This is a genomic window from Amycolatopsis balhimycina FH 1894, from assembly GCF_000384295.1.
Lineage (GTDB): Bacteria > Actinomycetota > Actinomycetes > Mycobacteriales > Pseudonocardiaceae > Amycolatopsis > Amycolatopsis balhimycina.
Genome location: NZ_KB913037.1, coordinates 3168733 through 3284075, shown reverse-complemented (window position 1 = coordinate 3284075; position 115343 = coordinate 3168733). Strand labels below are relative to the sequence as shown.

Here is a 115343-nt window from a genome sequence, read left to right as displayed (position 1 = left end):
CAAGCCCAGGAAGCCGCGCACGCCGAGGCGGTGCGGATCATGACGGAGTACGACCGGACGCTGGCTCAGGCGGTGGCGACGCCGTTCTTCGCCGCGCCGCCGGAACTGCCCGGGGTTCCGGTCCCGAGTGGACAGACGGGGGAGCCGGGCCGGCCGGATTCCTTGGCGGCCGCGGTTGTTCCCAGCCAGGCGCCGCCCGGTTCACGGTCGGATGCGCCGGTGGCGAGCGGGGTGCTCCGGCCGGATTCGGCGGATTCCGCGGACTCGGCGGGCGGGGGTGGTGCCGGTGGGGTGCCGCCTGCCCGCTCGCCGGAGCAGGTGGTGGCGGCGGCCGGGCTGCCGCCGGTCCCGCAGCCGGGTTCGCCGGTGACGGGTGGGGTTCCGGCGTTCCGGGCGCCGGATTCGGAGGCTGCAGGCGGGGTGCCGCCGGGTTCGCCGGTGGTGGGTGGGGCTCGGTCGTTTTCGCGGTCGGATTCGCCCGTGGCGGGCGGGGTGCCGCCGCTGCCGCCGGCGGATCCCCGGGCCGTGGGCGGGGTTCAGCCCTTCCCGCGACCGGATTCGAAGGTGCCGGACGGGACCCGGCCGATGGCCGGTGGAGTTCCGCCGGTGCCGCAATCGGATTCGCCGGTGGCGGGCGGGGCTCGGTCGTTTTCGCGGTCGGATGCGCCGGTGGCCGGTGGGGTTCCGCCCTTCCCGCAGCCGGATTCGAAGGTGCCGGAGGGGACCCGGCCGGTGGCGGGTGGGGTGCCGCCGTTGCCGCCGCCGGACTCGACGGCCGTGAGCGGGGCGCGCTGGGTGCCGCCGTTCCCGTCGGCGGATCCGGTCGGCGTGGGCGGGGTTCCGCCGGATCCGGCCGCGCCGGGCGGGACCGCCGGACCCGGGCCGGTGCCTCCGGGTGGCGCGGGGTTCGGTGGGGGTGTCCGCGGTGGCCGGCGCCGCGACGACGTCGTGCGGTCCGGTGGCCCACGAGTCCCCGAGCTGCCCGAGGCGGCCCCGGGCGAGATCATCCCCGGCGGGCCGCGCCGCGACGATGTCCGGCCGCCTGGTGCCGCCGGGGTACCGGAGCGGTCCGGGGCAGCCCGGGACAGCAGCCCTGCCAGTGCCCCTGACGTACCGCGGCCCCCCGCCGGTCAGCCGGGCGCGCCGGGCACGCCAGGGGCGCTGGGCGGCGTCCCCCGGGCGGGCGGCAAGCCGGCCGGGGACGAAGAACACCGCGTCGCGGACTACCTCGAAGCGGATCCGGAGCTCTTCGCCGCCGAGGAGCCGGTCGTCCCGCCCACCCTCGGTGACTGGAAGAAGAACAAGAACTGGAGGAAGAAGCCGTGACGGGATTCGGAGTCGCCGCGGACGAGCTCACCGTCCACGCCGGACACCTCGACGCGCTCGACGCGCGGATCGCCGCGGTGGCCGCCACGGCCGCCGCCTCGTCGATGCCGGGCAACGCCTACGGCCTGCTCTGCGCGTTCCTCCCGCCGATCGTGAACCCGGTGGAGGACAAGGGAAAGGACGCCCTGGCCGCCACCTCCGCGGCCGTGCGCACCACGGCGGCCAACGTGCGCACCGCGGCCGGGAACTACCAGCAGCGCGAGGATGCCTCCGCGCAGCCCTTCCACGACTACCTCGCCGGAGAGGAACGAAAATGACCGGACCCGGCGTGCGGGCGATGAGCGGGAGCCCCGACGAAGCGCGGGCGAGCCTCGACCAGTGGGCGGCCGGCCTCACCGCGAAGGCCGAGAAGTACGAATCGGTGGCCCGGCGGACCGGGGACCTGCGCCTGAGCGCGACCAGCGTGTCGGACTTCGTGCGGGTGACCGTCCGGGCCGACGGCAGCGTCACCGATCTCGAGTTCGGGCCCAAGGCGCGCACCGTCCCGATGCCCGAGCTGGCCGCGCTGATCCTCGGCACCATGCGCCAGGCGCAGGCCGGGATCGCCGGTCGGGTCGGCGAGGTGCTGGCCGCCGAACTCGGCGACGACGACCCCCAGACCCGCGAGCTGATGCTGGCCGACCTGCGCGGCCGGTTCCCCGGCCCCGGCGACGAACCGCCGGCACCCGAGAGCGACGACGAAGCCGCCGCCCCAGACGACGAGCCGTGGTGATCCGGACGTGACCAACCCCGCGGTCAGCGGCGCATCGCTGCTGGAGTCCGCCACCGACCTGAAGTCCGCCATCGACAGCGGCGACTGGGCCGCCGGCGCCCTCGCCGCCACCAGTGCCGGCCTCGACGCGCTCGGCGCGGTGATGGACCCCTTCGGCACGATCCTCGCCCAGGGGGTCGGCTGGCTGATGGAGCACGTGGGCCCGCTGAAGGAGGCTCTGGACGCGCTCGCCGGCGACCCGGGCCAGATCTCCGCGCACGCCGAGACGTGGCAGGCCGTCGGCGCGCAGCTGGCGGAGATCGGCACCGACCTGACGGCGATGGCCGCCGCCGACACGCCGAGCTGGACCGGCCCGGCGGCCGACGCCTGCCACGAGCGGATCGCGGACACCGCGAAGCTGCTCCTGGCCTCGCAGAACGCCGCCGAGGGGGCCGCGGGCGGGGTGCGGGCCGCCGGCGAACTGGTGGCGGCGGTCCGCGGGCTGGTCCGCGACATCATCGCCGAGCTGGTCGGCCGCCTGATCAGCTGGGCGCTGCAGGCCCTCGCCACCCTGGGCATCGGGCTGACCTGGGTGGTGCCGCAGGTGGTCCGCGCCGTCGCCTCGACCGGCACGAAGATCGCGAGCGTCACCACCCGGGTGATCGACGCGCTGGGTAAGCTGATCCCCCTGCTGAAGCGGGCGGGCGACGTCTTCGGCGACGCTTCCTCGGCCCTGCGGCACGTCGACGCCGGACGGGCCACGCCGGCGCACGCGGTCGGGGACCTGCCGACGAGGCCGGGCGCCGCGGCGAAGCTCCCCGGCGACGGCGGATCGGTCACACCATCCCACGCGGTCGGGGACCTGCCGGGCGGCGGCGTGACCACGCCGACGCGCGCGGGTGGGGATCTGCCGGGTGGCGGTGCGACCACGCCGACGCACGCGAGTGGGGACCTGCCGAACGGTGGTGCGACCGCTCCGGCCCACACCGGCCCCGACCTGCCCACGAGCCCCAGCGCCGCCGCACCGGCCAAACCGTCCACTGTGGACACTCCGGCCACCACGCCGTCGTCGGCGCCGGGAACGCGGCCGTTGAGCGACCGCGGCAACCCCGCCAAGCACGACGTCCCGGTCGCCGACCGCACCCTCTGCGCCGACCCGATCGACGTCGCCACCGGCTGGGTCGTCCTGACTCAGGTCGACGCCGAGTTCGCCGGCGCCCTGCCGCTCGTCGTGTCGCGGACCCACCTCTCGTCGTACCGGTACGGCCGCCTCTTCGGGCTGTCCTGGGCTTCGACGCTCGACCAGCGCCTCGAAGCCGGGCCCGGCGGGCTGCACCTCGCGCTGGCCGACGGCACGCTGCTGACCTTCCCGGTGCCGGCCGGCGACGCTCCCGTGGTCCCCGACAGCGGGCCACGGCTGCGGCTGTGGCGGGACGCTGACGGTTACGTCGTCGGCGATCCGGACACCGATCGGCTGCTGTTCTTCGAGGAAGACGGCCGGCTGCGCGCGCTCGGCGACGGGGACGGCAACCACGTCGTGCTCGGCTACGACGACGCCGGCCTGCCCGCCGAACTGCGGCACTCCGGCGGCTACCGCCTGCTCGTCGAGACCGGAAACGGCCTGGTGACCGCCCTTCGCCTGCCCGGCGCGGACACCCCGCTGGCCCGCTACGGCTACGACGCGCGGCGGCGGCTCACCGAGGTCGTCGACGATCGCGGCATCCCGACGGCGTTCACCTACGACGCCGACGGCCGGATCGTCCGCTGGGAGGACTGCGCGGGCCGGTGGTACCGCTACGGCTTCGACGCCGAAGGCCGCTGCGTCCGCACCGAGAGCGACGGCGGCCACCTGGACTGCACCCTGGACTACGAAAGCCGCGTCACCCGGCTCACGAACTCCCTCGGCGCGACCACGACCTACCGGCTCGACGAACGGCTGCGCGTGATCGCCGAAACCGGCCCGCTCGGCCATGCGTCCACAGTGGACCTCGACGGGTACGGCCGGGTGCTCGGCCGCACCGATCCGCTCGGCCGCACCACGACCTACGAACTCGACGACGCGGGCAACGTCGTGCGCGTGACCAGGCCGGACGGCGGCGTCGCGGTCTCCGAGTACGACGAGCGCGGCCGTCCGGTGCTGCGGATGGGGCCCGACGGGGCGGTCTGGCGGCGGGAGTACGACCCGCGCGGCAAGCTCGTGCGCACCATCGACCCGCTGGGCGCGGTCACGGCGTACGGGTACGACGAGGCAGGCGGCATCGCCGCCGTCACCGACGCGCTCGGCGGCGTCACCCGGTTCGAGAACAACGCGGCGGGACTGCCGGTCGCCGTCACCGACCCGCTCGGCGCCGTCACCCGCTACGCGTACGACGCCTTCGGCCGCGTCACCACCGTCGTCACCCCGCTCGGCGCCGTGACCAGGTTGCGCTGGGCGCCCGGCGGGGACCTGCGGGAGCGGGTCGGCCCGGACGGCGCGACCTGGCGCTGGTCCGACGCCGCTTCGGGGACCGCCGAGGAAGCCGTCGACGCGCGGGGCCTGGTCAGCCGGACCGAGTTCGGCCCGTTCGACCTGCCGGTCGCCGAGACGGGACCGGACGGGCACCGGCTCGAGTACGCCTACGACACCGAACTGCGGCTCGTGGCGGTGACCAACGAGCAAGGACTCGTGTGGCGCTACACCTACGACGCCGCCGGGAACGTGATCGAGGAGACCGATTTCAACGGCCGCACCACGCGCTACGGCTACGACGCCGCGGGGCAGCTCGTCCGGATCGACCGGGCCGACGGCGGGACCGTCCTGCTCGAACGCGACGTCCTCGGCCGGATCGTCACCCGCCGCGCGGGGCCCGAGGTGGCCGCCTTCGCCTACGACAGCGCGGACCGGATGATTTCCGCGCGCAACGACGTCGCCGAGGTCCGCTTCAGCCACGACCCGCTCGGCCGGGTGGTGGCGGAGTCCGTCAACGGCCGCGTGGTGCACTCGGAGTACGACGCGCTCGGCCGCCGGACCGTCCGGCGGACGAGCGCGGGCGCGCACGCCGTCTTCACCTACGACGCGGCGGGGCGGCCGGTCGCGCTGCGTACCGGCTCCCGGGAGCTGCGCTTCGGCTACGACCGGGACGGCCGGGAAGTGTCCCGTCGGCTCGGGCACGCGGAGCTGCGCCAGTGGTGGGACCCGCAGGACCGGCTGATCGGGCAGGCGGTCGTCGTCGGCGAGCGGACCACCCAGCGACGCGAGTACGCCTACCTGCCGGACGGGCACCTCGCCGCGGTCTCGGACGCGCTGTCCGGCCCGCGCACGCTGGCGGTCGACGCCGCGGGGCGGGTGTCCTCGGTGACCGGGCCCGCGTGGCGGGAGGTCTACGTCTACAACGCGTCCGGCGCCGTCACGGCCGGGCCGGACGCCGCGGCCGGGCCACGCCGGTACGAGGGCACGCTGCTGACCGCCGCCGGGGACACGGTCTACCGGCACGACGTCCTCGGCCGCACGGTCGAGCGGGAGCGGCACGGCCGGACCTGGCACTACCACTGGAACTCCGACGACCGGCTCACCACCGTCGGCACCCCGGACGGCGACCGGTGGGTGTACCACTACGACGCGCTCGGGCGCCGGATCGCGAAGCTGCGGTTCGACGGCGGCGGCCGGCTCGCCGAGCGGATCGGCTTCACCTGGGACGGCACCGACCTGGCCGAGGAAAGCCACGCCGGGCTGACCGTCGGGTGGGACCGGGAACCGGGTGCCGGGCGGCCGATCGCCCAGACCGAGCGGTGGGGGACCGGCGAGCGGTTCCACACGGTCGTCACCGACCTGGTCGGCACGCCGGCCGAGCTCGTCGACGAGGCGGGCGACGTCGCCTGGCACCCGCGCGCCACGCTGTGGGGCCGGGTCGCCGACGAGCCGGCGCGGGCCTGGACCCCGCTGCGGTTCCCCGGCCAGTACCACGACCGGGAAACCGGGCTGCACTACAACTTCCACCGCTACTACGACCCGGAAACCGGCCGCTACCTGAGCCACGACCCGCTCGGCCTCGGCCCGGCGCCGGACTCGCTGGCGTACGTGCCCAACCCGACCCGCCAGATCGACCCGCTCGGCCTCACCGGCGTCACGCCGTGCCAAGCGAGTGGAAGCGGCGGCGGCAAGCGGCCGCCGGGCAGCAATCCGGGGCTGCCGCCCGGTTCGCCGGGACCGCAGCCGCCGAAGCGGGCCAAGACCAGTTACGACGACGGCACCCACGGCGCGAAGGGCCGGGAGCAGAAGCGGCTGACGGACCTGTTCGACAACCGGCTGAAGGGGCCGGGCGGCCCGACGAAGGGAAAGGTCAGCGGCGACACCCACCAGTCGGAGCACCCGATCGGCTACGAGGTGCTCGGCCGCGGCAGCGACGCCAAGCGCGGGGCCGGGGAGCAGCAGAAACTGCTGGAGAACCACGCTCCGGCGTACCAGGAGGAACTGCGGTCGCACCGGGAGCACATCGGCACCGGCACCAGTTCCAAGACCGCGCCGTCCGGGTTCACCGCCCAGTCCTACCGCGATTCCCAGCGCAACGCCCTGGAAGCGGGCGACCCCAACACGGCGCTGCAGCTCAACCAGCTCGACTACGCCCACCAGCAGCACTTCCACACCACGACGGGCACGGTCGGGGGCGACATCGCGGACAACTCCTTCCACCACATGGTCGACAAGTCGGTGGGCAAGGGCGTCGCGTACGCGACGGGCAAGGGCGTCAACGAAACCACTCCGCCGTTGAGCACGCACGATGCGCGGGAACTGCACGCGGCGCGCGAAGCCGCGCGCACCGGGAAGTTCCCGGACCACCGGACGTACGAGGAAGAACTCGAGGACATCCATCGGCGCACGTACCGCGACCCGACGCCGAAGGACTGGGAGGCGCTGGACCGCGACTCCGGCGACGACTGATCGTCCGGCGAGCAGGTGGCCGCCCGGATGTCATGAACGACTCTTTCCTGACGTGGGACGAGGTGAACGAGTCGTTCATGACGCGCGGCCGGGATTGCGCTGCGTAGCCGACCGTTGTCATCGAGCGCCGTGCGGGTTTAAGCTGTCGGCAACAAACAAATGTTATCGCTAACAGCGATAGCGAAAGTTTCGAGAATTCGTCGAATTTCGGATCCGATGGCGAAAGTTTCGGTCGCCACCGGCGCACTTCTCCCTGTCCCCAGGAGGTCATGTGAATTCCCGGATCCGCTATCTGATGACCATCGCCGCGGTCCTGCTGACCGCGCTGCTGAACGTCCCCGCGGCGAACGCCGCCGCGCTCCCCGGCAGTTTCCGGTGGAGCTCCAGTGGCGTGCTGATCAGCCCGAAGTCCGATGCCAGTCACAACATCGCCGGCATCAAGGACCCGACGGTCGTCTACGCGAACGGCAAGTACCACGTGTTCGCCAGCACCGCGAACGCGGCGGGCTACAACCTCGTGTACCTCAATTTCTCCGATTGGTCGCAAGCCGCTTCGGCCCCGCAGTACTACCTGGACCGGACCGCGATCGGCTCGGGCTACCGGGCGGCGCCGCAGGTCTTCTACTTCGCGCCGCAGGGAAAGTGGTACCTCGTCTACCAGAACGGCAACGCCGCCTACTCCACGAACAGTGACATCTCCAATCCAGGAGGCTGGAGCGCGCCGAAGAACTTCTACGGCGCGATGCCGGACATCATCAAGCAGAACATCGGCAACGGCTACTGGGTCGACATGTGGGTCATCTGCGACTCGGCCAACTGCTACCTGTTCTCCTCCGACGACAACGGTCACCTGTACCGGTCGCAGACCACCGTGGCCAACTTCCCCAACGGTTTCGGCAACACGGTGATCGCGATGCGGGACTCCAACAAGAACAACCTGTTCGAGGCCAGCAACGTCTACAAGATCGCCGGCCAGAACCAGTACCTGCTGCTGGTGGAGGCGATCGGTTCCGACGGGCGCCGCTACTTCCGCTCCTGGACGTCGTCGAGCATCGCCGGCACCTGGAACCCGCTGGCCGCCAGTGAAAGCAACCCCTTCGCCCGGGCGACCAACGTGACCTTCCCCGCCGGTCAGTGGTCGAAGGACATCAGCCACGGCGAAATGATCCGCTCCGGCAACGACCAGACGCTGCCGATCAACCCGTGCCGCCTCCAGTACCTGTACCAGGGCAAGAACCCCAACGCGGGCGGCGACTACAACAGCCTGCCCTGGCGGCTCGGCCTGCTCACCCAGACGAACTCCACCTGCTGAGGAGGAGGACGACGATGAAGAGGTTCCTGGCCGCCGCGGCGGCCGCGGTCGTGGCGTTCGCCGGCCTGGCCGGTATCGCCCACGCGGAGTCGAACGGCGGCGTGCGGATCATGCCGCTGGGCGACTCGATCACCTACGGCACGGGCGTGCCCGGCGGGTACCGGATCGGCCTGTGGCAGCGCCTGGCCGCGGGCCGCTACACCAACGACTTCGTCGGCTCGCAGTTCAACGGCCCCAGCAGCCTGTGGGACCACGACCACGAAGGGCACCCCGGCTGGCGCATCGACCAGATCGACGCGAACGTCACCGGCTGGATGCGCACCTACAACCCGCGCTCGGTGCTGCTGCACATCGGCACCAACGACGTGCTGCAGAACTACAACGTCGCGGGCGCGCCGGGCCGGCTGTCCACGCTCGTCGACCACATCACCGCCGCCGCGCCCAACGCCGACGTCTTCGTCGCGCAGCTCATCCCGATCGGGTGGGCGAGCGGGGACGCCGCCGTGCGGACGTTCAACAACGCGCTGCCCGGGATCGTGCAGAGCAAGGTGAACGCGGGCAAGCACGTGCACCTGGTGAACATGCACAGCGCGGTGTCCGCCGCCGACCTCCCCGACGGCGTCCACCCGAACGCCGGCGGCTACGACAAGATGGCCGCCGTCTGGTACAACGCCCTGCGCTCGGTGCCGGGCAGCATCGGCAACCCGCGGCCCGCCGCGGCAGCGGAAACGCCGGCCGTGGAGACGCTCGCCGCGGCGACCCTGGGTTCGGCGGCCGCGGCCAAGGGCAAGACGTTCGCCGCCGCCGTCGCCAACGGCCACCTCGGCGAATCGGCGTACGCCACCACGCTCGACCGCGAGTTCACCGGTGTCACGCCGGAGAACGAGATGAAGTGGGACGCGACCGAGCCCTCGCGCGGCTCGTTCCGCTTCACCGGTGGTGACGCCATCGTGAGCCACGCGCAGAGCCACGGCCAGAAGGTCCGCGGCCACACGCTGGTGTGGCACAGCCAGCTGCCGGGGTGGGTGAGCGGCATCGGCTCCGGCTCGGACCTGCTCGCCGCGATGCGCAACCACATCAACGGCGTGGCCGGGCACTACCGCGGGAAGATCGTCTACTGGGACGTCGTCAACGAGGCGTTCAACGAGGACGGCACCCGGCGCGGGTCGGTGTTCCAGCAGCGCATCGGCAACAGCTACATCGAGGAGGCGTTCCGGGCGGCCCGCGCGGCCGACGGCTCCGCGAAGCTCTGCTACAACGACTACAACACCGACAACCAGAACGCCAAGAGCAACGGCGTCTACACCATGGTGCGCGATTTCAAGGCCCGTGGCGTGCCGATCGACTGCGTCGGCTTCCAGGCCCACCTGTCGGCCGGGCAGAACCTCTCGACGCTGCAGGCGAACCTTCAGCGGTTCGCCGCCCTCGGCGTCGACGTGAACATCACCGAGCTCGACGTCGGCGGGTCCGGCAGCGCGCAGGCCACCACCTACGGCCAGGTCGTGCGGGCCTGCCTGGCGGTTTCGCGCTGCACGAGCATCACCACGTGGGGCGTCACCGACAAGTACTCCTGGCGCAGCGGGAGCACCCCGCTGCTGTTCGACGGCAACTACGCCAAGAAGCCGGCCTACACCGCCGTGCTCCAGGCGTTCGGCGCGGCGTGAGGAGAACCGTGATGAAACGCATGCTCACCACCGTCCTGGCCCTGGTGGTCCTGGCCCTCGGCGTCGCTTCGCCCGCCCACGCGGCGGCGTTGACCAGGGTGACGAACTTCGGCAACAACCCGACGAACCTGAACATGTACGTCTACGTCCCCGACCGGGTCGCGGCCAAGCCGGCGCTGCTGGTGCTGGTGCACTACTGCGGCGGCTCGGCGAGCTCGGTCTTCGGCTGGAACGGCAAGGACTACGCCACCGCGGCCGACCGGTACGGCTACGTCATGGTGCTGCCGGAAGCGACCCGCAGCGAGAAGTGCTTCGACGTCTCGACGCCGAACGCGTTGCGGCGCAACGGCGGCGGCGACTCGACCGGGATCATGTCCATGGTCGCCTACGCCAAGTCCCGCTACAACGTCGATCCGGCGCGGGTCGTGGTCAGCGGGTTCTCCTCCGGGGCGATGATGACGAACGTGCTGGCCGCCGAGTACCCCGACGTGTTCGCGGCGGGTTCGGCCTTCTCCGGCGTGCCCGCCGGGTGTTTCGCCACCACGAACGGTTCGCTGTGGAACAGCACCTGCTCCGGCGGGAAGTCGATCAAGACCGCGCAGCAGTGGGGCGACACGGCACGGGCGATGTACCCGGGCTACACCGGCCGCTACCCGCGGATGCAGCTGTGGCACGGCACCACCGACACGACGTTGTCGTACCCGAACTTCGGTGAAGAGATCAAGCAGTGGACCAACCTGAACGGGTTGAGCCAGACACCGGCGTTCACCGATCACCCGCAGTCGTCGTGGACGCGGACCCGGTACGGCAACACCAGCACCCAGGCCACCGTCGAGGGCGTCAGCGTCGCCGGCGTCGGGCACCAGCTGCCGATGACCGGCCAGCTGGCGTACGCGATTTCGTTCCTCGGCCTCGACCACTGACCACCGAGGACTGACACGGCGGAAGCGGCGCACCCCCAGTGCGCCGCTTCCGCCGTCCCCCCGTCCCCGTTACCTCAGTGGCAGAACGAGACTTCCGGATAACCCGGCTGGTCGAGCACCGGTCGCGCCTTGCCCCGCAGGTGCTGGTCGAAGAACGCGTTGACGTACGTCCGCGTGATCTCCTGGGTCCGCATCGCCGTGGTCGTCGCGCCGATGTCGATGCCGAACTCGTCGGCGACCAGGCCGACGTCGGTGAACGACGCGTGCTGCGTGCCCTTCACCTCCACCCAGCGCTTCCACCCGGTCAGCTGCGCCCAGTCCCGTTCCCAGGGCACGTTCCCCGGCGCGCAGACGGTTTCCACGCGCTGGTGGCTCACGAACATGAACGGCCGGGACAGCCCGGGCGGGGTCAGCTCGACTTCCGTCGTGCCGTCGATGTCCATCCCGGCCTTGATCCGCGGGTCGGCGACCATCGCCGGGATGGTGCTCGCGCCACCGATGGAGTGCCCGGCCATGCCGATCCGGGAACTGTCGATCAGCGGTGCCCACTTCGACCGGGTCAGCGAGTTCAGCACGAACGACACGTCGGCGGCCCGGCCGAGTTCGAGCTTCTGCCAGAAGGCGGAGTCGTGCGGAACGTCGCAGGACGCGCACCCGGCGAAGTGCCCGTCCGGGAAGCTCTGCCCGGCGTTCTCGTAGGTGTGGCCGACCACCGCGACGGCGTACCCGTGGCTCGCCAGGTCCTCGGCCAGCGCGCTCAGCGTGGCGCGGGGCTTGGTGTAGCCGGGCGACAGCACGATCAGCGGCAGCCCGTGCCCGGCCGGCCGGGCGCCGGCCACCGAGTGGGTCACCATCGTGGTGAGCAGGTCCGGCGCCACGTTCAGGCCGCTGTCCTTCAGCAGCGCCGCGGACTCCGCCGAGGTCAGGTACTGCGTCTTCGGTCCCGGTGCGGAAACCGCCGGGTAGAAGAGCGAGACCATCAGTTCCCGGTAGGGCACCGACGGCACCCACGGGTCGGGCCGTGAGGTGTCCTTCAGGTACACCGCCGTGCTGCCCACCGGCCGGTTGCCGGTCGGGGCGGGCAGGTAGGGCGTCGGCGTGTCCGCCGATGCCGCCGGTGTGGACAGGGTGAGCGCCAGTGCGGTGACGGCCAGGAGGCTCTTGATTCTCATCCGATGAAGGTCACTTCCGGGTAGGCGGGGGAGGGTGCGGCCATCAGCGGTTGCGGACGGCAGCGCAGGTGCTGGTCGAAGAAAGCGCTTACGTAGTTCCGCGTGATGGTCAGCGCGCGGTACGGGTCGATCGCATCGCCGAGGTCGACGCCCAGCTGGTCGGCGAGCACCCCGAGGTCGGTGAACGACTGGTGCACCGTGCCCGAGACCATGATCCAGCGCTTCCAGCCGGTCAGGTGCGTCCAGTCCGTTTCCCAGTCGTCGTACGGGCCCGGCGCGCCCGGCGTGTATTCGTCCATGCTGCCCACGAACATGAACGGCCGGGCCAGCCCGGACGCCGGGATCGGGACGTGGACGCTGCCGTCGAGGTCCGCCCCGGCGCGGATGCGGGGATCGGCCAGCATCGCCTGCGTGGTGATCGCGCCGCCCGCGGAGTGCCCGGTCATGCCGATCCGCTGTGGGTCGATGAGCGCACCCCACTTCGAAGACAGCAGGGAATCGAGCACGAACGACGTGTCCTTCGAGCGGACCTGCGCGAACTTTTCCCAGAAGCCGGGCTGGTCGTCGACCTCGCAGGCCGCGCAGCCGGTGACGTGGCCGTCGGGGAAGGTGGTGGCGCGGTTCTCGTAGGTGTGGTCGATCGCCGCCACGGCGTACCCGCGGCTGGCCAGGTCCTCGGCCAGTGCGGTGAGCGTCGCCCGCGGCTGGGTCCAGCCCGGGGACAGCACGACCAGCGGCAGGCCGTGCCACCGCCCGGCCGGTTTCGCGTCGACGACGGCGTTCGTGCGGACCGTGCTGAAGACGTCCAACGGCAGGCCAGGGATGTTCTGCCGCTCGAGGTTGAGTCTCGATTCGAGCGGGGTCATGTACTGCTTCTTCGGCCCGTTCGCCGAGGTCGCCGGGTAGAAGACGGAGACCATCAGCTCCCGGTAGGGCACCGACGGCACCCAGGGATCAGGCCGCGAAGTGTCCTTCAAGGACAGTGAAGTGACGCCGACGGGCTGGTGCCCGGTCGGGCGGGGCAGGTAAGGCGTCGTGGCCGCCGAAGCGGGAGACGCGGACAACGTGAGTGTCAATGCGGTGGCTACCGCGAGAGTGCGCATGATTCCCCCAGCCGGAATCGTCAGGACAGGTGGCGGAGGCGGCGGAAGCTGAACCAGGTGAGCAGGGCGGTCATCGCGAGGTAGAGCGCCAGTTCGAGCCACTGCAGCGGCCAGAAGCGGGAGCCCGGCTGGAAGGTCAGCCGCTGCTGGTAGCCGTGGGCGCCCAGCTGGGCCATGCATGTTTCCATCGTGCCGCGTTCCGGCGGGCCCGCCCCGGGGCCCGGCTTCGGGGCGCAGACCTGGATGAAGTCCGGCAGCGGGTCGGCCACGTTCCCGGCCGAGTCCACCGTTTCGTTCGCCAGTACCCACGCACCGGCGGGGTTCCGCACGCCGATCTGGGTGATGCCCTGCTTGTCGTTACCGGTGATGTTCGTGATGTCCTTGCTGACGATCGGGACCGTCTCGGTCTGCAGCGGCAGCAGGTACGGCCGCACGAAGTTCGGCACCAGGAGCAGCACGGCGGCGAGCACGGCGAGTGTGACGGCCATGGCGGCCACGGTCCGCTTCAGCAGCATTCCGATCGCGACGCCGAGCGCGAGGGCGAAGGCGGCGTAGCCGATCGGCACGATGCCGCGCGCGCCGAACACCACGGGCGCTATGCGCGAGACCATCCCGCGGTCGGTCTGCTTGGCCGCGAGCGCGTCGATCGGGCTCGCCCACCACGACACCGCCCAGCCGAGCAATCCGGCCACGACCATCGCGGCCAGCAGGCCGAACCCGAGCTTGGTGGTGAGCCACCGCTTGCGCGTGACCGTCTGGTTCCACACGAGACTGTGCGTCCCGCTCTCCAGCTCGCGCGTGATCATCGGGACGCCCCAGAAGACGCCGATGACCGCGGGCAGCAGGTACAGCGCCAGGATGGTGCCGTAGAAGAGGGTGTCCTCGTCGGAGAAGTCCGTGCGGCCCACCAGGTCCGGCCCGGTGATCGCGAGCACGACGGCGATCGCGATCAGGCCGGCGAACACCGACAGAGCGGGCATGCGGAACTGGCGCCAGGTCAGCCAGGTCATCGGAGGACCTCCAGGGCGGGGCGGGCGGCGGTGGGGTTGCTCATGTACTCGAGGACGAGGTCCTCCAGGCCGAGCTTCGCGACCGTCCACGCGGGATCGAGGATCGGCGCTTCGGTGCGGACGAGGACGGTGGTCTGGCGGTCGGTGTGCTTCGCCGAGACGACGTGCTGCTCCGCCGGCAGCGTCTCGACATCGCGGCGCGGCCCGGAAAGCCGGTGGTGCGTGGCGAGCAGCGTCTCCACTTCGCCGATCACCCGGACCTGCGAGTCCACCAGCACGACGAGGTGGTCGCAGACCCGTTCCAGGTCGTTGACCAGGTGCGAGGACATCACGACGGACAACCCGTGCTCGGCGACGGCCTCCATGAGGTCCTGCAGGAACTCGCGGCGCGCCAGCGGGTCCAGCGCGGCGACCGGCTCGTCGAGCAGCAGCAGTTCGGGGCGCTTGGCGATGCCGATCGTGAGCGCCAGCTGCGCACGCTGGCCGCCGGAGAGCTTGCCGGCGTGCTGCTTCGGGTCCAGCCCGAGCCGTTCGATGCGCTTCTCGGCCAGCGACGCGTCCCAGCCCGGGTTGAGGTGGGCGCCGAGCCGCAGGTGCTCCTCGATGGACAGTCCACTGTAGACCGGCGTGTTCTGGGCGACGTACCCCACCTTGGCCAGCTGGTCCGGGCCGCTGCCCGGCACCCCGCCGCACACCTCGATCGTGCCGGTCGTCGGCTCCAGCATGCCGGCCGCGATGTTCAGCAGCGTCGACTTGCCGGCGCCGTTGGGGCCGACGAGCCCGGTGACGTGCCCGGCCTCGATCTCCAGCGTGCAGCCGGTCAGCGCCTGCTTGCGCCCGTACTTCTTGCCCAGCCCCTGGGCTTTCAGGACAGTCACGCTATGTCCTCTCTGGCGGAGTCGCGAAACGTGGACATCAACAAGGCTTCGATGCTCTCCTCGTCGAGACCCGCCTTGCGGGCCTGGGAAAGCCAGCGGCGCAGGTCGCGCCGCAGCGGTCCGAGCACGGCGAACGACGCTCCGCCGTTCAAGGTCGCCGTCACGAACGTGCCGACGCCGGGCCGGGCCGAGACCAGGCCGTCGTGCTCCAGCTCGCGGTAGGCCTTCAGCACGGTGTTCGGGTTGATCGCGAGGCTCGCGACCACGTCCTTGACCTTCGGGAGCTGGTCTCCCTCGGACAGCAGGCCGAGGCGCAGCGCGTGCCGCACCTGCTGGACCAGCTGCTGGTACGGCGACAGGCCGGACCTCGCGTCCAGGTGGAACTCGATCATCAGCAACTCCATTTAACTAGGTGACTAGTACTATAGCTAAGTGGCGCTAGTAGGGCCAGTGATCTTTTTGGGCTGCCGGAGCCAACCTCGGTACCCCCTCGCCCGTCTGTGGAGGCGAAGTGATCGTTTTCCTCTCCGAAGGGACTTTTCGTGCCTCGTTTTTCTGGGGGAGGCATCGTGCGCGGCGTGGTCGTCGCGCTCGGTGTCTCGATGGCCGTCGCGGCGGGACCGGCGGTCGCGTCCGCGGCACCCGGCTCGATCGACAAGGTGCCGACGCCGCAGCTGAGCTGGACCGACTGTCAGGACGGCTTCCAGTGCGCCAAGGCTTCGGTGCCGCTGGACTACGACCGGCCGTCCGGCGCGAAGATCGACCTCGCGCTCATCAAGCTGCCCGCCACCGATCCCACCCACCGGATCGGCTCGCTGTTCGTCAACTTCGGCGGCCCCGGCGCGTCCGGCCTGCAGCGGCTGCGGGAGCGCGGCAAGTGGCCGTGGCTGTTCTCCGACGAGCTGCGCGCGCGGTTCGACCTGGTGTCGTGGGATCCGCGCGGAATCGCCAACAGTGCCGCCGTCCGGTGCTTCGACACCCTGGCCGAGCAGCAGTCGTTCTTCGGCTCGTTCCCGGAGATGCCGGGCGACCCGAGCGGCAACGCGGCCTTCTACGCGAAGTCGAAGGAGCTGGCCGACCGCTGCTCGGCGAAGGCGGGCCCCATCCTGGAGCACGTCTCGACGGCCAACACGGCCCGTGACCTGGAAATGCTGCGCCGCGCGGTCGGCGACCCGAAGCTGAACTACCACGGCATTTCCTACGGAACGCAGCTCGGGGCGACCTACGCGAACCTGTTCCCGAACCGGATCCGGGCGATGGTGTTCGACGGCACCATGGACTTCGCCGGCAACTCGACCGGCCAGAACGGCAACGGCAAGAGCGTCCCGCTGGACACCCGGCAGGACGTCGCGACCGGCATCGCGCAGACCTTCGAGCAGTTCCTGCGGCTGTGCACGGAAGCGGGCCCGAAGTGCGCGTTCTCTTCGGGTGACCCGAAGGCGAAGTGGGCGGCGCTCACGGCACGCGCCAAGCAGGCCCCGATCGTCAGCGACGGTGAGACGTGGACCTACTCGGGCATCATCAACGCGGCGGCCGACCTGTCCGACTCGCGGGGCTGGGCGGACATCGCCACGCTGCTGCAGCGTCTCTACGACGCTCCGGCCACTGCGGCCCGTACCGCCTCGGCGCTCGCCGCGCCGGCCGGTGAGCAGTACACCTCGAACCGCACCGAGTCGTTCAACGCCATCCAGTGCAGCGACAGCGACGTGCCCACCGACCCGGCGATCTACAGCCGCTACGCCGAGTCGGAGGACCAGCGCGTCCCGTACTTCGGGCGGATCGCGGTGCTGGACATGATGAGCTGCGCGTACTGGAAGGCGAAGGACACCGACCGCTACACGGGCCCGTGGAACCGCCCGACGTCGGCGGAGATCCTGGTGCTGAACAACCGCTACGACCCGTCCACCCCGCTGCCCGGCGCTCGTGACGGCGCCGCGGAACTGGCGCGGGCGCGGGTGTTCGTCACCGAGGGCTACGGGCACTCGTCGATGTACGTGCCGAGCACGTGCACCGAGAAGGTCAAGCGGGACTACCTGATCTCGGGGACCTTCCCGGCCGCGGGCCAGACCTGCGCGATCGACGCCAGCCCGTTCGCGGGCTGATCTTGATCGGGGCGGGCCGCACCGGCGACGGTGCGGCCGCCGCCGACGAAGGTGACGGTGAGCAGCTTCCGCCGTTGCGAGCCTCCCCCTGCTGTCGCCTCCGGCTTGACAGCGAGGCCGCCCGTCTCGCACTATGCGAACAAGTGTTCGATGATTGTCCTGGATTCGCCGGCGGGTTCCTCACGCGGGTGGCTTCCGGTACGAGTACGTGGTGCTGGAGGTGAGCGGTGGTGCCGGAGGCGCTGGCCGGGCTCACGGCCATCCCGGGGGTCCGCACGGCCGCGCAGCTGCGTGAGCCGGACGCGGGGCCGGGGGAAGTGCTGACGGTGCTGCCCGAGCTGGCCCGGCTGTTCCCCGGCGGCGGGCTGCGGCGCGGCAGCACGATCGCGGTGCGGGGTGCGACGTCCCTGGTGCTCGCGCTCCTGGCGGCGGCCACCCGCGACGGTTCCTGGGCGGCGGTGACGGGCCTGCCGGAGCTGGGCTTGGCGGCGGCGGCGGAACTCGGCGTCGACCTGGAGCGCGTCGCGCTGGTGCCGGACCCGGGCGCGGAGCTGGTGGCGGTGGTGTCGGCGTTGGTCGACGGGTTCGATCTGGTGGTCCTCGGCCCGGCGCCGGTGCAGCCGCAGGTGGCGCGCCGGCTGGCGGGCCGGGTCCGCAACCGGGGGACGGTCCTGCTGAGCGCGGGGTCGTGGCCGGGAGCGGACCTGGAGCTGACGGTGTCGGGCCGCCGCTGGCACGGTCTCACCCAGGACGGGCACGGCCATTTGCGCGCCCGCGACGTGGTGGCGACAAGCCGCGGCCGCGGGGCGGCGGCGCGGCCGTCGTCGGTGGAGTTGCAGCTGCCGGGGCCGGACGGAGCGGTCGCCGGGGGTGGCTTGCCGGGGCGGCGGCTGGTCGAGGTGGCCGGGTGAGCTTCGCGGCGCGGCGGTGGATGCACGGGCGGCCGGGGCGGGGGTTTCGGTCCGGTCGAGGCGCGGGATGAGCGCGGCACCGAGACCGGCTGTGCGCGTCGGCCGGCCTGGGTTGCCGGTGAGCGCGGCGCCGTGGCTGTTCGAGCGCACCCCGGAGCGCGGCTTTCCCGTGAGAGTCCCGGTTTCGCCCCGGCGGGCGCTGGTCGCCGGATGACCGATGCGCCACGGTTGCTCGTGCTGTGGTGCCCGGACTGGCCCGTTGTCGCCGCGGGGGCCGCCGCCGGGACCCCACCTACCGCGCCCGCCGCCGTTTTCTCCGGTAGCCGCGTCGTTGCCTGCTCCGCCTCCGCGCGCCGCGCCGGTGTCGGGCGGGGGATGCGGCGGCGGGATGCGCAGTCGCGGTGTCCGGAGCTCGTCGTGCACCAGCACGACCCGGACCGCGACGCCCGGCTCTTCGAACCCGTCGCCGCCGCCGTCGAGCGGCAGGCCGTCGGGGTCGAGGTCGTGCGGCCCGGCGTCGTCGCCGTGCCGGTGGCCGGGGCCGCCGGGTACTTCGGCGGGGAAGCCGCCCTCGCCGAACTGCTCATCGACGAAGTCGCCGCCCAAGCCGGCGTCGAATGCCAGGTCGGGATCGCCGACGGGCTCTTCGCCGCGACCCTCGCCGCCCGCCGCGCCGTCCTCGTGCCGGCCGGCGAAGCCGCGAAGTTCCTCGCGCCCCTGCCGATCACCGAACTGAACCAGCCGGGCGACGACCGCGGCGAGCTCGTCGGCCTCCTGCAACGCCTCGGCCTGCGCACCCTCGGCGCGTTCGCCGCACTGGCCGAGCGCGACGTCGCGGGCCGGTTCCCCCGCGACGCCATCGTGGCCCACCGGCAGGTGCGCGGCCTGGCGGAACGGCCCCCGCTCCGCCGCGCCCTCCCGCCGGACCTGGTGGTCACCGAGGAGTTCGACCACCCGCTGCACCGCGTCGACGAAGCCGCGTTCGTCGCGAAAACTCTCGGCGAACGGTTCTTCGCCGGGCTCGCGAACCACGGCCTCGCCTGCACCCGCCTGGCCATCGTCGCCGTCACCGAAGCCGGCGAGGAACGCGTACGCGTCTGGCGCTGCGCCGAACCCCTCACCGCCCGCTCGACGGCCGACCGCGTCCGCTGGCAGTGCGAAGGCTGGCTCACCGCCCGCGACCGGCCCACCGCCGGGATCGTCCGGCTGCGCCTCGACCCCGAAGAGGTCGTCGGCGGGCAAGCGTTGCAGCTGCAGCTCGGGTCGATGGGCCGCGACGCCGACGCCGCCGAGCGCGCCGGCCGTGCCCTCGTGCGGATCCAGGGCCTGCTGGGCCCGGACGCGGTCGTCACCCCGCTGCTGGACGGTGGCCGCGGGCCGGCCGAACGTGTCCGGCTCATCCCTTGGGGCGAGCCACGCCGTCCCGTCACGGCGGACCGGCCGTGGCCCGGTCGGCTGCCCGCGCCATCGCCGACGGTGGTGTCGCGACGGCCGGCGGTGGTGCTCGACGCCGTCGGCGACGTCGTTCGCTGCACGGAGCGTGGTGAACTCGGTTATCCGCCTGCGACCGTTGCCGTCGATGGTGGTCCGCCGCGGTGTGTTCTCGGCTCGGCTGGTCCGTGGATCGTGCGTCCCGCTCTGCCTTTGCGCCGTGGCGAGCCGCCTCTTGTGCGGATCCAGGTTGTCTTGGAGGGGGATGTCGCGTTGTTGCTCAAGGCTGTTGTCGGAGAAGATCCACAATGGACTGTCGAGGGTTGGTACGACTAGACTTTCAAGATGCGGCTTCGCCGTGGGCCTTTTGCGTGGGGTGTTCCGGGGCTGTGACAGGTCTGCTTTGGTGGTACCTGATCGTGTGATGACAGGTGTTCGATTGTCGGTATTCTTGAGTTATGGCCGAACAGGTGATCTGGCAAGCCGATGCGGTGGCACTCGCCGACCGTCTCGGTGCGCTGTTCGCGTCCATACGGTCCGCCGAAGCCGAAATCGGGGCGTTGTTGGTGGAGATCGAGCAGCGGGGTGTGCTGGAACTGTTCGGCTACCGATCCGTTCCCCGTCTCCTCGAGCATCTAGTGGATGTCCCGAAATCCTCGGCCGAGCGGTTGGTGAAGCGGGCGCGGGCGGTCAATCCCGGTGTGGGCCTTGATGGCACTCCGATTCCCGCAGTCGCTGCTGCCACGGGCGTTGTGGCTCGGTCGGGGCGGTTAAGCAATCCGATGATCGATGTGATCGTCGGGGTGTTGCAGGATGTTCCGCCCGAGCATCGTGAGGGTGCCGAGCAGCATCTGCTCGCCCTTGCTGAGGAGGCCGGGCATCGGCAGGTCGCCGCGCTCGGCGCCCGGATCCTGGCCCATCTCAACCCCGACGGCGCTGAGCCGGATGACACCGAAATCGCCATCCCGACCCGGGAACTGTCGCTGCGGCGCAAGAGAACCGGGATGTGGGAGATCAGCGGCAAACTCGACGACGAGACCGGTGCCCGCGCCAGTGCGCTCCTCGACTCTCTCGCCCAGCGGCGCAGCACCGACGAGGGTCCCGACCTGCGCTCGCCGCAGGAACGTTACGGTGATGCGTTCTCCGACGCGATCGACCTGGCGTTGAACACTCCGGAGTTGCCGAGGCAGGCCGGTGAACGCGCGCACGTCATGGTTACGGTCTCTCTGGAGGACTTGAAGTCCGGGGTGGGCATCGCGCTCCTCGGCGACACTGGGACGATCTCGGCGGCGGAGGCGCGGTTGCATGCCTGTGACTGCAACATCATCCCCGCGGTGCTCGGTGCGAAGAGTGAGCCTCTGGACCTGGGGCGCTTGCGTCGCCTGGTCAACCCCGGACTCCGCCACGCTCTGTATCTGCGTGACCGGGGCTGTGCGTTTCCTGGGTGTCATCGGCCGCCGCGACACTGTCAGGGGCATCATCTTCGTCATTGGGCGGATGGTGGTCCGACAGAGCTGGGGAATCTGGTGCTGACGTGCGCTCACCACCATAGGCTGTTGCATCGCTCCGGGTGGGAAGTCCGCATGGCCGCCGACGGTCTCCCGGAGTTTCTGCCCCCGGTGTTTCTGGACAAGCGGCGAAAACCCAGGCGCAACAACCTCCACCAACCGCTGCCCGTCGCGGCATAACCGAACAGGGGACAGGCCCGCAGCCACACGGCTACGGGCCTACACCCACGTCCGTCAAATGCGGGATCGGTCCGACGAGCCGACCACCAGGCAGGCCGCTCACCGTCGGTGAAAGGCAGTGACCAGGAATCCCGCTGCAAGCGCGAGATCTTCCTTGCGGTGACAACAGCGTGAGGGTTCCGCTCTCCGTATGCACCCGTTGTGCCGGAAATTCCCGAAACGAGAGGGAGTCGTCAGCCGACGGCGACGCGGTGCCCGGCGCCGTCCGGCTCACCGTCTACGGGTAGGTCCTCACGCGGCACCGAGCGGGACCGCCGCGATGTGACTTTGCTCGGTCCACAGTTGACACCAACCCGGCCCCGGCTCAGGATCGAACCACAGTATTCGTCCGTGTGTTCGAACAGTAGTCGCTGGCTTCCCCACAGCGAAATCGGTGGGAGCTGGTGTTGGCCTTCAACAACCCGAACGTGCCGTGGTCCGAAGTGGAGCGGATCGCCTCCGGGCGGCCTCCCGTTGCCGGCGACGGGAACGATGCCCCGGCCTGGTCGCGCAAGCGCGAAGGCTATGCCGGCGCGCCGCTCGACCTCCAGAACCGGCGGCGACGGGACGACGGCGGGGACCGGATCCGTGCCCCCTACGCCGAACTGCACGTCCACTCCAACTTCAGCTTCCTCGACGGCGCCAGCCACCCCGAAGCGCTGGTCGAGGAGGCCGCGCGGCTGGAGCTGGACGCGCTCGTCCTCACCGACCACGACGGCATGTACGGCGCCGTGCGGTTCAACGACGCCGCGCGCGAACTCGGTGTGCGGGTCGGGTTCGGGGCCGAACTGTCCCTCGGCCTGCCCGGCCCGCAGGCCGGCGAGCCGGACCCGAAAGGGTCACACCTGCTGGTCATCGCCCGGCAGCAGACCGGTTACCACCGGCTGTGCCGCGTCATCTCGCACGCCCAGCTCGCCGGTGGGGAGAAAGGCCGCCCGGTCTACGACGTCGAGGAGCTGGTCGACGAGCTGGCCGGGCACGTCGTCGTGCTGACCGGCTGCCGCAAGGGCGCCGTCCGCCGCGCGCTCGCCGACCGCGGGCCCGCCGCCGCGCGCGCCGAGCTGGGCCGGCTCGCCGACCGGTTCGGGCGGTCGCACGTCGCCGTGGAGCTGATCGATCACCGGCAGCCACGGGACGACACGGCCAACGACCTCCTCGCCGGGATGGCCGAGGAGCTCCGGCTGCCGACGGTCGTGTCCAACAACGTGCACTACGCCCGCCCGGACGACGCCGTCGTGGCGGACATGGTGGCCGCGGTCCGGGCGCGGCGGCCCGCCGAAGACCTCGAAGGGTGGCGGCCGCCGTCGGGGCAGGCGTTCCTGCGGTCCGGGATGGAACAGCGGCGCCGGTTCGAGCGCCGCTACCCGGGCGCGGTCGGACGCGCCGCCGTGCTCGGCGTCGAGGTGGCGTTCGACCTGCGGCTCGTCGCCCCCGACCTGCCGCCGTTCCCCGTCCCCGCCGGGCGCGACGAGATGTCCTTCCTGACCGAGCTGACCTGGCGCGGGGCGGCGAAACGCTACGGGACGCGGGAAGACAACCCGAAGGCGTACGCGCAGCTGGAGCACGAGCTGGCCGTGATCGAGACGCTGAACTTCCCCGGGTACTTCCTGGTCGTGTGGGACATCGTCCGGTTCTGCCGGGATGCGGACATCCTCTGCCAGGGCCGGGGATCCGCGGCGAACTCCGCGGTCTGCTACGCGCTGGAGATCTGCCACGCCGACCCGGTGAAGTGGAACCTGCTGTTCGAACGGTTCCTCGCGCCGGAGCGGGACGGGCCGCCGGACATCGACATCGACATCGACATCGAGTCCGGCCGGCGCGAGGAAGCCATCCAGTACGTCTACGAAAAACACGGCCGGTTCCACGCCGCCCAGGTCGCCAACGTCATCACCTACCGGGCGCCCTCGGCCATCCGCGACGCCGCCAAGGCGCTCGGTCACAGCCCCGGGCAGCAGGACGCCTACGGCGAGCTCGTGGACCGCTGGGGCGGGGTCGCCGCCACGAAACACCAGGCGGCCGGGGTGATCCCGGACGACGTCCTCGAGCTGGCTGCCCGGATCGAAGACTTCCCGCGTCACCTCGGCATCCACTCCGGTGGCATGGTGATCTCGAAGCAGCCGGTGTCCGAAGTGGTCCCGGTGGAATGGGCCACGATGGCCGGCCGCAGCGTCCTGCAGTGGGACAAGGACGACTGCGCCACCGCCGGGCTGGTCAAGTTCGACCTGCTCGGCCTCGGCATGCTTTCGGCGCTGCACCACATGATCGACCTCGTCGCCGAACACCATGAGTCCACTGTGGACATCGGGAAACCGGACCTGGCCGACCCGGCCGTCTACGACATGCTCTGCGAGGCCGACGCGGTCGGCGTGTTCCAGGTTGAATCCCGCGCCCAGCTGGCCACGCTCCCGAGGCTGCGGCCACGGGAGTTCTACGACCTCGTCGTCGAAGTGGCGCTGATCCGGCCCGGCCCGATCCAGGGCGGCTCGGTGCACCCCTACATCCGGCGCCGCCGCGGTGACGAGGAATGGGAGCACGCGCACCCGCTGCTCGCGTCCAGTTTGGACCGGACGCTCGGGGTGCCGCTGTTCCAGGAGCAGGTGATGCAGATGGCCGTCGACGTCGCGAGCTTCACCCCGGCCGAGGCCGACCAGCTTCGCCGTGCCATGGGCGCCAAGCGGTCCAGCGCGAAGATGAAGGCGCTGATGGCGCGGTTCTTCGCCGGCTGCGAGGCCAACGGGATCGGCCGCGAACTCGCCACCCGGATCTTCGAGCAGATCCACGCCTTTTCCGGCTACGGCTTCCCGGAAGCGCACTCGATGTCGTTCGCGCTACTGGTTTACGCGTCGGCGTGGGTTCAAGCGCTACTACCCGGCCGCGTTCTGCGCCGGGCTGCTGCGCGCCCAGCCGATGGGCTTCTACAGCCCGCAGTCCCTGGTCACCGACGCCCGCCGCCACGGCGTCCGCATCCGCGAACCCGACATCAACACCAGCCTCGCCGACGCGACGCTCGAACCCGGCCCGGAAAGCACCGGCGGTGTCGCGCTCCGGCTGGGTCTCGCTGCGGTCCGCCACCTCGGCGACGACCTCGCCCAGGAGATCGTCGCCGAACGCGACGTCAACGGCCCGTACCCGAGCATCGGTGACCTGACCCGCCGGGTGCGGCTGAAGAGGAACGCCGTCGAAGCCCTCGCCACAGCCGGGGCGTTCGGCGGGTTCGGCGGCGACCGGCGCCAGGACCTCTGGGCCGCCGGCGCCGCGGCGGCCACCCGGCCCGGGCACCTGCCGGGCCTGGCGACGGGGCTCGACGCGCCCGCGCTGCCCGGGATGACCCGGCTGGAGGTCACCGCGGCGGACCTGTGGGCCACCGGCGTCTCGCCGGACAGCCATCCGGTGGAGTACCTGCGGGAACTGCTGACCCGGCGCGGTGCGATCACCACCGCCGAACTCGCGCGGGTGGCGGACGGGACGCGGGTGTGGGTCGGCGGCGCGGTCACCCACCGGCAGCGCCCCGCGACCGCCGGGGGGATCACCTTCCTCAACCTCGAAGACGAGACCGGCATGGCCAACGTCCTTGTCTCGCCCGGGCTTTGGCAGCGACAGCGGCTCGTCGCCCGCACCAGCGCCGCCCTGCTCATCCGCGGCCAGGTCCAGGCCGCCGAAGGCGTCGTCACCCTCGTCGCTGACCGGCTCGAAGCGGTCGACCTGTCGATGGCGACCACGCCCTCGCGCGACTTCCGGTGACGGCCGGCCGGCGCCTCCGAGGTGTAGGATCCCAAAATCGTTGACACTTTCCCAAAAATCTTGGCATCGAGATGGCACCAGTGCCATGAAATTGGGATTGATCATTCCTCGATACTGCTGGGCCGTTCGAGCGGGATTCCGCGACGCGGGGCGATCGGTCTGCGAACCCCAGGTTGCGGTGTAGCCCTGACGCCGTCGAGCAGCTCATCTGCGGCAGGGCGCGTCATGACGGCTGTGTCGAACGGCCTGTCGGCATCTGTTCGAGTCCGGCTTCCGCGCCCGGTAACGATTGAGGTGGTGTGTACGACTGCAGGGGTACCCGGAATCGCGGAGGTGACCGACATGGTGCGTGATGGCAGGTCATTCGCAAGTCTGGTCGATGGTTCGGCCCGTCAGGGGCTGTACGGCGGATTGCTGCTCGGCGCGGCGGAGGTGACGGTGCTGTTCGTCAGCAACCTGGCCCTGCCGGTGGCCGCGGCCCAGTGGAGCGGACGCGATCCCGTCGGCTTCGGGCTGCTGGCGCTATACGCGGCCGGGTTCGTGCTCATCGGGGCCCGCGCGGAACAGCGGGCCGGGACCCGTTGGGCGGGAGCGCGCGCCGGAGCCGTAGCCGGATTCGTCGTTGCGACGTTCTTCGTGGTCACGTTCTCCGTGCTGTTCACCGTGTTCTACGCGACGATAATCCAGCGTCCGAGTCATCTGGGTGCCACGCACGCGTCACTGAACGGCATCCTGATGGGCGCGGTGTTCGTCGTGCCGATGGTGGTTACGCCGGTTGCCGCACTCCTCGGCGAGGTCGGTGGCTTGTTCGTCGTGGCACGACGCAAAATGGCGATCCGCTGATCGCACCGGCATGGCGGCTCGCGAGCGTTAGGCGCGCTGGGCCGTTCGAGTGGGACTCTGCGACGCGCCGTTGTCGATCGGTCTGTGAACGCAGGTTGAGATGTAGGCCTGACATCGTCGAGGAGCTCACCTGCGGCAGGGAGCATCATGGCGGCTTCTGTTCGCATCCGGCTTCCAGGCCAGGAACCGGAGGTTGTGGCCCCCTGGCTCGAAATAGATGTTCAAATCTTGAGTGCGGCGGCGCCCTGGCGAACTTTCCGTTTCCACCGGGGACGGCGTCACTACTCAGGAAGCTACTGGTCAGCGACTGGACGTACTGGGTCGCCGACCTGGCCAACGGCCACTTCAGCCTGTCCGGCCTCCGAGAAGCCTTCCTCGGCATCCGCATCGAGTCATGACGCCTGGGGGCAGGACCAGCTCACACTTCTCAGTCTCACGGCATGCGACCTCGCGGTGCAGGATGATCCGGCCCGGGTTGCGCCCGGCCATGCCCATGTCCATCAGCTGGACCCGGTCGGCACCACGGACACGGCCCCAGGTTTGCCCGGTCGACACCACTGCTGACCACCGCGCGACCCCGGGCATTGCGCTGACCAGCCTCGACCCACAGCAGCTCGCCCGACCCTCGACCGCCGTCGACTTGGGCATCCCGGTCATCACTAGGAGGCGGTGACGATGCCCGCCAAGGCCGGCTTGCCGCCCGCTCCCAGGCTGTTAGTCCAGATAAGGAACTATGCCGAGTTCCCTGCATCGGCCCTTGCCGCGAGAATCCTATATATGTAGAGTTATTGCATGGCTCGGACCCGGGCGGCATCCCCGCAGACCGTCGGTGTTCTGCAGCAACTCGCGCAGAATGCCCAGGACTGGCAGTACGGTTACGACCTCAGCCGGAGCACCGGGCTCAAGTCGGGCACCCTCTACCCGATCCTCATCAGGCTGGCCGAGTGGGGGTGGCTCGAGACGCGCTGGGCCGAACCGGAATGCATTGGCCGGCCTGCCCGTCATCTGTACCGCCTGACCACGGACGGGATGGCCGCGGCAGCAACGCTCACTGCTACCGCGGAGGCTCGCGGAACGGCGCAACGGCGTCCGAGACCGGCGCTGTCATGAAACGCCTGGACCGTGTAGCCGGATCGGTGGCTCGCCAGCTGCTTCGCTGGGTGGCCAGCGGGCGCGGCCAAGAACTTACTTGGGTTCGTGCGCTGGGCTCCGAGTTGGACGAGATCGCGACGGGGTGGTCGCAACTGCGCTGGGCCCTCGGCGCAGTTCGGCTCCGGTGGATCGAATCGAGCCCGGCCCGCCGGCACCGTTGGCACATCCGGCTGCGGTGGATCGAATCGGCGGGTGGCCTCGGTGGTCTCCACGTCTACGGTCCCGCTGTGGCCGGGGGTATCGGGATGTCGCTGTGGGTCTATGCGAATCGTGGTGCCGACGCGCCACTTCCGCTAGCTGCGGCGGTTCTCGCCGGACCCTACTTCGCCGTGATCGGGTTCTGCTGGGCCCGGCGACGGACCGCGCCGATCGCGGCTGCGGTCGGTGCGATCACCGCCGTGGTCGGCTTCGAGGTCGTCACGATCGGTACGGCGGTGTACACCGTGGTCACCGAATCCTTCCCGAACGCGACGTTATGGGTCGGATTCGGGATCGGATACGTATTGCCGGTCGGATTCGTCGGAGCCATCACCGGACTCGCCGGCGCCATTGCCGCACACCCGATCTCCAGCATCCGCGCGATCCGCCGAGCAATCGTCGAATCTCAGGAGGATTGAGAACGCAGCGGCCGACCTGCTCGGGTCGGGCCAGTGTCGAGTCGTTCTCCGCTTCAGTTCCGCGACCAGCCCGAAACATCCTTCTGCGCGTCAGCCGGCCGTCGACGTCGGCGAACGACAACACCATGTTCTGAAGCCCACGCGATGGTGCGTTTCGGATGCCCTGCCTCCGCCGCGATCACGGTCGGGCGGGCTGCTGCTGGAGGATGTTCTCGAGCACGGTGCGTGCCGAGATCGCCGGCCGCCCGAGCAGGGTCTGGAGGGCTGGGTCGGTGACCGCGAACTGGCCGGCTCGGGCGGCACGGAACATGCCGAGGGTGAAGTCGGCCGCATCTGCCGGCATGCCCTGGGCGGTCACCGTCGCCTTCCACTCCTCGTCGTCCACGACGACCCGGGTGATCGTCCGGCCGGTGAGGTCGCTGAGGATGCGCGTGACGTCGGAGAAATCGAGCAATTCGGGGGCGGTCAGGGGCGGAGTCACCCCGTCGAGCGCATCGGGACGGGTCAGGGCGATGACGTCGGCTTCGGCGAGGTCGGCGTGTGCCGTCCACGAGACCGGGCCGTCGGCCGGGAGCCGGAACTCACCGGTCTGCAGCGCGGCGGGCACGTAGTACTCGAACGTGCTCGCGTAGAAGCCGTGGCGCAGCGCCGTGTACGCGACATTCTGCTCGGCCAGGTGCGCCTCAGCCGCCGCGTGCTGCCGGCCGGGATCGAACAGCGCGTCGGGTGAGGCCACCTGGTGGCTGGTGTAGAGCACGCGTGCGGCGCCGGCCCGCACGGCGGCGTCGATCGCGGCCCTGCTCGCCGTGGCGGCCTGGAGGCCCCGGATCGCGGCCGAGACGACGAGCACCTGGTCGGCGCCCTCGAACGCGTGGTCCAGAGACGCCGGGTCGGTGAAGTCGCCGGCACGGACACGAACTCCGCGGTCGGCGAGCGCTACGGCCTTGTCCGTGTCGCGCACGCTCACGCCGACGGTGTCGGCGGGCATGCGGTCGAGCAGCTTCCGGACGATCTGGGACCCGAGACGACCGGTGGCCCCGGTAACGATGATCATGTCTTCCTCCAGTGCGAACCAGTGATTCACTCATGACGGTATCACTGATTCGGATCACTGGTAGCACTTGGCTGATATCATCGATCCATGCCGGTGCCGCCCGACGTCGAAGCCCACGCTGACACCCAATCCACGATCGTCGCCGCCGCTGCTCGCCTGCTCCACGAGGGCGGTGTCCGCGCCGTGACCACGCGTGCGGTCGCCCAGGCGGCGGGCGTACCGCCACCGACCATCTTCCGTCTCTTCGGCGACAAGGGCGGCCTCCTGGAGGCGGTCGCGGAGCACGTGATGACGGACTACGTCGCCGACAAGGCGGCGAAGGCCGCCGACGAGAACGGCGACCCGGTTGACGACCTGCGCGCCGCCTGGCGCACGCACATCGACTTCGGCCTCGCCAACCCCGGCGTGTTCCTGCTCCTCGTCGAGCCAGGACGCCTGCAGCGCACTTCCGCCACCACCGCGGGTGTCCAGGTGCTGCGCGCCCGGGTCGCGCGAGTGGCGGCCGCGGGGTTGTTGAAGACGTCGGAAGCACGCGCGGTCGACATGATCCACGCCGCCGGCAGCGGCGCCGTGCTCGCGCTGCTGAGTCAGCCGGAGGACCACCGCGACACCGGGCTCGCCGATGCGCTGTTGGATGCGGTGCTCGGCGCCATACTCACCTCCACGCCGGCGCCGCCCGCCTCCGGCCCCATTGCCCTCACTGTCGCATTCCGAGCGGCACTACCTCGGCTTCCGGCGCTCAGCGACGCGGAGCGGACCCTCCTGTCCGAGTGGCTCACCCGCGCCGTCGCCGAACTCCAGGACCGACGGGATCGGTGACCGGGACCGCACGCAGGTCATGCAAGATCGACATGTCACGCCCGGCGAAGCTCCGCACCTACTTGCTTTCGGGCCGCCTCGGTGGTTCTCTCCTGAGAGCGCTCCCAGTCATCCGTTCGTGCCCTACGAGTGAGGATGGACCTTCATGACAGCTCGACGTCTGCGCTGGGCAGTGTGGCCGGTGATCGCCGTGCTCGCCGCGGCGGTATGGGGAATGGGGGCCATCGCCGGGGCGGCGACCACACCCGCGGCGACGGTCACCGTCAACGCCCGAGCCGGGCTGGCCACCATGCCGGACACCGGGATCGGCATCAACCACGCGGTGTGGGACAGCCAGCTGGGGACCGACGAGGTGGCTGACCTCTTCGGCGCGGCCGGTGTCCGCACGATGCGGTACCCCGGCGGTTCCTACGGCGACATCTACCACTGGAAGGACAACACCGCGCCGGGTGGTTACGTGGCGCCGAACACCGATTTCGACACTTTCATGGGCGGTGTGCGCAGAGCCGGCGCCCAGCCGGTCATCATCGCCAACTACGGCACCGGAACGCCGGCGGAAGCCGCGGACTGGGTCCGGTACTCCAACGTGACCAAGGGCTACGGCGTCAAGTACTGGGAAATCGGCAACGAGCTCTACGGGAACGGGCACTACGGGGCGAACTGGGAAGCCGACAACCACGCCGACAAGAGCCCGGCGGCCTACGCCAACGGCGTCGTCGCCTATGCCGACGCGATGAAGGCGGTCGATCCGGGTGTCAAGATCGGCGCCGTGCTGACGACCCCGGGGAACTGGCCGGACGGCATCGTCGGCTCCGGGGACACGGCGACCTGGAACCAGACCGTGCTGTCGATCGCGGGCCCGCACATCGACTTCGTCATCCTGCACTGGTATCCCAGCGGTTCGACGGCGGCGGAAGCGCTCGCCAAGCCGGAGCAGGTGAACGACATGATGTTCGCGGCGCGCGAGCAGATCACGCGGTACGCGGGCGCGAACTCCGGCCGGATCGGCGTCGCGATGACCGAGACCAACACGCCGGTCGGGATGGACACCCAGCCCGGCGCCCTGTTCGCCGCCGACACCTACAGCTCGTTGCTGGAGAACGGCGTGTTCACGATCAACTGGTGGGACACGCACAACGGCGGCACGAAACTGTCCACTGTGGCCGGCTATCCGGACTACGGCGACTCCGGGCTCCTCTCCAGCGCCACGTGCCTGGAGGGCGGCGTCTGCGAGCCCGCGCTCAACACGCCCTTCGCGCCGTACTACGGCTTGAAGATGCTGAGCACGTTCGCGCGTCCCGGGGACCAGTTCGTCCGCGCCGGCGCGGACGACCCGCTCGTCGGCGCGCACGCCGTCCGCCGGGCGAACGGCGACCTCGCCGTGCTGCTGCTCAACAAGGACCCCGACCAGGCCAGGGCGGTGACCCTGGACTACGCGGGCTACACGCCGTCGGCGGCCGCGCCGCAGGTGTTCACCTTCACCAACGGCGCGACGGCGATCAGCAGCGCCACGACCGGGACGAGCACTTCCCAGACCCTGCCGCCGTATTCGCTGACGACGCTGGTCCTGCACACTGCTGCTTCCGGCGCGTCCGCCGGGCCGGGGACGCCCGGGCAGCCCAGCGCGACGGCGACCGACCGGACCGCGACGATCACCTGGGCCCCGGCCGCGCCCGGCGGCCACCCGATCGCGAAGTACGAGGTGTACCGGCAGCTGGGCACCACCAGCGAACAGTGGGGTGAGGCCACCGGCACGTCCCTCGACGTCGGGAACCTCGTCCCGGGCAGCCGGTACACCGTCAACGTGCTGGCGCGGGACACCGCCGGGAACGTGTCCTGGGCGTCGCCGCCGTTGACGTTCACCACCGGCGCACCGGCGGCGAGCAGCTGTGCGGTCCGGATGACCGACGTGACCGACTGGGCGAGCGGCTTCGTCGGCGGCATCCACGTCACCGCGACCGGCGTCGCGGGGGACTGGACGCTGACGTTCAGCTGGCCCACCGCGCGGCAGCGGCTCACCGGCGGCTGGAACGGCACCTGGGCCCAGAACGGGACGACGGTGACGGTCACGTCGTCGGCGCCGACGGCCTCGGGCGTGGACGTCGGGTTCACCGCCGACTACGGCGGGCCGAACATCCTGCCGACGGCGTTCAGCCTCAACGGCGTCGTCTGCGCGGCCGGCTGAGCAGGTGTCTTGAATGACTCATTCAGGGCTTCGGACCCGGATCCACCGATGTGATTTTTGGTGATCTTGGGGCTGGGTTGTTGATCTTGTTGTGGGTGGTGGGCGTGCTGGATCGTGCTGGCTGGTCCAGCTCGTCCACGGTGAGGTCTCCGGTCGTCGGGGCAGGGGCTCAGCGGAGCGGTGGTGGCCCTGCGGTGCTGGTGAACAGGCCGAGCCAGCTGTCCTGCCAGGGCCAGTTCTGCGGGAGCCGCAGGGTGAGAGTGCGGGCGGTGCGGGTGACGCGGGCGGGAACGGCGATCAGCTGACGGCGGAGGGTGGCGGTGCGGGCCCGGGCGTGCGCCTGGCTGGCCAGGACACCGAGGGTGCGCAGCAGGTTGTGGGTCAGGGCTGTCAGGGTGAGCCAGGCTTGATTGGCGTGGAACTGCCCGGAGGGGAAGTGCGCCAGGGCGGAGTTGTTGAGGTCGGCGAAGACCTGCTCGATGGTGCCGGCCCGGCCGCGGTGCTGTTTCTCCGCATCGACGGTGTTCAGGCCGGTGTTGGTGAAGATGGCCTGGTAGCGCCAGACGGGGAACAGCTCGCCCTGTTCGCTGCGGGTCTCGACGCGGTAGCGGCGCACGATCAGCCGGGCGGAGATGGGGCCTTGCGGGTGTTCGGTGGAGTTGGTGAAGGCGGTGTAGCTGGTCTCGGCGACCTGCGCGGTGTGGATCCAGGTCCCGGTGTCCTGATCGAATACCGGGGTGGCGTAGGTGATCGGGGTCCAGGCGTGCTCGTCGATGCCCTCGATCACCGGCTGCAGGCCGGGATGCTGGCGCATGGTGATCGAAAACCGGGCCCCCGCCGCGATGACGGCGTGGATCAGGGAACAGACGTAGTAGCCGGAATCCGCACGCACCAGCAGGTTCCCGGTGGCGCCGCAGCCACGGGCGGTCCGCAGTGCCTGCTCCACAAACGAGGTGGCGTTGCGGCGGGTGTCGGCCTGCCCGCCGCGCAGCCGGGTCGCCAGCAGCACCGGCGCCGCGATCGGGGTGGACAACGTGGCGGCGAGGAAGTGGTAGCCCCGCACGTGGGTGTAGCCGCGGTTCGCACCGACCTTGCCGTGACCGTAGACCTGGGTGATCTTCGAGTCCACGTCCAGGATCGCGTACTCACCCACCCCGGGCAGCAACCGCCCGCCGGTGGCCCGGGCCAGGCGGATCAGAACCTGCGCGGCGAACGCCTCCAACGCACCGGCGTGGCCGATGTCGAACCCGCGCAGGAACGTCCCCAGCGTCGACGGTGCCCGGACCCCGCGAAACAGCCGGTGCATCGCGCCGGCCCGCAGCACATCCAGATCGTCGATACTGTCCGCGCCCGCGGCCATGCCCGCGACGATCGAGAGCAGCTTCGCGCTCGGGTTCGCACCAGCCGGACCAGGGATCCTGATCCGTTCGGCCGCCAGATCGGCGAAGCCGACATTCTCGGCCAGTCGCAGCAAGGGCAGCAGCCCGGCATGGGACACGACGCTCTGATCGTCGAACCTCGCCGCCACCCTGCCCCAGGTATGAGATGCTCGCATCCAGCAGATGCCCTCTCACTTAAGGTCTGTTTGTTCCCTAGACAAGAACAATCATCCCAGGTCAGAGGGCATCTGCCCGTTTACGACATACCCCCAGCCAGCACATTCACCGGTGGATCCGGGTCGGAGGTCCTGAATGAGTCATTCAAGACGTTTCGACGTGCTAGGACTGGCGGATCAGTTCGTCGGCGACCCAGTGGGCAACCCCGTCGGGGTACGGGTTGGCCAGGCCGAGGACGATGTGCCCGAACCCCGCGTCGGCCGCCTCGGCGATCTTGCCCCGGGTCTCTCCCGGGTGCTCGTAGTCGACCGGCAGGAAGATCGAGCGGGTGATCTCCGCCGGGTCGCGGCCGATCTCCTCGCAGTACTTGTCGAGCAGCCTGCTCCGGCCGGCCAGGTCCTCGATGTCGCCGCCGCCCGGGATGTTCCAGAGGTCGGCGTGCTCGGCCACCACGCGCAGTGTCGCGCTCGCCCGGCCGCCGATCATGATCGGCGGGTGCGGCCGCTGCACCGGCTTGGGGTTGCCGAACGCTCCGGTCAGCCGGACGTGCGAACCCTCGAAGTCGAACGGCGCGCCGTCCGTCCACAAGCGACGGATGACCGTGCAGGCTTCGGCCAGCGCCGCCACCGCGTCGGCCTGGTCGTGGTACGGCAGGCCGTGCGCGTCGTACTCGCGCCGTGCCAGCGGATGGCTCGGGCGGGAGCCGGCGCCGATGCCGAAGTCGAGCCGTCCGCCGGAGACGATGTCGACGGTCGTGGCGATCTTCGCCAGCACCGCGGGCGGCCGGAACCGGTTGCTGGTGACCAGCAGGCCGACGCGCATCCGCGACGTCTGCGCCGCGAGGGCCGAAAGCAGCGTCCAGCCTTCGAAGATCGGGCCGTCCGGATCGCCGCCGATCGGCATCAGGTGGTCGAACAGCCACGCGTGCTCGATCTCCGGCACGGTGTCGGCTTCCCGCCACACACGCAGGATCTCGTCGTAGCCGGCCTGCATGGGCGCGGTCATGATGCCGAAGCGGGGTGTCATCAGCGCCTCCGGAGCGACGGGTCGAGCAGCGCGGGCGGGGTGTCGAACTTTTCGTCCGGGGCCAGGTCGGTGCCGGGGGCGACGACGCCGTCGATCTCGTCGAGCACGTCGGCGGGCAGCACGGTGTCGGCGGCCGCGAGCTGCGAGCGCAGGTGCTCCAGCGTGCGCGGGCCGATGAGCGCGCTGGTCACGGCCGGGTGCGCGGTGACGAAGCCGAGCGCGAGCTGGATCAGGGAAAGTCCCGCCTGGTCGGCGATCTTGGCGAGTTTCTCGACGGCGTCGAGCCGGGCGCGGTTGGCCGGGACGTCGAGGTCGAAGCGCTGCGGGACGACCTTCGCGCGGCTGGTGCTGATTTCCCGGTCCGCGCGGATCGCGCCGGACAGCCAGCCCGAAGCCAGCGGGCTCCACGCCAGGACGCCCAGTCCGTACTCCTCGGTCACCGGCAGGACGTGGGTTTCGATGCCACGCTGCAGGATCGAGTAGCTGGGCTGTTCGGTGACGTACCGGCCGAGGCGGTGCTCGCGGGCGGCCCACTGCGCCTGGACGATGCGGTACGCGGGGAAGGTCGACGAGCCGAAGTAGCGGATCTTGCCCGCGCGCTGCAGGTCGGTCAGTGCGGAAAGCGCTTCCTCGTCGCTCGTGGTGGGGTCCCAGCGGTGGATCTGGTAGAGGTCGACGTGGTCGACGCCGAGGCGGCGCAGGCTGTCGTCGAGCGCGGTGACCAGCCAGCGGCGGGAGTTGCCGCGGTGGTTGCGCTCCTCGCCCATGGGCATGGTCGCCTTCGTGGCCAGCACGATGTCGTCGCGGCGGCCGGCGATCGCCTGGCCGACCATCGTCTCCGACTCGCCCTGGCCGTACATGTCGGCGGTGTCGATCAGGTTGATCCCGCCGTCGAGTGCGGCGTCGACGATGGCGGTGGCCTCGTCCTGCGTGGTGCGCCCGATCGAGCCGAAGTTCATCGCGCCGAGCGCGAGGGTGCTGACCTGGACGCCGGTGCGGCCCAAGGTGCGGTACTGCATGGGGGTTGCCTCCGTGGCAAGATGAGCAAACGGAACGTTGCTCCGCTAACGATACGGAACATTGTTCCGCTTAGCAAGGGAGGGCTGGTGGGCGAGCGCAAGCCCAAGCGGGCGGATGCCCGGCGCAACGAGAAGGCGCTGCTGGACGCGGCGGCCGCGGTCTTCGTGGCGTCCGGGGTGGACGCGCCGGTGCGCGACATCGCGGCGAAGGCCGGCGTCGGGATGGGCACGATCTACCGCCACTTCCCGACCCGGGCGGACCTCATCATCGCCGTCTTCCGGCACCAGGTGGACGCCTGCATGGAGGCGGGACCGGCCCTGCTGGCTTCGAACGAGTCCCCGTACCAGGCGCTGGTGCAGTGGGTCGATCTCTATGTCGACTTCATGGCGACCAAGCACGGGCTCGCCGGTGTGCTGCAGTCCGGCAACGCCGGCTTCGGGTCACTGCACGCGTACTTCCTCGATCGCCTGGTGCCCGTGTGTGCCGAGCTGCTCGACGCGGCGGCCGCGGCCGGCGAGCTCCGGGCCGAGGTGCGGCCGCTCGAACTCATGCGGGGAGTCGGCAACCTCTGCGTCGGCGCGGACAGCGATCCGCAGTACGACGCGCGCCGGCTGGTCGGCATCCTCGTCGCGGGCCTGAAGTGCGAGACCATGGAGGCATGACGGCGTGGCGGGAGTTCGAAGCGGCGGAACCGGAGTTCGCGCGGCTGGTTCGGGAGTTGTTCGACGCGCACAAGCACAAGACCATCGCGACCTTGCGGGGCGACGGGTCGCCGCGGATCTCCGGGATCGAGACGGTCTTCGGGGACGGCGAACTGACCTTCGGCTCGATGCCGAACGCGCGCAAGGGCGCTGACCTGCGGCGCGACCCGCGGTTCGCGCTGCACAGCGGGACGGTCGACCCGGTCGAAGGCGCGGAGGCGCAATGGCCGGGGGAGGCGAAGATCGCGGGCCGTGCGCTGAGTGAAGACGGCGAGCGGTTCCGGGTGGACGTCGCCGAGGTGGTGCACACCCACCTGAACACGGCGGCGACGCTGCTGGTCGTCGAGTGGTGGACGCCCGAAGGTGGCCTGCGCAAGGTCGAACGCGAGTAGTCCGATGTTGTGAACGACTCTTTCCTGACGTCCGGCGACAGGAAAGAGTCGTTCATGACGTCGATCGGTCGGCTGGAAATTAAGTCAACTGCTTGACTTAACCACCGGGCGTCGCCATGCTCGGGGCAGCGGACATTCACCGACGAGGAGCCCGAGATGACGCCAAGCCACACCGAGCCGCTGCCGCGGTTCCCGTTCGCCGCCGACACCGCGCTGGCACCGCCTGCCGAGTGGGCGGAGTTCCGGGAGAAGTGCCCGGTCGCGCGCGTCGCGCTGGCCAGCGGGGACGAAGCCGCGCTGATCACCCGGTACGACGACGTCAAGACCGTCCTGTCCGACCCGCGGTTCACCCGGCCGACCCCGGCGGACAACGCGGCCCGCGTCGCGGACACCGAGTCGGGCGGGGTCTTCAACAGCGAGATGGCCACCGTGCTCCCGCAGCACGGCGAGGCCCACCTCACCTGGCGCCGCATGATCGGCAAGTGGTTCACCGCCAAGCGGATGAACGCGCTGCGGCCCGGCATGGCGGCGATGGCCGAGCAGCTCATCGACGAGATGGTCGCCAAGGGCGCGCCCGGCGACCTCAAGGCGGGCCTGGCCTTCCCGCTGCCGGTGTGGGTCATCTGCGACATGCTCGGTGTGCCGGACACCGACCGCGACCGGTTCGCCCACTGGTCCGACGTCATGCTCAGCATGACCCGCTACACCCAGGCCGAGTTCGACGCGGCACAGGCGGAGTTCGGCCGGTACATGGGCGCGCACATCGCCGCCAAGCGCGCGGAACCCGGTGAGGACATCCTCAGCGCGCTGATCGCCGAGGGCGCGGACTGGTCCGACGCGACGCTGACCGCCACCGGCATCGGCCTGCTCATCGCCGGGCACGAAACCACCGCGAACATGATCGCGAAGATGGTCGCGATGCTGCTCGCCGACCGGAGCCGGTGGGAACAGCTGCTCGCCGACGGTTCGCTGGTGCGCACGGCGGTCGAGGAAGCGCTGCGGGCGGACGCCAACGCCGGTGTGGGCATGCAGCGCTACATCACCGAGGACTTCGAGGTCGGCGGCAGCGTGCTGCCGGCCGGGACCACCGCGATGTGCAGCATGGCCGCGGCGAACCGCGACGAGGGTGCCTTCGAGAACGCCGCCGCGATGGACCTGACCCGCAGCCCGAACCCGCACCTGGCTTTCGGCGCCGGCGCGCACGCGTGCCTCGGGCAGCCGCTGGCCCGCACGGAGCTGCAGGTGGTCCTGGAAGTGCTGCTGCGCAAGCTGCCTTCGCTCGAGCTCGCCGTCCCGGCGGACGAGCTGCGCGTCGTCGAAGGACTCGCCGTCGGCGGGCTGCGGGAACTGCCCGTCCGCTGGTGACGGACCGCGCGCAGGCGACGCGGGAGCGGATCCTCACGGTGGCGGAACGGCTCTACGCCGAGCACGGCGTGCTCGCCGTGTCGAACCGGCAGATCAGCGAGGCGGCCGGGCAGGGCAACAACACCGCCGTCGGGTACCACTTCGGTACCCGGGCCGACCTGGTGCGGGCGATCGTCCGCAAGCACACCGGGCCGATCGAAGGGCTGCGCCGCCGCCGGCTGGACGGCTTCGGCGCCGACGCCCGGCTGCGGGACTGGCTGAGCTGCCTGGTGTACCCGACCACCGAGCACCTGGCCGAGCTGGGCAGGCCCAGCTGGTTCGCCCGGTTCGCCGCCCAGGTGATGACCGAGCCGTCCCTGCGCGCGGTCATCGTCGAGGAGACGCTGACGTCCCCGTCGCTGGCGCGGACCCTCGAAGGGCTTTACCGGTGCCTGCCCGGGCTGCCCGCCGACGTCCGCGCCGAACGCGACGACATCACCCGCCTGCTGCTGATGCACACGATGGCCGAACGGGAACGCGCCATCGCCGACGGCGCGGGCACCCCGGGACCCGGCTGGCGCGGAACGGCCACGCGCCTCACCGACGCACTGGCCGGGCTGTGGCTCGCGCCGATCACGAAGTAACCCCCACGAAAGGAACAGCCATGAAGGTCACCGTGGACGAAGGCAAGTGCTGCGGCGCCGGCACCTGCGTCATGCTCGCGCCGGACGTGTTCGACCAGCGCGACGACGACGGCATCGTCATCCTGCTCGACGAGCGTCCCGGCGAAGCGCTGCACGGAGTCGTCCGCGAGGCGGCGAGCGTGTGCCCGGGCGTCGCGATCTCGGTGAGCGAGGACGCGTGACCCCACCGGACGGCGTGCTGGTCGTGGGCGCCTCGGCCGCCGGGCTCGCGACCGTGGAAGCGTTGCGCCGCAAGGGTTACGCGGGTCGCGTGACCGTGCTGGGCGCCGAGGCGCACCTGCCCTACGACCGGCCGCCGCTGTCCAAGCAGATCCTCGGCGGGAGCTGGACGCCGGAACAGACGCAGCTGCGGACGCCGGCCGCACTGTCCGCATTGGACACGGAGTTCGTGCTCGGTGACCCGGCGGTGCGGCTGGACGCCCGCGCGCGGACCGTCCACACGGCGGCCGGGCGCACCCTGACCGCCGAGGCGGTCGTGCTCGCCACCGGGCTGCGGCCGCGGACCCTGCCGGGGCAGGACGGCCTCGCGGGCGTCCACGTGCTGCGCACCCTCGACGACGCGCTGGCCCTGCGCGCGGACCTCGCGCCGGGCAAGCGCGTGGTGGTCGTCGGGGACGGCGTGCTCGGTGCCGAGATCGCGGCGACCGTGTGCGGGAGGGGCGTTCCGGTCACCCTGGCCGGTCCGCAGCCCGCGCCGCTGGCCTACCAGTTCGGTCCCCTCGCCGCGGGCCTGCTCGCGGACCTGCACGCCGCTCGCGGTGTCGAGCTGCGGCTCGGCTCCGCGGTCACCGGGCTCGCCGCCGAAGACGGCCGGGTCACCGGGGTGCGGCTCACGACCGGCGAGGTGCTGACCGCCGACGTCGTCGTGGTCGCCTTCGGCGCCGCGCCGGCGACGGAGTGGCTGGCGGGCAGCGGGCTGTTGTGCGACAACGGCGTCGTGTGCGACTCCCGGTGCCGCGCCGCCGACGGGATCTACGCGGCGGGCGACGTCGCCCGCTGGCACCACGAACGGCTCGACGCGCTGCTGCGGCTGGAAAACCGGACCAACGCCACCGAGCAGGCGGTCGCCGTCGCGGGGAACATCCTCGGCGAAGACCGCCCGTACACGCCGGTGCCGTACTTCTGGACCCACCAGTTCGACGCCCGCGTCCACGTGCACGGCACGTTGTCCGCGGACGCCGAAGTGTCCATTGTGGAAGGCGAAGTGGTGGCGCGCCGATTCGTGGCCGAATACCGGGAGGACGGCCGCGTGACCGGGGTGCTCGGCTGGAACATGCCCAAGCAGGCCCGGGCTCACTCCACGGTGACGGACTTGGCCAGGTTGCGCGGCTTGTCGATGTCGTAGCCCAGCGTCAGCGCGGCGTGGTAGGCGAGCAGCTGCAGCGGGATGGTCAGCAGGATCGGGTCGAGCTCCGGCTCGGTCTTGGGCACCACGATCCGCGGGACGTCGAGTTCGCCGAAGTCGACGTTTTCGTGGGTCACCGCCAGTACCGCGCCGCCGCGGGCCTTGATCTGCTGGACCGCGGCCAGGTTGCGCCCGGTCAGCTCGTCGGACGGCACGACGGCGACCGTCGGGAGCGCTTCGTCGATCAGGGCGAGCGGGCCGTGCTTGAGCTCGGAGGTCTGGTACGCCTCGGCGTGCCGGTAGGAGATCTCCTTGAACTTCTGCGCGCCTTCCCTGGCCACCGGGTAACCGCGGACGCGGCCGACGAAGAACAGGCTCTTCGCGACGGCGACGGTCTTCGCGTGCTCGGCGATCTCGGGCTCGAAGTCCAAAATGGACTTGATCTGGCCGGGCAGCGCGCGGATCGCGTCGATGATGCGCTGACCGTCCGCATTGGACAGATCGCGCACCCGGCCGAGTGTCAGCGCGATCAGCGCGAAGCCGACCGCCATGTTGGTGAGCGCCTTGGTCGACGCGACCGCGATCTCCGGGCCGGCGTGCAGGTAGACGCCGCCGTCGCAGGCGCGGGCGATCGTCGAGCCGACGACGTTGACCAGGCCGACGACCCGGCCGCCCTTGCGCTTGATCTCCTCGACGGCGAAAGCGGTGTCGATCGTCTCGCCCGACTGGCTGACCGCGATGTAGAGGGTGTCGGCTTCGATGATCGGGTTGCGGTAGCGGAACTCCGACGCGGCCTCGGCGTCGGCCGGGATCCTCGCCAGCTCCTCGATCATCGTCGCGCCGACCTGGCCGACGTAGTAGGCGGAACCGCAGCCGAGGATCTTCACGCGGCTGAACCCGCGCAGCTCGCGCGGTGTCAGGTTGAGCCCGTCCAGGCGGGCGACGCCGAACCGGTCGTCCAGCCGGCCGCGGATGATCCGCTCGACGGATTCGGGCTGTTCCTGGATCTCCTTGGCCATGTAGTGCGGGTAGCCGCCCAGGTCGAGGTCTTCGGCGTCGATGTCGATCTCGGTGGCGGGCTTGGTGGTGTCGCTCTCGTCGGCGGTGAAGGTGCGGTAGCCGGTGGCGAAGACCGTCGCGAACTCGCCGTCGTCGAGGTGCGCGACCTGCGAGGTGTGCCGGACCAGCGCGGCGAGGTCGCTGGCGACGAACATCTCCCGCTCGCCGACGCCGATGATCAGCGGCGAGCCGTTGCGCGCGATGACCAGGCGGTCCGGGTGGGCCGTGTCGGTCACGGCGATCGCGTAGGTGCCGGTGATCCGCGAGACGGCCTGGACGACGGCGTCTTCGAGGGTTTCGGCGTTCGCGCGCGCGATCAGGTGGGCGAGGACCTCGGTGTCGGTCTCGGACGTGAGGGTCACCCCGGCGTCGGCGAGCTGGGCGCGCAGGGTGTCGGCGTTGTCGATGATGCCGTTGTGAACCACGCAGATCCGGCCGTCTTCGGACGTGTGCGGGTGGGCGTTGGCCTCCGACGCGGGCCCGTGCGTGGCCCAGCGGGTGTGCCCGATGCCGACCTTGCCGGTGAGCCGCTTGGGCAGCGCGGCGGCGAGGTTCCGCACCCGGCCGACGACGCGGTGGACCTGGGCGGTGTCCTTGGCGCCGAGGACGGCGACGCCCGCCGAGTCGTAGCCGCGGTACTCCAGCCGCGTCAGGCCTTCGAGCAGGATGGGGACGGCGTTCTGGCCGCCGATGTAGCCGACGATTCCGCACATGGGCGAACCTCTCTAGCCGTAGACGATGCGGCTCTGTTTATCCATAGACGATGCGGCGAAGCTGCCGCTCGGACAGGACGGGCGCGGCCACCAGCCGGCCACGCAGCTCGGCGGCGATCAGCGGGAAGATCTCGGGGTTCTTCCGGCCCTCGGTCTGTAGTTCGGCGTGCCGCCGGCGGACGTAGGCCTCGGTGGGCACGCGGTAGAAGGCCAGGACGTCGTCGACGACGCGGGCGGCGACCCCCGGGGACAGCCCGGTGGACGCGGCCACGCGCTCGACGATGTCGGTGTCCTCCACACCGGACATCATGCCTCTTCGCGCGTCGAACCCCAAATTCTTGCCCGAAATCGGGCAAGTTCTACTCGTTGGAAAGTGGCATCGCCGCTTCGAGCAGCGGGAGCCGCACACTCGCGTGCGGGATGACGCCCAGCTCGGCCAGCGCGGCCTTGGCGTTGGCCGCGCCCGGGCCGGAGCGCATGATCGAGTCCGTCAACGGGATCAGGTCGTCGTGGATCGCCCGTGCCTTCTCGAGATCGCCGTCGCGGACGGCGCGGATGAGGTCCGCGTTGCGGTCGGCAGCCACGTTGCCCACCACGCTGACCAGGCCCGCGGCGCCGCACGCGAGGTACGGCAGGTTGAGTTCGTCGATGCCGCAGTAGTACGCCAGCGACGTCCGGGACATGACCGTCATCGCTTCGAAGAGGTCACCCTTGGCGTCCTTGACCGCGCGGATCCGGGGGTGGCCGGCCAGCTCGATCAGGGTCGACGGCGCCATCGCGACGCCGGTGCGTGCGGGGACGTCGTAGAGCATCACCGGCAGTTCGGTGGCGTCCGCCACCGCCAGGCAGTGCGCGATCACCCCCGCCTGCGTCGGCCGGGAGTAGTAGGGGCAGACGAGCAGCAGCGCGTCCGCCCCGGCCGCCTCGGCTTCGCGGGCCCGGCGGATGCTCGCGGCCGTGTCGTAGGTGCCCACGCCGGCGATCACTCGTGCGCGGGTTTTGGCTTGGGCGGCAACGATTCGGACGAGGCCGGCGGACTCGGCGCCGGAAAGGGTGGGGGATTCGCCGGTGGTCCCGCCGACGACGAGGCCGTCGCACCCGGTGGCCAGCAGGTGGTCGACGAGCCGGGTGAGGCCGGGTTCGCTGAGCGCGCCGCCGGGCCGCATCGGCGTCACCATCGCGACGAGGTTGGTACCGAATTCGGTCATGGTCCGACCCTGCCCGGCGCGACTGGTGCGGTCCAGCGATGCTTTTTTGCCGATATTGCGTAGCCTGGCTTCATGATCGAGGTGGGGGCCCTGCGGGCGTTGCGCTCGGTGGCCGCGCTCGGGACGCTGGCCCGGGCGGCCGAGGAGCTCGGGTTCACGGCGTCGGCGGTGTCGCAGCAGATCAAGCGGCTGGAACGCCAGGTCGGGGTGCCGGTGCTCGCGCCGGCGGGCCGCGGGGTCGTGCTGACGCCGGCCGGGCAGGCCATCGTCGACTCGGCACCCGAGGTGTTCCAGGCACTGGAGCGCTGCGCCGAAGCCGCCCAGTCGGTCTCGGAAGGCGCCCCACGCGGCACGTTCCGGGTGGTGGCCTTCTCCACGGCGATTCGCGGCTTGCTCGCGCCGGTGCTGCGCGGGCTGTCGGCGCGGTGCCCGGACCTGCTGGTGCGGATCACCGAGCAGGACCCCGACCAGGCGCTGCACAGCGTCGGCGCCGGGGCGGCCGACCTCGCCCTCGTCCACGACGCCGACGGGCTGCTGCCCGCGCCGCTGCCGCCGTCACTGGTGCGGCGCCGGGTGCACACCGACATCGGCGACCTGGTCATGAGCCGCACCCACCCGCTGGCCCGGCTAGGCGAGCCCCTCGGCGGCGCCGACCTCGCCGGTCACGCGTGGGTGACCAGCCCACCGGGAACCGTGTGCCACCAATGGTTCCGGCGGCTGTTCGCGGACGAGCCGGACGTGCGCCACCTGGTCGACGACTTCGCCACGCAGCTCGCGTTGGTCGCCGCCGGGGAGGTGATCGCGCTGATCCCGCGCCTCGCCCGGCCGCCGCTGGGGGAGGACCTGGTCTCCCGGCCGTTGCGCCGGCCGCCGAAGCGGGAGGTCCACGCGGTGTGGCGGCGAAGTGCCGACACGAGCCCGGCGATCCGGGCGGTGCTGGCCGAGCTGGGTTCCGGCCGCCTGGCTACGACGTCGTGAACGACTCTTTCCTGTCGTCGGACGAGGTGAACGAGTCGTTCACGACACCGCCGGATGCGACGCGATGGCCTCTTCGGCGCTGGCGTAGGCCGGGAAGAAGTCCCCGAGGCCGATCAGGGCGAACGTCCGGCTCAGCCGGGCGGGAACCGCGGCCAGCGCGACGCCGGCTCCGGCTTCCTCGGCCAGGTTGCGGGCCGCGATGAGCGCCGAAATGCCGCTGGAGTCGCAGAACGTCACCCCGGCCAGGTCGATCACCAGCAGCTGCCCCGGCCCCAAGGTGAGGGCGCCGATCTCGGCGCGCAGCCGGGGTGCCGTCGCGACGTCGACCTCGCCGAGGACGGTGACGACCGGCCCCGTCCCGGCCGGGTGGGTGGTGGCGGAGAAGGGGGTGGTCACGGTCGATCGCCTCCGGGCAACGGGATGCTCAACGCCAGTAGTGCGGTGTCGTCCTCCACGCCGTCGCCGAAGGCGGCGAGCAGGCCGGTCACCGCCGTGATCACCGACTGCGCGGTGGCCGGCGCCAGGCCGGTCAGGTCCGCCCGCAGCCGCTCTTCGCTGTAGCGGGTGCGGCCGTGGCTGCGGGCTTCGGTCAGCCCGTCGGTGTAGAGCAGCAAGGTGTCGCCCGGCCGCAACACCACGTCGTCGGCGACGAAGCGCGCGCCGGGCAGCGCGCCGACCAGCTGGCCGCCCGGGACGGGCCGGAACGCGGACGTGCCGTCGGCGCGGATCAGCAGCGCCGGCGGGTGGCCGCCGGTGGCGAGGGTGACCCGGGCGCCGTCGCCTTCGGGGCGGAGGTGCCCGTGGACGACCGTGCAGTAGCGCGGATCGCTGCCGCGGTATTCGTGGTGCAGCACGGTGTTGAGGTGGGTCAGCACGGAGACCGGGTCCGGGTCGTACACCGCGGCCGCCCGCAGCGTGTAGCGCGCCAGCGACGTCACCACGGCCGCGGTCGCGCCCTTCCCGGACACGTCGCCGAGGAAGAACCCCCACGTGCCGCCGGCCAGCGGGAACAGGTCGTAGAAGTCGCCGCCGACCTCGTCGGCCGAGGCCGGGTGGTAGTACGCCGCGACGTGCAGGCCGGGCACCTCGGGCAGGGCAGGTGGCAGCAGGGTCCGCTGGAGCGTCCGCGCCAGCCGTTGCACCCGGTCGCGCTCGCGTTCGGCTTCTTCCCGCGCCCGCAGCAGTTCCTGCTCGTAGGCACGCCGGTCGCGCGCGTCGAAGATCGTGGTGCGGATCAGCTGCGGCCGCCCGTCGGTGCCGGTCTTGACCGTCGAAGTGACCAGCACCGGCAGCCGTGTCCCGTCCGCGGCCTTCAGCTCGAAGGCGACCCCGCCGAGCTCGCCCTGCATGCGCAGGAGCGGCGCGAAGTGCGTCTCGTGGTAGATCCGGCCGCCGACGGTCAGCAGGTCGGCGAACCGGCGCCGGCCGACCAGCTCGTCGCGGCCGTAGCCGAGCCAGCCGAGCAGCGTCGCGTTGATCTTCGCGATCGTGCCGTCCAGCAACGTCGAGAGGTAGCCACAGGGTGCGTGCTCGTACAGGTCTTCCGCGCTGTCCTCCAGCAAGGCCGAAAACGCCGGGCCGGCGCCCTCCTGACCGCCCGGGCCGGGGTGGTCCCCGGCCTCGCACATCATGGCCCGCCCACGAACGCCGTGATCGCCGCGGCCGTGGCCTCCGGCGCGCTGAGCTGCGGGCAGTGCCCGGTCGCGGCCAGTGTCACCAGCGTGCTGCCCGCGATCTGCTCGTGGGTGAACCGCCCGACCTCGCGCGGCGCGATGGCGTCGTCCAGGCACTCGATCACCAGCGTGGGGACGGTGACCTTGGCCAGGTCGGCGCGGTTGTCGGAGAGGAACGTCACCCGCGCGAAGACCCGCGCGATCGCCGGGTCGGTGCGGCAGAAGCTGTTCGTCAGCTCCTCGCCCAGCTCCGGGCGGTCCGGGTTGCCCATGATCACCGGCGCCATCGCCGCCGACCAGCCCAGGTAGTTCGACTCGAGCGCGGCGAGCAGCTCGTCGATGTCGGCGCGGCTGAACCCGCCGCGGTAGCCGCCGTCGTCGAGGTAGCACGGCGACGGCGTGAGCAGCACCAGCTTGGCGAACCGGTCCGGCTCGAGGTTGGCCGCCAGCACCGCGATCATCGCGCTCACCGAGTGCCCCACCAGCACGACGTCCCGCAGGTCGAGCTCGCGGCAGATGGCCAGGACGTCGTCGGCGTAGCCGTCGAGGCTGCCGTAGCGCTCGGCGCTCCAGGCCGACAGGTCCGAGCGCCCGGCGCCGGTGTGGTCGAACAGCACCACCCGGTACCGCCGCGCCAGCTCGGGGACGACGAGGCGCCACAGGTTCTGGTCACAGCCGAATCCGTGCGCCAGCAGGACCGTGGGCCCGTCTTCCCGGCCCGTGACGACCACGTTGTTCCGGCTGCGCATGCTCACCGCCACATCGTGCCACCCGCCCGGGCCGGGCGTGCGCTGAGCGGGTTTTCAGCGCCGGCGCCGGGCGAACCCGTCGAGCAGGCAGTCGAGGCCGAGCTCGAACCGGGAGTCCGCGGTGAGGTCAGGCATGTCGTGGAGCCAGGGCGCGAGCGGGCCGTCGGCCATCTCGGCCGCGTACGACACGAGGTCCGCGGTCGAGCCGATGCCGAACCGGCCGAGCATCCCGAGCTCCCGGCTGACGCTCATCGCGGTACCGGTGACGTAGTTGTCCAGCAGCGAGGCGTACGCGACGGCGGGCGCGAGCCCCGCCCAGTCGAGCACGGTCATCAGGAACGCGGCCCGCCGCACGGTGCGGGGGCCGAACGGCGGACGGCTGTCCACCAGCTCGGCGTACCAGCGGTGCCTGCCGATCATCGCCCAGAGGCTCGTCGCGAGTCCGCGCAGGTCGCCGCGCCAGTCCGCGCTCGGCGCGGACGGCACGCCGACCTCGGCCGACACCTCGTCCAGCATCAGGTCGACCAAGCCGTCCTTGTTGAGCACGTAGCGGTACAGCGACATCGGCGTCGACACGCCGAGCGCGTCGGCCACGGCGCGCATCGTCAGTGCGGCGACCCCGCCGGCGTCGGCGACCTCGATCGCGGTGCGCACGACCGCCGCGCGGGTGAGCGCGTTCTTCCGGCCAGGTGGCTCCGGGTGGTGCCAGATCAGCGGGGGTGGCATGACCGGAGTGTACAACGTACAGTCGAGTGTACTACGTACATTTTGGAGGGGTGGATGGAACTCAGGGGCATCAACTACGACACAGGATTCGGGGGCGCGGTCGGCGACCGGTCGCGCGTCGCGTTCGATCCCGCGGTGGTCCGGCGGGAGCTGGAGATCATCGCGCGGGACCTGCACTGCGACGCGGTCCGGATCAGCGGGGACGACCCGGACCGCCTCGTCCTGGCCGCGCACGCCGCGGTCGACGCCGGGCTGCGGGTGTGGTTCGCGCCCTTCCCGATGGACCTGACGCCGCCGCTGCTGCGGCCCTACCTCGCGGACTGCGCCCGGCGGGCGGAGGAGATCCGGGCGCGGGACCCGGAGACCGTGCTCGTGCTCGGCTGCGAGATGTCGTTGTTCTGCACCGGGTTCGTGCCCGGCGCGTACCTGATGGAACGCTTCCGCAACGCCGGGAACCCCGAAGCCTGGGCCACGTTCTCGCCCGAGTGGGACTTCGCCGAGGTCCTGCGCGACGTCGTCGCCGACGCCCGGGAGCACTTCGGCGGCAAGATCACCTACGCCGCCGGGGACTGGGAAGACGTCGACTGGGCGGGGTTCGACTTCGCCGCCGTCGACCTGTACCGCTCGGCAGGCAACGCCGGCGAGTTCGCCGAGCGCGTGCGCGCCCATCTCGGCCACGGCAAGCCGCTGGTCGTCACGGAGTTCGGCTGCTGCACCCACCGGGGCGCGGCCGACGCGGGCGGCACCGGCTGGACGATCGTCGACTTCGAGGCCGAGCCGCGCGTGCTGAACGGCGACTACGTCCGCGACGAAGCCGGGCAAGCGGCGTACTTCACCGAGCTGATGGACGTCTTCGAGGCCGAAGGCGTGCACGGCGCGTTCTGGTTCACCTTCGCCGGCTACGAGTACCCGTTCGACGCCGAGCCGCGGCGGGATCTCGATCTGGCCGGCTACGGCGTGGTCAAGGTGCTCCGCGGGCCGGGCACCGCGTATCCCGGCCTGGCGTGGGAGCCGAAGGAGGTCTTCCACGCCATCGCGGCCCGGTTCGGCCGGGCTCGCCGGTGATCAGCCGGCGAGCGCGTCGTCCCGCGTGGTCACGACGGCCAGCGCTTCGTGGAGGCCTGTCAGCCCCAGCGTGCGGTTGACGACACCGTGCTCGGGGGCGACGACGCGGACCCGCGTGCGGTCGCCGGCCCCGCGGCGGGCCTCGAGCAGGGCCGTGATGCCGATGGAGGCCAGGAAGGAGACCTCGGTCAGGTCGACGACCAGCAACGCCGGTGCGTCGGCGAGCGCCGTCGTGATCGCTTCGCTCAGCACGGGGACGCTCAGCAGGTCGACCTCGCCCGCCGCCGCCAGCACGACGGCGCCGTCGGAGTGGTGCGGGGTCACCCGCAGGAGGTCCTGGGGCCGGAGCCGGTGGCCGTCAGCGGTCACGATCACCCCTGGCTTGCCTCGACGACCGCGGTGCCATGTCGGATCCCTTCTCTGCCGGTCCGGACGGCGGCCCTGGCGCCGGTGGCCGGACCGCTCCGGAGTCGGTGGTACCCGGGCGCGCCGAAGACCAAACATCCGGAAACGACCCGAACGGTGGGTCAGTGCCCGGCCGCCGCGCGGGCCAGGGTCTCGGTGGCCCACCGGTAGTCCGGCTTGCCCGACGGCGAGCGCTGGATGCGGGGGACGACATGGGTGAGGCGGGGGAGCTTGTAGCGCGCGATCAGCGGGGCGAGGTGGTCTTCGAGGTCCTGCCGGGTCACGTCGCCGGCGGCGGGGTGGAGCTGGAGGACGGCGGCGACCCGCTGGCCCCAGCGCTGGTCGGGGACGCCCGCGACGACGGCGTCGGCGATCGCCGGGTGTGACTTGAGGGCGGCTTCGACCTCCTCGGGGTGGATCTTCTCGCCGCCGGAGTTGATGCAGATCGAGCCGCGGCCGAGGAAGGAGACCGTGCCGTCGGCGTCCACCGTGGCCTGGTCGCCGGTCAGGGCCCAGCGGACGCCGCCGGCTTCGACGAAGGTGCGCGCCGTCTTGTCCGGGTCCCCGTGGTAGCCGAGGGCGATGTGGCCGCGGCGGGCCACCTGGCCCACCACGCCGCTGCCGGGCGTGACGGGACGCAGGGCGTCGTCGAGGACGGTGGTGGTCTCGTTGACGGTGAAGTGCCGGTGCTCGTCCACGCCCACCCCGCTGTGCCCGGTCTCGGTCGACCCGAAACTGTCCACAATGTACAGATCGGGCAGGTGGGCTCGCAGCCGGTCGCGGACCGGCTGGGTGAGCAGCGCGCCGGCGCTGGCGATGATCTTCAGGGTCGGCAGCGGCCGGGGGTGCGCGTCGAGGGCTTCGGCGAGCGGCACGGCCATGGCGTCGCCGACGATCATCATCGTCTGGCAGCCGAGCTCCTCGATGACGCGGACCGCCGCCTCGCCGGAGTACTTGCGGACCAGGCAGACCTTGCTGCCGCCGAGGAAGCTGATGAACGACGCCAGCACGGACGTGCCGTGCATGAGCGGGGGCGCGGCGAACATCACGAGCGGGTCGGCCGCCGCCGCGCGCGGACCGGCGTCCTCCGGCTTGGTGAGGCCGACGACGCCGGCGCTCATGCCGCCGAACAGCAGGTCTTCGTGCCGCCACACGACGCCCTTCGGCAGGCCGGTGGTGCCGCCGGTGTAGATGATCAGCCGGTCGTCGGCGGAGCGCACCGGGAACCCGTCGCGGTCGCCGGACCGGGCGGCCAGCGCGTCCTCGTACCGCTGCGTGCCGGGCAGGGGCTCGCCGGTCCCGACGGCGAGCAGGTGCCGCAGCCGGGGCACGTCCGGCAGGACCGCGGCGACCCGGTCGGCGAACTCGGTGTCGTACACCAGCCCGACGAGGTCCGCGTTGTCGTACAGGTAACGCAGTTCGTCGCGGACGTACCGGAAGTTGACGTTGATCGGCACCGCGCGGATCTTCAGCAGCGCGAGCAGGGTTTCGAGGTATTCCGGGCCGTTCATCAGGTGGCACCCGACGTGGTCGCCCGCCCCGATGCCGGCCGCGGCGAAGTGGTGCGCGAGCCGGTTGGCGCGCTCGTCCAGTTCCCGGTAGGTGAGGGTCTTTCCCTCGGCGTACACGGCTTCGCGTTCGGGGACCGCGTCGGCGATGTTCTCGAAGAGGTCGGCCAGGTTGAACTCCATCACGCCTCCCGCAGGTGCGCGGCGGTGGTGCCGCCGAGCGGGAGGGCGGGCAGCCCGAGCTTGCGGTGGTCCCACGACCGCGTCCGCTCGACGTCGAGGCGGACGGCGACCCGCTTGGCGAGCATGAACTCGACCATCGGCCGTACTTCTTCGGTGTAGGGACCGTTGTAGCGTTCCCAGATGCTCACGCCGACGGCCCACAGCGCGTCGGCGTCGTCGACGATTTCGGCGCGTCCCTCCAGGGCGACTCCGCGCAGCGTGTCGTAGGTGTCGCCGGTCTCGACCATCACGGTGACCCGGCCGTCGCGCCGCAGGTTCGTGGCCTTCTGCGACTTGGCCTTGGTCTCGAACCACAGCACGCCGTCGAGCACGGCGTACCACATGGCGACGAGGTGGGGCTGTCCCGACGGTGCGACCGTGGCGAGTGTCGCGACCCGCTGCCGGTTCAAGAACTCCGTGATCTCTTCCGCGGACATCACGATCTGCTCGCGCTGGTTCACGCCCATGAGAGCCCCTTTGCTCCTCTATGAGACATAGTACAGAATGAGACTATGTCTCATAGCCAACCGGAAAGCCTCGCCGTGCGCAAGAGGCGGGCGACGAACGCGCGGATCGCCGCGTCGGCGGCCCGGCTGGCCGGCCTGCACGGGGTCGGCGGCACGACGGTGGACCAGATCGCGGCGGACGCCGAAGTCGCGCGCGCGACCTTCTTCCGCTACTACGACACCAAGGAAAGCGCGGTCGCGGAAGGCATCACCGGGCCCTGGCTCACCCTGGTCACCGAAGCGATCGCCCACCAGCCGGACGACCTGCCGGCAAAGGAGGCGCTGGTGGCGGCGTTCGGCGAACTCGCGGCCGAGTTCCCGGCCCACGCGGGCCAGATCCGCGAACTGGCCCGCCTCACCCGCTCCTCGCCGACCCTGGGCGCCTGGACGGCCCAGGCGTACCACCGCTACGAGCAGGCGATCGCCGAACTCCTCACGCCCCGCTTCGGCGACGTCTCCGCCCACGACCCCCGGCCGCGCCTGCTGGCCGCCCTCGCGATGGCCGCGGTCCGCATCTCCCTCGACGACTGGGTCGACCACGGCGGAGCCCTCCCGGACCTCATCCACCGCGCCCTGCGCACCATCGCGATCGAGCCGAGCTGAGCCAGGCCCACCGAGCCGACGGCCCAGGCACACGAGTTCCGTTTCCGATCACGCGAGTTCCGGCTCCAGTCACGCGAGTTCCGGTCGCAGTCACGTGGGTTCCGGGTCCAATCACGCGACCCGACCGACCGGGTACGCGAGTCGACCCTCCGGGCACGACGGGCGGCCCGGACCCGGGTGATCCGGGCCGTAACTCGCGTGATTGAGGCCGGAACTCGCGTGTTTGGAAACGGAACTCGCGTACCCAGGGTCAGGTCAGGGGTTTGGGGCGGACTGAGCCCAGGTCGCGCGCCAAATCGAGCGCCTCCGCGCCGACGCGGGTGGCTTCGTCGAAGTCGCCTTGCCGCGCGTGGTTCTGCGCGAGCATGATCAGGGTCAGCGAGCGGCTGCGGGCCATGTCCGCGCCGTAGCGGCCGGCCGCGTCCGTCAGCTCACCATCGCCCGTCGTCGTCACCATGACCTCACCTCGCGCCACCAGCACGCATGGTCAGTCGGCAGTATCGGCAGCACGGAAATACCCCCGGCGGGCCCGAAGGAAACGGGCCCGCCGGGGTGTCACTCGTTCGGGCAGCCGCTCAGTGCCGGTACCCCGGCGAGCCGACCAGCCGGACCGGGACCCCGCCCCGGACCGTGCCGAGGTCGGTCAGCGCCACGGTTTCGAGGCCGTTCCCCGGACCGCCGTCGCTGGTCACCGCCAGGGCGAGGGTGTTGCGCCCGTTCGGGTTCAGGACGCCGTTCGGCAGCGCGAACGTGTGTTGTGGACCGACGTCGGCGAGGTACTGCCCGAGGTTCCACCCGTTCACGAAGAGCAGCGCCCGGTAGCGGCCGCCCGACCGCGGCGTCGCCGGGTCGCCGATGGTCAGGCCCAGCGAGGCGTCCTGTCCCTTCGGGACGTTCAGGGTGAAGTTCGTGCGGTACCACGTGGTGCCCGGCGCCGCCGTCGCGGCCGGGACCTGGCCCGCCGCCCAGCGGGCGTCCGGGTAGCCCGGCAGGGACCAGCCCGCGCGCTCGCCGTCGAGGCCGCCGTTGTTCAGCGGGCCCCGCACCGGATCCGCGACGCCGCCCCGGATCTTCCAGGCCACGCCGGTGAGCGACGACGAGATGAGCCCACGGCCTTCCTTGTGGGCGTCGTTGACGCCGCCGTCCTCGTTGTGGCCGTTGTCGCGCACCATCACCGAAAGGACGTGCTCACCTTCGCCGCGCAACTCCTCCGGCACGGCGAAGGTGGCAGTGCCGGTCGTCGGCGGGGACGCCAGCGCGCTCGGCAGCACGTGCTGGCCGAGATAACGCCCGTCGAGCCACGCCTGCAGCATTCCCGCGCCACCACCGCCGTACGTCAGGGTCAGCTCGGCCGGGACCGGACCGTTCGCGTGCCCCCGGTACCAGACGTCGCCGGTGTGGAAGCCGTAGTCGTCCGCAGTGAGAACCGGTTGCCCCGCCGGGGGTTTGGTCGTGCTCGCGGTAGTCGTCTTGTCCGCGGACGGCCACCCGCGGTCGTCGTAGGCGACCGCCGATTCGGGCGAGCCGGGAGCCTGCTTCCACCCGGTCAGGAGGGGCAGCTCGACCGCCGCCGGGCCGAGCAGCTGCGCCGTCGCCAGCAGACTCGACGACGTCGTCCGCCGGGCCGGCACCGGCCGCCCGTTCCACGAGACCACCGCAGCGGGGCCCCACACCTCGAGGTCACTGGCCCGGGCGGTGTCGCCGGTCAGCGCCAGGAACGGGCCGATCGACCGTGCGGTGCGCAGTATCGCCGGGCCGCGGACGAGGACGGGGCCGGCCGCGGTGTCCTGGCGCCAGAACGTGTCGGCGGTCGCGTCGTCGGCCAGCAGCAGGGTCACCGGAGCCCGGCCGCCGCCGGAGATCCGAACTCGGGCAAGTCCATTATGGACGTAGTTCAGCCGCAGGTCACCGTTCGCGGCGTCCCAGGTGGACGTGGCGGCACCGGAAAGGACGTCCACCCGGGGTTGCGTCGCGTACCGCAGGGTCGTTTCCCCGTCTTCGCCGGGACGGCCGTTCAGCAGCACGGTGCCGGCCACCGACGTCGTGATTTCCGACGTCGAGTACACCAGGTGCTGGCCCGCGAGGTCGAAGTTCGCCACGAGGTGCTTGGCGTCCTGGCCGTTCAGGCGCAGCGTGCCCGCCTGCGGCACCGTGTACGAGCCGTCCGCTGTGGACAGTGGGAAGGTGAACGCGTCGTCCGTCGTGGCCTTCGGCGGGTTGTGCACCGGCAGGTAGAAGTGCGTCTTCGTGTCCGGGTTGACGTTGTGGTAGACCTTCACGGCCGCCGACGACGGGGTGATGGGGTCCGCCTTGTCCTGCTTGGTGATCGGCGGCACCGCCTGCAGGAAGTAGCCCAGCTCCTTCATCGTCAGCGCCTTCGGCCGCAGCTGGCGGCCTTCGTCGATGGCCGCGCCGTAGTCGTACGACGAGTAGACGACCGGGGCCGGCAGCCAGCCCCACGACGTCCCGCCGAAGGTCATGTAGAAGTTCTGGATGGTCAGGCCGTTCGCGATGTTGGTGCCGTAGAACACGCGCTCGTAGCCGGGGCCCTGGCGGACCGCCGTGCACGGGTAGGTGCCGTTGCTGCCCCAGTAGTCGAACCAGCCGCCGCCGAACTCGGCGGTGAACCCGGGCGTGTTCGGCGACGCGCTCGCGCCGCCCTTCGCCCCGCCCGGCCCGTAGAGCCCCCAGTCCGGGGCGTTGCTCGGCGCGCCGGGGGTGGCGTCGGGACGGCAGGTGCCCGCCGGGTAGGTGTCCCACGCGTAGAGGTCGACCTTGCCCGGCACGGTGCCGGGCACGCCGGAGTCCGGCGGGACCCAGATCCCGTTGCGGCCCTTGTCGTTGTGGAAGATCGGGACGCCGATGCCGTCGGCCCGCACCTTGTCGTAGAGGTGCGCGATGTAGTTCTGCTGGGACACGCCGGTGGCGGCCAGCTCGTTCTCGATCTGGTAGAGGATGACCGGGCCGCGACCGTCGGTGTACTGGTGCCGCGCGATGATCCGGTCGATCGCGGTCAGCCACTCGTCGGCCGCGGCCAGGTAGTCGGGCGCGTCGCTGCGGGCCTTGCCCTGCTGTGTGGCCAGCCAGCCGGGGAACCCGCCGCCGGTGACCTCGGCGTTGATGTATGGCCCGGGCCGTGCGATGACGTACAGCCCGGCCTCGGCCGCGAGGTCGAGCACGCGGTCCATGTCGCGGACGCCGGTGAAGTCGTACACGCCGGGCGCGGGCGAGTGGTAGTTCCAGTCGAAGTAGATCGAGACGGCGTTGTAGCCGGTGGCTTTCATCTTCTGCAGCACGTCACGCCACAGGTCCGGGCTGGGCAGCCGGAACGGGTGGAACTCGCCGGACCAGACGAACTGCCGCTGCCCGTCCAGCATCAGCGAATACTTGTCGAAAGTGACCTGGTGCTGGGCGTGCGGGGCCGCCTCGGCCACCGGCGCGCTGCTCAACCCGGCCGCCGTGGCCAGGGCGAGCGCGAGGGTGAGAAGACGACGTCTCATCGTCAAAGCCTTTCGGGACGCAGGAAGAGCGAGAACGGCAGCCGGGCTTCGGCCATGGCTCGCGCGACGAGTGCGGCGTACTGCTCGGCGCCGTACCGGCTGAGGTGGGTGGCGTCGTCGACGCCGTCGTGCGCGAGCGTCAGGTACAACGGCCAGGAAGCGGCTTCGCCCAGGCCTTCCACCAGCGCCTGGCTGCGTGCTGTGAGGTCGAGCAGCGGGATCTTCCGCTGCCGGGCGACGTCGCGCATCACCGCGGGCAGGTCCACGCCCAGGTTGTTGACGACCAGGCCGAGCGGGGTGAGCTTCCCGTCCGCGCCGAACCGGTGCCGCACCGGAGGCGTGACCAGCACCGGCGCCCCGCCTTGGGCCCGGACGCCGTCGATCAGGGTGGCGAGGTTGGCGCGGTAGACGTCTTCGGTCGTCTGCTTGTCGTTGTGCGCCAGCTGGATCAGCACCTCGTCGCCGGGGCGGATCATCGGGCGCACGCGCGGGAAGTAGCGCGCGTCGGCGAGGTAGCTGACCGTGCTCGCGCCGGACTGCGCGTAGTTCCGCACGCTGGGCCCGGCGCGGAAGAACTCCGGCAGAGCTTGCGCCCAGCCGTTCTTCGGCAGGGACGTCCAGTCGGCGGCGGTGGAGTCGCTGATCACGAAGATCCGGGGTGCCCTCGGCTTGGGCGTCACGGCGATGCGGATCGGCTTCGGCGACGGCCCGGTGAGCCGGACCTGCAGTCCCGGCGTGCCCGGGCCGTCCTCGCCGCTCGGCATCCCCTCTGGAGTGCGGACTTCGACGGTCACCGACCGGTGGACGTACTGCCCCGCCATGGTGTCCACCGGGGCGAGGGCGATCCGCCGGGCTTCGACGTCGAGACCCGTCTGCCCGGTCAGGAACGCCTCGATCTCGTAGTCGCCCGGGGGCACGTCGAACGAGCACGAGCCGTCGCACACGGTCCAGTGCGGGGAGGCGGCCGCCGGGGCGGCACCTAACGCGAGGAGAGCAACCATGGCGAGGATCTTCACGGTGCTTCCTCCGGGGCGATGGCGAGCAGGGCGATGGTGGCCAGGTTGCGCTGGGCGAAGTCGTTGGTCGCGAACGTGGCGAAGTCGCCGGCGGGGTTCGTGGTGGTCCGGGTGGGAATCTCCGTCACCGGACTGGCGACAGCGGAGCCGGTGACGCGTTCCGCGGGTGGCCACGGCTTCCCCGCGGGGTCGCTGGTGAACTGGTCCCAGCCGCGCTTGCGCAGGCTCGCGTCGCCCAGCTGCTCGCCCGCCCAGGCCGTGACGCGCGAGTAGATCGTCTTGAACAGCCCGGGGTTGAAGTCGCGGCCGTACCGGGCGATCTTCTCGGCCGACGGCGCCTGGGCGTACCGGGCGAAGTCCAGGTAGGTCCGGCGGAACTCCGGGACGTCGACGAGGTCGAGGGCCTCCCAGAGGATCTGCTCGCCGAGGAAGGCCATCGAAAGGTTGTAGCCGCCGTCGAAGTCGCCCTTCTCCAGGTTCACGAGGTGGCCGGTCGCCGGGTCGAAGCCGACCGCGCCGCCCGCCTCGCCGGTGAAGAGCCCGGCGGGGAACGTGGCGATATCCTTCATGCCGGTGACGATCCGGTCGCGCCAGCGGACGTCGCCGGTGCGCTCCCACTCCGTCAGCCAGTTGCTGACCAGCGCGTACCAGTCCGGTCCGATCCGGACGCGGGCCGGCGCCTTGGTCTGCGGGGGCAGGACTTCGCGCAGCGGATCGACCGTGCGCAGCGTCTCGTCCACCTGCAGCGACGACCGGATCAGCTCGCCCAGCAGCTCGTCGGCGGTGAGGTAGTAGGAGAACCGTTTCGTGAACGACTCGCCGACCCTGGCCTCCTTGGCGCCGTCGCCCCAGTGCACGACGGCGTGCCGCGACCCCAGCCCGGCGAACCGGCCGCTGTGGTGAGTGTCCACTTCGGACACGTGCTGGGTCATGGCGTGCGCGAGCCGGAACGTCCGGGGATCGCCCGAACGCAGGAAGGCGTACCACAGCAGGGCATCCGTGCCGAGCTCGGCGTTGTCCCAGGCGTACCCGCCGACGTCGTAGCGCCACTCGTGGCGGTCGGCGTCGTAGGTGTGCATGACGTCGCCGTAGTGCCAGAACCCGTACCACTCACGCTCGTCGACCTGGTCGGCGTAGAAGCCGATCTCGCGGGCGATCCCGTCTTCGAGGGCCGCGCGGGCGGGCGTGCCGCGGTCGGGCAGGCTCCACCGGCCGAACACCCCGGCCGCGTGGTAGGTCGCCGGGTCCGTGACGAGCTGTGGCGGCGCGGTCAGCGTCGCCGAGAGCGCGGCGATCGTGTCCCGGGGCGGAGTGGCCGCCAGCGCCCACAGCCGTAGTTCGGTCGACCGCACCATGCCCTGCGGCGTCGCGAAGCCTTCTTGGACGTCTTCGTAGGAAAGGTCCAGCCCGTGCGCGACGGTGTCGTAGGTCCTCAGATCCATCGCGGGCGCCAGCGGGGAGTACGACCAGAGCGTCACCGAGGCCGTGTCCGTGGCCGCGCCGCGGATGTCCAGTGAACGCGGGGCGCGCTGCCAGAAGTCACGCAGGCCGAAGCCCAGCCCGCCGCCGACCCCGCCGACATAGCCGAAGCCGGACGCGCGGTCGCCGCGGCCCGCGTGTTTCAGCCAGCTGCCCGCGGCCGTGGTGCGCTTCCACACCGCGAAGTGCCGGGCTGACTCCTGGAACAGCGTGAAGTCGTTCCACAGAGCCAGGTTCTGGTAGCCGTCGCGCACCTGCTGGCCCCACTGCGCGACCGGTGGCGTGGCGGTGCCGTCGGTCTGGGCCTTCCGGACCGCCGAGCCGGGGTCGCGGCGCAGGCCGGTGAGCACCCGGACCGGCTCGCCCCACACGCCGCCCGCGGCCGTGCCGAAGCGGACGTGCCGGTTGTGCGGCTCGTCGGTCAGCGGGACTGAGAACCGCAAGCCCAGCCCCCGGACGAAGTCGTGGTTTTCGTCGGCGTCCCAGCGGAAGCTGTGCACGACGCGCAGGGAGTCGTCACCCGCGCCGAGGTAGACCCGCAGGGTCCACGGCAGGATCGCGCGCGTACCGCGGCCGCGGTCGCGCCGGTACCGGCCGGTCAGCTTCACCACCGCGCGCACCGGCCCGGACTGCTCGACCTCGGCGCGTTCGACGATCCCCGTCCAGTCCTCGCGGCGGGGTGCCCGGGAGTCGTCGGCGTCGTCCGGCTGGTCCTGCAACCGCAGCACGAGCTCGCCGTCGCGGGCGACGACCCGGCCGGCGCGCGAAATCGACGGCACGGCGATCGGGCCCGTCGTCGCGATCTTCAGCTCGACTGTCCCGTTGGCCACCACGATTTCGCGAGGCGACCGGCGCACGGTGACCGGAACCGGTGGCGGCGCGGGCGCCCCGGAGGCCAGCGCGAACGCGTCCGCGGTGGCGGACGACGTCACGGCGTGCCCGGTCCACTTGACCGAACCGTCCGGCCAGTACGCCAGCGGCCACGACTGCACCGGCACCGGCGCGCCGTTGGCGGTGTGCAGGGCCAGCGGGACGTTCCGGGCCAGCGTTCCCCGTGGCCAGGGGACGCCGAACGCGCAGCCTGCCGGGGCGGCGGGCCTGCCGTCCAGCCAGTGCAGGCGCACCTCGCCGCCGCCGGACGCCGCGGAGGTGGCGGCAGCCGCGGCCACCGAGGGTGTGACGGCCGTGGCGGCCAGTGCCGACACGCCGCCGAGGAAGACTCTTCGGGAAAGGGGGAACTGCGAGGACATCGTCGGCCTCCGGATCAGCTCGTCGCTGCCGCGATGAACCGATTCAAACCAGACCATCCGGGCTTGTCAACCCGGTCGACCCGATCAGTCCAGTCCGCGAGTAAGCGCTTTCTCAACGAACGGGTCAACGGCTGCGGCCGTTCGACCGATTCGAAAGTTTCGGCACTTTCGTTGCCATCACTGCTGTTCGACACTGCTGGTTGACGCCGCCCGTGAGCGGACTTACCGTGCTTGAACCGATTCAAGACCGAATTCCGGTGAGCTCGCCCGGGTGGTGGTCTCCAGAAGGGAAATTCGATGAACGGACGGTTCGGGGTGCGCGCCGGCCTGGTGGCGGCCGTCGCGGTCACGCTGGCGGGACTGGTCACGGGGTGCGGCGGCGGGGGTGACGCGCCGGGGAGCACGACGATCCGCTTCGTGTGGTGGGGCAACGAAGATCGGGCCAAGGCCACGAAGGCCGCGGTCGATCTGTTCATGAAGAACAATCCGGGCATCACCGTCCAGACGGAGTACGCCGCCTACGACGCGTACTTCCAGAAGTTGTCCACCCAGGTGGCCGGGGGCGCGTCACCGGACCTGATCCAGCTGGACCGCGCCACGCTCGGCGAATACCAGCACCGCCACGTGCTCGAGGACCTGAGTTCGTCCGTGGGCAAGACGATCGACGTCACCGGGATCGCGCCCGAGCTGCTGGCGGGCGGGAAGATCGAGGGCAAGCAGTACGCCGTGCCCGGCGGCCAGACCACGCAGATGCTCGCCTACGACCCGGCGGTCTTCACCAAGGCGGGGGTCGAGCCGCCGTCCGGGCCGGGCAAGAGCTGGACCTGGGCGCAGTTCGCCGAAGGACTCCGCAAGGTCGGCGCGACCGGCGTGGCCGGGACGACCGACTTCGGCTGGGCCGTCGACTGGTTCGAGGTGTGGCTGCACCAGCACGGCGAACAGCTCTACACCGACGACGGCAAGCTCGGCTTCACCGCCGCCGACCTGACGCGGTTCTGGACGCTGACCGGCGATCTGCGGGCGAGCAAGGCCGTCACCGCGCCCGAGGTCACCGCGAAGATGGACGGCTCGATGCCGAACTCGGGCCTGGTCACCAAGCACGCCGGGTCGGAGGTCAACTACGACTCCAGCCTGTCCGCCTACCTCTCCAGCTACGGCCCGGGGATCAAGGCCGCGCCGCTGCCCAGCGACGGCCCGGCGTCCGGCATGGCCGCCATGCCGCCGGTGACCTTCGCCGTCGCGCAGCGCTCGGCGCACAAGGAAGCCGCGGCCAAGCTGCTGAGCTTCCTGGTCAACAGCCCCGAAGCGGGCAAGCTGCTGGGCGTCGCGCGCGGCCTGCCGCCGAACACCGCGATCCGCGAGCAGGTCTGCGGTGCGGCCCAGGCGGCCACGAAGGCCGTCTGCGACTACGAGAAGTCCGTCGCCGACCGGATCGGCCCGGCGACCGGCCTGTGGCCCACCGGTTCCGCGGCGATCAAGCGGGACTTCCAACGGGTCTACGACGACGTGATCTTCGGCCGGACGAGCGTCGCCGACGGGGCCGCCCGCCTGGTGCAGACCGCCCAGCAGTCGCTCGGATCCTGAGGGAGGTCCGGATGACGCAAGCAGTGCTGGACCGGCCGGTGGCGCCGGAACGAGTCGCGCGCCGCCGCGGCCGGGCCGGCCAGGGCGCGGGATACCTGTTCCTGTCGCCCTGGCTGATCGGGGTGCTGGCGCTGACCATCGGCCCGATGATCGCGTCGCTGTACCTGTCGTTCACCGACTACGACCTGTTCGACGCGCCGCACTGGGTCGGCCTGGACAACTACGTCACGATGTTCACCCGCGACGACCGGTTCTGGCACGCGGCGGGTGTCACGGCGCAGTACGTCGGGCTGTCGGTGCCGCTCAAGCTCGGGCTGGCCCTGGCCGTCGCGATGCTGCTGAACCGCGCGCACCGCGGCGCCGGGCTGTACCGCTCGGCGTTCTACGCGCCCTCACTGCTCGGCGCGAGCGTGAGCCTCGCCCTGGTGTGGCGGGCGATGTTCTCGACCGGCGGCACAGTGGACCGGGTGCTCGCCGCATTCGGCCTGGACACCGGCGGCTGGGCCGACCAGCCCCAGTTCGCGCTGCTGACCGTGATCGCGCTGGCGGTCTGGCAGTTCGGCGCACCGATGGTCATCTTCCTCGCCGGGCTCAAGCAGATCCCGAAGGAGCTGTACGAGGCGGCGGAGCTCGACGGCGCCGGTCCCGTCCGCCGCTTCCGCTCGGTGACCCTGCCGATGCTCTCCCCGGTTCTGCTGTTCAACCTGGTGCTGGAGACCATCCACGCGTTCCAGTCGTTCACCGGCGCCTTCGTCGTCAGCAGCGGGCGCGGCGGGCCCAGCGACTCGACCCTGCTCTACACGCTGTACTTGTACCAGCGCGGTTTCACCGACTTCCGGATGGGTTTCGCCTCGGCGATGGCGTGGGTGCTGCTGGTGGTGATCGGCGTGCTGACCGCGCTGCTGTTCCGCGGTTCGCGCCGGTTCGTCTTCTACGCGGGGGAGGGCCGATGACCCGCCGGTCCTGGGCGTGGCACCTGCTGATGGTGCTCATCCTGCTGGTGCTGCTGTACCCGGTCCTCTGGCTGGTCTCGGCGTCGTTCAAGCCCGCCGAGGAAGTGCTGGCCGGGCTTTCGCCGCTGCCGTCCCATCCCACGGGGGACAACTACACGCAGGTGTTCGGCGGCGTCGCCGGTTACAGCGTCTGGCACTACTTCGCCAACTCGGTGGTGATCTCGGCCGGCGCCGTGCTCGGGAACGTGCTGTCCTGCTCGGTGACCGCCTACGCGTTCGCCCGGCTGCACTTCCGCGGCCGCGGGCCGCTGTTCGGGTTCATGCTCTCCACCATCATGCTGCCGCAGCACGTCGTGCTCATCCCGCAGTACGTGATCTTCCAGAAACTCGGGCTGGTCAACACGTTCTGGCCGCTCGTCCTGCCGAAGTTCCTGGCCACCGACGCCTTCTTCGTCTTCCTGATGGTGCAGTTCATCCGCAGCCTGCCGGGCGAGCTGGACGAGGCCGCGACGATCGACGGCTGCGGGCCCGTGCGGACGTTCCGGTACGTGATCGCGCCGCTGCTGCGGCCGGCCCTGATCACCACCGCGATCTTCACCTTCATCTGGACCTGGAACGACTTCTTCTCGCAGCTGATCTACCTCAACGACCCTGGCAAGTTCACGCTGCCGCTGGCGCTGCAGATCTTCGTCGACCAGACGAGCCAGTCGGCGTTCGGCCCGATGTTCGCCATGTCGGTGCTCGCGCTGCTGCCGATCGGGCTGTTCTTCTTCGCCTTCCAGCGGTACCTGGTCGAAGGCGTGGCGACGTCGGGGCTGAAGGGATGAACACGGTCACCCGCTCGGTGGGGCTGCTGGCCGAAGTGCTCTTCGTGGGCCTGCTGGTCTGCGTGGCGTCGGTGTCCGTCGTGACGGCGCTGGCCGCGGCGGCGGCCGGTGCGGTCCTGCTCACCGAGGCCGTGGCGGACGGCCGGACACCCACGGTGCGCCGGTTCGGCCGGGTGTTCCGCGCCGCGCTCGCCCACCCGGTGGCCGTCCTGGCTCCCGCGGGACTGCTGCTCGTCGGCGGGGCCGACGTCGTCGCGGTCCTGGGCGGGCTGCCCGGCGGCCGGGCTTTCGGGGCCGTCCTCGGGGTGGTGCTCGCCGCGCTCCTGGCGGCCGGCCTGCGCGGTGCCGCGGCCTGGCGGCCGGGCCATCACTGGCCGGAAGTGCTGGCGGCGGCCGGCCGGGCGACGGTCGTGGACTGGCGCGGCAGCGCCGGGCTCGTCACGGCGATCGTCGTGGTGGCCGTCGTCGTCGGGCAGGCGCCGGCGTTCGTGGTCGTCGCTCCGGGGCTGCTCGTGCTGGCCGCCGTCGCGGTCCGCGCCCGGGAGCGGCGGTGAAGCCGGCGATCGGCATCCGCGACGTCGCGATCCGGGCCGAGGTGTCGGTCGGCACGGTGTCCAACGTGCTGAACCGCCCGGACGTCGTCGCCGCGGCGACCCGCGAGCGGGTGCTCGCCGCGATCGACGACCTGGGGTACGTCCGCAACGAGCCGGCGCGGCAGCTGCGGTCCGGGACCGCCCGCACGATCGGGCTCGTGGTGCCGGACGTGGGCAACCCGTTCTTCACCGACGTCGCCCGCGGTGTCGAAGCGGCGGCGACCGAGGCCGGGCACGCGGTGATCCTCTGCAACAGCGACGAGTCGGTGGCCCGGGAACGCGGGCACGTCGAACTGCTGGCCTCGCAACGGGTGCACGGGGTGCTGATCACCCCGGTGCAGGCCGGTCCGGTGCCGCTGCGGCAGCTGCAGGACCGCGGGATCTCGGTCGTCCTGCTGGACCACCCGACGGCCGAGGAGGACCTGTGCTCGGTGGCGGTCGACGACCGCCACGGCGGCGAGCTTGCGGTCACCCACCTGCTCGCCGAGGGCTGCGAGCGCATCGTGATGGTCAACGGCCCGGCGGCCATCCACCAGGCGGCCGAACGCCACCGCGGCGCCCTGGACGCCCTCCGCCTGGCCGGCCGTGCTTCGGACGTCCTCGAGGTCCTCACGGCGCCGGCCCTGAACGTCTCGTGCGGCCTGCGGGCCGGCGAGCAGCTGCTGGCCAGGGCGGCGCTGCCCGACGCCGTCTTCTGCGCGAACGACCTGCTGGCGCTGGGCCTGCTCCAGGCGACAGTGCGCGCGGGGGTGCGGGTCCCGGAGGACCTGGCGATCGTCGGCTACGACGACATCGACTTCGCCGCCGCGGCCGCGGTCCCGCTGACGTCGGTCCGCCAGCCGAGGCACGAGATCGGGCGCCGGGCGGCGGCCCTGGTCATCGCCGAAACCCAGTCGCCGGAGGAGCACGTGCACCGGCACGTGGTCTTCACGCCCGAACTCGTCGTCCGCGAATCGAGCCGTCGGCCGCGGCGGGTGCGCGCGTTCGCAGAAATTGTCGAACAGCCTTGAAAATCTCCCACACGTGCGATTCCATTCTTACCGGAACGGCTCGTCACGTCGTCGATCAAAGGAGATCGAATGACCGTGTCCCGCACCGGCCGCCTGGCTCGAGTTGTCCTGTTCCTGGTGGTCCTCGCGCTCCCTGCGGCAATGCCCGTCCCCGCTGCCTCGGCCGCGAACTCCCTCACCATGCTCGGCGCGGACGTCTCGACCGCCCAGCGGGCGCTCGACCTCGGCGCGAAGTACTCCGGCGCGAACGGCGTCGCCGGCGACCCGCTCGACATCCTCAAGGGTGCGGGCGTGAACTACGTGCGCCTGCGCGTCTGGAACAACCCCCGCAGCGGCTACAACAACAAGGCCAAGGTGCTGCAGTACGCCCGGGCGGTGAAGGCCAAGGGGCTCAAGCTGCTGGTCGACTTCCACTACTCCGACACGTGGGCCGATCCCGGCAAACAGGCCAAGCCCGCCGCCTGGGCGTCACACGGCATCGGCGCCCTCCAGACCGACGTCCACGACTACACCTACGACGTCTGCTCGGCGCTCAAGGCCCAGGGCACGACCCCGGACAGCGTGCAGATCGGCAACGAGATCAACGTCGGCATGCTTTGGGACGACGGCAAAGTCGTCAACAACGACTTCGGGAACCTCGGCCGCCTGCTCAAGGCGGGCTACAACGCCACCAAGGCGTGCAACGGCGGCACCCAGGTCGTCATCCACACCGCCGACGCCGACAGCGACGCGCACGCGCGCTGGTTCTACGACGGCATCCGCGCGCAAGGCGTCCAGTGGGACGTCACCGGCCTGTCCTACTACTGCTACTGGCACGGCACCCTGGCGAACATGACCGCCGTCGTGTCCGATGTGCGGGCCCGGTACGGAAAGCCGGTCATCCTCGCCGAGACGGCCTACCCGTACACGACGGCGAACTACGACAGCACGCCGAACACCATCTCGGCCGCGCAGCCGTGCGCGGGCTATCCGGCCACCCCCGCCGGGCAGGCCGCGAACTTCACCGCCGTCCAGAACACCGCCCGCGCCGCCGGCGCGATCGGCGTCTTCTACTGGGAACCCACCTGGTACGCGGTGCCCGGCAACGGCTGGGACCCGGCCGACATCGCCGGTTCCGGCGACGGCTGGGACAACCAGGCCGTGTTCGACCGGAACGGACGGCTGAACCCGAACATCCGCTGGACGCCGTGAGTGCGGCCGGTTCGAGAAAACGCTTTCTCACCTCGAGCCGATCTGCTGAACGGTTAAGTGAATCGGGAGGTCCGGTCCGCCGCGACCGGTGTCCGGCAAGCGCTTTCCATGTTACCGTGGGAGCGCTCCCAGATCCATTCGTCCTGTCGAGCGGTTCTCCAGGAGGTCGGTATGCGCTGGCGATTCCTCCGCGTGCTCCTGGCCGGCGTGCTGCTGGCCGCCTGCGCTGTCGTGGCTCCCGCGGCGGCCGGTGCGGCGACACCGGCCCGGGTCATGGCGCTCGGCGACTCCATCACCGGGTCGCCCGGCTGCTGGCGGGCGTTGCTGTGGAAACACCTGCAGGACACCGGGCACACCGACGTCGACTTCGTCGGCACCCTCCCGGCCCCCGGCTGCGGCTTCACCTACGACGGCGACAACGAGGGCCACGGCGGGTTCCTGGCGACCGGGATCGTGCGGGACAACCAGCTGCCCGGCTGGCTGTCGGCGACGCACCCGGACGTCGTCCTGATGCACCTGGGCACCAACGACGTGTGGAGCGCCATCCCGGCGGCCACCATCCTGGACGCCTACACCACGCTGCTCGGCCAGATGCGGGCCGCCAACCCGGCCACCAAGCTGGTCGTCGCCAAGATCATCCCGATGAACCCGGCCAACTGCGCGGCCTGCGGGCAGCGGGTGGTCGAGCTGGACAACGCCATTCCCGCCTGGGCGCAGGCGCACTCCACGGCCGCGTCCCCGATCACCGTGGTCGACCAGTGGACCGGGTTCGACACCGCGGCGGACACCGGCGACGGCGTCCACCCGAACAGCACCACCGGCATCCAGAAGATGGAAAGCCGCTGGTACCCGGCCCTCGTGGCGGCGCTGGGCGGCGACACCCCGGCCGCGACCGGTCTCCACGTCGACGGCACGCGGATCGCCGAGGCCAACGGCACGCCGTTCGTGATGCGCGGGGTTAACCACGCGTACGTCTGGTACCCGGGCCAGAACCGCGCCTTCGCCGACATCAAGTCCTTCGGTGCCAACACGGTCCGTGTCGTCCTCGGCAGCGGGCAGCGGTGGGGACCGACTTCGGCCGCCGAAGTCACCAGCGTCATCGGGCAGTGCAAACAGAACCGGCTGATCTGCGTCCTGGAGGTGCACGACACCACCGGGTACGGCGAGCAGAGCGGCGCCGCGACCCTGGACCAGGCGGTCAGTTACTGGATCAGCGTCGCGAGTGCCCTCAAGGGACAGGAAAACTACGCCGTGATCAACCTGGGCAACGAGCCGTTCGGCAACAACCAGCAGGTGAGCGCGACCTGGGCGAGCGCGACGAGCGGCGCGATCAGCCGGCTGCGGGCCGCCGGGCTGCAGCACCTGCTGATGGCCGACGCGCCGATGTGGGGCCAGGACTGGCAGAACATCATGCGCGACAACGCGGCCACCGTGTTCACCGCCGACTCGCAGCACAACACCGTCTTCTCCATCCACATGTACGGCGTCTACGACACCGCCGCCGAGATCAACGCGTACTTCGACAGTTTCCGGACCGCCGGGCTGCCCCTGGTTGTCGGCGAGTTCGGGAACATGCACACGGACGGCAACCCGGACGAGGACACGATCATGGCCCAGGCGCAGGCCCGCGGTCTCGGCTATCTCGGCTGGTCGTGGAGCGGTAACAGCAGCGACGTCGCCTACCTCGACATGACGAACAACTTCGACCCGGCGAATCTCACGGCGTGGGGCGAGCGGTTCCTCAACGGCGCCAACGGAATCCGGCAGACGTCGAAGGAAGCCACGATCTACGGCGGCGGCAGCGGGGACACCGAAGCACCGTCCGTTCCGGGCACCCCGGCCGTCTCGGCGGTGACTTCCAGTGGTGCCACGCTGACCTGGACGGCGTCGACCGACAACGTCGGCGTCACCGGCTATGATGTCCTCCGCGCGAGCGGTGGCACGTTCGCCGTCGTCGGCTCGACCGCGACGACGTCGTTCACCGACAGCGGCTTGGCGGCTTCGAGCACCTACCGGTACCAGGTGCGGGCCAGGGACGCGGCGGGGAACACCTCGGCCGCTTCCGGGATCGCGTCCGTGACGACGAGCCCGGGTGGTGGCACCGGGGCGTGCAAGGTCACCTACGCCGCGTCGAACTGGGGTGGCGGCAACGGGTTCACGGCCAACATCACCGTCACGAACACCGGCGCGAGCACGGTCACCGGCTGGACGCTGGCCTTCACCTTCGCCGGGGGCCAGCGGATGACCCTCCCCGGCTGGGGCGCCACCTTCGCCCAGTCCGGCAGTTCCGTCACCGCCACCAACGTGAGCTGGAACGGCACGCTGGCACCGAACGCCTCGGCCGGCATCGGCTTCAACGGCTCGTACAGCGGGTCCAATCCGGCGCCGACGTCGTTCACGCTCAACGGGAGCACCTGCTCGGCCGGCTGAGATTCCGCTACTCAGGACAAAGGAGTCCTCATGTCCCTCAGGCAGCAGGCGGTCATTCTCGCCGGCTTGGCCGCGGTCACCCTGGTTCCCGCGCCGGCGGTGGCCGCGGCCGTCCAGAAAGCGCTTCCCGCACAGTGCTCGGGCACGGCGCCGATCAAGTGCCACTTCGCGGTCTCGCCGGGGAACTACGACGTCACGGTGGGGCTCGGCAGCACCACGAAGGCGGCCAACACGTCGATGTCGGTGGAGGCGCGCAGGCAGGTCCTGAACGCCGTCTCGACGAACGCGGGCCAGGTCGTCCCCACCACCGTGACGGTCAACGTGCGCAACCCGGAGGGCCAGCCCACCGGCCAGGGCGGCACCGGCACCGCGGGCCTGGACATCACGTTCGGCGGCAGCGCTCCCGCGATCGGCTCGCTGACCGTGACCGCGGCCCAGGCCCCGCTGGTGACGTACCTGGCGGGCGACTCGACCGTCTGCGACCAGCCGGTGGCGCCCTACACGGGCTGGGGGCAGCAGTTGCCGGTGAACGTGCGAGGTGGCGCCGTGGTCGCCAACTACGCGGACTCGGGTGAAAGCTCGGGCAGTTTCCTGGCCACCAAGGCGCTCTTCCCGACGCTCAAGCCGTTGATCAAGAGCAAGGACCTCGTGCTCATCCAGTTCGGGCACAACGACAAGCAGACGTCGGCGACGGCGTTCCGCGACAACCTCGCCAAGATGGTCGACGGCGTGCGCGAGCGCGGCGGCGTCCCGGTGCTGGTGACACCGCCGGTGCGGCGATTGTTCAGCGGCACCAAGCTGACCCCGACCGCCCTGCACGTCAACGGCGTGGGCGTGGACCTGCCCGCGGTGATCCGGGCGCTGGGCCAGAGCGCGAACGTGCCGGTGCTCGACCTGACGGCCAAGACCAAGTCCCTGGTCGAGTCCCTCGGCCCTGCCGCGTCGCAGAAGATCTACCTCACCCAGGCCACCGACGGCGTCACCGACAACACGCACTTCTCGACGTACGGCGCGACGCAGATGTCGAACCTGGTGGTGCAGGGCATCCGTGAGCTGAACCTCTCGCTCGTCGCCTATCTGCGCTGAACCCTGGAGGAGCCATGCGTAACTTCGTCTTCGGCAGGCGGCTCGCGGTGGCCGCCGCGGGTGTGCTGGCGGCGGGACTGCTGCTCGCTCCGGTCACCGGCGCGGCCGCCATCAACCAGTACCGGACGGTCACGGACTTCGACCCCGGCTGGCTGTTCAACTACGGTGACGCCAGTGGCGCGGGCGGTGCCTCCTACAACGACGGTGGCTGGCGCAAGCTCAGCGTGCCGCACGACTGGAGCATCGAGGGCCCGAACCCGCCGGCCAGCCCGTTCTCGCAGTCGGCGCCGAGCACCGGCCGGGGTGGCTACCTGCCGTCGGGCATCGGCTGGTACCGCAAGCACTTCTCGCTGGCCGCGGTGCCGTCCGGCCGCAAGGTGTCCCTCGAGTTCGACGGCGTGATGGCCAACGCGAGCGTGTACGTCAACGGCACCCTCATCGGCACGCACCCCTACGGCTACACCAGCTTCCGCTACGACATCACGGCGGCGGCGAAGTTCGGCGGCGCCGACAACGTGGTCGCCGTCAAGACGGACACGACGTCGCAGCCGGCGTCCCGTTACTACACCGGCGCCGGGATCCACCGCGATGTCCGGCTCATCGCGACGGATCCCGTGCACGTCGGCCAGTGGGCCACCCGCGTCACCACACCCGGCGCCAACACCGTGCACGCGGAAACCACCGTGGTCAACGAAGGCAGCGCGGCGGCGAGCGTCAGTGTCCGGGGCGTGCTCAGCGACCCGGGCGGGAGCGCGTTACCCGCGGTCACCACGGCGGCCAAGACTGTCGCCGCCGGCGCGTCCGCCACCTTCGCCTACGACGTGGCCGTGAGCAACCCGCGGCTGTGGGACCTGACCAATCCGAACCTGTACTCGCTGGCGACGAACGTCCTCGTCGGCGGCACCGCCGTCGACGACGACGTCACGTCCGTGGGCATCCGCACGCTGACGTTCAACGCCTCGACGGGCATGAGCCTGAACGGCAAGAACGTGAAGTTCCAGGGCGTCGCGCTGCACCAGGACTTCCACGGGCTCGGGATGGCCGCGCCTCAGCGGGCGATGCAGCGGCGGCTCGCCCAGCTGAAAGCGCTCGGGGTGAACGCCATCCGCACCGCGCACGACCCGCCCAGCCCGGCGTTCCTCGAGCTCACCGACCGGATGGGGTTCCTGGTCCTCGACGAGTTCTTCGACGTCTGGACCCAGCACAAGTACTCCGACGTCGGCGACTACGCGACGTACTTCGGCAAGACGGCGTCCGCGCCGGCGGGGACGCCCGCGGTGCCCGGTGCGAGCGGCTCGGTGCCGTGGTACCAGGTGGACGCCACCAGCGTGGTCATGCGCGACCGCAACCACCCCAGCGTGGCGATGTGGAGCACCGGCAACGAGATCCGCGACTCGCTCTCGACCCGGACACCCCTGCTGACCAGGATGGTCTCGATCGCGCACGCGCTGGACCCCGGCCGTCCGGTCACCCAGGCGCTGTTCCGGCCGAGCGACAGCGGCGACGTCACCGGGGCCACCCGGACCATCGTGGACGTCTTCGGCGGCAACTACCGGCCGGACGAGGTCATCACGGCCGCGAAGACGTCCCCGGCCCGGGCCGGGCTCTTCACCGAGATGGGCACCGACACCTCCGCCTGGACGACCGTACGGAACAACGCCATGGTCACCGGCCTGTTCCTCTGGACCGGCGCGGCGTACCTGGGGGAGGCCGACGGGCTGTGGCCGCGGGCCGAGCCGGACTTCGGCCTGATGGACGGCGTGGGCACGGTGCGGCCGATCGGGTACTCGTGGCAGCGCACCTGGGGTGCGCCGGCCACGTCACCACCGCCCACCGGCACCGCGGCGACCCGCGTGCTGGTGTCGCCCGACCACAGCACGGTGTCGACCGACATCGACGACGTCTCGTACGTGAAGGCGACGGTGGCCGACTCGTCCGGCCGCGTGGTGACCGGCTCCTCCGCCGCGGTCACGTTCGGCATCACCGGGCCGGGCGTGCTGGTGGCGGTCGACAGCGGCAGCCCGGTGCAGGAGAGCTTCCGCGGCACCGTCCGGAAGGCCTACCAGGGCGTCGCCTACGCCCTGGTGCGGGCCACCGGCCCGGGCGCCATCACGGTGACCGCGAGTTCCGGGGGCCTGACGACGGGCACGACCACGCTGACCGGCACCACAGCATCGTTCGTGCCCTGTTCCGGCAGCTGCGACTGACATGGCTTCCCCCTCTGGAGTGTGCGTATGAAACTCGTTGTCCTGAAACGTTTCCTCGTGTTCTGGGCGGCCGCGGTGACCGCCACTGCGGTCGCCGGTGCCCCGGTGGCCGCGAGCAGCCCGGCAGCCGGAATGACCTACTACGTCGCTCCGGCGGGCAGTGACAGCGCCGCCGGGACACAGACCGCGCCCTGGGCGTCGGTCGCGCACGCCCAGTCCGTCGCCCAGGCAGGTGACACGGTGTACCTCCGGGGCGGCGCCTACCCCTATTCCCGCGCGAACAAGGCCTGCGCGAGCCAGACCGACCGGGTGGACGCGATCACGCTGAACAAGAGCGGCAGTGCGGGCATCCCGATCCGCTACTGGGCTTATCCCGGCGAGACTCCGGTCTTCGACTTCTCCCGCGTCAGCGACGACTGCCGGATCAAAGGCTTCGACGTCACCGGCAATTACATTCACTTGAAGGGACTCGAGGTCAAGGGCGTCCCCCAGCACAACAACCTCAACCACGAATCCTGGGGTATCTGGATCTCGGGGAGCAACAACACCTTCGAATCCCTCAACCTGCACAACAACATGGGACCCGGCTTGTTCATCCAGGACGGCGGCGGAAACCTCGTCGTCAATTCCGATTCGTACGACAACTACGACCCGCTCACGTCGAACGGCGCGGGCGAAAGCGCGGACGGGTTCGGCGCGCACATCTCCGCCAACCACCCGGGCAACGTGTTCCGCGGCTGCCGCGCGTGGTGGAACTCCGACGACGGGTTCGACCTCATCAACGCGTTCTCGTCGGTGACCATCGAGAACTCGTGGGCCTGGCGGAACGGGTACCTGCCGGAGACGACGACGTCGTCCGGCAACGGGAACGGCTTCAAGATGGGCGGCTACGGCGGCACGTACGTGAGCAACGGCGTCAAGCACACCGTCCGGGACTCGGTGGCGTTCAACAACAAGGCCGCGGGCTTCTACGCCAACCACCACACACTGGCCAACGACTACTTCAACAACACGAGCTACAACAACAAACCGGACTACAACATGCTCGGGATCACCTCGAGCGGCGCGGCGACCGGCCTGGGCAACCTGCGCAACAACATCGCCTACAAGGGTTCCCTGACGTCGAACATGTCCGGCACGAGCGCGTCGTACAACTCCTGGAACCTGAGCGTCACCTTGTCGGACGCGCAGTTCCAGAGCGTGTCGACGGCCGGCTGGGAGGCGCGACGGCAGGCCGACGGCAGCCTGCCCGTGCTGCCCTACCTGCGTCTCGCGGCGAACAGTTCGCTGATCGACAAAGGCACCAACGTCGGGCTGCCCTACAAAGGGAAGGCGCCGGACCTCGGTGCTTTCGAGTCTTGACGGGCTGTGTCCTGACAAGAAGGCGGTGACCTCAGGGGTCACCGCCTTTCCGGCGTCATGCCTGCGTGAAGCCGTCCATGATGGCGGTCGGCTGGCGGTTCGCGGAGTTCCAGGCGACGTTGGCGTAGCCGGTGAACGGCGAATAGCCTTCCGGCTCCCAGTAAAACAGGCCCTGTCCGCCGGTGCTCTTGAGCGCGTTGAGGTAGGCGACCAGCGAGTCACGGGTGGCCGAGACCTTGCTCACCGGGCCGCCGAACTCGGTCTGCATGAAGGGTTTGCCGTACTGGTCGGCGATCTTCTTCATGTTCGCCACGATGCCGGCGGCGACGCTCGCGCTGCCGTAGGAGGAGAAGACCGACATGTCCCACTTGCCGCCGTTGCCGGCGTAGCGGCTGAAGAAGGTCTGCATCGAGTCCCACTTCTGCGGCTGGGCGAGGTGGACGCACACCGTCGTGCTCGGCGACACCTGCTTGACCTGGTTGTAGGCGGCGTTGAGCAGGCCCGTCATTTGCGCACCGTTGGAGACGCTGCCGACCGGGTGGCAGATGCCGCCGTTGATTTCGTTGCCGATCTGCACCCAGGTGGGGAGCACGTCGTTGCTCTTCATGACGTTCATGGTCTGGTTGACGTAGGAGTTCATGGCGCCGAGCAGCTGGCTGTAGCTCAGGTTCTTCCACGCCGCGGGCGGGTTCTGCACGCCGACGGAGTTCCAGGTGTCGCCGAACATGTAGTCAAGCATGATCGACATGCCGGCGGCCTTGACGCGCTTGGCCAGCGCGGCGACCTCGGTGATGCCGCAGTGGCCGTCGGTGGCGCTGCCCGACGGGTTGACGAACGTGCGCAACCGGATGGCGTTGATGCCGTATCCCTTGAGGATGGCCAGCAGGTCCTGGCTCTGCCCGGCGGCGTTCTTCCAGGTGTAGCCGTGGGCTTCCATCTGCGGCGCCCAGCTGATGTCGGCGCCCTTGAAGAAGGCGGCCGCGGTGGCTTCCGGCGGTAGCACGGCGGCTGTCGCCTGCGTCGTGGCACCTGCGCCCAGTGCGAGCGCGCCGAGCAGCACGGACCGCCGCCCCAGCCTGGTTGACGCAATTTCCGGCAGTTCATGGGTGAGCTCCTTCGACGGGGCCATCCGATCTCCTTTGATCGACGACGTGACGAACCGAGCGTTCTCTTGAATGGAACCGCACGAAGGAGATCTTTACAAGAGATTTCGGAAAGCGCTTTCAGTGATTGGCCTGATCCCGGCGGATCATCCAGCGCCACAGACCGGGGAAGAACAGCCACGCGAGGATCGCCTTCACGACGGCGGCGATGAGGTGGCCCGTGTCGATGCTCCAGTGGTGCAGGCCGGCGCGCACGAGCAGTTCGATGCCGAAAGTGACGGGGAGTATCAGCAGGAACGGCCACCACACCAGCGTGCGGAAGTAGCGGCGGCGCTTGATCTTTTCGACGTCCACCCGGCCCCCTCGGTCGTCACGGCGAAGCACCATCGTGGATACCCAGGGCGGTGCGACCGGAAACATGCCGGCCGCGCGGCAGCTGCCGAGGTGTCTTGAATGACTCATTCAGGTCTTCGGAGGTCTTGAATGAGTCATTCAAGACCTCCGGTGAACCGCCGAGCCGCGAACCGGGCGCGACTCTGCCGGAACCTGGGGCCGGGCCACTCAGGCGCAGCGGGGCTGGCCGGGGCAGGCGCGCAGGAACTTGACGACCGGGGCGGCCGGGATCGCGCCCGGCCCCGGCATGCCCTGCGGCCATGCGATGGTCAGGGCCACGGCGGTGGAGTTGTTGCGGTAGTTCGACTCCAGCAGCGTCCGGTCCGCGTTCACCGTGTTCACCAGGTCGTACGTGCCCGCCGGGACGTGCGTGATGTCCAGCCACTGGAAGTCGACGGTGTACTTGTAGTCGTCGCCGGCGCCGACCGAGATTCCTTCGAGCACGTCGAGGGCCGTGGGCTCGTGGTGGCGGCACTGGTTCGCGCGGAGGGTCTCGGCGAGGTCGGCGTCGGGGCCGGTGTCCCCGGGGACGTGGCTCAGCCGGCCGGCGTCGGCCACCGTGAACCGGTCGCCGAGGCAGAAGCCGTTCTTGCGGTCCGTGACGATCGTCTTTCCCTGCGGGGAAACCAGCGCGAAGTGTTCGAAGTTCATCAGGTGCCAGTGCTGGTGGGCGACGGCCGGCTCGTAGTACGTGAAGGCCCGGGTGACTCGCTGCGCCGAAACATAGTCAGCGGGGATCGAGCCGTTCGGGCCGTTGCGCAGGGCCTGGCGGACGGACATGGTGTCCTGGTTCGTCGTGTCGCGACGGCCGTAGAGCAGCAGCGGCCCGTCGCCGATGTTCTCCTCCGCGCTGGTGAACCGCAGCCGGACGGCCTTCGCCACGTTCACCGGGACGCACCGCCCGCTGGGTACCGCGGGGTCGATCACCGGGCACACGTCCCAGGCGTCGCACTGCGCGAGGTCGCCGGAACTCCCGCCGTCGCAGCCCGGGATCGCCTGGCGCAGATCGGGGAGGAGGACCTCCGAGGCCGCGTCGGCACGAGGAGCCGAGGCGGTGACCAAGGCGGTGACCAAAAGGACCACGGCCGCCAGTATCGCGTGTTTCTTGAGCAAGAGCTGCGCCGTCCTGTCCGGTCTTTCCGACCGCGTCATTCTAGGGGGCCCCGGCACGCCGTCGTGTCACACAATCGACTGAGCTGCCACCGTTCTGACGGCTGCGGTGAGTAGCGTGCGGGCGAACCGACGCCCCGGAGGGAATTCACCGCATGCCGACCACCACCGCAGCTTTCCGCGAATCAGCCGTAGGCGCCCCGGAAGTGCCGCCGGCCGGGACCGGCGGAATCACGCTGGTCTGCGGGACGCGGCCCGAATTGATCAAGCTGGCGCCGTTGATGCGGTTCTTCGGCGACGGGTGCGCGGTCGTCTACACCGGACAGCACTACGACCACTCGCTGTACTCGCGCATCCGCGCGGACCTGCCGCCGTCCGGGCGGTTCCACGAACTCGGCGTCGGCGCCGGGCGCCGCGGGGGCCAGCTCGGGCGGACCGTCAGCGCGGTCGACGAAGTCCTGGCCGCGCACCCCGGCCGGGTGGTGGTCGTGCAGGGCGACACGACGTCGGCGCTCGCCGGCGCGCTGGCGGCCAACGCGCACGACCTTCCGCTGGTGCACGTCGAAGCCGGGCTGCGCAGCCACGACCGCGCGATGCCGGAAGAGCACAACCGGGTGCTGATCGACCACCTCGCCGACCTCTGCTGCGCGCCGACCGACCTCAACCGCCGGAACCTCCTGGCGGAAAACGTGCCCGCCGAACGGATCGCCGTCACCGGCAACACGGTCGTGGAAGCGCTGGAGCGCGCGCTCCCGGCCGCCGCCGAGCGGGAGGCTGTCCTGGCGGCCCGGGGCCTGGCGCGCGACCGGTTCGTCCTGGCCACCATCCACCGCCCGGAGAACGTCGACGACCCGGGCCGGCTCGAGGTGATCCTGCGGGAACTGGGCCGGCTGCCGCTGCCGGTCGTGTTCCCGCTGCACCCGCGCACGGCCAAGAGCGTCGAGCAGTTCGGCCTGACGCGGCTGCTGGACCCCTTCGTCCGGCTGGAGCCCCAGGCCTACCCGGCGTTCCTCGCGCTGGCCGCCGAAGCCGCCGTGATCGTGTCCGATTCCGGGGGCATCCAGGAGGAAGTGAGTGTCCTCAAGCGACCCGTGGTCGTCGTCCGGCGCAGCACCGAACGCCCCGAGATCGCCGGGACGTTCGGCGTGCGGGTGCTGCCCGGGCCCGGGATCGGGACCGAGGTCGCCCGGTGGCTCGACGACGTCGCCGGCCACCGCGAGCGGCTCCGGCGGCTCCCGTCACCGTACGGCGACGGGTCCGCCGCCGCCCGCGTCGCGGCCGCGCTCGGTTCCGTGCTCGCTCAGCGGGCCGGTTCGGCGACCGCCGGCTGATCCCCGGCCGGGACGGCGATCCGGCTCGTGACGTCGTTCGCGAGCGCGACGCTCGAGTTCCAGCTCGTGACGTCCGGGTACACGTGGGCCGTCGTGGCCAGCAGCAGGTTCGTGCCCGCCACCGCGACGGGCGGCCGCTCGGCCAGATAACCCAGCGGGTACACGGGTTCGACGAACGGCGCCTTGAACACCCGCACCTCGGCGAGGTCGTCCGGGCCGAGCTCCGGGTACAGCGCCCTGAGCTGAGCCGACCAGCGGGCGGCGATCGCTTCGTCGTCGTCGAGGTACAGCGGCGAGCCGCGGTCGGTGTAGCGCATGACGTAGACGAGGTGGTGGCCGCCGGTGGTGCCGGCCAGCTCGGACATCGCGACGACCCCGTCGAACTCGGTGCCCGAGTGCAGCACCGGCGTCCAGTAGTGCTCGGTCAGCGGACGGCGGAGGAAGAACACGCCGGTGACCACACCCTGGTAGGGCAGGTCGGTCCGGGGCAGCCGGGCGGCCAGCTCGTCGTCGGCGATGCGCCGCAGCTGGGGCAGCGGCACGGTGGAGACGACGTGGTCGGCGTCGAGGACTTCGCCTTCGGCCAGGGTGAGGACCGCGCGGCCGCCCGTGCTGTGCAGCCGCCGGACGGGTGCCGACGTGCGCACGGTGCCGCCGGCCCGCTCGATCGACGTCCGCAGGGCGTCGATGATCGTCTTGTAGCCGCCCGCCGGGTAGCCGCGGGTGGCCACGTTGCGCTCCCGGCCCAGCCGTTGCCAGAGGTACAGCGCGGGAACGTCCCCGAAGGACGCCCCGAACTTCGAGCCGAACATCGGCGCGAAGAGCCGTTCCCAGACGACGTCGCCGTAGAGCCCGCGCAGCCAGTCCTCGGTGCGCAGCCGGTCGAGGTCCTTGTCCCGGCCCAGCCGCCGCAGCAGCAGGGAAACCACGCCGAAGCGCACCCTGTCGGGCAGCCGCAGCGGGGAGAACCGCAGCAGGTCGAGCGCGGAGTTGAACGGGTGGCGGTGGCCCTCGACGACCATGCCCATCGTCGTTTCCCGCCACCGCACCGAATCCCGCAGACCCAGCTCGCCCAGCAACGCCAGCAGGCTCGCGTCGGACGGCATGACGCAGTGGTAGAACCGCTCGGCCCAGCGGTCGCCGTGGGCGAAGAACGTGCCGAGGCCGCCGAGCTGGTCGCTGCTCTCGAGCAGGGTCACCCGGGCGCCGCGCCGGACGAGGCGGTGGGCGGCGGCGAGGCCGCAGATGCCGCCGCCGATCACGGCGACGTGGGGGGAGCCGGGAAGGGTCACCGGGTCACAGCTTCCGGTAGGGCGCCGGGCTCAGCCGGTCGCGGACGAGCAGTTTCAGGTACTGCACGACGGTCCGTCGCAGCTTCAGCTTGCTGGGTCCCTGCTTGCGGTCGTACCGCAGGGCCAGCGGCACCTCGGTGATCACCGGGCGGCAGTGGCGGAGCTTGAGCAGCAGTTCCACCATGCAGGCGAAGCCCTGCTCTTCGATGAGCCGTTCGCCCCAGTGGGCCGACGCGCGCGCCAGCAGTGACGCCCGGTAGGCGCGGTAGCCGCTGGTGAAGTCCCGGACGCCGTCGACGTCGAGGGCGCGGTGGAACAGCTGCGCGGCGCCGCGGGACAGCAGCCGCCGCCCGAACGGGGCGGTCCGGTCGTCGCCGCCCGGGACGAACCGCGAGCAGATGGCGACGTCCGCGCCCGCGGTGATCTCCGCCTGCAGCTCGCGGATCAGCGACGGGTCGTGCGTGTCGTCGGCGTCCATGACGACGACGATGTCGTCGGGACCGGTTTCGGCCAACGCCGCCCGGAGGCCGGACTGCACGGCCCGGCCGAGCCCGAGGTTCACCAGGTGCCGCACGACGCGGACGTCGAGCCCGCCGTAGCCCGACTCGGCCACCGCGACCGTGGCGTCGGCGGACCCGTCGTCGACGACCCAGACGGTGAGCTGCTCGGTGCGGGCCACGTCGGCGAGCCGCCGCAGCAGGGGTGGCAGGGACGCTTCTTCGTTGAACGCGGGCAGCACGACGTGCGCCCGCCCGCCGGTCCGTCCCCCGGCGGGATCCGGTTCGGTGCGGTCCGGTTCGGACAGTGTGGCCAGGGTGGTCTCTTCGCGTGCCACGGTTCCCCTCTGCTCGTTGTGCCGGTCACCCGGACGGAGTCGGGTTTCATTCGGCTGTCGAGTGATATTCGGCTATGTTGTGTGGTTTCTTTAGTGGCCCGGAAAATCCCCCGGAAGGATGCGCGTCATCAGAACTACTTGGTGTTTCCAAAAATCACCGGATCGGGTCTGTCAAACGCCCCTATCGGGTGTATTTCCGGGACGTCGCGGGAAAATTCACTCGATCGAGCCGGTGTTGCCTCGAATGGCTGAGTCGTGAAGAAAGCGAGAATGGGATCCTCATGTCAAGAAGAGGTCGAGACCGGTGACTGAACTCAAGGACGCGGTCCTCACCGAAGCGGTGCCGGCGCAGCGGCACGACCGGCCGGGCGACCGGCGCGGTGACCGGCGAAGCGCCTGGCCGCGCGACCGCCGGGACAATCCGGTCCGCGGCCGCCCGCTGCTGGCCCGGGTCAACGCCGTGGCCGTGCTGCTCGGCGCCGTCGACGGCGCCGCCTGGCTGACCGCGGTGCTGCGGACCGGTACCGGTCCGGTGTGCGCGGTGGTCACGGCCGCGGCGCTCGCCGGGACCCGGGTCGGCGGCCGGGTCCACCGCCGCCGCCTCTGGCTCTCCTGGCTGCAGGACCTCCCGCGCTCGGTCACCGCCACCGCGCTGGCGTTCGCGCTCGTCACCGGAACGGCGCTCCTGGCCGGGATGGACGGGGACGACACGGCGCGGATGCAGGAAGTGGTCCTGTTCTTCGCCGTGCTCAGCGAAGGCGTCCGGCCCGCGGTCTTCGCGTTCGGCCGGTGGGGCCGCCGCCGGCTGCGCCGCTGCGACCGGGCCGTCGTGGTCGGCTCCGGGCGGATCTGCGGCGAGCTGGTCCGCACCATGCTGGAACACCCGGAGTTCGGCCTGCTCCCGGTGGGCGTCGTGGCGTCCGCGCCGGACCCGGCGCCCACCGGCCTGCCGGTCGAGCCGATCAGCGGCGACCTCACCGACGCGATCGCGCGGCTGCGCGCGGGCACGGTGATCCTCGCCCCGGCCGGCGACGGCGACGGCGCGGTCGTCGACGCCGCCATCACCGCCCACCGGCTGGGGTGCGTCACGCTGGTGCTGCCGCACCTGTTCGAGCTCTGCGCGGACGGGCCGGGCGTCGACCGCCTGCGCAGCTACCCGCTGGTGTGGCTGGGCGGAGCGCCCACCCGGCGGCCCAGCTGGTGGGTCAAGCGCGCCGTCGAGACCACGCTGGCCGCGGCCGCGCTGCTCGCCCTCGCGCCGGTGATCGCCTGCTGCGCGCTGGCCGTCGCGCTGGAAAGCGGCTTCCCGGTCTTCTTCCGGCAGGTCCGGGTCGGGATGGACGGCGGCACGTTCGTGCTCTACAAGCTGCGCAGCGTCCGGCAGGCCGCCGTCGACGACTCGCAGACCCGCTGGTCCGTGCTGGGCGACAGCCGGGTCGGGCCGGTCGGCCGGTTCCTCCGCCGGTCCTCTTTGGACGAACTGCCGCAGCTGTGGAACGTCGTGCGCGGGGACATGTCGCTGGTCGGCCCGCGGCCGGAACGGCCGGTGTTCGTGCACGAGTTCTCCGCCGTCCACGACCTGTACTGGGCGCGGCACCGGGTGCCGACCGGGCTGACCGGCCTGGCGCAGGTGCACGGCCTGCGCGGGGACACGTCGATCGCGGACCGGGCCCGTTACGACAACTACTACATCGCGAACTGGTCCCTCTGGCTCGACCTCAAGATCGTCATCCTCACGGTGGGAGAACTGCTGTGCCGAAGGCAACGCTGATCCGCGAACACCCGGTGGCTCGCCTGACGGCCGTGCTCGTCCTGCTGGCCGGCTGCCTGACCGGGTGCGACGCCAGCGCGGCGCAGGGGATCTCGGCGCCGCCGCCGAAGCCGCTGGCGCCCTGCGCGTGGTGGTACGGGATCGGCAAACCACCGACCGCGGACGAGATCGAGCTGGCGGCCCGGCGGTACGACGTCGTCGTGCTCAACGCCGACCAGACCGCGGCGATGCGCCGGCTGCACCAGCTCAACCCGCGGCTGAAGGTGCTGGTGTACAAGGACCTTTCCAGCACGCGCAACTACCCGGGCGCGGTCGACGGCGGCCGCGACGCCGCCTTCCTGCCGAGCGGCATCGGCTACGTCGCCGCGCAGCAGCAGCACCCCGGGTGGTTCGCCGTCGACGTCAAGGGGCGGCGCATCGAGTGGCAGGGCTACCCCCGGCACTGGCAGATGACGGTGTGGGACCCGGCCTACCAGCAGGCCTGGACCGACGCCGTCGTCGCCGAGGTGAACCGGGAGGGCTGGGACGGCATCCTCGCCGACAACGACTTCAACTCCCTGAGCCACTATTCGCCGGCGGTGCTCGCCGGCACCGCGAACGTCGCGGAAACCGACCGCAAGCTGCGTGACGGCCTCGACGCGTTCCTGTCCCTGGCCGGTGACGCCTTCGAGCAGGCCGGCAAGCTCCTGGTGCCCAACGTGTCCGAGACGCACCTGGTGCCGGGCCGGTGGACCGCGCACTCCCGCTTCGGGGGTGCGATGGAGGAGAACTTCGGGTTCCGCGAGGACGGCGGGACCGGCGGGCTCCTGACGTTCCGCAGCAACGAGTTCCAGGAGCTGCGCGCCCAGGCGGCGCTCGGCGAGTCCCTGCTGCTGCTGGTGACGCGGACGCACAACGCCCGGGAGGAGCGGGCCGGCTACGCGTCCGCGGCGCTGCTCGCCGGGCCGCGGACGTGCTGGACCCGGGCCACCACCGACGACTACAAGAACCCGGAGTGGTCGGCGTTGCAGGACAGCGGGCTGGGCGAGGCGGTGGACGCGGCCGGCCGCCTGCGGAACGGCGTCTGGACCCGGACGTTCACCCACGGCTGGATCGCGGTGAACCCGACGGCGTCCACCAAGACGGTCGTCCCGCCCGAAGGCCTGGTCAAGCCCGGCTCACCGCGGCCCACTCCAACACCGACCACGACCACGACCCCGACTTCGCCCACGTCCACCCCGGCGCCGGCCCCGCTCACCCTCGAAGCCGCGGACGCGGTCATCCTGGTCGACCCCCCGGCCCGGGTCGTGCGGTGGATCGTCCGGGACGAGTTCCGGGTCGGAAAACTCTGGGCCCGGTGAATCACGCGTGCTGGGTGCGGTGGCTCGAGGTGGCCAGCTGGTCGTAGAGGGCCAGGTGACGGCGGGCGCAGGCCTCCGGGCGATAGCGGGCGTGGGCGCGTTCGGCGAGGAGACGGCCGAGCCGGGCCGGGTCTCGTTCCGCGAACAGGGCGCGCAGGGCCTCGGCGAGGGCGGGGACGTCGCCGGGCGGGGGCAGGAACGACGGGCTGCCCGGGAGGTCGAGCATGGCAGGCACGCCGCCGGTGGCCGTCGCCAGGACGGGTTTCCCGGCGGCCATCGCCTCGGCCACCACCAGCGGCTGTTGCTCCATTGTGGACGGCAGGACGAGCGCGTCCGCTTCGGCGAGCAGGGCGGGAACGTCCGGCCGGAACCCGAGGAACGTCACTCGCCCGGCCAGCGGTGACCGCTGCGCGGCCCGTTCCGCTTCCGCGCGTTGCGGGCCGTCGCCGACGACGGTCAGCCGCGCCCCGGGGGGCAGTACGCCGGGGACCGCCAGCGCGGCCAGGAGGTCGAGGATGCCCTTGCGCTCCACCAGAAGCCCGGCGAAGACGAGGTGCCGCACCGGCCCCCGCGGCGGGTTCGGCGAGGCCGGCTCGACGCAGTTGTCGATGTGCGCCAGCCGTCCCGCGGGGACCCGCAGGCGGCGGCGCAGGAACGCCCCCATCGCCTCGGCCGGCACGATCGTGCGGTCCAAGAGCCGGGCGACGACGGCGTCCGCCGCGAGCACCGTCCGCGTGTAGGCCGACGGTCCGCCCCCGCGCGAGCCGCGGAACCACGGCTCGGCGACGTCGTCGGGCACCCCGTGGTAGGTCTGCACCAGCACGGGACGCCGGCCGAAGCGCAGGCCCGCGATCACCAGGCCCGCGCGCCGGTCCTGCGCGTGCACGACGTCGGGCCGCCACGCCCGGATCGCCGCCCGCGCCCGGCCCGCCGCCGCGAGATCTTCCTTGCCGCCCACCGTCAGTTCCTCGTGACGGCCCTCGAGCAACGCGGCTCCCCGGGCGGGAACGGGACCGAAGACGCGGACGTCGACGCCGCAAGTGGTGAGCGTCGCGGCCAGGCGGACGGTGACGTCCACCGGGCCGCCGCGGTCCTGGGTGAGCAGGTAGGCGATGCGGGTCATGAGATGCGCTCCGACGGGGTGAGTTTGTCGACGAGGGCGGCGATCTGGTCGGTCATCCGGCCGCGGTCGAAGGACAGCGCCACGCGGCGGCGGCCGCGCTCGCCTTCGCGCCGGGCCAGTTCGGGGTCGGCGAGCCGGTCGGCCACCGCTTCGGCGAGCAGGACGACGTCGCCGGGCGGCAGCACCGCACCCGCGTCCGCGACGCTCTGGCGGGTCCCGCCGACGTCGAACGCGACCACCGGCCGCGCGCACGCCATCGCCTCCAGCGGCACCAGGGCCATGCCTTCGGCCCGGGAAGGGAGCACGACGACGTCCGCGGCCGTGTACCAGGCCGCCGGGTCGTCGGTGTGCCCCGGCCACAGCACGGATTCGTGGCCCGCCACCGGATGCCGCTCGCGCCACACGGGACCCATGGGCCCGTCGCCGGCGAAGGCGAGTTTCGCCTCCGGCAGCCGCCGCAGGACCCTGGGCCACGCCGACAGCAGCTGGTCCTGGCCCTTGAGCTCGGCCAGCCGGCCGACGCACACCGCGAGCGGCGCCCGCGCGGGCAGGCCGAGCCGCCGCCGCGCCGCGGCCCGGTCACCGGGGACGAAACGGGTGGTGTCGACGCCGTTGCAGACGACCTCCGCCTCGGCCGTCACGCCCGCCGCCCGGCCGGCGGCCAGCTCGTCGTCGCTGACGCACACGAGGAGGGCGGTCCACCGCGAGGCGAACCGTTCCCAGGCGGCGGACGCGCGGCGCAGCGGCCCGCGTGCGGTCTCGAAGGACCACAGGTGCGGCTGGAAGACCGTCGTGCGGCCACCGCGCACGGCCAGCCGTCCGGCCAGCCCGGCTTTCGAGCTGTGCAGGTGCACGACGTCCGGGTCCAGCTCGGTCAGGAGCCGGCGCAGCCGCAGCGTCTCGGTGAGCGAACCGAGCCCGGGCGAGCGGCTCGCCGTCCAGCCGCGGACGTCGATGCCGAGTTCCCGGGCGCGCCCGGCGAGCCAGCCGGAAGGGCAGACGATGGTGACCGACCAGCCCCGGTTCCGTTGCGCCACCGCGAGTTCCAGTGCGACCACGGCGACGCCGGCGGTCACGGGCTGGGAGACGTGCACGATCTTCACCGGAGACCTCCCCGGCGCAGTTCGGCGAGCGCCTTCCGCTGCAGCAGCAGGGTCGCCCCGGCGTACCCGGCGACGAGGACCGCGGCTTCGGCGAGCGCGCCCGGCAAGGAGTCCCCGGACACGCGCTCGATTGCCACCGCGGGCACCGCTCCGGCCGCGCAGGCGAGCAGGACGCGGACGAGCGTTCCCGTTATCGCCGGGGCCACGCCGAGCCCGGCCAGCACCCGCCAGGCGAGCGGCACCACCAGCCACGCTGCCGCGCACTGCACCGCGGCGACCGCCCCGATCCCGGCGTGGGTCAGCAACGCCAGCCCGCCCGCGAGCAGGACCAGGTGCGTCGTCTCGAGCGCCAGATAGCGCCGGACGTGCCCGGTCGCCTTCACCGCCTGGTACCAGATCTGCAGCAGGCAGATCGCGACGCCGTAGCCGGACAGCAGCACGAGCGGGCCGCTCGCGCCCGCCCAGCGCGCGCCCAGCAGCACGACGCGGTCGGCGAGGACGGCGAGCGCCAGGTACAGCCCGCCGGTCACCACGAGCACCGCGCGGGTGAACCGGGTGACCGCCCCGCCGAGTGGCGCGCCTTCGCGCCGCAAGCGCGTGAACACCGGGAAGGCGACCGCGCCGAGCACGACCGCCACCATGATGTACGGCACCCAGGCGAGCCGGTACGCGAGCGAGTAGACGCCGACCGCGTCCGGGCCGAGGACGCGCCCCACCGCCAGGTAGTCGAGGTTGACCAGCAGCGCGCCGACGATCGCGGCCGGCCCCACGACCGCGGTCCAGCGCAGCACCTCCCGCGCCGCCGCGGTGTCCCAGCACGGCCGTACCCCGCCGCGGACCAGCGCGCCGAGCAGCGGTTGTGCCACGGCTGTGGCCAGCAGGCCGAGCACCAGCGACACGGGCCCGGCACCGCACAGCGCGAGCACCACCGTCAGCGCGGCGCCCAGCACCGCGCCGCCGCCGTCGGGCAGCAGCCGTCGCCGGAAGTCCAGCTCCCGGTGCATCAGGCCCATCTGCACCCCGCCCGCCGCCGAGAACGGCAGGCCGAGCGCGGCCAGCCGGACCAGCCCGGCGGCGTCCGGCGTGCCGAGCACCATCGTCAGCGGGCCGGCGGCGGCGGCCAGCGCAGCGGCCAGGGCGAGCGCCGCGCCGACGCTCAGCGTGAGCACCGTCCCCGCCGTGCGGCGCGGATCGCCTTCGGTGCGGCCGATGACGTCGTAGACCCCGATGGACTGGACGACCTGGCCGAGGTTCACCAGCGCCACCGCCAGCGCCACGGCGCCGAGCTGCCCCTCGGTCAGCAGGGCCGCCAGCACCAGCGTGACCAGCATCTGGCTGCTCTTGCTGACGAGGTTGACCGCGCCCAGCCACAGGGAACCGCGGACGGCGCGGGTGCCGAGCGCGGTCGTCACGCGGCCCGCACCCGGACCGCGGCGAACACCGCCAGGCTCCACGCGACGACCACCGCGACCCCGTCCACGGTGACCGCCGTCCGCGTGCCGAATGCCGAGACCACCGCGGAGTCCACTGTGTACAGATGCGCGAACGGGACGGCGAGCGCGAGGACCGCGCACCCGGCCACGGCCCAGCCCGGCTCGGCCCGGTGACGCCACCACGACGCGGCCACCGCCGCCATCGCGGGGACGGCGATCAGCACGTCGCCGGGCTGGTGCACCACGCAGACCACGACGGCGAGGACGGTCAGCAGGTCCGCTATCGCTGTCTTCGCGGTCCGGGCGAGCAGCGCGCTGGTGACCAGTACCCCGGCCAGCACCACCAGCTCGATCCCGGACGGCACCCAGCCGGTGACGCGGAACAGCACGGCCGCGACGTCGATGCGTTGCGCGGTAGGGGAATCGACGGCGCCGTAGTCGGTGCCGCGGGCGTGGGTGAGGTTCGCGACGACGACGTCGAGGAACGGCCCGATGCCGCCGCTTCGCATGACCAGCAGCACCACGACCGGCAGGCTGGCGGCCGCCGCGATCGCCGTGCCGGTCAGCGCCACCCGGCGTGAGCCGCGGGCGAACAGCAGGACGGCCAGCGGGAAGCCGTACTGGGGTTTGAGCCAGGCCAGCGCGAGGGCGGCCGCCGCCCACCCCGGCCGGTCGCGCCTCGCCAGCAGGGCGCCGGCCGCGCCGAGGGCGATCAGCGGGTTGATCTGGCCGACGTAGAGCTGCGCCTTCCCCACCTGGCTGGTGACGAGCAGCGCGGCGACGACCGCTGTGGTCGGCGCGAACGGGACGTACCCGCGGACCGCGTGGGCCGTCAGCGCGGCGAGCGCCACCAGCAGCAGCAAGGAAAAGACGGTGAACGCGACGGCGCCGAGGCGGTACCCCGGCAGCGCGAACGGCGCGTGCAGCAGCAGGTGGTAGGGCTGGTAGAGGTTGAAGTCCTGGCGCACCGGCCAGTGCGCGAACATCGTCGCGGGGTCGTAGGGGTTGCCGCCGGTGAGGAACTCCCGGATCGGGAAGTACAGAGCGTCGCGGAAGTCCTGCAGCCGTTCCTCGGCGAGGTTCGCCTGCGTCGGCAGGGGCACTTGCCAGGACGGGGCGAGCGCGTGCCAGGCGCTCATGGTTCCGCCGAGGATCGCCACGAGAAGGACGAGACGCTGTTTCGAAGTGATGGCGGCGGGGGTGGTGTGCTGTCTCGACGTCATGCGAGCACCACCGCCACGAGCACCGCGTCGGACGGCAGCACACCCGCCGCCGCGGTCAGGTCGGCCTGGTGCCGCCCTCCCACTGCTACCGCTACCACCGAAGCACCTTCGCCGCGCTCCTCCGGCAGGCCCGCCGCCAGTTTCGCCGCCGTCTCGGCGAGGTCCGGGGTCACCGGCAGCACGCGGACCGGGCGCCCGGCCGCGCGGCACAGCACCGCCAGCCGGTCGGTCACCGCCGGGTCGTCCGCCCGCAGCACCGTCACCGGGCGGCGGACTCCCGCCCCGGCCAGTGCCCGGCGCACCGGGCCCGGTCCGCTGCCCGGGGTCAGCCGGCGCAGGGCCGCCGTCGCCAGTCCGGCCGCGACCGCGCCGACCAGGGCCAGCCCCAGCACCAGCGGGCCGTCCGGCGCCACCGCGACGACGTCGGGCCGCGGGTCCAGCGTCCGCAGCTTGGCGGCCGGGGCCAGCAGGTCCGCGTCGATCATCGCCTTGCCCAGCGCCGTCGCCGTCGCGCCGGCCTGCTCCGCCGACGCCGCTCGCACCGACAGGCGCGCGAGGCCCGACGCCGGAACCAGCTCGACCGACACGTGCCCGGCCAGCTCGTCGGGGGAGTACCCGGACATCGGCGCCGCCGCCCGCAGCACCGACGGGCTGCGGGCCAGCTCGACCAGCGCGGGCAAGGCCAGCGAGACGACCTCGCCGTACGGCGCACCGTTCGCCGCCGCGGGTGTGGCGAGCAGGCTCACCCGGCCCTGGTACTCGGCTCCGCGTGTCAGCCCGACCAGCAGCACGAGCGCCCCTACCAGCAGCGCCACGGCGACACTCACCACCAGAGTGCGGTATTTCATCGGGCACCTCGGAGCAGTTCGTCGTAGGACTTCATGAGGGTGTGCGGGTCGTAGTCGCGCTCGACGGCCCGGATTCCTTCGGCGGCCACGGTTTCCCGCGTCGTCCGGTCGAACAGCAGCGTGTTCAGCGCTTCGGCCGTCGCGGCCGGGTCCCCGGGCGGCACGACGAGCCCGCCCCCGCCCGCCAGCACCTCGCCGATGCCGCCGACGCCGGTCGCGACCACCGGCCGTCCGGCCGCCATCGACTCCAGCACCGCCAGCGGCAGGCCCTCCCAGTCGCTGGTCAGCACCGTGACGTCGGCCGCCGCGAGCAGGTCCGGGACGTCCGTCCGGGTGCCGAGGAACTCGACCCGGCGGCCCAGCGCCTCGCTGCGGCGCTCGAGCTCGGCACGGAGGCTGCCGTCGCCGGCCAGCCACAGCACCGCGTCGCCGCCGACCGCCGCCCAGGCGTCCAGCAGCACGTCGTGGCGCTTCTGCGGCTCCAGCCGGGCGAGGCAGAGCGCTACCGGGGTCCCCTCCGGGACCCCGAGCGAGGCGCGGACCTCCGCGCGGCCGAACACCGGCGGGCGGGCGAACACGGCGTTGCGGATCACCACCGGTCGGTCGAGGCCCGCCGCGGCCAGCCGGTCCGCGGTGGCGGGCGAGACGGCGACGACCCGGCCGGAGGTGCGGCGCAGGATCCGCGCGGCGGCGGCGTAGTCGTCCTCGGCGACGCCGTGGAAGACGGTCAGCAACGGCCGTCGCCGTCCGGCGACGAGGGCCAGGCGGGCCACCAGGCTCGCGCCGACGTTGTGGGCCAGCACGACATCGGGCCGGAACCGCGTGATCGCCCGGCGGGTGGCCCAGGCCGCCTTCAGCACGCCCGCCTTGCTGCGACGCGCGAGCGGGACGGCGAACGTCGGCGTGCCGTCCGCGGCCAGCGCGTCGGCACGGAAGCCCCCGCCGCTGGCGACGGCGGACACCCAGCCGTACTCCTCGCCGCGGGCCACCAGGCCGGCCACGAGCGTTTCCGCCCCGCCGGACCCCATCTCACTGATCACGTGCAGCACCCGCATCGGCGCTTCCCTCTCCTTCTCGAATCCGGGTTCCGGCCGCGACGGCGAGCGCGGCCAGCGACCACAACGGCAGGTAGTACTGCTCGGACAGGAACGTCGAGGTGACGACGACGGCGAGCAGCGACGCCTGGATCGCGATCGCTTCCGTACGCCGTAGCCCGGGTCCGGCCCGCCGGACGGTCCGCTCGCTCGCCACCGCGGCGGTGGTGAGCACCCCGGCGAACAGCGCGAACCCCGGCAGGCCCAGCTCCGCGGCGACCTCGAGGTACATGTTGTGCGCCACCGGGGTCTGCTCGTCGACCTCGGCGTCGTGCGACTCGGCGGCGTAGTGCTCGCGGAACCCGCCGGGGCCGACGCCGAGCACCGGGTGGGCGGTGAGCATCCGGGCCGCCGCCTGCCAGCGCAGTTCGCGGGTGTCCACATTGGACGCCGCGATGAAGCTCTTCTCCTGCAGGGCCCGGTCCAGCTGCGGACCGGCGAACAGCAGGGCGGCCAGGCCCAGCCCGGCGGCGGCCGCGGCCGCGGCGCCGAGCACGCGCCACGGCAGCACCCGGCGCAGCACCAGCCAGCCGACTGCGGCGGCCAGGCCCAGCGCGCCGCCGCGGGAAAACGTCGCCGTCGCGCCGGCCACCAGGACGACACCCGCGGCCGTCAAGGCGAGCCCCTGGCCCCGGCGGTTCAGCGCCGCGAGCAAGGGGACCGCCGCGACCAGGAAGTAGGCCAGGTCGTTCGGATCCGGCTGCGGCCCGCTCGCGCGGGCTTCGCCGCCGGCCACCAAGCTGAAGAGGGCACCGGCCCCGGCGACGGTCGCCCCCGCCGCCGCCGCCATGAGCAGCCACCGGATCGGGACCTCGCGGCTCGCGACGTCCGCGAGCACCGCCGTCACCACCAGGAACGGCAGCCAGCGCACGGTGTACTCCGCGGTGAACTCGCCCGCCGAGTGCCGGGCCGCGGTCGCGGCCAGCACCACGGCGAGGAGCGCGAGCACCGCGTGCAGCGGCGTAGGGCGCGGAAGCCGCCGCTGACGGATTCGCACCGCCAGCCAGGTCAGCGTCAGCACCGCGGGTGCGACCTTGCCGAGCTGGCTGTGCACGGCCGTCAGGTAGCCCTCGACCGGCGCCAAGGCGACCGTCGCGCAGGCGAGGACCCGCAGCAGAGCCCTTTCACCGCACAGGGCGGGCCGGACGACCGCGAAGGTGGTCATCTCCCGGCGTCCAATCCGGTCACCGGACGGGTGCGCCGCACGGCCGTCCGGCGGACGAACTCGCCGGTTCCGACGACGTCGAAGTGCTCGCGCAGCGCGGAAAGCACCCAGCCGAGCCAGGCCACCTTCCGCGCACCCGGTGCCGTCATGCCCGGGAAGAACTCCATTCCGGGGGCCTCGGCGGCGCCGAGCACGTCGGTGGGGTGCAGCAGCAGCGAAGGGGACACCCCGCGGGTGAGGCAGAGCCGCAGCGCCGTCCGGAAGTACCCGCGGGCCAGCCGCGGCGAGATTTCGTGCAGCTGCAAGAGGTACGAGCCGTGGATCGGGGTGCGCAGCAGCGGCATCGTCGTCACCGGCAGCTCCACCAGCCCGTCACCGTGAGACGTCCGCCAGCGGTAGGCGTGCACCGGGGCCAGGACCCGGGAGAAGCCGCCGAACAGCTCGTCGACGCCCTCTTCCGAAATCTTCGCCGTGCGGTTGTGGTACGCGCGGGCCAGCGGGCCGATCCACGTCGGCAGGGTGCTGGCGTCGTAGGCGTACCCCCGTTCGGCGAGCAGTTCGACGAGATCGCGCGTGACGCTGTAGCCGGGCCCGCGGAAGCCGGCCGGCCGGGGCGCGCCCGCGACGGCGATCGCGGCCTCGGTCCGGCTCAGCTCGTCCTCGAGCCGGTCGCGGGAATAGCGGTGCAGCCAGGGTTCGTGGCCGAAGGAGTGGTTGCCCACCTCGTGCCCCGCCGCGGCGATCTCGGCGACCGCCTTGGCGCCGTCTTCGCGGACGACGTCGGCGCCCACCACGAACACCGTCGTCGTGAGCCCGTGCTCGCCGAGGATCTCCAGCAGCCGCGGCACCGCGGACGGCAGGAAACTCGGGTGGTCGCGCCAGCCGGGATCGCCGTGGGTCTTGAGGTAGGCCCAGAGGTTGTCGAGGTCGACCGAGACGCTCGCGAGCGGGCGGGACGTCACGCGGGCTCCCGTGCGACGTCGAGCGCGCCCGCCCGCGACTGCACACCGAGCAGCAGCACGCCGGACACGACCACGGCGAGCCCGACGGCGACCCACGGTTCGCGGCCGGCGAGGACGTGGTCGCCGAGGACGGCGATGCCGGTGACCGACGCCAGCACGATCGTGGTGGCGTCGGCCGTGGCCACGACCGCCGCCGCCGGGCCGCGCTGCAGGGCGGTGGCCATCGCGGCCTGCCCGAGCACGGCGGCGGCCAGCATCAGCCAGGTCAGCGGATTTCCCGGCAGGGCAAGGAGATCCCGGTGGGCCAGCGTCCGGCTGGCGATCGCCACGACGGCGAACGCGACGCCGGACAGCACCGCGGGCGGCAGGAACGCGCCGGTCCGGCCGGCCGGGATCATGGCCAGGCCGGTCCCGAGCACCACGACGGCCAAGGCGGCGACCCCGGCCGGGGGGAGGTCGGAGGCGACCGAAGCCGACGACGACCCGGCCAGCGCGACGAGCCCGGACGCGAGCAGCACCAGCGTCATCGCCTCCGCGCCGCGGATCCGCCACCCGAGGACGGCGACGCCGAAGACGGTGGCCAAGCCGATCGCCGACGACGACGCGGCTTGCACGAGATAGAGCGGCAACTTCGCGCGCGCGAAGAAAGCGAGCGCGAAACCGCCTGCCTGCCCGGCGAACCCCAGCAGGTACAGCCGGTCGGCGGCCAGGCGGGCCAGCAACCCGAGCCCAGTCCCCGGCCGGTTCCCGGCTCGCCGGGCGGCGACGCTCTGCGCGACGATCCCGACCGCGTACAGCACCGCGGACGCCACGAGTACCGCGTAATCCACCACTTGCGACTCCTCACGTCCCGGGTTGGCCACGGCAAAGCGTAAGAACGTAGAAGCGTTGTCACGTTCGAAGGATGGAATAACGGAATCCGTCACGCAGGGACAGCGATCCGGCGGACTGCGGCCACTCGAAAGTGTGGCGCGACGACGCTCGTTCCTCGTGGGAACACATTGCGTAGTGGCGCGCCGGATGTCATGAACGACTCGTTCATGACGTCGGACGAGGTGAACGAGTCTTTCACGACATCGACTGAAAAGCCGCGCGCCGTGGAAGCATGGCCGGCATGACATTGCCTGCCCTTCCCGAGGAATCCTTCCGGCGCGTGCTCTGCGTCGTCGCGCACCCCGACGACATGGAGTACGGCACGTCCGCGGCCGTCGCCCGCTGGACCGCGCGCGGCATCGACGTCGGCTACCTGCTGCTCACCCGCGGCGAGGCCGGGATGCCGAACCCGCCCGAGGAGACGGCACGCCTGCGCGTCGCCGAGCAGCGGGCCGCCTGCGAGGTCGTCGGCGTCGAGCACCTGACCATCCTCGAACACCCGGACGGCGTGCTCGTCTACGGCCTCGACCTGCGCCGGGACATCTGCCGGGAGATCCGCCGCTTCAAGCCCGACGTCGTCTTCGGCAGCAGTTTCGCGGTCGAGACGCCCTACGGTTTCGACCAAGCCGACCACCGCGCGGCCGGCCTGGCGACGCTGGATGCGATCCGGGACGCGGGCAATCGGTGGGTCTTCCCGGAGCAGATCGACGACGAGGGCCTCGAACCGCACTCCGCGCGCTGGTACCTCGTCCCCGGGATGACCGCCGCGACCCACGGCGTCGACGTCACGGGTGAGCCGCTGCGCCGCGGCGTCGCCTCACTGGAGGCCCATACGGCGTACCTGGCCGCGCTCCCGGACCACCCGGCTCCCGCCGACTTCATCCCGCAGTTCGCCGCGATGAGCGGCGAGGCGATGGGCGTCGAGCACGCCGTCCTGTTCCGTGCCCACGACCTCCAGGCACCCCCGGAGCTCTGAGGGCGGCTCAGGCCGGCGTGCGGGCTAGCTTCGGACGCCGCTCATGATCGCGTCGATGATGCCCTGGTGGGTCACCGTGGAGGACCGGCGGTCGAACAGGCCGAACCCGTACTGCCCGTTCGCGCCGTTGTCCCAGTAGACGGTGGACGCGCCGTACTTCTTGGCCGTCGACACGATGGCGCGGGCGAAGTCCGCGCGGTACCGGTTGCTGGACGAATCGGACGACGACTTGTCGATCGCCCCGTATTCGCCGACCACGGCCGGATACCCCTTGGCGACGAACTTGTCGTGGACCGCTTTCAGCTGCGCGTCGAGGTAGTCCTCCTGGCCCCAGGTCGACTTCCGCGCCGGGTTCGTCGAGCCCCGGCCCCATTGGGTGATGGTGCCGTTTTCGTCTCCGGCGAAGTCCCAGGGGCTGTAGTAGTGCACGGAAATCATGAGCCGCTGTTCACTGCCCGGAATGGACGAAGACCGGTATTGGTCGGTCGGCAGCACGAAGCCGTAGTTGCCCGTGGTGTAGTCGATGTTCGTGTTCCACCCGGCGACGAGCAGCCAGCGTGAGCTGTTGGTGCCGCCGGTCTTCCGCACGGTGTCCACGAAGATCTGGTCGTAGGCGTTGATGTTCGAGTAGCACGGCTGGGTCGGGTTGCCGTACTGCCCGTCGAACTCCTCGTTCATGGCTTCGAGGATCAGGTGCTGGTCGTAGCTGCGGAACCGGGTGGCGACCTGCTGCCACACCTTCTGGTACTTGGCTTTGATCGCCGGCTGGGCGGAGGAGTCGCAGATCAGCCAGGAGCCGTTGACCGTCTTGTAGCCGTCGCCGTGCATGTTGACCAGCACGTACATGCCGCGGTTGTAGGCGTAGTCGGCGACCTGCTGGATCCGGTTCAGCCAGGCCGCGTTGACCGTGTAGTCCGGGCCCGGTCCGATGGAGTTCAGGTAGGAGACGGGAATGCGGATGGTCCTGAACCCGGCCGCCTTCACCTTGTCGATGAGCGCCTGGGTCACGGTCGGCAGGCCCCAGGCCGTTTCGCCCGGAACCCCGTTGACGCTGGCTTCCAGCTGGTTCCCCAGGTTCCAGCCCGCACCCATGTCGGCCACGATCTGCGAGGCGGCCGGTTTGACCGCGGTCTCGGCCGACGCTTGCCCGGCCAGACCGGGCACGGACGCGGCCACCACCGACAGGACGGCGAAGAAAACGACTTTGAGCTTTCTCGCGTGGGAAAGCATGACCGATTCCTCTCTGCCGGACAGTGGTGGGAAAACCAGTGCAGCATGGTTGAATCGCACAGTCAACGGCAGAGCTTATGCGCGGCGCCGAACCGGATGTCGAAGGAATCGAAATCGAAAGAATCGACGAATAGGGTGACAGTGCGACGGGTGCCGGCGGGCGGCTATGCTCGGCACCCGTGGACGAGGAAATGACCGGCTCCGGCCGGACCGCGGAGCTCGTCGCCAAGCTGCTCGCCGGCGTGCTGTTCGTTCTCGCCGGTCTCGTTCTCGGCGCGGTCTTCCTGATCGTCGCCCTGCTGCCCTCCGGCAACGACGGCATCAGCCTGGCCTCGGCGATCTCCGCCGCCGTCCCGTTCGCGGTGCCGGCCCTCTGGGCGGCGCTCGCCGGGTTCGCCACGCTGGGCGTGGCCAGGAAGGCGATCCGGGCCCGGACGGTGTGGTGGGCGGGATCCGGCCTGTTCCTCCTGGGCGCCGCCCCGCTCGTGGCCCTGGCCGGCTTCCTCGCGGTCAGCCGGTCCTGACGGCCGGGCCGGTCATTCCGCGGCGGGTGCGGGCCGCGTCCATTTGAGCTTCACCTCGAACTGGCCGAGGGCCGCGGACGCCGCGTCCTTCACCGCGCCCAGCGCCCGCTCGAACGACACCTTCGCTTCGAGCACCAGGTCTTCGCGCCGGGCGACCCGGGTGGTCGCCGGTCCCGCGTCGACCTCGACCACCACCTCCCCGCCCTGCTGCAGCTCGAACCGCGCCAGCTCCGTCACTTCTCCTCCTTGGACTGTCCACACGGGACGTTCAAACATTCGCCCGCGGGGACGTTCTTGCGGACGGTTTCCAGGTCCGCCAGCAGCTGGTCCAGCCGGGCGGGGTCGTTGAGGTACTCCAGCACCGCCCGGTAGAACGCCGCGGTCATCGTGGCCGGCACCAGGTCGGAGGCGTCGAAGCACAGCAGCTGCCGTGCCTGCCGCTGGGACGTCAACGTCGAGGAGACCTTGCGGCTCACGTCGTCGCCGTAGACGCTCCCGACGTTGCGGTCGATCGAGAACACGCTGCCCCGGTGGAGGCCGGGCCAGATCCGCTGTGCCTCGTCCGAGGTGAGGTACTTCCGGATGGAGTGCCCATTCCCGGAAATCGCGAGTGGCGATTTCTTTCCGTCGATTACCGGCCGGCCGGCACCGCCGAAATGTCCACGACGGTGCCGGCCGAGGGCTTCACCAGCGCCCGGGCTGCCCCAGGCCGCCGGTGAGCGGGGCCGGGGCGAAGCGGAGGTAACGGCCGGGGGTGCCGAGTGCCGCCGCGGCCGCGTTCAGCTTCTCCGGCGCGGTTTCGGTCCACCGGCCGGTTTCGATGCGGGATTCGAGGGCGTGGAGTGCGGCGATCGTTTCCGCCGGCTGGAAGGCGCAGTGCCCCGGCGCGTCGACGAAAGCCCGGCGCAGCAAGGGTTCCTGGCCGGCGGCCCGCACGCGCCGGGCGTACCAGTTCTCCTGCTCGACCGGGACCAGGTGGTCCGACGTGGTGTGAATGGTCAGTTCCGGCACGCGGAGGCGTCCGGTCGCCATCGACGTGCGGGCGAGGGTGCCGACGGCCCGCGGGTCGGGCGTGACGTCGGCGTGGTGGGTCAGGTTCGCCAGGTCGGCGTCGAGGTCCAGACCTGCCTCGCGGTAAAGGGCGCGGACCTGCCGGGACAGGGCACTGCCGGCCAGCAGCGACCGGTAGTCGACGCCCGCGTTGAACGCGCTGTTCCCGCCGGCGGCGAGTTCGATCTGGTAGCGACCGGAAACGACGAAGCCGAGCACGAACTGCGTCAGGGCTTGCTGCTGTTGCTGTTCCTGACCCGCGTAGTCGGCCGGCGCCGCCGGCCCGGTGAACCACGTCGGCATGTTCATCAGCGCGGCGCCGAGGGCGATCCGGGCCCGGCCCGCGGCGGTGCTCTGCGCGTCGGCGACGAGCTTGGTCAGCGCCGCGGCCGCCGCGCTCGCTTCGTCCGCGCTCGCGTAGCGGACCAGCTTGACCGGCTGCGCCGGGCCGAGCAGCCGGGAAAGCGCGTACTCCCCGTCGAGCTGGTAGTTGTTGAGGTTGAGCGCGCCCGCGACCAGGCCGCAGGTGGTCAGGGCCCCGTCGAGCCGGTGGCCGCCGGACTCGGCTTCGAGGGCGCTGACCAGCCCGCCCATCGACGTGCCCCACGCGATGGTGCGCCGGGGCTTCCCGATCCGCTGGGCGAGCGCCTCCAGCGAAGCGAACTGGTCACGGACCGCGGAGCCGAGCGCCCAGAACGACGGCCCGCTGTAGGAGGAGCCGACCAGCGCGTAGCCCCCGGCCAGCAGGGCCTGCCCGGTCGGCTCGTCGGGCGCGTCGCGTGCCACGAGCGGCCCGAAGCCGTGGCTGTAGAGGATGACGGTGCCGTTCCACGCGCCGGGGACGTCGGCCACCCAGCTCCCGCCGTCCGGGAGGAGCCCGGTGTAGTGCGTGGGCGTCGCGGCGTGCGCGGCGCCCCCCGTCGTGAGCCCGATCGCGGTCAGCGTCGCGGCGACGAGCGCGCCGATCCGGCGTGGCCACGTGCTCATGCGCGGTGTCCTTCCCGTTGGTCCGCCTGGGTCAGCGCCGGTTCGTCCGGCGTGATCGAGCGGTGGCTCGTCTCCCGCAGCGCCAGCAGGCAAAGGGCGGACAGCAGGCAGAACGCGGCGATCGTCCACGAGACCGGCGTGGTCGACGTGCTGCCGCGCTGGAGCTCGGCGAAGATCAGCGGGGCGAACCCGGCGCCGAGCCCGGCGAGCTGGTAACCCAGCGACGCGCCGGTGTACCGGTTTTCGGTGGCGAAGAGCTCGGTGTAGAGGGCGGCCAGCGGCCCGTACATCATCGGGTGGATCACGCCCTGGCCGATCACCAGCGCCAGGACGAGCAGCAGCCCGCTGCCGCTGCGCACCATCGGGAACAGCAGGAACCCGAACCCCGCCATCAGGACCACGCCGGCCAGCACGACCGGGCGGCGCCCGACGCGGTCGGACAGCGCGGACCACAGCAGGATGCCGGCCACCGCGCAGGCCGAGGACAGGGTGAGCGCGTTGAGCACCTCCTGCCGCGGATGTCCTTGCTTGACACCGTAGGCGAGGACGAACGTGGTCAGCGTGGCCTGGACGACGAACGCGGAAAGCCCGACGCCCACGCCCAGCACGAGCGCCCGCGGGTGATCCCGCAGCACGGCGACCAGCGGGATGCGGCTCCGCTTTTCCTTCCGGGTGGCCAGGAACGCCGGAGTTTCCTCGACGCGCGAGCGGACGAACAGGCCGATCGCGAGCAGGACGATGCTGAGCAGGAACGGGATCCGCCAGCCCCACGCGAGGAAGTCCGCCTCGGAGGTGAACGCGGCGGTGCCGGACATCGCGAGCGTCGAGAGGACCATGCCGCTCGGCGCGCCGGCGTTCGTGAAACCGGCCCACAGGCCCCGGCGTGATTTCGCGTGTTCGGCCGACATCAGGACCGCGCCGCCCCATTCGCCGCCGACCGCGACGCCCTGGACGACGCGGAGCAGCACCAGGCCGAGTGGGGCGAGGGGCCCGATCGTGGCGTAGCCGGGGAGCAGGCCGATGAGGAAGCTCGCGACGCCCATCAGGCTCATGGTGAGCACGAGCATCCGCTTGCGGCCCAGCCGATCGCCGAAATGGCCGAACAGCAGGCCGCCGAGCGGCCGGGCGAGGTAGCCGGTGGTGAACGTGCCGAAGCTGGCGACCGTGGCGAGTGCCGGGTCGAGGCCGGTGAAGAAGACCTTGCCGAAGACGACCGCGCTGGCCGTGGCGTAGAGGAGGAAGTCGTAGTACTCGATGAGACTGCCGAGGAAGCTCGACGTGACCGCTCTGCGGAGCTGAGTGCTCATGGGGACCCTCGTCGTTGGGGGTGGGGCACGGCAACAGGTTCGTCCGAAGGGGACGGTGCCGGCGGCACCTCCCGTCGTGGCCCGGATCACGTTAGTCACCGTCATGACGGCCGTCAACATTCTGCACAACATCAACTGGCCTCTTGCCAGGAGCTACGCTCGGGGGGTGGCGAAGGTGCGACTCGACGAGGGCGGCTCCACGCCCCGTGCGAAGTCCGTGATGCTGACCTTCCTCGGCATCCACGTGCTCGGCCGGGCGGTGGCGATCTCCTCGGGCAGCGTGATCGAGGTGTTCGCGCGGATCGGCGTCTCGGAGGAGGCGGTCCGGTCCACGCTGACCCGCATGGCGAGCCGTGGCCTGCTGACCCGGCACCGCGACGGCCGGAAGGTCTACTTCGGACTCAGCCCGCGCCTGGCCATGGTGCTGGAGGACGGCCGCCGCCGGGTCTGGGAGACGGGCGCGGTCAACCGCGCCGGGGACGGCGACTGGACGCTGGTGGGCTTCTCCCTCCCGGACAGCCGCCGCGGCGACCGCCACGACCTGCGCACCCAGCTGACCTGGGAGGGCTTCGGCCCGCTCCAGAACGGCCTGTGGGTGGCCGCGGGCCTCCGCGACGTCACGGCCATCATCGAGCAGCTCGACCTCGCCGGGCACGTCACGGTCCTGACGGCCCGCCCGGCGAAGCCGACGGAGTCCGCCGAACTGGTCCGCAAGGCGTTCGACACGGAGACGATCGAGGCGCGCTACCTCGACTTCCTGGCGAAGTGGGACACCGCGCGGTCGTCGTGGCCGGACGACCTCACCCGCCGGCTGATGCTGCACACCGACTGGCTGCAGGTCATCCGCCGGGACCCGCACCTCCCGGCCGAGCACCTGCCCGGCGGCTGGCCCGCCGGCCGGGCCGAGCGCCTGTTCCGGAAGCTCGACGCGAGTTTTCGTGAAGGAGCGGCGAAAGAGGCCGGAGAGGTGCTGGAGCTGCTGGCCGTCGCCGGTCCCGAGGTGCCCGCCCGCGGCTAGTGCGGTGCCCGACTCGAACGCCGGCTAGTGCGGTGCCGGCTGGGCGTGCCTCGGCAGGAGCCCGACCAGGGACAGTGCCAGCAGGCAGACGCCGGCGCAGAGGCCGAAAACCAGTTCGGCGGCGGCGAGGAAGGATGCGGGGGACGGCTGCCCGGCGCGGGCGAAGAACACCGTGCCGAGTGCGGCGACGCCGATCGCGCCGGCGAACTGCTGGGCGGCGTTGAGCAGGCCGGCGCCGGTGCCGACCTCCTCGGCCGTGGCCTCGCCGAGGATGAAGTCGAACAGGGGGATGAACAGCAGCCCGGAACCCGCGCCGGTCACGAACAACGCCGGTGCCAGCGTCCCCGCGGTGATCGCTTCGCCCCAGTGCGCGGTGGACCACCAGAGCGCGAGCAGGCCGGCCACCGTGACGGACAGTCCCAGGTGCAGGCCGGTGCGCCCGAGTTTCCCGGCGAGCACCGCGCCGGAGGCCAGTGTGGCGAGCGCGGTCCCCGCCGCCCAGGGGATCAGCGCGAGGCCGGCGGCCAGCGGCGTCCAGCCCAAGCCCGACTGGAGCAGCAGGTTGACGACCAGGACGAACGCGCTGAGCGAGGCGTAGAACCCGCCGACGATCAGCAGGCCCACGACGAAGCCGCGCTTGCCGAACAGCGACGGCGTGACGACCGGGTGGCGGCTGCGGCGTTCGGACACGGCGAACAGGCCGAACGCCACCAGCGCGGCCGCGATCATCGCGTGGGTCCACAGGGGCCAGCCCAGGTCGCGGCCCTGGATGAGCGGCACGATCAGCAGCGCCGAACCGGCGGTGAGCAGGCCAACGCCACGCGGGTCGAGGCGGGCACCGCGGTCTTCGCCGCCGTTTCGCGGGAGGACGTACCAGCCGAGCACGGCGGCGAGGACGCCGAACGGGACGTTGATCAGGAAGATCGAGCGCCACCGGCTGCCGAACAGATCCAGGTGCAGCAGCCAGCCGGCGAGGATCGGCCCGGCCACCGTGGCCAGGCCCATGATCGGGCCCATCGGCATCAGCGCCTTGCGCAGGTGCGCGGGCGGGAAGACGATCTTCACCAGTGCCATGCCCTGCGGGATCATCACCGACCCGCACAGGCCCTGGACCACGCGGGCGGAGATGAGGAAGCCGGGGCCGGGCGCGAGGCCGCAGGCCAGCGACGCGAGGGTGAAGCCGGCCATGCCGAGCAGGAACAGCCGCCGGCGGCCGAGCACGTCGCCGAGCCTGCCGGAGGTGACCAGGCCGAGGGCGAACGCCGCGGTGTAGCCGGACAGGACCCATTGCAGGGTCATCGGCCCGCCGCCGAGATCGGCGCGGATCGCCGGCCCGGCGAGGTTGGCGACGCTCGTGTCGACGAGGTCCATGAGCTCGGCGACGACCACGGCCACCAGGACCAGCCACGCCCGGCCGAGGGGAAGCGGAGTCACGCGAGGCGAACTTAGTTCAGTAGACACGAACTAAGTTCTAGATGACGAACTAAGTTCGTGTCAAGGTAGAGTGACCGGCATGCCCGCCGAACCCCGAGAGCGCCGCGCGGCCCGCCACGCCGGACTCCCCACGGACTCCGCGCCGACGGCGCCGCGGAAGACCCCGATCACGGCCGACCGGATCACCGACGCCGCGCTGCAGGTCATCGCCGCCGAGGGCTACGACGCGCTGACGATCCGGCGGGTCGCCGCGGTGCTCGGCACCGGCCCGTCCTCGCTGTACGCGCACATCCTCAACAAGGACGACCTCGACGACCTGCTCGTCGGCCGGCTCTGCGCCGGGATCGAGCTGCCCGAGCCCGACCCGGCGTCGTGGCGGGAGCAGATCCACGACGTCTACGCGCAGCTCCGGGACGTCTACCTGAAGTACCCCGGCGTCTCCCGCGCCGCACTGGCCATGGTCCCCACCCACCTCGAAACGCTGCGGCTGGGCGAAGGGATTCTGGCCATCCTGCTCGCCGGAGGCGTCGAACCGCAGGCCGCCGCGTGGGCGCTCGACGCGCTCACCCTCTACGTCAGCGCGTACGCCCTGGAACGCTCACTCGTCCGGCAGCGACAGCGAAACCACGCCGACGACTGGGTTCTCGGCCGCGACGAGCTCATCGAGCGGTTCAGCGCCTTGCCCGCCGACCGGTTCCCCTGCACCCGGCGCCACGCGGCCGAACTGACTTCCGGCACCGGGCACGACCGTTTCGAGTTCACGCTCACCCTGATGCTCGAGAACCTCGCCGGGCGGCCAAAGCCGTGAATGGCACATTGAGGGACTTGAAGTCCCTCAATGTGCCATTCACGGCTTCCGTTCTGGTCCAGGGACTTGAGGAAGCGGGCCGACTTGGCGCAGACGTCGTCGTAGCCGAGGCCGCGGTAGAAGCTGTGCGCGGCTTCGCGGGCCCGGTTGCTGGTGACCTCCAGCTCCCGGCACCCGAGGCGGAGCGCTTCGCGCTCGACTTCGGTCACCAGTGCGCGGCCCACGCCCTGGCCGCGGCACGAGTCGTCGACGACGAGTGCCACCAGGCGGCCCCGGCGTCCGTCGCGCTCCAGCAGGGGCATCGCGTGGAACGCGGCGACCCCCACCACCAGGCCGTCCGACTCCGCGACGATCAGCACACTGCGCGGGTCGGTCAGCCAGTCGTCCAGCCGGGCCCGGACCCGCGCTTCGTCGGTCGGATATCCCAGCTGCTCGAGCAGGACCGCGATCCGCGGGGCGTCCCCGGTGCCCGCCGGCCTGATGGTTGTCGTCATGCCACCCAGTCTGCCAACGCGGCCGGAATGGGCTCCACGGTGAAGATCAGCTTCCTGACCGAGTCCGACCGAGGCCGGGGCGCCTGTTCGGTGACGACCGCCCCGGAGACCGGAACCCTCGCTGGACCGCGCGGGAAGTTTCGGATATTTTCCCCGCGTTGCTCCGCCATCCGGCCAATCGCTGACGCCGAAATGTCGTAAACCGTCGTGAAGCCGTCCTGATGTCGGTTTGATGCCGCGCTGAAGCCACCGTTTCGCAGGATTCCGCTCCGTCTGTCACGGGGGATGCGGGGAGGAACAACGGTGCGCATGCGTCGAGTGGTGGTGGCCGGTACGGTCACCGCCCTGCTGGGTTCGATGCTGACGCTGCTCGCCGGCAGCGGGCCGCTGGTCGCGCCGCGTCCGGCGGCGGTCGCCGAGGCGCCGGACGCGCCCGCGGCGATGGTGGCGGCGCGGCTGCAGGGGTCCCGGGTGGAGGTCGCCGACGAGCGCACGCCCACCCGGGCCGTGTACGCCAATCCCGGCGGCACGCTCACCGCCGAGCTGACGCCGGTCCCGGTGCGGGTCCGGCGCGGGGACCGGTGGGTCGGCATCGACACCGGCCTCGGCCGGCGGGCGGACGGCCGGGTCGCGCCGCGGGCCGCCGACGGTGATCTGACGCTGTCGCCGGGCGGGGACACCGCGCTCGCGACGCTGCGCCGCGACGGCAAGGCCCTCACGCTGTCCTGGCCGGGCAAGCTGCCCGCGCCGGAGCTGTCCGGCTCGCAGGCCACCTACCGCGAGGTGCTCCCGGGCGTCGACCTGGTGATGATCGCCGAGCGGGACGGCTTCAGCCAGCACCTCGTGGTGCGGGACGCCGGAGCCGCGCGCAACCCAGCGCTCAAGGCGGTCAAGCTGGCGGTCAAGGCCGACGGGCTCAAGCTGACCGCGGCCCGGGACGGCTCGCTGCGGGCCGTGGACGGCGCCGGGGCCGAGGTGTTCGGCGCACCGCCGTCGACGATGTGGGACGCCGCCGGGCAGGTCGCGCCGATCGGGGTGTCCATTGTGGACGACTCGCTCGTGCTGACCCCGGACGCGAAGTTCCTCGCCGACCCGGCGGTGAAGTTCCCGGTGACCGTCGACCCGACGCTGTCGACGATCCAGAAGTGGGGCTGGGCCAACGTGCTCTCGGGCCACCCGGACACGCCGTACTGGGGGACCAGCGGCGACGGGAACGCCCAGGTCGGGCAGTGCCCGCGGGACCTGCCGGACGGCGGCTGGTGCAACGGGATCGGCGAGGGGTGGTCCTACTTCCAGTACGACACCTCGTTCCTGTCCGACAAGTCGCTGCTCGGCGCGACGTTCACCACGGTCGCCATCTCCAGCCCCGACTGCTCCGACCGGGACCAGGTGGTGTACCGCGCCAACGGCGGGATCTGGAACGGGATGATCTGGAACAACAAGCCGGGCGGCGGCTGGAACCGCACCCGGTCGGTGCCCGGCGTGCACAGCGGCACCTGCGGCACGGGCTGGAAGGAGGTCGGGTGGGACATCCCGGTCGACCAGATCGACCGCGGGTCGCACACCCCGCTGTTCCTGAAGGCCGCCAACTCGGGCGACCAGTACGCGTGGCGCAAGTACGACCCGGCGCAGACCGTTCTCAAGGTCAACTGGAACCGCACCCCGTACACGCCGGGCGCCATCGGCACCGACCCGCCGCTGCCCGCGCCGTGCAAGTTCTGCGGTGGCCTGCCCTACGTCGCCCAGGACTCCATCACGCTGCGCGCGCAGACCGCCGATCCGGACGGCGACCTGCTGTTCCCGCAGTGGCGGGTTTCATCCAACGGCAAGGAAATCGCGTCGTGGAACGGGGCCGTGCAGACGTCCGGCGCCGTCCACACGGCCACGATCGACCTCAGCGACAAGGACGGCCAGCAGATCGGCTGGTGGGTGCACGGCTGTGACGGCGCGACGTCCAGCCCGGCGGCGAGCGGCGCCTCGTTCGTCGTGGACCGCACGGGAGTCCCGCGGCCGCCGACGGTGGGCTCGGATCTGTACACAGAGGACAACCGCTGGCACGGCGGCACGGACGTGCCGGGCACGTTCACCTTCGGCAGCAACGGCGTCGGGGACATCGACCACTACAAGTACGGCTGGCAGGACAAGCCGGACACCCAGGTCGACGCGGACTCCCTCGGCGGCGGCACGACGGTCAAGCTGACCCCGCCGGGCGACGGGCCGCAGACGCTGTACGTGCGCAGCTACGACCGGGCGGGCAACGAAAGCGAACAGCGCGAGTACCGGTTCTACGTCCGCGCCGGCAACGGCCCGCTGGCCAAGTGGGCGTTCGACGGCACCGCGCAGGACAGCGCGTTCCTCGGCGACCGGCACGGCACGCTGAACAACGGCGCGACCATCCAGGCCGGTGGCGCGCTCGGCTCGGCCATCAAGCTCGACGGCATCGACGACGACGTCACCGCCCCGAACGCGATCCGGACCGCCGCCGGGTTCACCGTGTCGGCGTGGGTGAACCTGCAGCGCAACAACGGCGCCCGGGCGGTCATCAGCCAGGACGGCCTGAAGTTCCCCGGTTTCGCGCTGTGGTACCGGGCCGAGAACGACGGCAGCGACGCGCACTGGACGTTCGGGAAATCGACCTCGACGGACTCGTGGACGAGCATCGCGATGGCCCAGACGGCGGCCGGGGTACCGCAGCTGAACACCTGGACCCATCTGGCCGGCGTGTACGACCGGGACGCGAACGAGATCCGGCTCTTCGTCGACGGGAAGCTCGCCGGGACCGCGCACGCCCCGCCGGCCACGGACAACGCGGGTGGCCCGGTCCGGATCGGCAGGCTCGTCTGGGACGGCAAGATCGTCGACCCGTGGCCGGGCGCGGTCGACGAGGCGCAGATCTTCGACCGCCCGCTGTCGGCCACCGAGGTGGCCGGCCTGGTCAGCGCGGGCAACGTCCAGGTCGCGCAGTGGAAGTTCGACCAGGACAAGGGCACCACCGCGCGCAACGCCGTCGAGGGCGGCGCGGACGCGGTGCTGCAGGGCGGCGCGGCGTTCGTCCCGGACGGCGCGGTCGGCCGCGGCGTGCACTTCGACGGCGTCACCGGCGGTGCCACGACCGCCGGCCCGATGGTGCGCACGGACCAGAGCTTCTCGGTCGCCGCGTACGTCCGGCTGGACGCCGGCGCCGACGAGAACGGCACGTTCACCGTGCTCAGCCAGGACGGCGAGAAGATCTGCGCGTTCTGCCTGCAGTACCAGAACAAGACCTGGGTGTTCGTGCTGCCCCACGCGGACGGGGACACGTCGGGCTACGACTGGGTGAACACCGGCTACAAGCCGGAACGCGACCAGTGGTATCACCTCGCCGGGACCTACGACGCACCCAGCGGCAAGATCCGGCTCTACGTCGACGGAGAGCCGATCGGCGAGACCGGCCGGGTGACGCCGTGGCAGGCGCAGCACGCGTTCCGCGTCGGCGGGGCAATGGTCAACGGCGGGACGAGCCACCGGCTGCCCGGCACGGTCGACGACGTCCGGGTCTACAGCAGGGCGATCTCGGTGGACGAGGTGCGCTCGCTGGTCACCGGCGCCGCCGTCACCGCGGCGACGTGGAAGTTCGACGGCGACGTCGCCGACGCGAACGGCAAGTTCGGCGGCACCTACAGCCCGGGCGCGGACTGGGCGGCCGGCCAGACTAACCAGCCGGACCCGGGCGACCTCGCCCTGCGGCTCGCCGGCTCCGGGTACGCCTCGACGACCGCGTCGGTGGTGCACACCGACCACAGCTTCTCGGTGACGGCGTGGGCGCGGCTGGACAACATCGGTGCCCAGGCGGCGGTGGTGTCCCAGAGCGGGGCGCACGTGGCCGGGTTCGACCTGCGCGCGCTCTCCGACGGGCGCTGGGGCTTCGTCGCCATGAACGCCGATCGGGCGCAGCCGGGCGACGAGGCGACCGGACCGGTCGCGCAGCCCGGGGTGTGGACGCACCTGGCGGGTGTGTACAGCGAGGACCGGCAGCGGATCGAGCTGTACGTCAACGGCGTGCTCGCCGCGTCGGCCGCGCACACCGGCGGGTTCGACGCCACCGGCGGTGTCCAGTTCGGACGGTCGTTGTGGGCGGACAACCCGAACGCCGAGCTGTTCACCGGCGCCATCGACGACGTCTCGCTCTACAGCCGCGCGCTGATCGGCGGGGAGGTCCAGACGCTGGCCGGGCGGGACGTCAGCCTCGCCCACGACTGGACGTTCGACGAAGGCGGGGGAACCCGCGGCGGCGACGCCGTCGGCACGAAGCCGGCGACGCTGGGCTCGGGCGCGACGTTCACCCCCGGCCGGATCGGCAACGCGCTCGACCTGTCCGGCACCGGCGCCTACGCCGCGACGTCCGGGGTGGACGTGCGCACCGACAGCAGTTTCACGGTGTCGGCGTGGGTCAACCTCAAGGACAACCCGTGTGACATCGGCAAAACGCCGCGGTGCTTCCTCAGCGCGGTGTCACTGGACGGCGGGAACACCACGAGCAAGTTCCGGCTCGGGCACGTCGTCGACGACTCCGGCCACGACGGGAACTGGATCTTCGAGGTGCCGGAGGAGGGCGGCTCGGTGACCAAGGCGTCCCTGGCGGTCATCCCTGGCGAGCTGAACAGCTGGGTGCACCTGGCCGGCGTGTACGACGCGCCGGGCAAGACGATCTGGCTGTACGTCGACGGAACCCGCAAGGAGCCCGGCACGCTGCTCAAGCCGTGGCAGGGCACCGGTGGGCTGCAGGTCGGCCGGGCGAAGACGGCGGGCGAGTGGGGCGGGTACTGGCGCGGCGGCGTCGACGACGTCCGGCTCTACAGCGGCGCGCTGACCGCCGACCGGGTGTCCGCGCTGTGGCGGTCCTACCCGGCCGCCCAGGCCGCGCCGCTGCCGCCGGCCGACGCCGGGCGCTGGAAGTTCGACGAGAACACCGGTACGACCGCGGCCGACTCCAGCGGACGCGGGAACACCGCGACGCTGAGCCCGGGCGCGGGCTGGCACACCGGCCGGGACGCCTACACCGGCTGGTTCGACGGCAAGTCCGGGTACGCGGAGACCGCGGGCCCGGTCGTCGACACGGCGCAGAGCTTCTCGGTCTCGGCGTGGGCGTTCAACAAGAACAGCACCGGTTACACGACGGTGTTCGGTCAGGACGGTGACCGGTACAGCTCCTTCTACGTCCAGTACGACCCGACGGCGAAGAAGTGGGCCGCCGTCGTGGGGGCGGGAGGCGAGCTGAAGTACGTCCTGTCCACCGAAACCGGCTACACGGACGGCTGGGTACATCTCACGCTCGTCTACGACCGGCCGCCGGGCCAGCTCGTGGGTCAGCTGAAGCTGTACGTGAACGGCGCGCTTTCCGGGGCGATGTCCGGGGTCACCGTGCCGCCTGCGAACGGGAAGTTCTCGATCGGCCGGTGCCGCTGGGACGGCGTGAACCAGTGCTTCTTCAAGGGCGGCATCGAGGAGGTCCGCGCGTACCGCGGCAAGGCGCTGTCGGACGCCGAGGTCCGGAAGGTGCACGAGGACATCCCACCCGCGTCGCACGGCCGCTGGGGCTTCGACGACGGCACGGTGAAGGACACGTCGTGGGTCGGGAACCCGACCACGCTGGCCGGCACCGCGACCTACCCGGCCGGCCAGTCCGGCAAGGCGCTGCAGCTCGACGGCGCGTCCGCGGCCACCACGGCGAACGTCGGGGCCATCATGCGCGACAGCTTCACCGTCGCGGCGTGGGCGAAGCCGACCCGCGACGACAAGGTGGCCACCGTCGCCGGCCAGGACGGCGCGCGGCACAGCGGGTTCGTGCTGCAGTACCGCCCGGAGATCGGGCGCTGGATCTTCGGCGCCGCGACGGCCGACGACGCCACGGCGGACTACCGCCCGCTGACCTACGCGAACTCCACGCAGGCGCCGGCGTTCGGGATCTGGACGCACCTGACCGGTGTCTACGACTACCCGGCGCGCCAGCTCCGGCTGTACGTCAACGGGGAGCTCGTCGGCACGAAGGACAACGTGCTGCTCTGGACCGCCTGGGGCGGCCTGACGATCGGGCGGGACCTGGAGCACGGCGTGCCCGCCGGGTTCTTCACCGGCGCGATCGACGAGGTCACCACGGACGAGGGCGTGGTGCCCGACGACGAGATCCGGGCCCGCGCCGGCTGGCCGCCGGCCGCCGGTGGGCAGCTCGGCCGGTTCACCACCCCCGGCGACCACCGCACGGTCGCGCCTGCCGGCGGGATCTGGGACCGGTTCGGGGCGGCCCCGGCCGGCTACCGGTTCGAGACGCCGCTGGGCCGGACGCTGCCCGCGGGCACGGCCGGGACGCACCCGATGTTCAGCTGCCTGATCAACGACGTCGACGCGTTCACCTCGATCGACCCGAACTGCGAAGGCGCGGCGAAACTGGGCGCGCTGGGATCGAGCTACCTCGACCCGCCCGCCGGGGTGACGACGATGCCGCTGTACCGGTGCCTGTTCAAGGGCGAGCGCTTCGACTCGAACTCGCCGACGTGCGAAGGGCAGCAGGTCGACGGCCTGCTCGGGTACCTCCCGGCCTACGCGCCGCTCGTGCGGTACTTCCTGCCGGGAGTGGCCGAGCACGCGGTGGTCGCGGACGACGTGCCGCCGGGCTACCGGTTCGAGGGTTCCCTCGGCCTGGTGGCGCGCACGAACGAGCCGGGCACGCAGCTGCTGATGTCCTGTGTGGACGGTTCGGACCGGTTCGTGTCGGCCGATCCGGCGTGCGACGGCAAGACCGTCCAGCACCAGATCGGCTACGTCTGGACCCAGCCGCCCGCGAACCGGCCGAACATCCGGATCTACCAGTGCTCGCTGAACACCGGGCCGTCGGCCGGGGAGCTGTTCGTGTCGTCGAGCGCGACCTGCGAGGGCCAGACCGTGCGCGGCCCGCTGGGCTACGTGCTCACCGCGTGATGACCAAGGGGAGAGTTGTGCGCAGAAGATCCCGACGTGGCCTGACCTTCGTGGTCGCCACGCAACTCGCGGCGTCCTTGCTGCTGGCCGTCGCCGCGCCCTCGGCGTGGGCCGGGGAGCCGTCGGTCAAGCTCGACGGCACCCCGTCGGTGCCGGTGTCCGGCCCGTCGTGGCGGACCATCGAGCCCGACCAGGCGTCGGCGCACGCGCTGACCGGCAACCAGCAGGCCAAGCCCGCGCAGGAGGGAGCGGGCACGGCGACGGCGTCACCGCTCTCGCCGTCGGCGTCGTGGGCGGTTTCGCCGCACACCGGCGATTTCACCTGGTCGTACCCGCTGCGGGTACCGCCGGCGGCCGGGCCGGCGCCGGGCTTGTCGCTGTCGTACCGGTCGTCCGCGGTGGACGGCCGGACGATGGTGACGAACAACCAGCCGTCCTGGGTGGGAGACGGCTGGGACTTGTCCTCGGGGTTCGTCGAGCGTGCTTACTGGGGGTGCTCGACGGACTCCGAGGGCGACGTCAAGCCGGCACAGGTGGGGGACCTGTGCTGGCGCAGCGACAACGCGACGGCGTCCTACGGCGGCGCGGGCGGGCAGCTCATCCGCGACGACGCGACCGGCAAGTGGCGGTCGCGCGGTGACGACGGGTCGCGGATCGAGCACCTGACCGGCGCCGCCAACGGCGACAACGACGGCGAGTACTGGAAGATCACCACGGTCGACGGGACCCAGTACTTCTTCGGGTCGGAGGCGGACTCGACGTGGACGGTGCCGGTGTTCGGTGACGACTCCGGCGAGCCGTGCCACGGGGCGTCGTTCGACGCCTCGTCGTGCACGCAGCCGTGGCGGTGGAACCTGGACAAGGTCGTCGACCGCAACGGCAACGAGATGCGCTACTACTACACGAAGGAAACGAACTCCTACGGGTTCGACGGCAAGGACGCCGCGGTGCCCTACGCCCGGGGCGGCTACCTGGACCACATCGACTACGGGCTGGGTCACGGCGCCGCGCAGCCGTCCGGGCGCGTCGTGTTCACGACGGCCGACCGGTGCGTGCCGGGCAGCGACTGCCGTCCGGAGGCAGCCGCGAACTGGCCCGACGTGCCATGGGAAGCCAAGTGCGACACGGCCGCCTGCGCGGGGAACCACTCGCCGACGTTCTGGACCACCAAGCGGCTGGCGTCGGTGACCACGAAGGTGTGGCGGGGCACGGACTTCGGCGACGTCGACCGGTGGGACCTGGACCAGCAGTACCCCGACCCGGGTGACGGCGAGAAGGCCGCGTTGTGGCTCAAGGGGATCAAGCACACCGGCCTGGCCGGCGCGCCGGTGGACATGCCGTCGGTGACGTTCCAGGGCACGCCGATGTACAACCGCGTCGAACTGCCGGAAGACGGCGCGTCGCCGCTCATGCGCTACCGCATCACCGGGATCGTCTCGGAAACCGGTGGCGTCACGTCGATCACGTACGAATCCGAGTGCAAGGCCGGGAACCTGCCCGCGAACCCGGAGAGCAACACCAAGCGGTGCTTCCCGGTGCGGTGGGCGAAGAAGAACATGGCCGAGCGCACGGACTACTTCCACAAGTACGTCGTCACGGCCGTCGTCCAGACGGACCGGCTGACCGTCGACGGCCAGCCGGCGTCGACGTTCCCCGAGCAGGTCACGCGGTACGAGTACCTCGACGGCGCGGCCTGGCACTGGGACACCTCGGAGTTCACCAAGGACGACAAGCGGACGTGGAACGAGTTCCGCGGCTTCGGCCGGGTCCGCGTCCGAAGCGGTACCGCGGACGACCCGGCCGGCCCGGTCACGATGTCCGAGCAGCGGTTCTACCGCGGCATGGACGGTGACCACCTGCCGTCCGGGACGCGTTCGGCCACCGTCACCGACTCCGAGGGCGGCGTGCGCGCCGACGCCGACTGGCTGGAGGGCTTCGGGCTCGAGACGGCGACCTTCGCGCGGGAAGGAGCGTCGGACCAGCCGGACCCGCCACGGCTGAGCAAGACGATCACCGAGCCTGCGGTGCAGGGCCCGGTGGCGACGCGCGGCGCGTTCAAGGCGTACCTGGTGCGTCCGGGCGTCTCGCGCGGGTACACGGCCGTAGGCACGGGATGGCGGACGACGCGGACCGAGACGACGTACGACGATCTCGGGCTCGCCACCGCGGTCAACGACCTCGGCGACACCGGGACGGACGCCGACGACCGGTGCGCGCACACCGAATACGCGCGCAACGACGGCGCCTGGCTGATGAGCCTGCCCGGGCACGTCTGGACGGATTCCGTCCGCTGCGGCGCTTCGGCCGAGTATCCGCGCGACGCGCTTTCCGACGCGAAGACCACGTACGACGCGCACGGCAACGCGACGAAGACGGAGGTCGCGAAGGACCGCCCGGCCGCGGGTCCGGTGTACCTGACGACCGGGACGGCGACGTACGACGCGCAGGGACGCGTCACCGCCGCCACCGACGTGCTCGGGCGCACCACGACGACGGCCTACACCCCGGCCGACGGCGGCCCGGTCACGCAGACCGTGGTCACCAGCCCGGGCACCGACGCGGTCCCCGCCGGGCTCGTGACGACCACGGCGCTCGACCCGGCGTGGGGCGTGCCGACACTGGTCACCGACCCCAACCTGCGCAAGACGGAGATGTCCTACGACGCGCTCGGCCGCGCGGTCGCGGTGTGGACGCCGACGTGGACCAGGACCGACCACCCGGACGTGCCGAACGTCCGCACGGCGTACCTCATGCGCGGGGACAAGCCGACGGTGGTCACGACGACCCGGATCGGCCCGACCGGCGCCGAGATCTCCGGGAACACGATCTACGACGGGTTGCTGCGGCCGCGGCAGGCGCAGGCCCCGGCGATCGGCGGCGGGCGGCTGCTCACCGACACGCGGTACGACTCGCAGGGCCGGGCGTGGAAGACCACCCAGCCGTACTACAACGACAAGGCCGTCGACGACGGGCTGTGGATCGCGTCCGATGTGGACATCCCGGGCCACACCCGCACGCACTTCGACGGGGCCGGCCGCGCCGACGCGTCGATCTACTTCGCGGGCGCGTTCGAGAAGCGGCGGACCAGCACGGCGTACTTCGGCGACCACGTGGACGTCACCCCGCCCGCGGGCGGCACGCCGACGTCGACCTACACCGACGCGCGCGGGCAGACCGTCGAACTGCGGCAGCTCCACAACGGCGGCTTCGACGCGACGCGGTACACGTATACGAAGGCGGGCCAGGCCGAGACGATGACCGACCCGTCGGGTGCGGTGTGGCGGTTCGGCTACGACTTCCTCGGCCGTCAGGTCAGCAGCGACGACCCGGACAGCGGCCTGAGCACCAAGACCTACGACGACGCCGGGCAGGTCCTGACGGCGCGTGACGCGCGGGGTTCGGTGCTGGCGTACACGTACGACAGCCTGGGGCGCCCGACCGGGAAGTTCGCGGGTTCGGCCGCCGGGAAGAAGCTCGCGGAATGGACGTACGACACGGTGACGAAGGGGAAGGGGAAGCCCGCGTCGTCGACCTCCTGGGTGGACGACAAGCCCTACGCCGGGAAGGTGCTCAGCTACGACCCGGCGTACCGGCCGACCGGAACGTCGGTGATCATCCCGCCGGCGGAAGGCCTGCTGGCCGGGACGTATTCCTCGTACACGGGCTACAACCCGGACGGCAGCGTGTCGAGCCAGTCCTACGCGGCGGCCGGTGAGCTGCCCGCGGAGACCGTCAGCTTCGCCTACGACGAGCTCGGGCCGCTGGCTTCGAGCTCGGGCGGGTACGACGGCTCGACGACCGAGCTGGTGTCGGCCACGAACCTGACCCGCTACGGCGAGCCGGCCCGGCTCACCCTGGGGACGGGTACCAAGCGCGTCTGGCTGTCGCAGTACTACGACCAGAACGACCGGCGGCTGACTCGGTCCATTGTGGACACCGAGACGCCGTCGCCGATGCAGTCCGACGTACACTATTCGTACGACCCGGCCGGGAGTGTCACGTCCCTCGCGGACACGTTCGCGGGTGACGTCCAGTGTTTCCGGTCCGACGGGCTCCAGCGGCTCACCGAGGCGTGGACGGCGCCGTCGTGCTCGGACAGCCCGTCGGTGGCGGGCCTGCGCGGGCCGGCGCCGTACTGGCAGTCGTTCACGTACGACAAGGCGGGCAACCGGGCGACCGACACCCGGCACGCGGCTTCGGGTGACGTGGTCCGGACTTCCGCCGGCCAGGTCCCCGGTCACGCGCACGCACTGGGGTCGGTCTCCTCGCCGGGCGGCTCGGTGTCCTATCAGTACACCGCGGCGGGCCAGCTGGCTTCGCGGTCGTCCGGTGAGCAGTTCACCTGGGACGAGCAGGGCAAGCTCGCGTCGGTGACGAAGGGGTCGCAGGCGACGTCGTACGTGTACGACGCCTCGGGTGGCAGGCTGATCCGGCGCGACCCGGCCGGGACGACGTTGTACCTGGGCGGCCAGGAGCTGCGCGTCGCGGCGGCCGGTGGCAATCCGACGGTGACGCGGTACTACGGCCACGGTGGCCGGACGATCGCGATGCGACAGGGGAGAGGGACGCTGACGTGGCTGGCGTCGGATCACCAGAGCACGGCGCGGACGGCGATCGATTCCGGCACGCTGGCGGTCACCCACCGGCGTCAGCTGCCCTTCGGCGGCCCGCGTGACGCAGCGTCGTTCCCCGGCGAACGCGGGTTCGCCGGCGGAGTGAAGGATGCCAGTACCGGGCTGACGCATCTGGGCGCGCGGGAGTACGACCCGGACACCGGGCGGTTCATTTCGGTGGATCCGCTGTTGAGCCCGGGAGATCCGCAGCAGCTCAACGGTTACACGTACAGCAACAACAACCCGATCACCATGAGCGACCCCAGTGGGCTGAAGCTGAGGGGCAGCCTCGATGACGGCTGCCCGCTGGAAACCGGTTGCCAGGGAAGCGGCGGGAACAGCGGGACGAACAACGGGACGAAGAATGCCGGGGTCATGGAGCCGATCGGCAAGCGGCCCGGCCTGCCTCCCGCCAGCGACCGGCCGCCGCGGACCGTTGTCATCAACGTGGTCAAGCTGCCGGACGACGGCAAATGCCGGGAAGTGGGCAGCAGCGGATACGGAAGCCAGCCTTGCCAAGGGTCGGATAACTGTCCGACAGGATATATGCGGCAGTCCGGATATCTCCAGAACAACGGCGCCCCTTCGCCATGCGTGTCCGTCCCGACGTCGATGACCAGTGAAGAAGGTCATATGCTGCTCGATATTTGCGGCACTCTCCCGATACCGTATCTTTCCCAGGGCTGTGACGTGGTGAACGTCATCTGGTATGGGGCGGAAGGTGACACGGAGAACGCCCTGATATCGGCCATGGGCCTCGCTCCCGGACCCGGCGATGTCGGCACCGGCGCGCGACTGATCAAGGACGCCATCAAAATCCATAGTGCTTGCCATGGCGGTTGCGGTGTGAAATCCGGGCCGCACAGCCATGTCAAGGAGGGTGACGTCGTCCATGGCGACATAGATGGTGATGTCGTCATAAATGGTGGAGTGATCGACGGCACGGTGAGAGGTGACTTGTACGTGGGGGAAGGGGGCGCGATCGTCCGGGGCGGCGTTGACGGCTCTGTCTATTTCATTTCCGAGGGTGACAAGCTGGCCATACTTCAAACTCGTGACGTGGGCGGCAGCGTCAATGTGAACGACTCCGGCAGACACATATTTCAAGGTCGCGTCATCGGTGGGGGCGTCAACATCAACAAGCCTTGGGGTGGATGACAATAGCCGCCCGGGGCTTACCCGGCTGGAGCCGCTGCGAGGTCCTGAATGAGTCATTCAGGACCTCGCACGTCCTGAATGACTCATTCAAGTCCGCCGGCTTCGGGGTGGAGGCTCAAACGAGTACGCCTTCGAGACCTCAAGCCTGCACCGGCTCCGCGGCCTCCGGAACCCCGAGCTCGGTGAAGATCTCCTGCGCGGCCGCGAGAAGCGCCGGATCGCCGCAGGAGCCCAGAACTCGCAGGGCTCGTGCCTCGTTCAGCCGCTGCCCGTTCTCGCGAGCGATCTTCAGCGCCCGGTCGATGTGCCGCGCCGCCGCCGGGTGGTCGCCCAGTTCCCGCTGGGCCGCCGCCAGCTCGGTCAGCGCCGCGCATTCCAGCACCCGCATGCCCGTCTCGTTCATCCTGGCCAGGGCCAGCTCCGTGTGCTCCACCGCGTCCGACGGGCGCCCGAGCGCGCGGTGCGCGGCGGCGAGTCCGATGAGGATGGACGCCTCGCCGTAGCGGAAGTGGATCTTGCGAGCCAGCTCCAGCGCCACCGAGTACCGCTCGATGCTCTCCGCGTACCGGCCGCGCCGCCGGGCGACCGTCGCGAGGATCTCCAGCGCGCCCGCTTCCTGACGGCGCTCCCCGAGTTCGCGGCCCTTCTCCAAGGCCTGCCGGGCGTGCTTCTCCGCGTCGCTGTAGCGGCCGAGGTCGCAGCACGTCTCCGCCAGGCACACCAGGCTGGTGATGAACCAGTGCCGCAGCCCCCACTGCTCGCACAGTGCCACGCTCTCCTCGTGGCACTGTGCGGATTCCCGCATCCGGCCCGCGGTCCAGTGGGCCAGCCCGAGACCGTTGAGCGCGACCAGCCGGACGTACCGGTTGCCGGCCCGCTCGCTGACCTCGACGGCCTTCGTGTGACACGCGATCGCCTGCTCGACCTGGCCCAGCGACAGCAGCGAGACGCCGACGTAGTTGATCTCGCGCGCCTCGGAGTCGAGGTCGCCGATCTGCCGGGCGATGGCCAGCGCGCGCTCGTGGTGGCGCATCCCGTCGCGTGGCCTGCCGAGCTGCGAGTACACCCGGCCGAGGCCGTGCCGCGCCTCCGATTCGGCCACCGGGTCCATGCCCGGCCCGCCGCTTTCGAGGGCTTCCTCGTACCGGGCGATCGCGGAGCCGTAGTCGCTGAGGTAGTAGGCGATCGTGCCGCGCAGCACGAGCACCGCGACCTCGGCGCGGCGGTCGTCGGCCTCGCGCGCCGCGCCCAGCGCGGCGTTCGCCGCCGCCAGCCCGTCCGCCGCGAGCCCGCGCCCGGCGAAGTAGCCACGCAGGGTGTCCGCCAGCAACGTACTGTAGTCGCGCAGCCCGGGGGCCTGGGCCGCGCGCTCGACCGCGGCGACGAGGTTCGGGCGCTCCTCGTCGAGCCAGCGCATCGCCGGCCCGTCGTCCTCGAACGACGCCCGGGGCTCCGAAGTGGTCAGGATCCGGCGGAACAGCGGGTACAGCCGCCGGGTCGCGGCGGCCGCGGTGTCCAGGTAGTACTCGTACAGCCGGGCGTCGGCCGCGGCCAGGTCACCGGGCGCTTCGTCGGCCCGCGCGCGGTCGGCGGCGTATTCGCGCAGCAGGTCGTGGAACTGGAACCGGGTGGCGCTGCGCCGGGTCAGCAGGCTCGCCGCGACCAGCCGGTCGAGGCAGCGCCGGGTGTCCGGGCCGGCCAGCGCCGCCGCCGCGGCGAGGCCGAAATCGGGACCCGGGATCCGGCCCAGCAGCCGGAACACGCGCCGCGCCGGCGCGTCGAGCGCCTGGTAGGACAGCTGGAACGTGGCGCGCACGGCGACGTCCGGGTCGCCCTCGATGGCCAGCTCGGCCAGCGGGTCGGCGCGCAGCGCGGCGACGTAGTCCCCGATCGACGGGTGCTTGCCGCCCACCAGGTTCGCCGCCGCGATCCGCAGCGCGAGCGGCAGGTGCCCGCACAGGCCGGCGAGCCGGTCGACGGCCTGCGGCTCGGCGCCGACCAGGTCGGCGCCGAGCAGGTCGGTGAGCAGCGTCCGGGTGTCCGAAGTGGTCAGCACGTCCAGGGCGAGTATCCGCGCGTCGTTGAGCACGGTCAGCCCGCGCAGGTCGCCGCGGCTGGTCACCAGCGCCGCGCAGCCGGGGTTCTGCGGCAGCAGCGGCCG

The 115343-nt window shown here is 71.4% G+C and carries 88 protein-coding genes and 2 pseudogenes (2 of these 90 only partly in view); 45 read left to right on the top strand and 45 right to left on the bottom strand.

The window, feature by feature from the left end:
- The 7 genes from A3CE_RS0113985 to A3CE_RS0113950 all read left to right on the top strand — a co-directional run.
- On the top strand, positions 1-1326 hold the 3' portion of the coding sequence (locus A3CE_RS0113985; protein WP_026468464.1) for a PPE domain-containing protein. 546 nt of this gene lie to the left of the window's left edge; only the last 1326 of its 1872 coding nucleotides appear in the window; its start codon lies off the left edge, out of view; the stop codon is at positions 1324-1326.
- Positions 1323-1643: a type VII secretion target gene (locus A3CE_RS0113980; protein WP_020640713.1), complete on the top strand. Its 321-nt coding sequence runs from the start codon at positions 1323-1325 to the stop codon at positions 1641-1643. Before A3CE_RS0113985 ends, A3CE_RS0113980 begins: the two co-directional genes overlap by 4 nt.
- The gene (locus A3CE_RS0113975) at positions 1640-2098 is read left to right on the top strand and encodes a YbaB/EbfC family nucleoid-associated protein (RefSeq protein ID WP_020640712.1); all 459 of its coding nucleotides are present in this window, start codon (positions 1640-1642) and stop codon (positions 2096-2098) included. Before A3CE_RS0113980 ends, A3CE_RS0113975 begins: the two co-directional genes overlap by 4 nt.
- A gap of 7 nt (positions 2099-2105) precedes the next feature.
- Positions 2106-6995, top strand: coding sequence for an RHS repeat-associated core domain-containing protein (locus A3CE_RS0113970; RefSeq protein ID WP_020640711.1), 4890 nt, complete (start codon positions 2106-2108; stop codon positions 6993-6995).
- Between the two features lie 271 nt (positions 6996-7266).
- Positions 7267-8307 (top strand): glycoside hydrolase family 62 protein, encoded by a 1041-nt coding sequence (locus tag A3CE_RS0113965; RefSeq protein WP_020640710.1) that lies wholly within the window; start codon positions 7267-7269, stop codon positions 8305-8307.
- A gap of 14 nt (positions 8308-8321) precedes the next feature.
- Positions 8322-9971 carry an endo-1,4-beta-xylanase gene (locus A3CE_RS58605; RefSeq protein ID WP_020640709.1) on the top strand — a complete coding sequence of 550 codons (1650 nt, stop codon included), beginning with the start codon at positions 8322-8324 and terminating at the stop codon, positions 9969-9971.
- An 11-nt stretch (positions 9972-9982) separates the two neighbouring features.
- Entirely contained in the window at positions 9983-10894 is a 912-nt protein-coding gene (locus tag A3CE_RS0113950) for an extracellular catalytic domain type 1 short-chain-length polyhydroxyalkanoate depolymerase (protein ID WP_020640708.1), read from the top strand.
- Between the two features lie 74 nt (positions 10895-10968).
- On the opposite strand, the gene A3CE_RS0113945 is transcribed toward A3CE_RS0113950, so the two are convergent.
- Genes A3CE_RS0113945 through A3CE_RS0113925 form a run of 5 tightly spaced genes read right to left on the bottom strand, consistent with a single transcriptional unit; the run spans position 10969 to position 15449 of the window.
- Positions 10969-12066, bottom strand: a complete 1098-nt coding sequence (locus A3CE_RS0113945; protein ID WP_020640707.1) for an alpha/beta hydrolase family protein — start codon at positions 12064-12066, stop codon at positions 10969-10971.
- Positions 12063-13169, bottom strand: coding sequence for an alpha/beta hydrolase family protein (locus tag A3CE_RS0113940; protein WP_026468463.1), 1107 nt, complete (start codon positions 13167-13169; stop codon positions 12063-12065). Before A3CE_RS0113940 ends, A3CE_RS0113945 begins: the two co-directional genes overlap by 4 nt.
- A 20-nt stretch (positions 13170-13189) precedes the next feature.
- The gene (locus A3CE_RS0113935) at positions 13190-14179 is read right to left on the bottom strand and encodes an ABC transporter permease subunit (RefSeq protein WP_020640705.1); all 990 of its coding nucleotides are present in this window, start codon (positions 14177-14179) and stop codon (positions 13190-13192) included.
- On the bottom strand, positions 14176-15057 hold the full coding sequence (locus A3CE_RS0113930) for an ABC transporter ATP-binding protein (protein WP_020640704.1): 882 nt from the start codon (positions 15055-15057) through the stop codon (positions 14176-14178). The genes A3CE_RS0113935 and A3CE_RS0113930 overlap by 4 nt, the downstream gene beginning before the upstream one ends.
- Positions 15054-15449 carry a GntR family transcriptional regulator gene (locus tag A3CE_RS0113925; protein WP_020640703.1) on the bottom strand — a complete coding sequence of 132 codons (396 nt, stop codon included), beginning with the start codon at positions 15447-15449 and terminating at the stop codon, positions 15054-15056. The genes A3CE_RS0113930 and A3CE_RS0113925 overlap by 4 nt, the downstream gene beginning before the upstream one ends.
- Before the next feature lie 177 nt (positions 15450-15626).
- Here A3CE_RS0113925 and A3CE_RS0113920 point away from each other — a divergent pair, with 177 nt between their 5' ends.
- The 8 genes and pseudogenes from A3CE_RS0113920 (at position 15627) to A3CE_RS56490 (ending at position 27581) form a co-directional block, all read left to right on the top strand.
- Positions 15627-17159 carry an alpha/beta hydrolase gene (locus A3CE_RS0113920; RefSeq protein ID WP_020640702.1) on the top strand — a complete coding sequence of 511 codons (1533 nt, stop codon included), beginning with the start codon at positions 15627-15629 and terminating at the stop codon, positions 17157-17159.
- 227 nt (positions 17160-17386) lie between these two features.
- Positions 17387-18070 (top strand): hypothetical protein, encoded by a 684-nt coding sequence (locus A3CE_RS0113915; protein WP_020640701.1) that lies wholly within the window; start codon positions 17387-17389, stop codon positions 18068-18070.
- A gap of 210 nt (positions 18071-18280) precedes the next feature.
- The gene (locus A3CE_RS0113910; RefSeq protein ID WP_043790844.1) at positions 18281-19837 is read left to right on the top strand and encodes a DNA polymerase Y family protein; all 1557 of its coding nucleotides are present in this window, start codon (positions 18281-18283) and stop codon (positions 19835-19837) included.
- Between the two features lie 122 nt (positions 19838-19959).
- Positions 19960-21189 carry an HNH endonuclease signature motif containing protein gene (locus A3CE_RS0113905; protein ID WP_020640699.1) on the top strand — a complete coding sequence of 410 codons (1230 nt, stop codon included), beginning with the start codon at positions 19960-19962 and terminating at the stop codon, positions 21187-21189.
- Between the two features lie 446 nt (positions 21190-21635).
- A pseudogene (locus A3CE_RS51085) lies at positions 21636-24969 on the top strand (error-prone DNA polymerase).
- A gap of 333 nt (positions 24970-25302) precedes the next feature.
- Positions 25303-25812, top strand: coding sequence for a hypothetical protein (locus tag A3CE_RS0113895; protein ID WP_125592468.1), 510 nt, complete (start codon positions 25303-25305; stop codon positions 25810-25812).
- Positions 25813-26604: 792 nt separating this feature from the next.
- Complete coding sequence (locus A3CE_RS0113890) at positions 26605-26922, top strand: PadR family transcriptional regulator (protein ID WP_020640696.1); 318 nt, start codon at positions 26605-26607, stop codon at positions 26920-26922.
- A complete protein-coding gene (locus A3CE_RS56490; protein ID WP_125592466.1) occupies positions 26919-27581 on the top strand; it encodes a hypothetical protein in 663 nt (220 codons plus the stop codon). The genes A3CE_RS0113890 and A3CE_RS56490 overlap by 4 nt, the downstream gene beginning before the upstream one ends.
- A 178-nt stretch (positions 27582-27759) precedes the next feature.
- Here the strand turns inward: A3CE_RS56490 and A3CE_RS0113880 are convergent, their stop codons facing one another.
- The gene (locus A3CE_RS0113880; protein ID WP_020640694.1) at positions 27760-28635 is read right to left on the bottom strand and encodes an NmrA family NAD(P)-binding protein; all 876 of its coding nucleotides are present in this window, start codon (positions 28633-28635) and stop codon (positions 27760-27762) included.
- A gap of 87 nt (positions 28636-28722) precedes the next feature.
- Between A3CE_RS0113880 and A3CE_RS0113875 the strand changes: the two genes are divergently transcribed.
- Together A3CE_RS0113875 and A3CE_RS0113870 are read left to right on the top strand one after the other, a co-directional pair.
- Positions 28723-29454 carry a TetR/AcrR family transcriptional regulator gene (locus A3CE_RS0113875; RefSeq protein WP_020640693.1) on the top strand — a complete coding sequence of 244 codons (732 nt, stop codon included), beginning with the start codon at positions 28723-28725 and terminating at the stop codon, positions 29452-29454.
- A 145-nt stretch (positions 29455-29599) separates the two neighbouring features.
- Entirely contained in the window at positions 29600-31639 is a 2040-nt protein-coding gene (locus A3CE_RS0113870; RefSeq protein WP_245589516.1) for a cellulose binding domain-containing protein, read from the top strand.
- A 169-nt stretch (positions 31640-31808) separates the two neighbouring features.
- On the opposite strand, the gene A3CE_RS0113865 is transcribed toward A3CE_RS0113870, so the two are convergent.
- The 3 genes from A3CE_RS0113865 to A3CE_RS0113855 form a co-directional block, all read right to left on the bottom strand.
- Positions 31809-33167 carry an IS1380 family transposase gene (locus tag A3CE_RS0113865; RefSeq protein ID WP_020640691.1) on the bottom strand — a complete coding sequence of 453 codons (1359 nt, stop codon included), beginning with the start codon at positions 33165-33167 and terminating at the stop codon, positions 31809-31811.
- Positions 33168-33357: 190 nt separating this feature from the next.
- Positions 33358-34221 carry an LLM class flavin-dependent oxidoreductase gene (locus A3CE_RS0113860; RefSeq protein WP_020640690.1) on the bottom strand — a complete coding sequence of 288 codons (864 nt, stop codon included), beginning with the start codon at positions 34219-34221 and terminating at the stop codon, positions 33358-33360.
- Complete coding sequence (locus A3CE_RS0113855; protein ID WP_020640689.1) at positions 34221-35240, bottom strand: aldo/keto reductase; 1020 nt, start codon at positions 35238-35240, stop codon at positions 34221-34223. Before A3CE_RS0113855 ends, A3CE_RS0113860 begins: the two co-directional genes overlap by 1 nt.
- Positions 35241-35327: 87 nt before the next feature.
- Between A3CE_RS0113855 and A3CE_RS0113850 the strand changes: the two genes are divergently transcribed.
- From A3CE_RS0113850 to A3CE_RS0113825, 6 genes are all read left to right on the top strand, one after another.
- Positions 35328-35903 carry a TetR/AcrR family transcriptional regulator gene (locus A3CE_RS0113850; RefSeq protein ID WP_020640688.1) on the top strand — a complete coding sequence of 192 codons (576 nt, stop codon included), beginning with the start codon at positions 35328-35330 and terminating at the stop codon, positions 35901-35903.
- Complete coding sequence (locus A3CE_RS0113845; protein WP_020640687.1) at positions 35900-36334, top strand: pyridoxamine 5'-phosphate oxidase family protein; 435 nt, start codon at positions 35900-35902, stop codon at positions 36332-36334. The genes A3CE_RS0113850 and A3CE_RS0113845 overlap by 4 nt, the downstream gene beginning before the upstream one ends.
- Before the next feature lie 156 nt (positions 36335-36490).
- A complete protein-coding gene (locus tag A3CE_RS0113840; protein WP_020640686.1) occupies positions 36491-37699 on the top strand; it encodes a cytochrome P450 in 1209 nt (402 codons plus the stop codon).
- The gene (locus A3CE_RS0113835) at positions 37696-38322 is read left to right on the top strand and encodes a TetR/AcrR family transcriptional regulator (RefSeq protein ID WP_020640685.1); all 627 of its coding nucleotides are present in this window, start codon (positions 37696-37698) and stop codon (positions 38320-38322) included. Before A3CE_RS0113840 ends, A3CE_RS0113835 begins: the two co-directional genes overlap by 4 nt.
- A 20-nt stretch (positions 38323-38342) precedes the next feature.
- Positions 38343-38543, top strand: a complete 201-nt coding sequence (locus A3CE_RS0113830) for a ferredoxin (protein ID WP_020640684.1) — start codon at positions 38343-38345, stop codon at positions 38541-38543.
- Positions 38540-39727: an NAD(P)/FAD-dependent oxidoreductase gene (locus A3CE_RS0113825; protein WP_020640683.1), complete on the top strand. Its 1188-nt coding sequence runs from the start codon at positions 38540-38542 to the stop codon at positions 39725-39727. Before A3CE_RS0113830 ends, A3CE_RS0113825 begins: the two co-directional genes overlap by 4 nt.
- Here the strand turns inward: A3CE_RS0113825 and glmS are convergent.
- The 3 genes from glmS to dapA are packed head-to-tail and all read right to left on the bottom strand — an operon-like array spanning position 39676 to position 42707.
- A complete protein-coding gene (gene glmS, locus A3CE_RS0113820) occupies positions 39676-41499 on the bottom strand; it encodes a glutamine--fructose-6-phosphate transaminase (isomerizing) (protein ID WP_020640682.1) in 1824 nt (607 codons plus the stop codon). The two genes, A3CE_RS0113825 and glmS, sit on opposite strands and share 52 nt — an antisense overlap.
- Positions 41500-41536: 37 nt before the next feature.
- Positions 41537-41809, bottom strand: coding sequence for a hypothetical protein (locus tag A3CE_RS0113815; RefSeq protein ID WP_020640681.1), 273 nt, complete (start codon positions 41807-41809; stop codon positions 41537-41539).
- 49 nt (positions 41810-41858) lie between these two features.
- The gene (dapA, locus tag A3CE_RS0113810) at positions 41859-42707 is read right to left on the bottom strand and encodes a 4-hydroxy-tetrahydrodipicolinate synthase (protein ID WP_020640680.1); all 849 of its coding nucleotides are present in this window, start codon (positions 42705-42707) and stop codon (positions 41859-41861) included.
- Positions 42708-42779: 72 nt separating this feature from the next.
- On the opposite strand from dapA, the gene A3CE_RS0113805 reads away from it, so the two are divergent.
- Complete coding sequence (locus A3CE_RS0113805; RefSeq protein ID WP_020640679.1) at positions 42780-43685, top strand: LysR family transcriptional regulator; 906 nt, start codon at positions 42780-42782, stop codon at positions 43683-43685.
- A gap of 39 nt (positions 43686-43724) precedes the next feature.
- Here the strand turns inward: A3CE_RS0113805 and A3CE_RS0113800 are convergent, their stop codons facing one another.
- Genes A3CE_RS0113800 through A3CE_RS0113785 form a run of 4 tightly spaced genes read right to left on the bottom strand, consistent with a single transcriptional unit; the run spans position 43725 to position 46833 of the window.
- A complete protein-coding gene (locus A3CE_RS0113800) occupies positions 43725-44081 on the bottom strand; it encodes an STAS domain-containing protein (protein WP_020640678.1) in 357 nt (118 codons plus the stop codon).
- Positions 44078-45313: a PP2C family protein-serine/threonine phosphatase gene (locus A3CE_RS0113795; RefSeq protein ID WP_020640677.1), complete on the bottom strand. Its 1236-nt coding sequence runs from the start codon at positions 45311-45313 to the stop codon at positions 44078-44080. Before A3CE_RS0113795 ends, A3CE_RS0113800 begins: the two co-directional genes overlap by 4 nt.
- Positions 45313-46113, bottom strand: coding sequence for an alpha/beta fold hydrolase (locus A3CE_RS0113790; protein ID WP_020640676.1), 801 nt, complete (start codon positions 46111-46113; stop codon positions 45313-45315). The genes A3CE_RS0113795 and A3CE_RS0113790 overlap by 1 nt, the downstream gene beginning before the upstream one ends.
- 48 nt (positions 46114-46161) lie before the next feature.
- Positions 46162-46833, bottom strand: coding sequence for a TetR/AcrR family transcriptional regulator (locus A3CE_RS0113785; protein ID WP_020640675.1), 672 nt, complete (start codon positions 46831-46833; stop codon positions 46162-46164).
- A gap of 54 nt (positions 46834-46887) precedes the next feature.
- Here A3CE_RS0113785 and A3CE_RS0113780 point away from each other — a divergent pair, with 54 nt between their 5' ends.
- Positions 46888-47898 carry a glycoside hydrolase family 113 protein gene (locus A3CE_RS0113780; protein WP_020640674.1) on the top strand — a complete coding sequence of 337 codons (1011 nt, stop codon included), beginning with the start codon at positions 46888-46890 and terminating at the stop codon, positions 47896-47898.
- Here A3CE_RS0113780 and A3CE_RS0113775 read toward each other — a convergent pair whose 3' ends face one another.
- From A3CE_RS0113775 to A3CE_RS0113765, 3 genes are all read right to left on the bottom strand, one after another.
- Positions 47899-48267: an STAS domain-containing protein gene (locus A3CE_RS0113775; protein ID WP_245589515.1), complete on the bottom strand. Its 369-nt coding sequence runs from the start codon at positions 48265-48267 to the stop codon at positions 47899-47901. It abuts the gene before it with no gap.
- A gap of 158 nt (positions 48268-48425) precedes the next feature.
- A complete protein-coding gene (locus tag A3CE_RS0113770) occupies positions 48426-49994 on the bottom strand; it encodes an acyl-CoA synthetase (protein WP_020640672.1) in 1569 nt (522 codons plus the stop codon).
- Positions 49994-50500 carry a pyridoxamine 5'-phosphate oxidase family protein gene (locus tag A3CE_RS0113765; protein WP_020640671.1) on the bottom strand — a complete coding sequence of 169 codons (507 nt, stop codon included), beginning with the start codon at positions 50498-50500 and terminating at the stop codon, positions 49994-49996. Before A3CE_RS0113765 ends, A3CE_RS0113770 begins: the two co-directional genes overlap by 1 nt.
- 45 nt (positions 50501-50545) lie before the next feature.
- Between A3CE_RS0113765 and A3CE_RS0113760 the strand changes: the two genes are divergently transcribed.
- The gene (locus tag A3CE_RS0113760; RefSeq protein WP_026468458.1) at positions 50546-51142 is read left to right on the top strand and encodes an acyl-CoA-like ligand-binding transcription factor; all 597 of its coding nucleotides are present in this window, start codon (positions 50546-50548) and stop codon (positions 51140-51142) included.
- A 250-nt stretch (positions 51143-51392) separates the two neighbouring features.
- On the opposite strand, the gene A3CE_RS0113755 is transcribed toward A3CE_RS0113760, so the two are convergent.
- From A3CE_RS0113755 to A3CE_RS0113740, 4 genes are all read right to left on the bottom strand, one after another.
- Complete coding sequence (locus A3CE_RS0113755) at positions 51393-51599, bottom strand: hypothetical protein (RefSeq protein ID WP_020640669.1); 207 nt, start codon at positions 51597-51599, stop codon at positions 51393-51395.
- A 118-nt stretch (positions 51600-51717) separates the two neighbouring features.
- Complete coding sequence (locus A3CE_RS0113750) at positions 51718-54642, bottom strand: beta-galactosidase (RefSeq protein ID WP_026468457.1); 2925 nt, start codon at positions 54640-54642, stop codon at positions 51718-51720.
- Positions 54643-54644: 2 nt separating this feature from the next.
- Positions 54645-55658, bottom strand: a complete 1014-nt coding sequence (locus A3CE_RS0113745; protein WP_020640667.1) for a rhamnogalacturonan acetylesterase — start codon at positions 55656-55658, stop codon at positions 54645-54647.
- The gene (locus tag A3CE_RS0113740; protein ID WP_026468456.1) at positions 55655-58387 is read right to left on the bottom strand and encodes an exo-rhamnogalacturonan lyase family protein; all 2733 of its coding nucleotides are present in this window, start codon (positions 58385-58387) and stop codon (positions 55655-55657) included. The genes A3CE_RS0113745 and A3CE_RS0113740 overlap by 4 nt, the downstream gene beginning before the upstream one ends.
- Before the next feature lie 297 nt (positions 58388-58684).
- Here A3CE_RS0113740 and A3CE_RS0113735 point away from each other — a divergent pair, with 297 nt between their 5' ends.
- The 10 genes from A3CE_RS0113735 to A3CE_RS0113690 all read left to right on the top strand — a co-directional run bounded on the left by A3CE_RS0113735 (position 58685) and on the right by A3CE_RS0113690 (position 71630).
- Positions 58685-59971 carry an ABC transporter substrate-binding protein gene (locus A3CE_RS0113735; RefSeq protein WP_020640665.1) on the top strand — a complete coding sequence of 429 codons (1287 nt, stop codon included), beginning with the start codon at positions 58685-58687 and terminating at the stop codon, positions 59969-59971.
- An 11-nt stretch (positions 59972-59982) separates the two neighbouring features.
- A complete protein-coding gene (locus tag A3CE_RS0113730; protein ID WP_026468455.1) occupies positions 59983-60924 on the top strand; it encodes a carbohydrate ABC transporter permease in 942 nt (313 codons plus the stop codon).
- A complete protein-coding gene (locus A3CE_RS0113725) occupies positions 60921-61751 on the top strand; it encodes a carbohydrate ABC transporter permease (protein WP_020640663.1) in 831 nt (276 codons plus the stop codon). The genes A3CE_RS0113730 and A3CE_RS0113725 overlap by 4 nt, the downstream gene beginning before the upstream one ends.
- Entirely contained in the window at positions 61748-62305 is a 558-nt protein-coding gene (locus tag A3CE_RS0113720; RefSeq protein WP_020640662.1) for a hypothetical protein, read from the top strand. The genes A3CE_RS0113725 and A3CE_RS0113720 overlap by 4 nt, the downstream gene beginning before the upstream one ends.
- On the top strand, positions 62302-63354 hold the full coding sequence (locus A3CE_RS0113715; protein ID WP_020640661.1) for a LacI family DNA-binding transcriptional regulator: 1053 nt from the start codon (positions 62302-62304) through the stop codon (positions 63352-63354). Before A3CE_RS0113720 ends, A3CE_RS0113715 begins: the two co-directional genes overlap by 4 nt.
- 69 nt (positions 63355-63423) lie before the next feature.
- Positions 63424-64545: a glycoside hydrolase family 53 protein gene (locus A3CE_RS0113710; protein ID WP_020640660.1), complete on the top strand. Its 1122-nt coding sequence runs from the start codon at positions 63424-63426 to the stop codon at positions 64543-64545.
- 171 nt (positions 64546-64716) lie between these two features.
- Complete coding sequence (locus tag A3CE_RS0113705) at positions 64717-66975, top strand: cellulase family glycosylhydrolase (protein ID WP_020640659.1); 2259 nt, start codon at positions 64717-64719, stop codon at positions 66973-66975.
- 30 nt (positions 66976-67005) lie between these two features.
- Positions 67006-68061 (top strand): rhamnogalacturonan acetylesterase, encoded by a 1056-nt coding sequence (locus A3CE_RS0113700; RefSeq protein ID WP_020640658.1) that lies wholly within the window; start codon positions 67006-67008, stop codon positions 68059-68061.
- A gap of 14 nt (positions 68062-68075) precedes the next feature.
- On the top strand, positions 68076-70268 hold the full coding sequence (locus tag A3CE_RS0113695) for a glycoside hydrolase family 2 (protein ID WP_020640657.1): 2193 nt from the start codon (positions 68076-68078) through the stop codon (positions 70266-70268).
- A gap of 27 nt (positions 70269-70295) precedes the next feature.
- Positions 70296-71630 (top strand): right-handed parallel beta-helix repeat-containing protein, encoded by a 1335-nt coding sequence (locus A3CE_RS0113690; protein ID WP_020640656.1) that lies wholly within the window; start codon positions 70296-70298, stop codon positions 71628-71630.
- Between the two features lie 55 nt (positions 71631-71685).
- Here the strand turns inward: A3CE_RS0113690 and A3CE_RS0113685 are convergent, their stop codons facing one another.
- The 3 genes from A3CE_RS0113685 to A3CE_RS0113675 form a co-directional block, all read right to left on the bottom strand.
- Positions 71686-72759: a glycosyl hydrolase 53 family protein gene (locus A3CE_RS0113685; RefSeq protein ID WP_020640655.1), complete on the bottom strand. Its 1074-nt coding sequence runs from the start codon at positions 72757-72759 to the stop codon at positions 71686-71688.
- Between the two features lie 94 nt (positions 72760-72853).
- Entirely contained in the window at positions 72854-73087 is a 234-nt protein-coding gene (locus tag A3CE_RS0113680; protein WP_020640654.1) for a hypothetical protein, read from the bottom strand.
- 207 nt (positions 73088-73294) lie between these two features.
- The gene (locus A3CE_RS0113675; protein WP_245589514.1) at positions 73295-74209 is read right to left on the bottom strand and encodes a lysyl oxidase family protein; all 915 of its coding nucleotides are present in this window, start codon (positions 74207-74209) and stop codon (positions 73295-73297) included.
- Positions 74210-74391: 182 nt separating this feature from the next.
- Between A3CE_RS0113675 and wecB the strand changes: the two genes are divergently transcribed.
- Complete coding sequence (gene wecB / locus A3CE_RS0113670) at positions 74392-75567, top strand: non-hydrolyzing UDP-N-acetylglucosamine 2-epimerase (RefSeq protein WP_026468452.1); 1176 nt, start codon at positions 74392-74394, stop codon at positions 75565-75567.
- Here the strand turns inward: wecB and A3CE_RS0113665 are convergent.
- Entirely contained in the window at positions 75537-76859 is a 1323-nt protein-coding gene (locus A3CE_RS0113665) for an NAD(P)/FAD-dependent oxidoreductase (protein ID WP_020640652.1), read from the bottom strand. The two genes, wecB and A3CE_RS0113665, sit on opposite strands and share 31 nt — an antisense overlap.
- A 4-nt stretch (positions 76860-76863) precedes the next feature.
- Positions 76864-77694, bottom strand: coding sequence for a glycosyltransferase (locus tag A3CE_RS0113660; protein ID WP_020640651.1), 831 nt, complete (start codon positions 77692-77694; stop codon positions 76864-76866).
- A gap of 304 nt (positions 77695-77998) precedes the next feature.
- Between A3CE_RS0113660 and A3CE_RS0113655 the strand changes: the two genes are divergently transcribed.
- Together A3CE_RS0113655 and A3CE_RS0113650 are read left to right on the top strand one after the other, a co-directional pair.
- Entirely contained in the window at positions 77999-79465 is a 1467-nt protein-coding gene (locus tag A3CE_RS0113655; protein WP_020640650.1) for an exopolysaccharide biosynthesis polyprenyl glycosylphosphotransferase, read from the top strand.
- Positions 79447-80805 (top strand): putative glycoside hydrolase family 15 protein, encoded by a 1359-nt coding sequence (locus A3CE_RS0113650; protein WP_020640649.1) that lies wholly within the window; start codon positions 79447-79449, stop codon positions 80803-80805. The genes A3CE_RS0113655 and A3CE_RS0113650 overlap by 19 nt, the downstream gene beginning before the upstream one ends.
- Position 80806: 1 nt before the next feature.
- Here the strand turns inward: A3CE_RS0113650 and A3CE_RS0113645 are convergent, their stop codons facing one another.
- Genes A3CE_RS0113645 through A3CE_RS0113605 form a run of 9 tightly spaced genes read right to left on the bottom strand, consistent with a single transcriptional unit; the run spans position 80807 to position 90589 of the window.
- Complete coding sequence (locus A3CE_RS0113645) at positions 80807-81928, bottom strand: glycosyltransferase family 4 protein (RefSeq protein ID WP_020640648.1); 1122 nt, start codon at positions 81926-81928, stop codon at positions 80807-80809.
- Positions 81925-83031 carry a glycosyltransferase gene (locus A3CE_RS0113640; protein ID WP_020640647.1) on the bottom strand — a complete coding sequence of 369 codons (1107 nt, stop codon included), beginning with the start codon at positions 83029-83031 and terminating at the stop codon, positions 81925-81927. The genes A3CE_RS0113645 and A3CE_RS0113640 overlap by 4 nt, the downstream gene beginning before the upstream one ends.
- Positions 83028-84443: an oligosaccharide flippase family protein gene (locus A3CE_RS0113635; protein WP_245589513.1), complete on the bottom strand. Its 1416-nt coding sequence runs from the start codon at positions 84441-84443 to the stop codon at positions 83028-83030. The genes A3CE_RS0113640 and A3CE_RS0113635 overlap by 4 nt, the downstream gene beginning before the upstream one ends.
- Positions 84440-85687 (bottom strand): glycosyltransferase 87 family protein, encoded by a 1248-nt coding sequence (locus tag A3CE_RS0113630; RefSeq protein ID WP_020640645.1) that lies wholly within the window; start codon positions 85685-85687, stop codon positions 84440-84442. Before A3CE_RS0113630 ends, A3CE_RS0113635 begins: the two co-directional genes overlap by 4 nt.
- A complete protein-coding gene (locus A3CE_RS0113625) occupies positions 85684-86535 on the bottom strand; it encodes a YveK family protein (protein WP_020640644.1) in 852 nt (283 codons plus the stop codon). Before A3CE_RS0113625 ends, A3CE_RS0113630 begins: the two co-directional genes overlap by 4 nt.
- Positions 86532-87590, bottom strand: coding sequence for a glycosyltransferase (locus tag A3CE_RS0113620; RefSeq protein ID WP_245589512.1), 1059 nt, complete (start codon positions 87588-87590; stop codon positions 86532-86534). Before A3CE_RS0113620 ends, A3CE_RS0113625 begins: the two co-directional genes overlap by 4 nt.
- Positions 87565-88794 (bottom strand): O-antigen ligase family protein, encoded by a 1230-nt coding sequence (locus tag A3CE_RS0113615; RefSeq protein ID WP_020640642.1) that lies wholly within the window; start codon positions 88792-88794, stop codon positions 87565-87567. Before A3CE_RS0113615 ends, A3CE_RS0113620 begins: the two co-directional genes overlap by 26 nt.
- Complete coding sequence (locus tag A3CE_RS0113610) at positions 88791-89756, bottom strand: polysaccharide deacetylase family protein (protein ID WP_020640641.1); 966 nt, start codon at positions 89754-89756, stop codon at positions 88791-88793. The genes A3CE_RS0113615 and A3CE_RS0113610 overlap by 4 nt, the downstream gene beginning before the upstream one ends.
- Entirely contained in the window at positions 89753-90589 is an 837-nt protein-coding gene (locus A3CE_RS0113605; protein ID WP_020640640.1) for a DMT family protein, read from the bottom strand. Before A3CE_RS0113605 ends, A3CE_RS0113610 begins: the two co-directional genes overlap by 4 nt.
- Positions 90590-90861: 272 nt before the next feature.
- On the opposite strand from A3CE_RS0113605, the gene A3CE_RS0113600 reads away from it, so the two are divergent.
- On the top strand, positions 90862-91605 hold the full coding sequence (locus A3CE_RS0113600) for a PIG-L deacetylase family protein (RefSeq protein ID WP_026468450.1): 744 nt from the start codon (positions 90862-90864) through the stop codon (positions 91603-91605).
- A 24-nt stretch (positions 91606-91629) separates the two neighbouring features.
- Here A3CE_RS0113600 and A3CE_RS0113595 read toward each other — a convergent pair whose 3' ends face one another.
- Positions 91630-92835: a glycoside hydrolase family 5 protein gene (locus tag A3CE_RS0113595; RefSeq protein WP_020640638.1), complete on the bottom strand. Its 1206-nt coding sequence runs from the start codon at positions 92833-92835 to the stop codon at positions 91630-91632.
- A gap of 179 nt (positions 92836-93014) precedes the next feature.
- On the opposite strand from A3CE_RS0113595, the gene A3CE_RS0113590 reads away from it, so the two are divergent.
- Entirely contained in the window at positions 93015-93359 is a 345-nt protein-coding gene (locus A3CE_RS0113590; protein WP_125591656.1) for a hypothetical protein, read from the top strand.
- A 12-nt stretch (positions 93360-93371) separates the two neighbouring features.
- On the opposite strand, the gene A3CE_RS51080 is transcribed toward A3CE_RS0113590, so the two are convergent.
- The 4 genes from A3CE_RS51080 to A3CE_RS0113570 form a co-directional block, all read right to left on the bottom strand.
- Positions 93372-93596 (bottom strand): hypothetical protein, encoded by a 225-nt coding sequence (locus tag A3CE_RS51080; RefSeq protein ID WP_020640636.1) that lies wholly within the window; start codon positions 93594-93596, stop codon positions 93372-93374.
- Positions 93593-93880: a hypothetical protein gene (locus A3CE_RS0113580; RefSeq protein ID WP_020640635.1), complete on the bottom strand. Its 288-nt coding sequence runs from the start codon at positions 93878-93880 to the stop codon at positions 93593-93595. Before A3CE_RS0113580 ends, A3CE_RS51080 begins: the two co-directional genes overlap by 4 nt.
- Positions 93881-94043: 163 nt before the next feature.
- Positions 94044-95396: an alpha/beta hydrolase gene (locus A3CE_RS0113575; protein WP_020640634.1), complete on the bottom strand. Its 1353-nt coding sequence runs from the start codon at positions 95394-95396 to the stop codon at positions 94044-94046.
- Positions 95393-96703: an MFS transporter gene (locus tag A3CE_RS0113570; protein WP_020640633.1), complete on the bottom strand. Its 1311-nt coding sequence runs from the start codon at positions 96701-96703 to the stop codon at positions 95393-95395. The genes A3CE_RS0113575 and A3CE_RS0113570 overlap by 4 nt, the downstream gene beginning before the upstream one ends.
- 166 nt (positions 96704-96869) lie before the next feature.
- Here A3CE_RS0113570 and A3CE_RS0113565 point away from each other — a divergent pair, with 166 nt between their 5' ends.
- On the top strand, positions 96870-97721 hold the full coding sequence (locus A3CE_RS0113565; protein ID WP_020640632.1) for a PaaX family transcriptional regulator: 852 nt from the start codon (positions 96870-96872) through the stop codon (positions 97719-97721).
- 24 nt (positions 97722-97745) lie between these two features.
- On the opposite strand, the gene A3CE_RS0113560 is transcribed toward A3CE_RS0113565, so the two are convergent.
- Positions 97746-99155, bottom strand: a complete 1410-nt coding sequence (locus A3CE_RS0113560) for an MFS transporter (protein ID WP_020640631.1) — start codon at positions 99153-99155, stop codon at positions 97746-97748.
- 70 nt (positions 99156-99225) lie between these two features.
- Between A3CE_RS0113560 and A3CE_RS0113555 the strand changes: the two genes are divergently transcribed.
- Positions 99226-99963: a TetR/AcrR family transcriptional regulator gene (locus A3CE_RS0113555; protein ID WP_020640630.1), complete on the top strand. Its 738-nt coding sequence runs from the start codon at positions 99226-99228 to the stop codon at positions 99961-99963.
- A gap of 104 nt (positions 99964-100067) precedes the next feature.
- On the opposite strand, the pseudogene A3CE_RS55155 reads toward A3CE_RS0113555, so the two are convergent.
- Positions 100068-100457: pseudogene (locus A3CE_RS55155) on the bottom strand (N-acetyltransferase family protein); the annotation flags it as partial.
- A 309-nt stretch (positions 100458-100766) separates the two neighbouring features.
- Between A3CE_RS55155 and A3CE_RS51075 the strand changes: the two are divergent.
- Together A3CE_RS51075 and A3CE_RS0113540 are read left to right on the top strand one after the other, a co-directional pair.
- A complete protein-coding gene (locus A3CE_RS51075; RefSeq protein WP_245589802.1) occupies positions 100767-107411 on the top strand; it encodes a LamG domain-containing protein in 6645 nt (2214 codons plus the stop codon).
- Between the two features lie 17 nt (positions 107412-107428).
- Positions 107429-113182, top strand: coding sequence for an RHS repeat-associated core domain-containing protein (locus tag A3CE_RS0113540; RefSeq protein ID WP_185839795.1), 5754 nt, complete (start codon positions 107429-107431; stop codon positions 113180-113182).
- A 139-nt stretch (positions 113183-113321) separates the two neighbouring features.
- On the opposite strand, the gene A3CE_RS57400 is transcribed toward A3CE_RS0113540, so the two are convergent.
- A protein-coding gene (locus A3CE_RS57400) for an AfsR/SARP family transcriptional regulator (protein ID WP_245589511.1) crosses the window boundary here: on the bottom strand, positions 113322-115343 show its 3' portion. Its footprint extends 1080 nt past the window's final position; only the last 2022 of its 3102 coding nucleotides appear in the window; its start codon lies off the right edge, out of view; it ends in the stop codon at positions 113322-113324.

What these genes read in the sequence shown, in the direction of transcription:
- A3CE_RS0113975 (WP_020640712.1), top strand. Translation starts at nt 1,640, where the DNA reads ATGACCGGACCCGGCGTGCGGGCGATGAGCGGGAGCCCCGACGAAGCG.
- A3CE_RS58605 (WP_020640709.1), top strand. Translation starts at nt 8,322, where the DNA reads ATGAAGAGGTTCCTGGCCGCCGCGGCGGCCGCGGTCGTGGCGTTCGCC.
- A3CE_RS0113950 (WP_020640708.1), top strand. Translation starts at nt 9,983, where the DNA reads ATGAAACGCATGCTCACCACCGTCCTGGCCCTGGTGGTCCTGGCCCTC.
- A3CE_RS0113945 (WP_020640707.1), bottom strand. Translation starts at nt 12,066, where the DNA reads ATGAGAATCAAGAGCCTCCTGGCCGTCACCGCACTGGCGCTCACCCTG.
- A3CE_RS0113940 (WP_026468463.1), bottom strand. Translation starts at nt 13,169, where the DNA reads ATGCGCACTCTCGCGGTAGCCACCGCATTGACACTCACGTTGTCCGCG.
- A3CE_RS0113935 (WP_020640705.1), bottom strand. Translation starts at nt 14,179, where the DNA reads ATGACCTGGCTGACCTGGCGCCAGTTCCGCATGCCCGCTCTGTCGGTG.
- A3CE_RS0113925 (WP_020640703.1), bottom strand. Translation starts at nt 15,449, where the DNA reads ATGATCGAGTTCCACCTGGACGCGAGGTCCGGCCTGTCGCCGTACCAG.
- A3CE_RS0113910 (WP_043790844.1), top strand. Translation starts at nt 18,281, where the DNA reads ATGACCGATGCGCCACGGTTGCTCGTGCTGTGGTGCCCGGACTGGCCC.
- A3CE_RS0113905 (WP_020640699.1), top strand. Translation starts at nt 19,960, where the DNA reads ATGGCCGAACAGGTGATCTGGCAAGCCGATGCGGTGGCACTCGCCGAC.
- A3CE_RS0113890 (WP_020640696.1), top strand. Translation starts at nt 26,605, where the DNA reads ATGGCTCGGACCCGGGCGGCATCCCCGCAGACCGTCGGTGTTCTGCAG.
- A3CE_RS56490 (WP_125592466.1), top strand. Translation starts at nt 26,919, where the DNA reads ATGAAACGCCTGGACCGTGTAGCCGGATCGGTGGCTCGCCAGCTGCTT.
- A3CE_RS0113880 (WP_020640694.1), bottom strand. Translation starts at nt 28,635, where the DNA reads ATGATCATCGTTACCGGGGCCACCGGTCGTCTCGGGTCCCAGATCGTC.
- A3CE_RS0113875 (WP_020640693.1), top strand. Translation starts at nt 28,723, where the DNA reads ATGCCGGTGCCGCCCGACGTCGAAGCCCACGCTGACACCCAATCCACG.
- A3CE_RS0113870 (WP_245589516.1), top strand. Translation starts at nt 29,600, where the DNA reads ATGACAGCTCGACGTCTGCGCTGGGCAGTGTGGCCGGTGATCGCCGTG.
- A3CE_RS0113860 (WP_020640690.1), bottom strand. Translation starts at nt 34,221, where the DNA reads ATGACACCCCGCTTCGGCATCATGACCGCGCCCATGCAGGCCGGCTAC.
- A3CE_RS0113855 (WP_020640689.1), bottom strand. Translation starts at nt 35,240, where the DNA reads ATGCAGTACCGCACCTTGGGCCGCACCGGCGTCCAGGTCAGCACCCTC.
- A3CE_RS0113845 (WP_020640687.1), top strand. Translation starts at nt 35,900, where the DNA reads ATGACGGCGTGGCGGGAGTTCGAAGCGGCGGAACCGGAGTTCGCGCGG.
- A3CE_RS0113840 (WP_020640686.1), top strand. Translation starts at nt 36,491, where the DNA reads ATGACGCCAAGCCACACCGAGCCGCTGCCGCGGTTCCCGTTCGCCGCC.
- A3CE_RS0113830 (WP_020640684.1), top strand. Translation starts at nt 38,343, where the DNA reads ATGAAGGTCACCGTGGACGAAGGCAAGTGCTGCGGCGCCGGCACCTGC.
- glmS (WP_020640682.1), bottom strand. Translation starts at nt 41,499, where the DNA reads ATGTGCGGAATCGTCGGCTACATCGGCGGCCAGAACGCCGTCCCCATC.
- A3CE_RS0113815 (WP_020640681.1), bottom strand. Translation starts at nt 41,809, where the DNA reads ATGATGTCCGGTGTGGAGGACACCGACATCGTCGAGCGCGTGGCCGCG.
- dapA (WP_020640680.1), bottom strand. Translation starts at nt 42,707, where the DNA reads ATGACCGAATTCGGTACCAACCTCGTCGCGATGGTGACGCCGATGCGG.
- A3CE_RS0113805 (WP_020640679.1), top strand. Translation starts at nt 42,780, where the DNA reads ATGATCGAGGTGGGGGCCCTGCGGGCGTTGCGCTCGGTGGCCGCGCTC.
- A3CE_RS0113795 (WP_020640677.1), bottom strand. Translation starts at nt 45,313, where the DNA reads ATGTGCGAGGCCGGGGACCACCCCGGCCCGGGCGGTCAGGAGGGCGCC.
- A3CE_RS0113785 (WP_020640675.1), bottom strand. Translation starts at nt 46,833, where the DNA reads ATGCCACCCCCGCTGATCTGGCACCACCCGGAGCCACCTGGCCGGAAG.
- A3CE_RS0113780 (WP_020640674.1), top strand. Translation starts at nt 46,888, where the DNA reads ATGGAACTCAGGGGCATCAACTACGACACAGGATTCGGGGGCGCGGTC.
- A3CE_RS0113770 (WP_020640672.1), bottom strand. Translation starts at nt 49,994, where the DNA reads ATGGAGTTCAACCTGGCCGACCTCTTCGAGAACATCGCCGACGCGGTC.
- A3CE_RS0113765 (WP_020640671.1), bottom strand. Translation starts at nt 50,500, where the DNA reads ATGGGCGTGAACCAGCGCGAGCAGATCGTGATGTCCGCGGAAGAGATC.
- A3CE_RS0113760 (WP_026468458.1), top strand. Translation starts at nt 50,546, where the DNA reads ATGTCTCATAGCCAACCGGAAAGCCTCGCCGTGCGCAAGAGGCGGGCG.
- A3CE_RS0113755 (WP_020640669.1), bottom strand. Translation starts at nt 51,599, where the DNA reads ATGGTGACGACGACGGGCGATGGTGAGCTGACGGACGCGGCCGGCCGC.
- A3CE_RS0113750 (WP_026468457.1), bottom strand. Translation starts at nt 54,642, where the DNA reads ATGAGACGTCGTCTTCTCACCCTCGCGCTCGCCCTGGCCACGGCGGCC.
- A3CE_RS0113740 (WP_026468456.1), bottom strand. Translation starts at nt 58,387, where the DNA reads ATGTCCTCGCAGTTCCCCCTTTCCCGAAGAGTCTTCCTCGGCGGCGTG.
- A3CE_RS0113735 (WP_020640665.1), top strand. Translation starts at nt 58,685, where the DNA reads ATGAACGGACGGTTCGGGGTGCGCGCCGGCCTGGTGGCGGCCGTCGCG.
- A3CE_RS0113730 (WP_026468455.1), top strand. Translation starts at nt 59,983, where the DNA reads ATGACGCAAGCAGTGCTGGACCGGCCGGTGGCGCCGGAACGAGTCGCG.
- A3CE_RS0113725 (WP_020640663.1), top strand. Translation starts at nt 60,921, where the DNA reads ATGACCCGCCGGTCCTGGGCGTGGCACCTGCTGATGGTGCTCATCCTG.
- A3CE_RS0113720 (WP_020640662.1), top strand. Translation starts at nt 61,748, where the DNA reads ATGAACACGGTCACCCGCTCGGTGGGGCTGCTGGCCGAAGTGCTCTTC.
- A3CE_RS0113710 (WP_020640660.1), top strand. Translation starts at nt 63,424, where the DNA reads ATGACCGTGTCCCGCACCGGCCGCCTGGCTCGAGTTGTCCTGTTCCTG.
- A3CE_RS0113705 (WP_020640659.1), top strand. Translation starts at nt 64,717, where the DNA reads ATGCGCTGGCGATTCCTCCGCGTGCTCCTGGCCGGCGTGCTGCTGGCC.
- A3CE_RS0113700 (WP_020640658.1), top strand. Translation starts at nt 67,006, where the DNA reads ATGTCCCTCAGGCAGCAGGCGGTCATTCTCGCCGGCTTGGCCGCGGTC.
- A3CE_RS0113695 (WP_020640657.1), top strand. Translation starts at nt 68,076, where the DNA reads ATGCGTAACTTCGTCTTCGGCAGGCGGCTCGCGGTGGCCGCCGCGGGT.
- A3CE_RS0113690 (WP_020640656.1), top strand. Translation starts at nt 70,296, where the DNA reads ATGAAACTCGTTGTCCTGAAACGTTTCCTCGTGTTCTGGGCGGCCGCG.
- A3CE_RS0113685 (WP_020640655.1), bottom strand. Translation starts at nt 72,759, where the DNA reads ATGGCCCCGTCGAAGGAGCTCACCCATGAACTGCCGGAAATTGCGTCA.
- wecB (WP_026468452.1), top strand. Translation starts at nt 74,392, where the DNA reads ATGCCGACCACCACCGCAGCTTTCCGCGAATCAGCCGTAGGCGCCCCG.
- A3CE_RS0113645 (WP_020640648.1), bottom strand. Translation starts at nt 81,928, where the DNA reads ATGACCCGCATCGCCTACCTGCTCACCCAGGACCGCGGCGGCCCGGTG.
- A3CE_RS0113630 (WP_020640645.1), bottom strand. Translation starts at nt 85,687, where the DNA reads ATGACGTCGAGACAGCACACCACCCCCGCCGCCATCACTTCGAAACAG.
- A3CE_RS0113625 (WP_020640644.1), bottom strand. Translation starts at nt 86,535, where the DNA reads ATGAAATACCGCACTCTGGTGGTGAGTGTCGCCGTGGCGCTGCTGGTA.
- A3CE_RS0113620 (WP_245589512.1), bottom strand. Translation starts at nt 87,590, where the DNA reads ATGCGGGTGCTGCACGTGATCAGTGAGATGGGGTCCGGCGGGGCGGAA.
- A3CE_RS0113615 (WP_020640642.1), bottom strand. Translation starts at nt 88,794, where the DNA reads ATGACCACCTTCGCGGTCGTCCGGCCCGCCCTGTGCGGTGAAAGGGCT.
- A3CE_RS0113600 (WP_026468450.1), top strand. Translation starts at nt 90,862, where the DNA reads ATGGCCGGCATGACATTGCCTGCCCTTCCCGAGGAATCCTTCCGGCGC.
- A3CE_RS0113595 (WP_020640638.1), bottom strand. Translation starts at nt 92,835, where the DNA reads ATGCTTTCCCACGCGAGAAAGCTCAAAGTCGTTTTCTTCGCCGTCCTG.
- A3CE_RS0113575 (WP_020640634.1), bottom strand. Translation starts at nt 95,396, where the DNA reads ATGAGCACGTGGCCACGCCGGATCGGCGCGCTCGTCGCCGCGACGCTG.
- A3CE_RS0113570 (WP_020640633.1), bottom strand. Translation starts at nt 96,703, where the DNA reads ATGAGCACTCAGCTCCGCAGAGCGGTCACGTCGAGCTTCCTCGGCAGT.
- A3CE_RS51075 (WP_245589802.1), top strand. Translation starts at nt 100,767, where the DNA reads ATGCGTCGAGTGGTGGTGGCCGGTACGGTCACCGCCCTGCTGGGTTCG.